Here is a 108544-nt window from a genome sequence, read left to right as displayed (position 1 = left end):
GCCGAACACGATGCCGAGCAGCGGGGCGCCGACGAGTCCGGTCGCGGGTGTCCAGCTCGGCTTGATGGTGCGCTGCATGAACGTGAACCGGCCGACGAACACCAGCCCCATCGCGATGACGACGACGCCCAGGATCTGCGTGATGAGGTCGCGCCACCGCACGAGCCAGAACCCGAGCGCCCCGAACACCGTCGTGTACGCGACGAAGACCGCCGTGAACCCGAGGATGAACAGGAGCACGCCGAGCACGACCCGCCCGCGGCGCTGCCCGCCCTCGGCGATCCCACCGACGTACCCGAGGTAGCCGGGCACGAGCGGGAGCACGCACGGCGACAGGAACGAGACGAGCCCCGCGAGCGCCGCCACGGGCAGCGCGACGGCCATCTGGCCGCTGAGGATCGCCTCGGCGAAGGGGTTGGAGGCCACGGGTCAGGAGGCCTTGCCAGCGTCGACTTCGTCGCTGATCAGGGTCTTCAGGATGCTCGTGCCGTCGACGGCGCCGAGCACCCGGGCAGCCACGCGGCCCTTGGTGTCGAGGACGATCGTGGCCGGCACGGCGTTCGGGGCGATCTGACCGGACAGGGCGAGCTGCATCGTGCCGGTCTTCTGGTCGAGGACGGTCGGGTAGTCGACGCCGAAGGTGCGCTCGAAGGCGGCTGCGGTCGCCGCCTCGTCGCGGACGTTGACGCCGATGAACGCGACGTCATCGGCATCGGCGTAGGACTCGTGCACCTCGTTGAGGTACTTCGCCTCGGCGCGGCACGGCGGGCAGCTCGCGTACCAGAAGTTCAGGACGACGACCTTTCCCTTGAGGTCCTTCGACGAGACGGTGTCGCCGTCGGAGTCCTTCGCCTCGAAGTCGACCGCGTCGGACCGCTTGTCGGCGGTGACCTCGGTCACCGCACCGTCGCCGGAGATGTAGTTCTGGGTGGTGCCGTTGCCGTACTGCTTGGCGAGGCCACCGTTGTCCGACGAGCACCCGGACAGGACGAGCGCCGCGGCGACCGCCGTCGCTGCGAGGACCGCGAACCGCTTGCTGATGACGCTCACACTGCTCCTTCGTCGATGGCGGTCGCGCGCAGCTCCTGCGCGGGATCCGTGTACCCGACCTCGGTGAACCGACCGGTCGACGTGGCGGGTACCCGTTCGACGGTCGTGATGCTCGACAGGTCGCAGCGGCGCTTGCGTGGGTCGTGCCAGAGCGACTCCCCCGCGAGCTTCCGGTGGACCGTCCAGATCGGCAGCTGGTGGCTGACCAGGACGACGTCGCCGCCGTCCACGCTCTCCCACGCCGTGGTCATCGCGGCGAGCATGCGGTTCGCGATCGACTCGTACGCCTCGCCCCAGCTCGGCCGGAACGGGTTCGCGATCCAGGGCCACTCCGCCGGACGGCCGAGCGAACGCTTCGTGAAGCCCGGGGGCTGCCCCTCGTACCGGTTCGTCGGCTCGATGAGGCGCTCGTCCAACGTGACGTCGAGCCCGTACGCGGCCGACCACGGCGCCGCGGACTCCTGCGTGCGCTGCAGCGGCGAGGCGACGATCCGGCGCACGTCGACACCGGCGTCCTTCCACGCGGTCGCCGAGGCGAGGGCCATCTGCTTGCCGAGGTCACTCAGTCCGAAGCCCGGGAGCCGCCCGTACAGGACGCGGTCGGGGTTGTGCACCTCACCGTGCCGGACGAGGTGGAGTCGGGTGGCGGGCATGGGTTCCAGTGTAGGTCGCCCACCGGTGCTCACCGGCCCCACAGCCGATTCACCGGATGCGGAAGCGCTCAGCCGAGCTCGCCCGACAACCGCCCGTGGATGGCCACCGACCCGGTGTTGAGGCCCACGACCTCGACCGTGGACCCGTGCTTGGCGAACCGCTGCTCGACGCCGTCCAGCGCCGCGACCGTCGAGGCGTCGAAGACGTGCGCGTCGGACAGGTCGATGACCACGTGCTCCGGGTCCTCGGCGTAGGAGAACCGCGTGACGAGGTCGTTCGACGACGCGAAGAACAGGGCGCCGCGCACCCGGTACCGCACGGTGTGCTCGTCGACCGGCTCGCGGACGACGGTGACGACGTGCGCCGCCCGGCGAGCGAAGACCAGTGCTGCGACGACGACCCCGACGAGCACGCCGGTCGCGAGGTTCTCGGTCACGACGACCACCACGACGGTGATGAGCATGACGGCGGTCTCCCCGAGGGGCATCCGCCGCAGGGTGCGCGGACGGATGCTGTGCCAGTCGAAGGTCGCCACGCACACCATGAGCATCACGGCGGTCAGCGCGGCCATCGGGATCTCGGCCACGAGGTCGTGCAGCACGATCGTCAGGACGAGTACGGAGGCGCCGGCGACGAAGGTCGAGATCCGGGTCCGTGCGCCCGCGGTCTTCACGTTGATGACCGTCTGGCCGATCATCGCGCAACCACCCGTACCGCCGAAGAACGCCGACGCGATGTTGGCGACGCCCTGCCCCCAGGACTCCCGCCACTTGCTCGAGCCGGTCTCGGTGATGGAGTCGACGAGCTGCGCGGTCAACAGGGTCTCGATGAGGCCGACGATCGCGACGCCGAACGCGTACGGCGCGATGATCTGCAGCGTCTCGAAGGAGAACGGGGTGACGATGCCGTTGAACCCGGGCAGTGCGGTGGGCAGTTCGCCCTCGTCGCCGACCGTGGGGACGACGACGCTGAAGAGCATGGTGATGCCGGTGATCACGACGACCGCGATGAGCGGCGCGGGGACCGCCTTGGTCAGGAACGGGAAGCCGACGATGATCGCGATGCCGAGGGCGGTGAGCGGCCAGACGACGAACGGGACGTCGGGACCGAGCAGGTTGGGCAGCTGCGCGGTGAAGATGAGGATCGCCAGCGCGTTGACGAACGCCACGTTGACGCTGCGCGGGATGAAGCGCATCAGGCGCGCGACCCCGAGGAACCCGAGCACGAGCTGGAACACGCCGCCGAGGACGATCGCGGGCACGAGGTACTCGATGCCGTGTTCGCGGACGAGCGGCGCGATGACCAGGGCCACCGAACCGGCCGCGGCGGACACCATCGCCGGACGGCCGCCGACGATCGAGATGACGACGGCGATGATGACGCTCGAGAACAGGCCGACCGCGGGGTCGACCCCGGCGACGACGGAGAACGAGATCGCCTCGGGGATGAGCGCGAGCGCGGTGACGACACCGGCGAGGACCTCGCGGGTCAGCATGCGGGGTGAGCGGAGGGCGGTGAGGACGCTCGGGGCCGCCGGCGCGTGTGTGATCACGGACATCGATCGGAACTCTACCCTCACGTGAGGGTAGAGTTGTGCACCGTGAGCACCACCGACACCCCGGACACGATGCACATCGGCGAGCTGGCGGACCGTGCCGGCATGTCCCTGCGGACGATCCGCCACTACGACGAGGTCGGGCTGCTCGTGCCGAGCGGCCGCACCACGGGCGGGTTCCGGGTCTACACCGCGCAGGACCTGGACCGGCTGCTCGTGATCCGCCGCATGAAGCCACTCGGGTTCACGCTCGACGAGATGGCGGACCTGCTGCGGGTCGTCGATGCGCTGGCGGCGAAGGACCCCGACGACGAGCCCGCGCTGGCTGCACGCCTCGACGAGTACCTCGACGATGCCCGGGCCCGGCACGCCAAGCTCGTCGAGCGCGCCGGCATGGCCGAGGAGTTCATCGGCACCCTGGGGTCACTCCGTGCTTCGCTCCCCTGACACCCCGCTGTCCTCGGCGAGCACCCGAGCCCGCATGCGCTGCCGCTCGAGCTCGAGCTTCAGCTCTCCTTCTTCGACGTGCAGTTGCCAGTCGATCGCTCCTCGTTGCGCCCAGTCCCACATGCTCTCGCCGGGCGCAGGACCGATGTGCGGCCGCTCGGCAGGATCCGCTTCCTTCCGTACCAGTTCTCGCCAAGCACGACGCAGACGAGTCGTCATCACGGTCTCCTCTTCTCGATGAACAGTTCCGCCAGCACCCTTGCAGCGGGTTCTTCTCCGGCGGGTACTTTCTGCATGTCGTACATCGCCTGTGCCAGATTGCGTCCGATCTCGCGACGTCCGATCTCGCGACGTCCGATCTCGCTCGCGGTGATCAGGTCGAAGACCACCGTCAGCCGCGTCCAGTAGCGGTCCCGCTGCTCGCGCGCGACGTCCCGCCGCCACCGGATGACCGCCCACAGCCCACCGACGAACGCCGCGAGCAGCGTGAACGCCGCCGTGCACAGCGCTGCTGCCACGACCGCGACCGCCGCAGGCGGCCAGGTCGCGAGCTCCCCCGTCCCCGTCCCCACCCGGTCCCCCTCTCGTCTCGCGACCCGGCCACGTCGAGAACGCTACGGACCCACTCGACGCCCCACGGGCCTCCCGGTCAGACCTGTGGACGACGCCGGAAGCGAGCCGCCCTGTGGAAGGGGACACCCTGCGGACCGACGCCGCCGGACGCAGACGGTTAGACTCGACCACCGTGATCGAACGCACCCGCATCGCCGACCTCGCTGCCCTCCCCGACGGCCCCGTCTCCGTGGCCGGATGGGTCGAGACCGTCCGAGACCAGAAGAAGGTGCAGTTCGTCGTCCTCCGCGACGAATCCGGCGCCGTCCAGCTCGTGAACCCCGCCACGCGCGAGGCCGAGGACGGTGACGACGCCGCCCAGGCCGCGCTCGCCACCACCACCGAGATCTCGGCCCTCGCCCACGGCACCTTCATCCACGCCACCGGCACCCTGAAGCACGACGAGCGCGTCAAGCTCGGCGGGCTCGAGGTCAAGGTCGGCACGCTCGAGGTGGTGAGCGCCGCGATCCCGGAGACCCCGATCGCCGACGACTCGTCGCTCGACAAGCGGCTCGACTGGCGCTTCCTCGATCTGCGCAACCGCAAGCAGAACCTCATCTTCCGCATCCAGACGACCCTGGAGCACGCGTTCCGCACCTACTGGGTGGACCGCGACTACATCGAGATCCACACCCCGAAGCTGATGGCGTCGGCGTCCGAGTCGCGCGCCGAGCTCTTCCAGCTCGAGTACTTCGAGACGACCGCCTACCTGGCGCAGTCGCCGCAGAACTTCAAGCAGATGGCCCAGCCGGCCGGCTTCGGCGCCGTGTTCGAGATCGCCGACGCGTTCCGCGCGGACCCCTCCTTCACGAGCCGCCACGCGACCGAGTTCACGAGCGTCGACGCCGAGTTCTCGTGGATCGAGTCCCACGAAGACGTCATGGCGATGCACGAAGAAGTCCTGGTCGCCGGCATCACCGCGGTCAAGGAGAAGTACGGCAAGGACATCGAGGAGGTCTTCGGCTTCGAGCTGCAGGTCCCCGCGACGCCGTTCCCCCGCGTGACCCTGGCCGAGGCCCGGAAGATCGTGGCCGACAGCGGACACGACGTCGTCCGCGCCGACGGCGACCTGGACCCCGAGGGCGAGCGGCGCGTCGCCGCCTGGGCGAAGGAGCACCACGGTTCGGAGTTCGTGTTCGTCACCGAGTACGACGCCTCGATCCGGCCGTACTACCACATGCGCAAGCCGGGCGACCCGTCGCTCACGAACAGCTACGACCTCATCTTCAACGGCGCGGAGATCTCCACGGGCGCACAGCGCGAGCACCGCGTCGACGTGCTCGAGGCGCAGGCCGTCGAGAAGGGGCTCGACCCCGAGGAGCTCGGCTGGTACCTCGACTTCTTCCGCTACGGCGTGCCGCCGCACGGTGGGTTCGGCATGGGCCTTGCGCGCGTGCTCATGCTCATGTTGGGTGAGCCGTCCATCCGCGAGGTCACGTACCTCTTCCGTGGACCGACGCGCCTGACCCCGTAGTCACATCGCGCGGCGCCCCGCGCGAGCGCACATGGTGAACAGGAATGGTCGCCTCCCGATGCGGGAGGCGACCATTTCTGCTCACGAAGCGCCGCAGCGCACGCAGCGCCGGGGGCGGGACGGGAGGCCCGGCTCAGCTCTGCCAGTCGATGGCAGCCCGCCCCGTGACCAGTCCACGGATCTCGGCTGCGGCAGCCTGGTGGTCCGGGTGCACCTGGTACTCGTCGAGTCCGGCGAGGTCGTCGAACGACGCGACGACGGCGACGTCGCTGTTCTTCTCCGGGTAGGCGACGTTCTCGACGACCTCGAGCGAACGGATCGACCCGATGGTGCCGGTCAGGCCGGTCAGGAGTTCGCGGATCCGGGCGATGGTCGCGGCGCGGTCGAGGTCTTCGCGCAGGGTCCAGGCGACGACGTGGGAGATCATGCGGGGGAACCGGCCTTCTCGAGGGCACGTGCGAGCCGGTCGGCGTCGACGTGCCAGTTGCTGTGGACGCGCCCGTCGACCAGCACGACGGGGATGTCCTCCGCGTACTCCTGGCGGAGGGCGTCGTCGTCGAGGATCGAGCGTTCCTGCAGGGTCACGCCGGGGTGTTCGGCGACGACGCGTTCGACCACGGGTCGTGCGTCGTCGCAGAGGTGGCATCCGGGCTTCGTCAGGAACGTCACTGCGGGCATGGCTCCAGCGTAGCCCGCGGTCCGCGTCCCCTGGGGAATGCGAAAGCCCCGGCGAACCGGGGCTTGACGCTGCAGGCTCGGGGCCTACTTCTTGTTGCGACGCTGGTGGCGCGTCTTGCGAAGCAGCTTGCGGTGCTTCTTCTTCGCCATGCGCTTGCGACGCTTCTTGATGACAGAACCCATGTGGACCTCGCTCGGACTGTGCTGATGTATCGGACACCGGGCCGTCGAGACCGCGGAAAATCAACCCGGCCGAGTCTACCGGAGGGCTGACGCGATGTCGAACGCGCCCGGAACGGACGGGTGTGCGCTCAGCCGACGTCTGCGATGCCGCCGCGCAGCACGTCGGCGACGGCTGACTCGGGGACACGGAAGGACCGGCCGAAACGGATGGCGGGGAGCTCACCGGCGTGGACCATGCGGTACACGGTCATCTTCGAGACACGCATCATCTCGGCGACCTCAGCGACGGTGAGGAAGCGCACGTCGTCGAAACTGCCGGTCATGATCCGCCTTCGGTGGCTCGCACGCGATCCGCGCACGGGTTTGGTGTGACCTGTGTGGTCACTGGCAACTGTAGAGGCGCGTGCGACCCAGTGTCCAGGCTCAGTCTTCGTCGCCGCGGCGGGTGAAGCGCTTGCGGCTGCGGTCGACGACACGCTCCCAGCCCTGCTGCGCACCGGAGATCGCCGCGGTGGCCCGGTAGGACGCCTCGGCCATGACACGCCCGAGCTCGGTCCCGACCTCGACGGTGGTCTTGCCGGCAGCACCGTTCCGGCGGACGGACACGGGCTGACCGTCGGGGGTCCAGGCCGTGGTCGCGGGCATGCCGTCGGCGTCGACCGCGCCGGTGAACGGCAGGACCCAGTCCTCCAGCGACACGAGCGGTTCCGGGTCGAGCCGGTAGAAGCGGTGCTGCCCTTCTTCGCGGCTGGTGACGAGTCCGATGTCGCGCAGGACCCGGAGGTGCTTCGACACCGTCGGCTGGCTGACGCCCAGTCGTTCGACCAGTTGCCCGACGCTGAGTTCCCCGCCGGTGACGTCCGATCCGTACGCGGCGAGGAGGGTCCCGAGCAGCTCGCGCCTCGTGGGGTCCGCCACGACGGAGAAGATGTCGGCCATGCGGGCAAGGCTAGCCGGGGCACCACGGATGTACCATGACGAACCGTCCCGGCCCATGTCCTCGGAGGCATACGATGCTCGACCGTACCGAGCCGCTCCCGCGGCACGTGACCGTCACCCGACGACGCGGCGGACGGATCGCGACGGTCCTGCGCTCGTCGCCGTCACGTCTGGCGATCCTGGTGTTCGTCGCCCTCATCTTCGTGTTCACGACGCTGTTCATGACCCCGTGGGCGGCGGCCGACGGGACCGGCACGCACTTCTCCGACGCGCTGTTCACGGCGGCCTCGGTGGTCTGCGTCACGGGCCTCGCGACCGTCGACATGGCCACGCACTGGTCGGTGTTCGGCAAGGTCCTCGTGGTGATCGGGACGCAGATCGGTGCGGTGGGCGTCCTGACCTTCGCGTCGATCCTCGGGCTCTTCGTGACCCGCAAGCTCGGGCTCCGCGCGAAGCTGATGGCCGCTGGCGACTCGAACCCGCTCCGCACCCACCACGGGGCGGTCCCCGAGGGGCAGGCCGTCCGCCTCGGCGAGGTCGGCACCCTGCTCGCCACGGTCGCGGTGAGCACCCTGTCGATCGAGATCGTCCTCGGCCTGTTGCTGCTGCCGTCCGTGCTGATCGCCGGCATCCCGTTCTGGACCGCGGTCGGCGACTCCTTCTACTACGCCGCCATGGCGTTCACGAACACGGGCTTCTCGCCGAACGCGGACGGCCTCGACCCGTTCGCCCACGACTACTGGTTCCTGACGCTCCTGATGATCGGTGTGGTCGCGGGGTCGATCGGCTTCCCGGTCATCCGCACCCTGACGAAGCAGCTCCGCACGCCGCGCCGGTGGCCCATCCACGTCAAGCTCACGCTGGCCACGAGCGCCGTCCTGCTCGTCGGCGGTGCGATCGTCTACACCGCACTCGAGGCGTCGAACCCGACGACCTTCGGCGAGGAAGGCGCGGGACGGACCGCGTTCCAGGCACTCTTCCTGTCGACGATGACCCGGTCCGGTGGCTTCTCGCTCGTCGACTTCGACCAGCTGAACGGCTCGAGCCTGCTCGTCACCGACATGCTCATGTTCATCGGCGGCGGCTCGGCGTCGACCGCCGGTGGCATCAAGGTCACGACGCTCGCCGTGCTGTTCCTCGCCGCGGTCGCCGAGGCCCGGGGCCGGCAGAGCATGGAGGCGTTCGGCCGCCGCATCCCGAGCGACGTGCTGCGGGTCGCGGTCGCCATCGTGCTCTGGGGGGCGACGATCGTGGCCGTCGCGACCGTGGTGCTCCTGCAGATCACGGACGATTCGCTCGACCGTGTCCTGTTCGAGGTGATCTCGGCGTTCTCCACCAGTGGTCTGTCCTCCGGCGTCTCCGCGGACCTGCCCGAGTCCGGCAAGTACGTCCTGGCCGGCACCATGTTCCTCGGCCGGGTCGGTACAGTGACCATCGCCGCAGCCCTGGCCGCGAGTCAGAGCCGGCAACTGTTCCGCCGTCCCGAGGAGAGGCCGATCGTTGGCTGACCGAACCCGTCCCCCGCACCCGATGGGTGCGATCAGTCACGATGCACCCGTGCTCGTCATCGGCCTCGGCCGGTTCGGCGCCGCCACCGCCGGTCAGCTCGAGCGGCAGGACCGCGAGGTGCTGGTCGTCGACACCGACCCGGGCCTGGTGCAGAAGTGGTCCGACCGGGTCACGCACGCCGTGCAGGCCGATGCGACCGACATCGACGCCCTGCGCCAGATCGGTGCGCAGGACTTCGCGATCGCGGTCGTCGGCACGGGCAGCGACCTGGAGTCGAGCGTGCTGATCACCGCGAACCTGGTCGACCTCGGCATCCCGCAGATCTGGGCGAAGGCCATCAGCCGGTCGCACGGCACGATCCTGTCCCGCATCGGCGCGAACCACGTCGTCTACCCGGAGCGCGAGGCCGGCGAGCGCACGGCGCACCTGGTGTCCGGACGCATGCTCGACTTCATCGAGTTCGACGACGACTTCGCGGTGGTGAAGATGTTCCCGCCGCGGGCGGTGCGCGGCAAGGACCTCGCGACCACGGTGATCCGCACGCGGTTCGGCCTGACGGTGCTCGGCATCAAGCCGCCGGGCAGCCCGTTCGTGCCGGCGACCCCGGAGAGCATCATCGGCGAGAACGACGTGATCATCGTCTCGGGTTCCGAGACGGACCTGGAGCGCTTCGCCGCCTACGAGTAGTCCCGGACGCGTCTACGACGCCGCGATCTCCTCCGCACGCGCGATCGCCGCGCGCGACGCGCGCAGGAACGTGTCGGCCAGGTCGGCGTCCTGCAGCACCGCGACGGCCCGCTCGGTGGTGCCCTTCGGGCTCGTGACGGCACGCCGCAGGTCTGCGGGTCCGCGCTCCGACCGGTCGAGCAGCTCGACGGCACCCCGGAGCGTGCCCTGCACCATCGCGGCCGCCTGCTCGGGGGCGAAGCCCAGCGCCTCGGCGGCACGCTGCCACTCCTCGACGAGCAGGAAGACGTAGGCCGGGCCCGAGCCGGACACCGCCGACAGGGCGTCGAGCTGCGCCTCGGGCACCTCGAGCACCCGTCCTGACGCCGTGAACACCGACGACGCGAGCGCAACGGCCTCGGCGTCCGCCGATGCCCCGGCGCTGATCCCGGTGACGCCGTGGCCGACGCCGATCGGCGTGTTCGGCAGCGCCCGGACGACGCGGACCCCGGCCGGCACCCGCTCCTCCATGCTCGCGGTGGTGGTGCCGACCGCCACGCTGACCAGCACCGCACCGGGCTCCAGGTCGGCGGCGACCTCGTCGAGCAGGTCCGCGATCACGTACGGCTTCACACCGACGACGACGAGTGCCGCGCCACGGACGGCCGAGCGGTTCGCGTCGGGGTCGGTGTCACTCGCGGTGGCGTCGAGCCCGCGCTCCCGGTGGGCGGCCGCCGACGCCTCGGACTTCGTCGTGAGGGTCACGGTCGCCGGGTCGAGTCCGGCGGCGAGCAGGCCGTCGAGGACCGAGCCGGACATGGAGCCGACGCCGAGCAGGGCGGTACGGGGCAGGTCGATCGTCATGCTCCCGACCCTACCGACCGGCCTCGCCTAGGATCGTCTTCCAGATCGGGAGAAGGGGACAGCTGTGAGCGCTTCAGGAGGCACGAAGGCGATCCTCGCCGCACTCGGTGCGAACGTCGGCATCGCGATCGTGAAGTTCGTCGCGGCGGCGATCAGCGGGTCCGCGTCGATGCTGGCCGAGGGCGTGCACTCCCTGGCCGACTCCGCGAACCAGCTCCTCCTGCTGCTCGGTGGTCGCCGGGCGCGCCGCGCCGCCGACGAGGAACACCCGTTCGGCTACGGCCGCGAGCGCTACGTCTACGCCTTCGTCGTCTCGATCATCCTGTTCTCCGTCGGCGGCGTCTTCTCGCTCTACGAGGGCATCGAGAAGCTCGCCCACCCGCACCCGCTCGAGAACTGGTGGCTGCCGCTCGTCGTGCTCGTCATCGCGATCGGGCTCGAGGGCTTCTCGCTCCGCACCGCACTGAAGGAGGCCCGGCCGCAGAAGGGCACGCTCAGCTGGGTCCAGTTCGTCCGCCGTGCCAAGGCCCCGGAGCTGCCCGTCGTCATGCTCGAGGACACCGCGGCACTGCTCGGCCTGGTGTTCGCACTCTTCGGCGTCGGGCTGACCGCGATCACCGGCAACGGGGTCTTCGACGCGATCGGCACGATCTTCATCGCCGCCCTGCTCATCGCCGTCGCGGTCGTCCTGGGCATCGAGACGAAGAGCCTCCTCGTCGGCGAGGGCGCGACCGCCGCCGACGTCGAGCGGATCAAGCACGCGGTGCTCGACGGCCCGGAGGTCGACTCGATCATCCACATCAAGACCCTGTACCTGGGTCCGGACGAGCTGATGGTCGGCGTGAAGGTCGCCGTCGACGGCGACCGCCGCCTGGGGGACGTCGCCGCGGGCATCGACACGGTCGAGCAGCGGGTGCGCTCCGCGGTGCCGATCGCCCGGGTCATCTACGTCGAGCCCGACGTGCTCCGCACCGGTCCGCGCCCGCCGACCGAGGCGATCGTCATCCTCGCCGCTGACTGAAGAACGCGTCGAGCAGCGCGGCGCACTCGCGTTCGAGCACGCCGCCGACGACCTCGGAACGATGCGGCAGCCGACGGTCCCTGGCGATGTCGTAGACGCTGCCGGTCGCGCCCGCCTTCGGGTCCCAGGCGCCGAACACGACGCGCGGCACACGCGCGGCCAGGATCGCCCCGGCGCACATCGGGCACGGCTCGAGGGTCACGACGAGCGTGTGCTCGTCGAGGTGCCAGTCCCCCGTGACCGCGGCGGCCGCGCGGAGCGCGAGCACCTCGGCGTGGGCGGTCGGGTCCTGCAGCGCCTCGCGCTCGTTCCGGCCGACGGCGACGACGACGCCGTCGCGGTCGAGCACCACCGCTCCCACGGGCACGTCGCCGGTCGCCAGGCAGGCCCGGGCCTCGTCGAGCGCGCGCTCCATCGCCGGGACGAACGGACGGGCAGCGGGCGCTTCCACGGGACCTCCAGGTGGTCGGCAGCACGGTAGGCTCGACCCTATGCGAGTCCACGTCGCCGACCACCCGCTCATCACCCACAAGCTCTCGGTGCTCCGCGACCGGACCACACCCTCCCCCACGTTCCGCGCCCTGACCGAAGAGCTCGTCACGCTCCTCGCGTACGAGGCCACGCGGAACGTCCGGGTCACCGCGACGCCGATCGACACCCCCGTGGCGCACACCATGGGCGTCTCGATCGCCAAGCCGCGTCCGCTCGTCGTCCCGATCCTGCGTGCCGGCCTCGGCATGCTCGAGGGGATGGTCAAGCTCGTGCCGACGGCCGAGGTCGGGTTCCTCGGCATGGCCCGCAACGAGGAGACGCTCGAGCCGCAGACCTACGCCGAGCGCCTGCCCGACGACCTGTCCGGCCGTCAGTGCTTCGTGCTCGACCCGATGCTGGCCACCGGCGGGACCCTCGCCGCTGCCATCGACTTCCTGTTCGCCCGCGGTGCCGAGGAGATCACCTGCGTGTGCATCCTCGGTGCGCCGGAGGGGCTCGCCATGGTCGAAGAGGCCGTCGGCGACCGCAACGTCTCGATCGTCCTCGGTGCCCTCGACGAGAAGCTCGACGAGAACGGGTACATCGTCCCCGGTCTCGGCGACGCCGGCGACCGCCTCTACGGTCTGGCCGAGTAGGCAGTCGACGTCACCGACGATCGACGGGAGGCCCGTGGCGACACCGCCACGGGCCTCCCGTCGTCCGTTAGCCCGGTCCACCGCCACCGGTGCGCGGAACGCACCGTCTGCTCGGACGGTTGACACCACCTTGGTATACCGCCGATACTCGTCCCATGACTGCAACCGTGTCCACCCGCGTCCTCTCCGAGGTCCAGGGGACTGCCGGCATGATGATGCCGGTCGCCGTCATGCGTTGTCGAATGTGTGCCTGATCGGCACCCGTTCCAGCCGGATCCCCCGCGACACCACCCCGGTCGCGAGCGTGTGATCCCCGGGTGACGGACACCGTCGGCGACGCGCACCACGTCACGAGGTCTGTCTCCCGTTCCCCCGGGTCCGCCCCGGTCCGCAGCAGGACCGCAGGGCACATCGGCATCCAGCCGTACCCGGGTCGACGCATTCGACACCGCCGCCAGCGCCACACGCGCACCGGCCACATCGCCCGGAGAACCACCATGTCGCTCACCATCGCCCAGCCCCGCACCGCGCTCCGCACCGCCGCTCCGGCGCCGACCGACCTCGGGACGGTCACCCCGATCCGTCCGCGTCCCGCGACACCGGCCACGACCGGGCAGACGAGCGTGCCGACCAGCCCGGTCGTCGCACCGCAGCGCAACCGCTCCCTGCCCGAGGGCACCGAGGCCCGTGGCTTCGCGCTCTACGTCGGGATCGACGAGGCGAAGGCGGCGGCGGCCGGCACGACGCTCGCAGCCGTCGTCGAGCAGCTGAAGGCACTGACCGCGCAGCTGGTGCCGAACTCGGAGACCTACGCGGCCGTCGCCGTCGCCGCGGAGCAGTCCGGTGGCCGTGACGTCGACGTCGTCCGCCTGGCCCTGCAGGACCGGTCCGCGGTCGCCGCCCGCAAGCAGGCCGAGAAGCCCGAGCCGGAGGAGACCGGGGTCGTCATCGACATCTCCCGCAAGCGCGTCACGCTCGACGGCGACGCAGCTCCCCTGACCTACAAGGAGTTCGAACTCCTGCAGTTCCTGGTGCTGCGCGAGGGCCAGACGGTGGACCGCTCGGCCATCATCGACGGCCTGTGGTCCGACGGCGAGGACGAGACCCCGAACGAGCGCACCATCGACGTGCACGTGCGCCGGCTCCGCTCCAAGCTCGGCGCGTTCGAGGAGATCGTCCGCACCGTCCGCGGCGTGGGCTACCGGTTCGACCGTCACGCCGACGTGGCCGTGCGCTACGCCTCGACGCCGTCGCCCGACCTCTTCTGATCCTGATCGGTCGCTCTTGGTGAACTCGCAGCGAACGACGCACGCGGAGGCTAGCGCGCCGTTACCGCTTCGTTATACAGTCGGTGGTGCAGACGGTGTTTGCTGTGGCACCGCCTGCGGAATGTGATTGCAGGAAACTCTTGGTGCAAGGGAGAGGGCCGGTCGCTCGGAAGAGCGGCCGGCCCTCGTGCATGTCCGAGCGCGTGCATGTCGAACCCGCGCCTGTCGGGGGCCGTCGGTAGTGTGGACGGACCGTCCGACCAGAGGGGAGCGCCATCGTGAGCGAGTCACGCCGCAGCGAGAAGGCGACCGCCGTCGCTGCCTGGGAATCACTGTTCCGCGCCCAGGTCACCGTGATGCGGAGCCTCAACGCGGACTTCCCCGGCGGCGAGATCTCCTTCAACGAGTACGACGTCTGCTTCAACCTGTCGACGCAGCCCGGTCGACGCTGCCGCATGCGTGACCTCACCGGCCACCTGCTCCTCACCCAGCCGAGCGTGAGCCGTCTGGTCGATCGCCTGCTCGCCCGCGGGATCGTCGAGAAGCAGCCGGATCCGTCCGATGCCCGCGGCGTCATCGTGGCACTCACCCCGCACGGGTTCGACGTCTACCGCCAGGTGGCCGTGCAGCACGCGGCGAGCATCGCGCAGCAGGTCGGCGCCGGACTGTCCGACGCCGAACTCCGCACGCTCACCGAGCTCTGCACGAAGCTGCGCCTCGCGGTCGGCACCGCCCCGGGCCGACGGGCCGTCGCGCGGTCGGTCTCCGAGTCGGACCCGGCAGCGGTGTGACCGGCGCACTGGTCTGGCTCCGCGACGACCTGCGGCTGGCCGACAACCCCGCTCTGCGTGCCGCGATCGACCACGGCGGCGACGTCACGGTGGTCTACGTCCTCGACGACGAATCCCCCGGCATCCGTCCCGCGGGCGCGGCGAGCCGTTGGTGGCTCCACCACTCGCTCACCGCGCTGGACGGCGAACTGCGTGACCGTGACTCGCGGCTGGTGCTGCGACGGGGTGCGGCCGCCGCGGTGATCGACACCCTCGTCGCCGACACCGGTGCCGACGCCGTGTTCTGGAACCGTCGGTACGGTCCAGCCGAGCGCGAGGTCGACGCCGGCATCAAGAGCGCCCTGCACGACCGCGGCATCGAGGCGCACAGCTTCGCGGCGAGCCTGCTCTGGGAACCGTGGACCGTCCGCACCGGACAGGGCGAGCCGTACAAGGTGTTCACCCCGTTCTGGCGCGCTGCCCAGGCGATGCCGGAACCACGGCACCCGCTCCCGAAGCCCCGCGACCTGCCCGCCCCGGCCCGCGTCGCGAGCGACGACCTGCGCCAGTGGGACCTGCTGCCGACCCGTCCCGACTGGGCCGGCGGACTCCGCGATGCCTGGGAGCCCGGCGAGCACGGCGCACACCAGCGGCTCGAGCACTTCGTCACCCATGCGCTCGAGGACTACGACCAGCGCGACGAACCCGCCATGGCCGCCACGAGCGACCTGTCCCCGCACCTGCGCTGGGGCGAGGTCAGCCCGTACCAGGTGTGGCACCGGCTGCACGGAGCGCTCGAGCCCGAGCAGCGCCAGAACGCCTCCGCCTTCCTGCGACAGCTGGCCTGGCGCGAGTTCAACTGGAACGAGTACTTCCACTGCGAGGACATCACGACGGTGAACGTGCGTCGTGAGTTCGACGCGTTCCCGTGGCGGGACGCCCCGACGGCCGAGGTCGACCGGTGGCGCACCGGGACGACCGGGTTCGACCTCGTCGACGCCGGCATGCGCGAGCTGTGGCACTCCGGCGCCATGCACAACCGTGTCCGGTTGGCGACCGCGAGCTTCCTCGTCAAGAACCTGCTCGTCGACTGGCGGGTGGGCGAGCAGTGGTTCTGGGACACCCTCGTCGACGCCGACTCCGCCAACAACGCCGCGAACTGGCAGTGGGTCGCCGGGTCGGGCTTCGACGCGGCGCCGTACTTCCGGGTGTTCAACCCCGACCGGCAGCTCGAGCGCTTCGACCCGCACCGCGAGTACGTGCACCGGTGGGTGCCGTCGGAGGAACTCCGGCCCGAGCCGATGGTCGACCTCAAGGCGACCCGGCAGCGCGCGCTCGACGCGTACGCCGAGATGCGTCGGTCATGAGCCCGTGGGACACCGCCGTCGCGCAGGTCGACGCGCTCTTCCGTGACCGTGTCGACCGTGGCGTCGCACCGAGCAGTGTGTGGGGCGTCTTCGACCGGACCGGCCTCGTCGCCTCCGGGGGCCACGGCGATCGCGGCGACGGGCAGCGGCCGGACGCCGACACCGTCTACCGGATCGCATCGTGCACGAAGAGCGTCACCGCGGCGACGCTGCTGACGCTGGTGTCCGACGGTCGGCTGGACCTCGACGCGCCGATCACCGTGTTCGTCCCGGCGTTCGGCGCGGTGCCCCTGCCCACACCGGACTCCCCCGTACCGACCGTGCGGATGCTGCTGACCATGTCGGCCGGCTTCCCCACCGACGACCCCTGGGCGGACCGGCAGGAGTCGATCAGCGACGCCGAGCTCGACGACGTCCTGCGCGGTGGGCTGTTGTTCGACTCGGTGCCCGGCACCCGGTTCGCGTACTCGAACCTGGGCTACGCCCTGCTCGGGCGGGTCGTCGCCGTCGTCACCGGCCGTCCGTTCACCCAGGCAGCACGTGACACCGTGCTCCGACCGCTCGGTCTCGACCACACGGTGTTCAGCGCGGCCGAGGCGCAGGGACCGGTCGTCACCGGGTTCCGCCCGCACGACGGCGACTGGGAGCCCCTGCCGATGACCGGCCCGGGTGCGTTCTCGTCGATCGGCGGACTGTTCTCCACCGTCCGCGACCTCGCACGGTGGGCGACGCACCTCGGGTCGGCATCCTCCGACGCCCCGGAACCCGGCCCGGTCTCCCCCGCCGACCGCCGGCTCATGCAGCAGGCGATGCGGGTCGTGCCGTCGTCCGTCGTCCCCGGCTCGTCACGCGCCACGGCGTACGGCTTCGGGCTGTTCGTCGAACAGGACGACCGGTTCGGCGAACTCGTCTCGCACTCCGGCGGCTACCCGGGGTTCTCGGCGCACATGCGCTGGTCCGCGCAGACCGGCCTCGGTGTCGTCGCGTTCGAGAACGCCACGCAGGCGAAGGTCTCCGCCGCTGCCCAGCAGGCACACGACCTCCTGCTCGAGGCAGCGCGTCCGGCGGCGTCCGGCGGGTACGCCGACACAACGACCGGACCGGTGCGCCGCCCCGGCGCCGAGCCGACCGTCCGGGCGACGCGAGCGGCGCAGGCTGCCGTGACGGGCCTCCTGGCCGACTGGCAGGACGCCGTGGCGGACGCGGTCTGCACGCCAAACGTGGCGATGGACGACCCCTACGACCGACGCCGGCGGGCGATCGCGGCGGCGGTGGCCGAGGTGGGTGCCGACCTGACCGCCGCTCCCGTCGCCGAGCAGTCGTCGGCGCCGTCGCACCTGCGGTGGTGGCTGCCCGGCACCTGCGGGCGCCTGCGCGTCGAGATCCGGCTCGCCCCTGGCGCGGCAGGACGCGTCCAGACCCTCACCGTCGTGGCGGAGCCCGCCGAGCACTGACACACCGGACCGCACGCGACGGGCCGGCCAGGTCCGTGTCGGTACCGGTCTGACGACTGCCCGTCACACCGGTGGGCGACCCCCCACGAACCCGAGTGCTCGGGCCGCGACGCGCGTGCCCTCACGTGCAGCCGCTCCGACGCGCACGGGATCGGTCGCCCAGGCACGCACGAAGCCCGCGGCGAACGCGTCACCGGCGCCGACCGTGTCGACGACCGTGGCCGGCGTCGCGGGGACGCGGTGCACGCTCCGTCCGCGTCGCCCCACCAGCACGCCGTCGGCGCCCACCGTGACCACCACGAGCGGGACGTGCTCGGTGAGTCGCCGCACCGCGTCGTCGAGGTCGGTCGTCCCGGTCAGTTCGAGGGCCTCCTGCCGGCCGGGGAAGAGGACGTCGACGCCGACGAGGGCCTCGAGGAAGGCAGGAGCTCCGACCGACCGGACGATGGCCGCCGAGGACGGGTCGAGCGACACCCGAGCCGACCCGGTCCGGGCGCGTGCGACCAGCGATGCGATGCGGTCGGCGCCGCCACCGAGCATCGCGTGCCCGGTCAGGTGCACGATGTCCGCGCGTCGGGCCACGGCCTCGGGGACGTCGGCAGCCGTGAGCTTCCCGCTCGCGGCCGGGTCGGACATCGCCGTGCGGCCGCTGTCGTTGCGCACGGACACCACGACCCCGGTGGAGGTCATCGCGTCGTAGCGCAGGTGCGGGCGGACACCGGCGTCCTCCAACGAGCGCTCGTGCCGGTAGACGTCGTCGACGCCGACCCGCGCGACGAGGTCCACCTCGGCACCGAGCCAGCCGAGCCAGGCGGCGGTGTTGCCGGCGGCACCCGTCGGTCGGTGGCGGATCACGGCGGCGGGGTCGTGCACCCCGATGGTGTGCGCGGTCGTCTGCACGAGCACGCCGTCCAGGACGTCGCCGATGACCAGGAACCGTTTTCCGGCGCCACGACGGCGGCCCGCGACCACCCGTCCGGCACGGGTCCCCTCGGGCTGCGACACGGGCACGGAGGCCTCTTGCGGCATGGACATCTGCCCCAGTGTACGGGGAACCGAGTAAAGCTCCGTTTTCGGGACCGCACGGACCCTCGTCGTGGTGGCCAATCGCACTGCCCGACCGGTAACATACGCAATGCCACCATGTGGCGGGTCCTGTGCCCGCCGCCGACGATCCGACGGAGATGCCATGCCCCGGAAGCCCGACCCGACGCTCAAGCCGGCGATCCTCGAGAAGGTCACCCTGCACTTGCTGGACACCAAGCTCGAGGACGTCTCGGTCCGCAGCCTCGGGCGCATCCTGGGCACCAGTGCGTACCCGATCGTCTACCACTTCGGCTCCCGCGACGCCCTCATCGACTCGGTCGTCGTGCACCTGGCCGACACGGTCTGCCACGCTGCGCTCGATCCCGCTGCAGACCGCTCCGCCCTCGCTGACTACTTGGTGACCAGCTTCGGTCGCCTCGACGACCCGCACCGAGCACTCGCGGCCCGGCTCACCTTCGAGCTCGGGTCCGTCGAGGCGATGGACAGCCGGGTCCGGCAACGCGGTCTGCACCGGGACCACGTGGCAGCGGTCGCCGCGTGGTGCCTCGCACACGGCTACGACGCCGAGGCCGCCGACCGCGTCGCACGCGACGCCGTGACGACTGCCCGCGGTGCCCAGTGGACCGCGATCGTCGACCGCGAGCGCGCCGACACCGACGCCGCGCTCCGGGCGATCGCCGACCGGCTCGCCGCCGGCGCGGCAGTCACCGCGGCGTGATGCACGAACGGGAGGCACGGTGCCAGCTGGCACCGTGCCTCCCGTTCGTCCGTCGGTCGCGTCACGCGACCCGCGGTCAGTCGATCAGAGCGTCACGAACGACTGCGACTTCGCGTTGGCGAAGCGCGCCGCGACGTTCTCCCAGTCGACGATGTTCCAGACGGCCTTCACGTAGTCCGCCTTGACGTTGAGGTAGTCGAGGTAGAAGGCGTGCTCCCACATGTCGAGCAGGAAGATCGGCACGAGGCCGAACGGCACGTTGGCCTGCTGGTCGAACAGCTGGAACGTGGTCAGCTTCTGGCCGACGGTGTCCCAGGCCAGGACGGCCCAGCCGGAGCCCTGGATGCCGTTTGCGACGGCGGCGAACTGCGCCTTGAAGGTGTCGAACGAGCCGAAGAACTCGTCGATCGCCGCGGCGAGCTCGCCCTCGGGGACCTTCGTGTCCGGGCCGAGGTTGGTCCAGAAGATCGAGTGGTTGACGTGGCCACCGAGGTGGAACGCCAGGTCCTTCTCGAGCTTGTTGATCGCACCGAAGTTGCCCGACTCGCGCGCTTCACCGAGCTGCTGCAGCGCGGTGTTCGCTCCGGTCACGTAGGCCTGGTGGTGCTTGTCGTGGTGCAGCTGCATGATCTTGCCGCTGATGTGCGGCTCGAGTGCGGCGTAGTCGTACGGCAGCTCCGGCAGGGTGTACTCAGCCATGTGAGGTCCTTTCGATCAGTGGGTTGCGGATGGGATTCCGCGGCTCACGAGAGCCGGGAACGATCGGTGAGGGAGTGGAATTCCCGGTTGTGGTAGACCAGCGGCTCGCCGTGCTCGAGGCCGACGACGATGTCGAGGACCTCGGCGACGACGACGGTCGAGCTGCCGATCGGGGTCGTGGAGAGCGGGCGGCACCGGAGCGCGCTCGCGGCACTGGGCAGGTAGCGGTCACCCGAGGGCAGGGTGCCCCAGATCGGGTCGTCCGCGGTCGGGCTGCCGGTCGAGGCGAACCGCCGGGCGAGCGCCACGCTGAGCGAGTCGACCAGGTGCACGACGAAGACCGGGGCGCCGAGCACGACCCCGGCGGACCCGGAGTTCGTCGACAGCGAGAAGACGAGCACCGGCGGGTCCACAGCCACGCTCGCGACGCTCGAGGCGGTGAGTCCGGTCGGACCGTCCGGTCCCTCGGCGGTGATGACGGCGACGCCGGCCGGGTGCCCGCGGAACGCGGACTTGTACGCTTCGGCGATGTTCGCCGGGGCTTCGTCGGGCATGGTGTTCGTCGTCGTTCCTTCGCGCGGGGGTGTGCCGTCACTGGGCGGGCATGTCCCAACGTATGACCTGAACCATGGTTGAGGTCAACGATTCACAGGTTCGACGGGTCCCGGGCGCGCCGTGGCGATGGCTTCGTGAGCAGAAATGGTCGGGTCGCGTGGCGCAACCCGACCATTTCCGCTCACGAAGCGGCGCGCGTCAGCGGCGCGCGAAGCGGCACGCGTCAGCGACTCACGAAGCGACGCGCGTCAGCGACGCTTGAGCATGACGACGGCGCCTGCGGCAGCGATCACCATGAGCACCGCGGCGACGCCGGCCGTGATCGTCACGCCGGAGTCGAACGCCGCCCGCGCCGACTCGAGGAGCGCCTGACCGGTCGGTCCGCCGAGGGACGACGCGGCGGACACCGCACCACCGAGCGTCTCCTGGGCAGCGGTGTGCGCCGTCGAACTCAGGCCGCCCGGCACCACGACGTGCGCCCGGTAGGTGCTCGCCAGGATCGTGCCGAGGACGGCCGTACCGAGCACCGCACCGATCTCGTACGCCGTCTCGGACATCGCCGACGCGGCACCGGCCTTGTCCGCCGGAGCGGTCGAGATGATGAGGTCGTTCGTGACGGTCTCGGACGCGCCGATCCCGATGCCGAGCAGCACGAACGCGAAGGCCAGCGCCGCGATCGACGCGTGGTGTCCGAGGACCGCCACGAGGGCGTACGCCGCGGCCGAGAAGAGCAGCGAGACCGACACGACCCAGCGCGGTGCGACCCGTGCGACGACCGGCACCACCGCGAGTCCGGCGACGATCGTGAGCACCGATCCGGGGATCAGCACGACGCCCGAGGCGAACGGGTCGAGCCCCGCCACGAGCTGCAGGTGCTGCGCGATGAAGAACAGGAAGCCGGTCAGCGAGAACATCGCCATCAGGTTCATGAGCACGCTGCCGGTGAACGCCGTGCTGCGGAACAGGCGCAGGTCGAGCATCGGCGTACGGGACCGCAGCTGCCGGCGGACGAACGCGATGCCGCACACGACGCCGACGGCGAGCATCGCGACCGCGAACCCGCGCTCCTCCGGGTGCACGAACGACTTGATCGCCCAGGCGATCGGCGCCAGCGCACCGAGGGACAGGAACATGCTCGGCACGTCGACCGGCCCCGGCATCGGGTCGCGCGACTCCGGCACGCAGAACGGGACGCCGACGAGCATGAGCACGAGGATCGGCACCGCGACCAGGAAGACGCTGCCCCAGTGGAAGTGCGCGAGCAGCGTGCCACCGACGAGCGGACCGAGGGCGTTGCCGGCCGCGAACATGGTCGACCACACGGCCAGCGCCATCCGCCGCTCCCCCGCGTCGACGAAGACGTTGCGGATGATCGAGAGTGTCGCGGGCATGAGCATCGCCCCGAACACCCCCATCGCGATCCGTGCGGCGACGAGCATCCAGGCGTCGGTCGCGAAGGCAGCGGCGACGGAGAACAGCGCGAAACCGGTGGCCCCGATCACCAGGATCCGACGGCGGCCGATGCGGTCACCGATGCTGCCCATCACGACGAGCAGCCCGGCCAGGACGAGCGGGTACGCGTCGACGATCCAGAGCTGCGTGGTGGCGTCCGGGTTGAGCGCACGACTGATCGACGGCAGCGCGAAGCTCAGCACGGTGTTGTCCACCGAGATGAGCAGCACCGGCAGCATCAGCACGGCGAGCGCGAGGAACCGTCGGGCGCGGCTGCCGGTGACGCGGGTGGCGATGGGGCTGGTGAGCAGTGCGGACACGGCGGACTCCTGGGACTTCGAGCCGGACCTGGTCGACGGCGGGCGGTGCGTGGGGCAGACGAGACGGGACGCGGGATGGACACGCGCCCCGTCAGGACTCCGTCAGTGTACCGTCTGGACGGTTATGGTTGCAAATGCAACCAACAGGCGGACGGGAGGCCCGTGGCGGGCTCGCCACGGGCCTCCCGTCCGACGTCTGGTCCCGCCCAGGGCGGGAGGCTGGAGCGACGGCACGACCTGCGTCCGGTGCCGGGGTTCCGGTGCCGGGGTTCCACAACACGCCGCGTGGTCTCCGCCCGGGTTCCGATGTCGGGCGGCCTGAGCGCCGACATGCCGAGATTTCGGAACCTCGGGGGCGGGACCGGCGCGGGGCGCGTCGTCAGGCGGAGTCGCGGACCAGCAGACTGTGGCGCACGGTGCGCTGCACTGCGGCGCCGTGCCGCGGCAGCTCACCGGCGAGCATGCCGAGCGCGAGCGTGAGGGCCTCGCGCGCGACGGCGTCGAGGTCGACCGCCAGGGTCGTCAGCATCGGCGACACCAGAGCGCCGAGCGGCAGGCCGTCGACGCCGACGACCCGGACCTCACCGGGGACGTCGACGCCCGCGCGGCGGCAGGCCTGCAGCACGCCGAGCGCCATCACGTCGTTGAAGGCCAGGATCGCGTCGAGTCGGCGCTTCCGAGCCAGGATCCGCGCCGTCTCGTCGGCACCGCACTCGGCGGTGCCGTGCGGCGCGTGCACGAGCTCCGGCAGGTAGCCGCGGCGGCGCAGCGCGTCCAGCATGAGCAGGCCGCGCGCGCTCGTGTGGTCCGGTGACGAGTTGTCGAGCACGACCGGGTGCCGCACCCCGGTCGCCACCAGGTGGTCGGCAAGGGCCTCGATCGCGTCGGCGGGGTCGATCCACACCGCAGCCGTGGGCGGGTCGGAGGACGGGTCGAGCTCGACCATCGGCACGTTGCCGAGGAGCTCGCTCCACCGGTGCCGGCGCGAGCCGAGGTACCCGATGACCACGTCGGTCTGCGCACCGAGCGCCTGGACCATCCGGTCGGCGTCACTCGCCAGGTCGACGTCGGCGAGCATGACGTTCCACCCCTGCTCGGCGGCGAGCCGGAACACGGCGGACGCGAGCTGGGGCGTGTACGGGTTCCGCAGGTCGTTCACGACGAGCCCGAGCTGGTGGTCGCCGCCGGTGACCAGCCCGCGGCCGAACCGCGACGGCCGGTAGTCGAGCGACGCCGCGACGGCGAGCACCCGTTCCTTCGTGGTCGCGCTGATGCCGGACATGCCGTTCATCGCGCGGGTGACGGTCTGCCGGGACACCCCGGCGGCCGCAGCGACGTCGATGATCGTCGCGCGGCCGCCGGAGTGCGGGCCGTCCGGTGGCGACTGGGTCAGTCGCGGAGGTCCAGCCATGCCACCTGTTCCGGGGTGAGGTCGACGGAGAGGCCCGTCATGGACGATCGGGCTTCCGCGATCGTACGCGGTCCGAAGAGCGGGAACGTCGGGAACGGCTGGTTCAGCACGTACGCCAGGGCGATCGCCGTGGCGGGGACGCCGAACCGGTCGCCGAGCTCCCGCGCGCGACGGAGCCGCTCGAAGTTCTCGTCGCTGTAGTAGCAGCGGACGAGTTCGGCGTCGCTGGTGTCCTCCGGCGTCGCACGGCCGGTGAAGAAGCCGCGGGCCTGCGACGACCACGGCAGCAGCGGGACCTGACGCTCCTCGAGCCACGCCTTCGACGCGGCGTCGGTCGCGTGCTCGCAGCCGTCCCACGGCACGTCGTAGGCCTCGGCCAGGCCGAAGTGGTTGCTGAGGACCTCGAACTCGTGCTTCCCGTTCGCCCGTGCGTAGGCGTTGGCCTCGTCGAAGCGTGCCAGCGTCCAGTTCGACCCGCCGTACACGCGGATGCGGCCCGCGCGGCGGTGCTCGTCGAGGACGTCGACGAACTCTCCCACCGGGATGTCCGGGTTGTCGCGGTGCATCATGTAGATGTCCGCGTAGTCGGTGCCCTGGCGCTCGAGGCTCTCGAGCAGCTGCTTCGTCAGGGACTCCGGGTCGCAGAACGGCGTGTGCGCACCCTTCGTGATGACGACCACGTCCTCGCGGATGCCGCGGTTCTGGATCCACTTGCCGAGCCGGCCCTCGAGCACACCGCCGCCGTAGATGTAGCCGGTGTCGAAGACGTTGCCGCCCTGCTCGACGAACAGGTCGAAGATCGCGCTGGCGTGGGCGAGGTCGGGCTGGTTGTCGACGCCCATGACCAGGCGCGACAGCCGCTTGCCGACACCCGGGATCTCGCCGTACTGCATGGGGTTGCCGTCCTGCACCCGGAGCGGCCGACCGCTCACGGTGGGGATGTCGGCGGACTCGGCCTCGAACGGGTAGCGCAGGCCGATCGCGGCGCGCCACTTGTCGAGGGTGCGAGCGGTCGCGAGCGACTCGTCGATCGTCATCTGTGCCGCCTCGACCGCACCCGCACGCAGGGCGTCGGTGGTGGCGTCGGCTTCACGGGCGTAGGGGTGCTCGCCGGCGAAGGACAGCGTGCGCGGGGCCTCGTCGACAGTGTGCACCTCGATCGTCGGGTCGGCGCCGAGGGTCCACGGGTCGGCCAGCAGGAGGCGACCGCGCGTGCCGTACACCGCGACCGCGTTGTCGTCCTGCACGAAGACACCGGTGCGGACGGACGCCGTGATGCCGCCGCGGTAGGTCAGCTGCGCGACGGTCCACTCGTCGACACCGGTCGGCCCGAGGGTGCCGGTGGCGGTGAGCTCCGTCGGCTCGGCGACGGCGACACCGGTCGCGGCCTGCACGATCGCGGCAGCCATCGTCACCGGGTACCCGCCGACGTCGAGGATCCCGCCGCCGGCCGTGTCGACGTCGAACAGTCGGCCGGTCCGCTCACCGGTCCGGAACGCGAACGAGGCGTCGATGTGCGTGACCTCGCCGATCACGCCGTCCCGCACGAGGTCGAGCAGTGCGGCGGTCTGCGGGTGGAAGCGGTACATGAACGCCTCGACCAGCGGCAGGCCAGCCTGGCGTGCGGCATCGGCGAGCGCCATGGCGGTGCCGTGGTTCGGGGCGAGGGGCTTCTCGCACAGGACGGCCTTGCCGGCCTCGAGCGCGGCGAGGACGAGCCGCGCGTGCCCGGTGTGCACGGTCGAGACGTACACGGCGTCGACGCGCGGGTCGGCGAGGACCTCGTCGTAGGTCGCAGCGGAGACGTCGGCGAACCCGAGCTGCGCGGCTTCGTCGGCGAAGGTCTGCGCCCGCTCGGTGGACGAGCTGCCGGCAGCCACCAGGGCACCACCGCTCGCGGGCAGCTGGGAGAGGAAGCGGCGGGCGATGCCCCCGGGGCCGAGGACGGCCCAGCCGGGGCGGTCGGCGACCGTCGGAGTCGGGGTGCTGGCGGTGTTCGCGGTCTGCGCTGACATGCGGATCCTTGTCGTCTCGTGAACCTTCACGGTCACGACGACGCTAGTGCCACACGCCCGGCGGATCAATGCGGAAGTGCTTGACACGGCGTGTCTCACAGAGGATGCTCTGGACCACTTCGTGAGCGTTCACGGTCGAACGCTCCGGGGACCCGGTATCGCTGTTTCCAACCCGATCTCAACGACGAGAGCAGGTAGTTTCGTGACGTCATCTCCATCGATCAGTCTCAGCAGGCGGGGGTTCCTCGCCGGCGCAGGTGCCCTCGGAGCCCTCGCCACCACCGCCTTGTTGGCCGGGTGCTCCACGAGCACCGCCATCTCCAAGGACCCTGACGAACTCGTCCTCTGGTACTGGAACCGGTCGCTCGACCCGAAGTTCCTGCGGCAGGCCGCCGGGGGGATCGCCGGGCAGGGGTCCAAGCGGCTCCGCCCCGACCTGATCGGCGGTGCCTCGTACGACACCAAGTTCCGGACGGCACTCGCCGGGAACGCGTTCATCCCCGACGTCCTCATGGTCAACTCGAACTGCTGGCTGTACTTCCCCGACGAAGACCTCTTCACCGACTTCGACGACCACGGCGGCGCGGCGAAGCGGGACGAGTACTACGACTGGAAGAGCGCACTCGGCCGGACGCCGAGCGGCCGGCAGTGCTTCTGGCCCGTCGACACCGGTCCGACCGGCTTCTTCTACCGGCAGGACGTCCTGGCGAAGGCCGGGCTGCCGACGGACCCGGACGAGGTCTCCGACGCGATCGCGACGTGGGACGGGTTCCGCTCCTTCGGCGCGAAGATCCGGAAGGGTGCGGACGCCGCGACGGTCATCACCGCAAACCAGCTCTTCAACCAGTACATCTACGCCAGCCCCACGCGGTACTTCGACCGCGACGACCAGCCGGTCTTCGAGCAGGACGACAGCTCGGTGCGGCAGGCGTGGGAGAACGCCGTCGCCTGCGTCCGTTCCGGCCTCACCGGCAACCTGCAGTCCGGCACCGACCAGAACGCCGGGTGGGTGTCCGGCCGGGTCGCGGGACAGATCGAGGGCGCGTGGTGGACGCAGGTCATCCACGACACGGCTCCCGACGCCGCCGGCACGTGGCGGGTCGCCCGGCAACCGGATCGGCCGGGGAACAGCGGCGGGTCGTTCCTCGCCGTCCCGAAGACCTCGAAGGACCCGGCCGCGGCCGCCGCGTTCGCGCAGTGGATCACCTCGCCCGAGGTGCAGTCGCACACGTACAACGACATCCAGCTGTTCCCCTCCACCCCGGCGTCGTTCGACAACGGGATCATGCGGAAGCCCGGCGACTACTTCGGCGACCAGGACCCGCTGGCGTTCTTCAACGCCTCGGCGATGGACGTCCCGGTGACGTACATCTCGAACTCCGAACGGTTCATCGGTGCGTTCGCGACCGAGATCACGAACGTCGAGGCCGGGGGCAAGGACCCGGACCGCGCCTGGCAGGACGCCGTCGACCAGACCAACCGGGTCCTCGACAAGCGGGGGGTCCGCGCATGAGCACCAAGCAGGCACCACCGACCACGAGCATCCCCGCGGTCGTCGGGACCCCGACGTCCTCCATCACCACCGCAGCGACCGGCAAACGGTACGGCCTCCGCCGGTTCTGGCCGCAGTACGTCGCGATCGCGCCGTTCTACGTGCTCTTCCTGGTGTTCGGGCTGTTCCCGATCGTGTTCTCGATCGTGCTGTCGTTCACCGACTGGGACGGGGTCGGCTCCCCCGCGTTCGTCGGTCTGGCCCAGTACCAGTACCTGCTCGGCGACCCGCGGTTCTGGAACGCCGTCGGCAACACGTTCCTCATCTGGGTGATGTCGACGATCCCGATGCTGTTCCTCGCGCTCGTGCTCGCGTTCCTGCTGCACGGCAACATCCGGGCGAAGGGCTTCTACCGCGTCGCGTTCTTCGTGCCGAACGTCACGAGCATGGTCGCGATGGCGATCGTGTTCGGCTCGGTGTTCTCCGACGGCTTCGGCCTGGTGAACGCGGCACTGCGCGCACTCGGCGCGGACCCGGTCGGGTGGCTGTCGTCGTACTGGGGCATCAAGGTCACCATCTCGGTGATGGTGATCTGGCGCTGGACGGGCTACAACGCGATCATCTACCTGGCCGGACTGCAGTCCATCTCGACCGAGTTGTACGACGCCGCCAAGGTGGACGGCGCGAACGCGTGGCAGATCTTCTCGCGCATCACCGTGCCGCTGCTGCACCCGGTGATCCTGTTCACCCTCATCACGTCGACGATCGGTGGGCTCGGGCTCTTCACGGAGCCGCAGATCCTGTTCAACGGACAAGCGGTGGGCGGCCCCGACGAGGCCGGCATGACGATCGTGCTCTACCAGTACGAGCAGGCGTTCAACCAGTTCGACTTCGGGTACGGCTCGGCGATCGCCTGGGTGCTGTTCCTGTTCTCCGTGGTGTTCGCGATCATCAACTGGCGTCTGCTCAGTGAACGCGACGGCCTGAAGACCCCACGACGACTCCGCGTGGCCCGCACGGTCCGCACCAGCACGAAGGGGGTCGACGCATGACCGCGACACCGACCACGACGACGACCAACACCGCCGCGGCACTCGGCCGACCGGGGGCCGCAGGGAACGACCGCGGCCGCGGGTTCCGCCGCGGCTGGCTCGGGACCGCCGTCACGCACCTCTGCCTGATCATCGGGGTGCTGCTGTCGATCTTCCCGTTCTGGTGGCTCCTCGTGATGTCGACGTCGACGAACGCCGAGATCTTCGGCTACCCGCCGTCGCTCTGGTTCGGGGACAACGCCCTCGCGAACGTGGCGTCCGTGTTCAGCAACGTCGACATGCTGCGGGCACTCCTGAACACCGTGCTCGTGGCCGGCAGCACCGCCGTCCTGGTCATGCTGTTCGACTCGCTCGCCGCGTTCGCGTTCGCGAAGTACGAGTTCCCGTTCAAGCGCACACTGTTCACCGTCATGCTCGCCACGTTCCTGGTGCCCGGCAGCCTGTCGCTGGTGCCGAGCTTCGTGCTCATGGCGAACCTCGGGTGGATCGGTGGTCTGCAGGCGCTCATCATCCCGGGGGCGGCGAACGCGTTCGGCATCTTCCTGCTCCGGCAGTTCGCCACCTCGTCGATCCCGAACGAGGTCATCGACTCGGCCCGGGTGGACGGAGCGGGGTTCTTCCGCACCTGGTGGTCGGTGGCGGTCCCGATGCTCCGCGGCGGGCTCGCGTTCCTCGGCATCTTCACGTTCATCACCGCCTGGAACGACTACGTCTGGCCGCTCATCGTCCTCATCGACCCGAAGGGACAGACCCTGCAGGTGGCCCTGGCCGGACTGAGCTCGGTGAACGCGACCGACCTCGGGGCGGTGATGGCCGGCGCCGTGATCAGTGTGTTCCCGCTCATCGGCGTGTTCATCATCGGCTCGCGCCACTTCATCGCCAACATCGCCGCCGGAGCACTGAAGGGCTGACGGGCCGAGCGCCCCGACCGGCAGGGTGCAAGCGTCGCGGGACGGCCCGCGACGCCTGCACCTGCTCGTGCACAACTCCTCCTAGACTCGTGCCCATGGCCAGTGCCCGCGACCGCGTCCTCGACAGCTTCGTCGCCATCGTGTGCGAAGACGGCGAACGTCCCGCGACGCTCGACGCCGTCGCCGCCCGCGCCGGTGTCTCCAAGGGCGGGCTGCTGTACCACTTCGGCTCCAAGGCGGCCCTGGTCGAGGGGCTGTGCGAGCGACTCTCCGACCTGTCCGCCATCGACGTCGAGCGCATGGCCGAGGCCGAGGACGGCGCCGCCCGCTACTTCGTGCGCAACTGCCTGTTCGTCGGCAGCGAGCTCGACCTCGCGCTCCTCGCCGCGAGCCGCCTGCAGCAGGCCGGCTACGAAGAAGCGGGCCGGACCCTCGACGACACCGAGAACGCGTGGCTCGTGACCCTCGTCGACGCCCTGCACGACGAGCCCACCGCCCAGGCGGTCAAGCTCCTCGGCGACGGCCTGTACCACCAGGCCTCCCTCGGTGCCGCGAGCGACGGTCGACCGAAGCGCAGCACCGTCGACATGGAGGCGCTCCTCGCCGTCGTGGACCGGCTGATCGCGACGAAGCCCGGCGCGTGAACGACCATCCCCGTTCCTGGGGATAGACTTGGCGACGTTCCACTCGTCGACACCCGGAGGTATCCCGTGGGCCGCGTCATCGCCGCTGTTTTCTCGATCCTGCTGCTGCTGGTGTCGATGTACCTGTTCGGGTTCGCGTTCCAGGTCGACTCGGGCCAGGCGTTCATCTTCATGGGTGGCCTCATCCTGATGACCCTCTCCTTCTTCCTGCCGATCCACGTGTTCGGCAAGCGGTAACCACTCCGCCGACGCAGAACGGCCCCGCACCTCTCGAGGTGCGGGGCCGTTCTGCATGCGGGCGCCGTGTCGGGAGCCCGCGCGAGCGCGGTGCACAATCAAAGTGCATCCGCGCCGCGGCATCACGCAGCGCGGATGCACTTTGGTTGTGCGGTCACGTGCCCGGAACGCACGACGCCACGGACGGGAGGCGCAGGGCGGGGCCGCCACGAGCCTCCCGTCCGTCGTCGCGCGCGTCCACAGCCCGCCGCACAACCACAGTGCGCTCGCGCCGGGCCGTCGCTCGGTTCGGGCGCCTTGTGGTTGTGCGCAGCGCATCCGCGCCATCCGCGCGCGGCCGCCGGCGCGGCCGCGGGCGTTCGCTACGCGAGCACGCGCAGCGAACGCAGCGTCACCGCGGTCGCGACCGCGGCGTGCACGGCCTCGGCGCCCTTGTCCTCCTTCGAGCCGGGCAGCCCGGCCCGGTCGATGCCCTGCTGCTCGTCGTCCAGGGTCAGCACGCCGAACCCGACGGGCTTGCCGGTGTCGATCGCCACGCGGGTGAGCCCACTCGTGGCGGCGTCGGACACGTACTCGAAGTGCGGGGTGCCGCCCCGGATGATCACACCGAGCGCGACCGCGGCGTCGAACCCGGCCTCGAGGGCGGTCTTCGCGACGACGGGCAGCTCGAAGCTCCCCGGCACCGGGAACACCGACGCGGTGGCGCCGAGCCGTTCGACCTCGCGCTGCGCCCCGGCGAGGAGGCCCGCCGCGATCGTGTCGTGCCACTGCCCGGCGACGATGGCCACCCGGATCCCGGTGCCGTCGACGTGGTCGCGGTCCGCCGCGCCTGCTCCGCTCATCGTGCTGTTCCTTCCGTGGACAGGGCAGCTGCTGCCGCCGTCCGGTCTGCCGCGTCCAGCCACTCGACGAGCGCGGCGATGGTGATGACGGGCACGCCTTCGCGCGCCCCGAGTGCGACGAGCGCCGGCAGCCGCATCATGCTGCCGTCCTCGTCGACGATCTCGCAGATCGCCGCGGCGGGCCGGAGCCCGGCTGCGGTGACGAGCTCGATCGCGGCTTCGGTGTGTCCCGCACGCTCGCGGACCCCGCCCGGTCGTGCCCGCAGGGGGACGACGTGGCCGGGGCGGTGCAGGTCGTCGCGCACGGAGGTCGGGTCGGCGAGGACCCGCAGCGTGCGTGCACGATCGTGGGCGCTGATGCCCGTGGTGACCCCGACGGCTGCGTCGACGGTGACGGTGTACGCGGTGCCGCGGACGTCCTCGTTGTGCTGGACCATCGGCGGCAGGTCGAGGGCGTCGGCGATCTCGGTGCTGACGGGCGCGCAGATGAACCCCGACGAGTGCGCCACGGTCCAGGCGATCCACTCCGGCGTCGCGAGTTCGGCGGACAGGATGACGTCGCCCTCGTTCTCGCGGTCCTCGTCGTCGACGACGATCACCGGGCGGCCGGCCGCGACCGACGCGATCGCGAGTTCGATGCTCGACGAGCCGAGCGTCTGCGGGACCGAGGCGACCATCACCGGGCCTCCGATCCGACGGCCTCGAACGAACCGACGGGCTCGAGCGAGCCCGCGGGCTCGAGCGAACCGACGGCGGCGTCGAGCCGCAGCATCCGCCGCACGTGCCGCGCGAGCACGTCGGTCTCGACGTTCACCCGGTCCCCCGGCACGCGCAGGCCGAGGGTCGTCGCCTCGAGCGTCTCCGGGATCAGGCTGACCTCGAACCAGGCGGCGTCCGGCGCGGTGTCCTCGGGCGAGACGGCGCTGACGGTGAGCGAGACGCCGTCGAGCGCGATCGACCCTTTGTCGACGACGAGCGGGCTGAGCGCCGGCGCGAGCGAGAACCGCACCCGGCGCCAGCCGTCACCGTCCGCGGTCTCGAGCACGGTGGCGGTGCCGTCGATGTGGCCCTGCACGATGTGGCCGCCGAGCCGGTCGCCGACCGACGCCGCGCGCTCGAGGTTCAGGCGGTCGCCCACCCGCAACGCTCCGTGCGCGCTCATGTCGAGCGTCTGCTTCATGACGAACGCGGTGAAGGAGTCGGGGGTCTGCTCGACCACGGTCAGGCAGACGCCGCTGGTGGCGATGGAGTCGCCGTGGCTGGCGTCCGCGACCACGATCGGCCCGCGGACGGTGAGCGCGACGGAGTCGCCGTGCTGCTCGACGGCGGTGACGGTGCCGAGTTCCTCGATGATGCCGGTGAACACTGGTGTCCTCTCAACGGGACTCCGGGGGTGTTCGACGATCGTCGGCATCGACGGACGGGTCGTCCCACGCAGGGTGGGTCGTCTCGTCCGCCAGCGCGCCTCCCATCCGGACTCTCACCGTCGGTCCCGGAGTTTCACCGAGTCAACCTCTGGCGGGTTCGCACCCGTCATCAGTTCGTGGACTGTCACCACCGGTTCGGAATTGCACCGACCCCGGAGCGCTTGCGTAGTCGGAACGATACCCCAGACCGGTGACCGACGCGTCGGGCCGGGACGCACCGTGTAACGCGCGGTCAGCCGCGTCCGCGCGCGAGCGCGACCGCCTGCCGCAGGGACAGGTCCGGCAGGTACGCCCGGACGACCGCGAGGCCGATCGACGGCAGCGCGACCGGGTCGGGGTAGGCGAGTACGAGCGGGTGCAGGTCGGGGCCGAACTTCTGCTTGAACCGGAGCAGCGACCGGAAGCCGTAGACCGGTTCGAGGACTCCCCCGACGAGCTCGAGCAGGCTCTGCACGCCGTCGCTCGGTGCCGCGTTCTCGCCCGCCTGCGCGAGCGGTGCCGCCGACAGGCTGAGTCGTTCGACGCCGTCGTCGCGCATCCGTTCGGCGGCGCTCGCGACGAGGAACTCCATCACGCCGTTCGGCGCGGCCTCGGTCCGGCGCATCACGTCGAGGGTCCAGCCGATGACCCGCCCCTCGCGGTGGCTCGGCAACCAGCTCGTCACGGCGAGCACCCGCCCGGTGGCGTCCTGCGCGACGAGCGTCCGGACGGCGGGGTCGCGCATCTCGTCCACCCCGCCGAGCGTGAATCCCATCTCGGGGAGCTCGCGCTCGGAGACCCACTCCTCCGAGATCGCCTCGATCTGCCGTGCCGTCGACGGCGGCAGGTCCTGCCAGGACGACCAGGTGGCGGTGATGCCCTCGCGGCGCGCCCGGTTCACGGCGGTGCGGACGTCCTGCTTGCGTTTGCCCGTCGTCGTCCACGTGCGGGGGTCGAGGTCGGCGTCCTCGGCGACCGGCAACGTCGACCACCCCTGCGTCGTGAGCAGCTCGGCCGTCCCGGCGTCGATGCCGTAGAAGACCGTCGTCCACCCGTTGTCGTCGCAGTACCGGGCGAAGTCCGTCATCGCGGCGGCGCGGGCGTCCGGGTAGCCGAACGGGCCGCCCACGGTGACGGCCACACCACCGTTGCGCCGGAACGCCACCCCGGCGCGCCCGTCGGCCGCGAACCAGTAGGCGTTGCCGCGCCAGGTCGTCATCCACCCGAAGGTGTCGCCGCCGCCGGCGAGCACCAGCGCCCGGGCCCGTTCGCGGTCGGACCGGGAGCCGTCCGCGTCGGTGTCGGGTTCCACTGCGCCGGTGGGCCGGACCGCGGCGAGCGCGACGACGAACCAGAGCACGGGGCCGGCGAGTCCGATCACGATGCGCAGCGCTGTGCCGAGTGAGGGCAGTTGCTCCCAGAAGGTCAGCGGCGAGAGGGGGCCGAGGGCGGCGACGGCGAGCCGGAGCGGGTCCTCGACGTGCTCCGGGGCCGACGCCGCGAACACCGCGACGGTGCCGACCACGACGGCGACCGCAGCGACGACGGTCACCGCGAAGGCGACCACACGCCGCCGTGAGGGCAGCACCGTGAACGACCGGCGCCGGAGCACGAGGACGGCCGCGGTCGCGAGCGGCACCACGATCGACGCACCGACCGACAGCGCCGTGACGAACTCGTCGGCGGTGCCCTGCAGCCCACCGGCCCGCGCCGGCAGCACCCCGTAGGTCACCGCGGCCGCGACCGCCGTCACCACGTCGACCGCCACCACGAGCCAGACGGCGAACCGGCTGCCCCGGAAGAGCCCGAGGCCGCCCACCACGAGGACGAGCAGCGGCGCGATGGCGAGCAGCAGCGTCCACGGGTCGGTCGCGCGGTACGCGAGCAGCGCGCGGAGGCACTGCCCAGCGGCCCCGTCGGTGCCGCAGCCGCTCACGGGAGTGACCGGCCCGGTGCCGAGCACCGCGGCGATCGGCGCGAGCAGTCCGATCCGTGCGCGGGAGACGAGCGCCACCACGGGGCCGATCGCCGACACCAGCACGACCGTCCCGAGCAGGACCCGGGTCTCGCGGTGCGAGCTGCGCACCCATCCGCCGCGCTCCGGGGTGCGGCGGAGCAGCTCACCGAGCACCCATCCCGCAGCGGCGGCGAGCACCGCGTACAGGTCGGAGGCGTGCCCGGCGTAGAGCAGGAGCGCGGCCACGACGGCGAGCGCGTTCACGCGGATGCGCCGTCGCCAGAGCGGTCCGGCGAACGCGCTCGCGGTGACGATCGTGCCGACGATCGCGGTCCAGGGGTCGAAGGCCGTCGCGCGCCCGAGCAGCAGGCCGGTGAGGTCGCGGCCGTCCGTGTCGACGAACGCGGTGAGCGCGCCGGCCGCGGTGCCGACGACCGTGGTGACGACGAACGCCAGGGCGGTCCGCCACGACCCCATCAGCCGCTCGGCGGCACCGACGAGGACGACGACGCCGGCGATCGTGGTGAGCAACGCGACCGCGCCGGTGGACGCCGCGAAGATCCGGAAGGGCCCGTACGAGGCCGGGTCGGCACCGTGCAGCACCCGGACGACGATGCCGAAGACCGCGGTCGCGACCACGAGGAACGTGATGGCGGCCGTCACCGGATGCCGGACGAGGGCGGAGCGCACCCCCTCATGGTGGTGCCGGCCGGCCGTTCGGACAACTCCGGGCACGGTGACGAGGGGCGCCGGCGGTGCGACGCCCCTCGGTCACCTGCTGTCAGCGCGGCCCGTCGGTGCCGACCGCCGAGTGCCGGCGACGGAGCAGGAGCGTGCCCGCCCCGGCGAGCAGCAGCAGGAGCGCGAACCCGACGGGGACGACCGGCGAGGTCGCTCCCGTGTAGGCGAGCGCGGTCGCGCCGTCACCGGCGGCGACCGTGTCGGCCACCGTGCGTGCGACGGCCGGGATCCCGCTGGTCGCGGCGGCCGTGGTGGTCACCACACCCGCTGTGGAGGCCCGGGTCGGCCCGTCCGCGCCGGTGGCACCGGCCGGGGTGGTCACGGTTCCGGGCACGGTGCCGTCGCCGGCGTCCGTCCCGTCACCGGGGGTCGTGCCCGGGTCCGTGCCGTCGCCCGGGGTCGTGCCCGGGTCGGTGCCGTCGCCCGGGGTCGTGCCCGGGTCGGTACCGGGGTCGGTACCGGGGTCGGTGCCCGGGTCCGTGCCGTCGCCGGGCGTCGTGCCGGTGCCCGGGGTGGTGGCGGTACCGTCACCGACGACGCCGATGCCGTTCCCACCGATGGTGATCGGCAGGCTGATCACCGGGACCACCTGGGTGCCGGAGAGCAGGCCACCGTCACCGGAGGTCGACCCTCCGGCGGACGGGGTCGTGCTGCTCGGGGTGGTGCCCGCCGGGGTCGCCCCGCCGGTGCTGGTGCCGTCGCCGACGACGCCGATGCCGTTCCCGCCGATGGTGATCGGGACCGCGACCACCGGGGCCACCTGGGTGCCCGAGGCGGTGCCGTCCGCCCCGTCCGTCGTGCCACCGACAGCCGGAGCCGGACCGGCGGTCGTGCCGGTGCCCGCAGCGGGCGTCCTGCCCGCCGAGGTGCCGTCACCGAGTAGCCCGATGCCGTTGCCGCCGATCGTGACCGGGACGTCGACCAGTCCGCCGACCTGCGTGCCGGAGAGCAGCCCGTCGTCGCCGGACGTGCTCGGCGTGGTCGTGGCCGGAGCGGCCGGTGCCGGAGCGGCCGGTGCCGGCGTCGCCGCGGGGCCGGACCCCGCAGCGGTGCCGTCCCCGAGCACCCCGATGCCGTTGCCGGACACGGTCACCGGGACCGACACGACCGGGGCGACCTGCGTCCCCGAGGCTGTGCCGTCCTCACCGGAGGTGACCGGTGCCGGAGCAGCGGGCTCGGCCGGTGCTGCCGGGGTGGATGCCGCCGGGGTGGGCGGCGTCGTGGTCGACACCGCGTCACCGCCGACGGCGACCGCGTTGCCACCGACCGTGACGGGCACGGTCACGTCGCCGGCGACCTGGGTCCCCGAGCCGGTGCCGTCCGAACCGGACGTGGTCGGAGCAGCGGCGGAAGCCGGAACCGGAGCAGCCGGAGCAGGCGCAGCCGGAGCAGCAGCCGGGGCCGACACCGCGTCGCCACCGACGGCGACGGCGTTGCCACCGACGGAGACCGGGGCGGTCACAGCCGGCGCCACCTGGGTGCCGGAGGCCGTGCCGTCGGCGCCCGAGGTCGTCGGCGCGGGAGCTGGGGCCGGTGCAGGCGCAGGAGCAGGAGCCGGTGCAGGAGCGGCGGCTGGGGCTGCAGGAGCCGCAGGAGCCGCAGGAGCCGCGGCGGCCGAGGTCACCGACGACACCGCGTCGCCGAGCACCCCGAGGGCGTTGCCGGTGAGGGACACCGGAGCGTCCACCGACGGAACCACCTGGGTTCCGGACACGGCGCCGTCCGCTCCGGAGGTCGTGGCAGCGTTCGCCGCTGCCGCCCCTCCGAGCGTGAGGCCGCCGACGAAGAGGGCGAACCAGAGCCCTCTCGAGACGTACTTGTTCATGGTCGTACTCCCTGATCGAGATCGTTGGCCGACCGCGGTCGCGGTCGGTGTGTGTGCGTGCCTGCCGTGCCGGACAGGCGCACCGATCTCAGTCAGGGGCGACGTCGTGCTCGCCGACGACCGATGCGGGGACCGCGTCGTCGGAGAGCGTGCCGCGAGACCCCGCGGCGAGGGAGACGATGTCGTCGGTCGAGCCGACGATGCCGACGGCTGCGACGCCGCCGGGAGTCGAGGTGGCACTGCCCCCGAGGACGCCCGCACCGCCCTGGCCGTCGGACGGCGCTCCGTGGCCGTCGCCCGGCTCGGGGACGAGCAGGGCAGCGCCGCCCAGCGTCGCGTCCTGCACGGCACCGGCGACGGGGCCGGCGAGCGGTCCGGTCACGAAGGTGGACGGGACGGCCACACCGGGACGGCGCTCGACGCTCGCTCCGGGAGCGGCATGATCGTCGGTCGACGCGACCGTGGGCACGGACGGAGTCGTCGCCGGGGCGGCCGCCAGCGGCGGTCGCGCGGACGGGACAGCCGAGCCGGGCACGCCGGACGGGGTGGTGCCGACGACGACCGGAGGTGCGGGGACGTCGATGACGGGATCCGAGCCTCCTGGCAGGACGCCACCGACCGACGGGACCACGCCCGCGACGACGTCGGGGACCTGTCCGACGATCGTGCCGACACCGCCGAGGGTGTCGTCGACCAGGCCGGTGACCGGAGCGGTGACCGTGCCGAGGGTGTCGTCACCGACGACGGGGCCGACCACCGGGACGCTGCCGACCACGTGGTCGAGCGTGTCGACGACCGTGGTCACGGGTCGCGCGTCGGTGACCGTCTGCACGGTCCCGGTGACGGGGCGCAGCGCCTTCGCGACGGTGTCGGTGACGGGCCGGGAGGCGGTGCCCACGTGCTCGACGACGCCCTGCACCGGGTGCGTGGCCGGCTCGGCCGCAGGGGCGGTCGTGGCCGGCACCGCGGGCGCGGTCGCCGGAGCGGCGGGGGTCGGAGCTGCGGGAGCCGGAGCTGCTGGGGCGGGGGCGACGGGAGCTGGCGCAGGCGCGGGCGCTGCCGGGGGTGCCGCGGGCGCCGGGGGTGCCGCTGCCGGTGCCGGAGCCGGAGCCGGTGCTGGTGCTGGTGCCTGCTTCGGAGCTGGCGCAACCACCGCGCGGACGGGGTCCACGACGCCGCCGACGACCTGTCCGACACCGCCGGACACGTCGTGCACGGTCTCGCCGAGCCCGTCGACCACACCGCTGACGTGCCCGCGCTGCTGCGTCTGGGCGGGCGGAGTGGACGCGGCCTCGGCAGCCGAGGCCGGACGGGCCCCGAACGCCAGGGACAGCAGCACGAGGGCAGCGAGAGTCCCGACGCCCAGCAGGGCGATCCGGAGCACCGCGAGCCAGGGTGCGCGCGACGTCGTGTCCATGCGCTCACCTCCTGAACTCGGCTGCGCACGTAGAGTGGTTGACCGGCAATGTACGCCGGTCCGTTCCGGAACGCGCCCCGTTCTGGAAGAAATTCTCAGGAAAGGCCGTCCGTGGTCTCGATCTTCTCCGCCCCGACCCGCAACCTGGACATCGTCACGCTGCACGAGATCCTCCGCCTGCGACAGGACGTCTTCGTCGTCGAGCAGGGGGCCGCGTACGGCGACATCGACGGGCGTGACCTCGAGCCCGGCACCGTGCAGTTCTGGGCGGGCCAGGGCTCGGTGGACGCCACGCTCCGGCTCCTGCGCGAACCCGACGGCACCGAGCGCATCGGCCGGGTCGTCACGGCGGCGCACGCCCGCGGTCAGGGCCTGTCCGGGCGGCTGATCGAGGCCGCGATCGCCGAGTCCCGCTCCGCGAGCATCGCCCTCGGTGCCCAGTCGCACCTCGAGCAGTGGTACGCCCGCTTCGGGTTCGTGCGCTCCGGGGACGAGTACCTCGAGGACCGGATCCCGCACGTCCCGATGACCCGGCAGCGCTGACCGGACCGGCTCGTCGGGCGCGTCTGACTGGGGGCGCGCGTCAGGCGCGTCTGCGAGGGAGCGCGCGTCAGGCGCGCCAGCGGCGGAGCTCGTCGAACGAGCGGCCCTGCGTGGACCGGTCGGCGACGAGCCGCTCGAACACGATGTTCGTCTGGGTCGTCGCCACCGACGGGTCGCCGCTGAGCTCGTCGGCGACGAAGTCCCGCAGCTGCTCGGTCGACTCGCACGCGATGTGCACGAGGAAGTCCTTGTCGCCGGCCAGGAACGAGACGTCCTGCACGACGGGCACCCGGAGCAGTCGCTTCGCGAAGTCCCGGAGTTCGTGGCGGGCCGCGGCGTGCACCCGGACGGAGACCATCGCCTCGATCGAGAAGCCGAGGCGCGCGATGTCGACCTCGGCCCGGTAGCCGCGGATCACCCCGGCGTCCTCGAGGGCCCGGACCCGGGTCAGGCACGTCGACGGCGCGATGCCCACCGCGGCGGCGAGCCGGTTGTTCGGGATCCGGGCGTCGCCGGCCAGGGTCCAGAGGATGCGCTCGTCGACCTCGTCGAGGCGCGGGGCGGGGTCGGGACGGCGGGCTGGTCGGTCGGACACGGCTCGACGCTACCGCGACGGTGCGAGCAGGGCGCGGAGCGCGTCGTCGAGTGCCCCGGCCACGACGTCGTCGTCGGCCGACGCGAGCGGCTCCACCGCGGTGGAGCGCCGGAGCATCGTCATCCCGAGCACCACCGACAGCGCGATCTCGGCCCGGACGAGCAGTTCCTCGGTGACCTCGCCGCCGACGGCCGTGGCGAGCCGTTCCGCGTACCGGCGGAGGGTCTCGCGGCGGATGGCGTCGGCACCGTCGTCGCCGGAGGACCGGAGCAGCAGCATGAGCTGGAGGGAGTCGTCGTCCGTCGGCGCGCGGACCACGTGCGACACCAGGCCGGCCAGCGCGCGCTCGAGGCCGCGCTCGAGGGGCTGCTCGACCCCGAGGTCCTGCACCACCCGGTCGAGGCAGGCGCGGAACAGCCCCTCCTTCGACCCGAAGTAGCGGTTGATGAGTGCGACGTTGACCCCGGCGTCGGCGGCGATGTCCCGCACCGTCGTCGCCTTGTACCCGTCGAACGCGAACCGGTGCCGCGCCGCCCGCACCAGCAGCAGTCGGGTGGCGGCGGCGTCCTTGCTCATGGTCGAAGCGTACCGGCCGGACCCGGTATGTAAGCAAGTGTTGACATCGCGTGAGAACTGCGTACCCTCGTCAAGTCAGCAATTGTTTACATCACCCGAGACACGGAGCACGATGACCGACACCATGCAGAGCCCCCGCACGGGCTCGCACCCCACCACCGCCGGACACCGGCCGAACAGCACGGCGATCATCGTCTACCTGTCCCTCGGCGGTCTGTCGTTCGCGGTCCTGCAGTCGCTCGTCGCCCCGGCGCTGTCGACCATCGGACAGGACCTCGGCGCCTCGACGAGCGCGACGAGCTGGGTGCTCACCGCCTACCTGCTCTCCGCGTCGGTGCTCACGCCGATCCTCGGTCGCCTCGGCGACATGATCGGCAAGCGCAAGGTCCTGATCGTCGTGCTGTCGATCCTGCTCGTCGGCGCCGTGCTGGCCGCGCTGGCACCGAACCTCGGCGTCCTCATCGTCGGCCGTGCGCTGCAGGGCGCCGCCGGCGCGGTGATGCCGCTGTCGATCGGCATCGTCCGCGACGAGCTGCCGAAGGAGAAGGTCAGCGTCACGATCGGTCTGCTCTCCGCGATCTTCGGCATCGGCGCCGGCGTCGGCATCGTCGCCGCCGGACCGATCGTCGAGCACCTGTCGTGGCACTGGCTGTTCTGGCTGCCCGCCGTGCTCGTCGTCATCGCCCTGCTCGGCGCGATCTTCGGCATGCCGGAGTCGCCGGTCCGCAAGCCCGGCCGCCTCGACATGGTCGGCACGTTCGTCCTCGCCGTCTCGCTCGTGTCGATCCTGCTGGCCGTCAGCGAGGGCGAGACCTGGGGCTGGGGTGACGGCAAGACCATCGGCCTGCTGGTCCTCGGCGCCGTGGCACTGGTCGCGTTCGTCCTGGTCGAGCTCCGCGTCGCCGAACCGCTCATCGACGTCCGCCTGTTCGCCGTCCGCGGCGTCTGGACGGCCCACGTCGTCGCGCTCGTCTTCGGCTTCGCGATGTTCGGCACCTTCGTGCTCGTGCCGACCCTGCTGCAGCTGCCGAGCGCACTCGGCTACGGCTTCGGCAAGGACGTCACCCAGGCCGGTCTCTTCCTGCTGCCGACCGTCCTGATGATGATCGTCGCCGGGCCGATCGCCGGCATCCTCGTCCGCAAGGTCGGTCCGAAGCCGCCCATGCTGCTCGGCGGGATCGCCATCGTCGCCGCGTTCCTGCTGCCCGCGATCGCGCACGGCGAGCTCTGGCAGGTCGTCGTCTCCGGCGTCCTGACCGGCATCGGCATCGGCCTGGCCCTCGCCGCGTGCTCGAACGCCATCATCGAGAGCGTCCCCGCGAACCAGACCGGCGAGGCCATCAGCGCCAACACCGTCGTCCGAACGATCGGCTCGAGCGTCGGCACCGCGGTCATCGCGGCGCTCATCACCTCGCACAGCACCCCGCAGGGTCTGCCGACGGACGACGCCTTCACCATCGGGTTCTGGGCGTGCACCGGCGTGGCGGTCCTCGCCGTGCTCGCCGCGCTCGCGGCCCCGTCGATGCGCGCGCGCCGCGCAGCGGCGGCGGCCCGTGGCATCGACGACCTCGAGGAGATCGCCGAGTAGGGCTCTCGGCCCGACCACCCCGGGAGGCCCGTCCTGCGTCGTCGACGCGGGGCGGGCCTCCCGGCGGTCGCGCCCACCGCCACCGGCGGCTCCGCAAGCTGGGAAGCGACCGAACAGGCCGCCGCCGACGTGACGATCATCGGACCGGACGCGTCACAGCAGGTGGACGCGATCATCGCGCCCCGGACAGGAGACCCATGAGCACTACGGACCACGACGACACCACGACCAGCAGCAAGCCGTCCTTCCGCGACACCGTCACCGCCGGCCTGGTGCAGAAGGCGCTGGAACCCGTGCTGCGCGCCGTCCGTGACGAGGTGGCCTCGGCTCGGCGGGAGATCAGCGAACGGGCGAACGGCGCGAAGACCGGGCTGGTGCTCACCGGCGCCGCGGTGGCCTTCGCACTGACCACACTCGTGCTGCTGGCCGGCCTCGTGGTGGCGCTCCTGGCCCTGGCACTGCCGATCTGGGCGGCGACGGGGATCACGTTCGTGGTGTTCGCCGTCGTCACCGCGGTCCTGTTCGTGGTCGGACTCCGAGGCATCCGACGGGGCGTGCCCCCGGTGCCGAAGGACACCCTCCGGGCAGCGAAGGACCGTGTCACGCACACGGGCGACTCGTCGGCCACGACGGACTGAGCCCCGACAGCGCTCGAGCGCTACATCGCGAGGGTCATGCCGACGACGGCGACCGTCATCGCGAAGACCTCGCCGCTGCGCACAGCCCGGCGGTCCTCCTGCGCCCACTCGTACCGCAGCAGCCACCCGCTGAACGCGCAGTAGCCGATCACGCCGGCACCGAGCACCGCGGACAACGCGATGCCGTGCCCGGCGTGCCCGTCGGCGACACCGGTCGCGTGGCCCATCAGGAGCATGCCGGCCATCACGACCGCCGACAGCGCGCGGTGCACGTCCATCGGCTCGGCGCGGCGGCCGTCGGCACGGCGTCGGCGCATCACCGGCAGCGGTGCGAGCAACAGCAGGAGCGTCGCCGCGAAGAGCGTCCACACCGCACCGGCGTGCACCACGGGCATGAGCATCGCGACGAGCATCACCGCAGCTGGCACGATCACGCCGGGGCGCGGACGGTAGCGGTCCCCGACGATGCAGCACACCGACGCGAACTGCGGCACGACGAGCATGGCGTCGGCGACGGTCTCGTGCACGGCGGGTCCTCAGCTGCGGCGGCGCGGTGCCGGGCGGGTCAGTCCTCGGCGCGGGCAGCGGCCTTGGCGGCGCGCTCCTGCTTCACACGGGCGTTCTCGACGTGCACGGCAGCCTGCGTCTCGCGCTCGCGGACGAGCCACTCGGGCTTCTGCTCGAGCAGCGTCTTGATCTCCGCCGTGGTGAGCGCGTCGTCGATCCCCGCACGGGTCAGCCCCGAGATCGAGATGCCGAGCTTCTGCGCCACGACGGGTCGCGGGTGCGGGCCGTCGCGTCGGAGGTCCTCGAGCCACGTCGGGGGTTCGGTCCGGAGCTCGTCGAAGGCGGTCCGTGTGACGGGAGCGCCCTGGAAGGACTCCGGAGCGGCCGCCAGCAAGATGCCGAGCTTCTTCGCAGCCGTTTCGGGCTTCATGGTCTGTTCCTGCGCCATGCCCCCTAGAGTACGGCCCCTATGCTCGTCTGCATGACCGCGGCACTCACCATCGCATTCGTGCCCGGGGTCTCCCCGGCCAAGTGGGCCCGTGTCTGGCGGGATCGACACCCCTCGATCGAGCTGCGACTGCGGCCGATCGGGCCCGACGACGTCGACGACACGCTCGCCGGCGAGGTCGACATGGTCTTCGCACGCATGCCCGTCTCCGACCAGCACAACGCCATCCCGCTCTGGACCGAGACGGCCGTGGTCGCGATGCCGAAGGACTCCCCCCTCGCCGACCTGGCCGAGGTGGACCTCGCCGACGCCGAGGTGCACGTCGTCGACGCCGGTCCGGTGCCGGCCGACATCGCCGCCGCGCTCGACCTGGTCGAGGCGAACGTCGGCGTGGTCGTGCTCCCCCAGTCGCTCTTCCGCGCGGCGAGCCGCAAGGACCTCGTCGCGCGCCCGCTCTTCGGCGCCCCCGGCACGCAGGTCGCGCTGGTCTGGCGTGACGAGGACGCCACCGAGACCACCGAGGAGTTCATCGGCGTGGTGCGCGGGCGCACCGCCAACAGTTCGCGGAACCAGCCGACCGGCACCGATCGCGACGTCGAAGAGGCCCTGCGTGCGGCAGGCGGCGGTTCCAAGGCCGGTGGCGGCTCCGACGGGTCGGGCAAGGGCGCAGCGGGCAAGGGCGGGTCGGCCAAGGGCGGAGCGGGTGCCGGAGGCGCCGGCGGCAAGGCGAAGGCGAAGTCGCCCGGCAGCGGCAAGTCCGGCAGCGGCAAGAAGTCCAACACCGGCAAGGGCCCCACCCCCGGCCGCGGGAAGATGCGCGGCAAGCCGAGCCGGGGTTCGAAGGGCAACCGATGACGGACACGCGCCTGCAGGAGATGCCGGCCACGCGCCTCCCGGCCTGGCTCGACCGGACCATGGCCGAGTACGTGGCGTCGCGGATGCAGGCGGGCGAGACCCGCGAACAGGCCGAGGCGAACAAGCAGAAGTCGCTCGACCAGTGGTTCCCGGACGGGTCCCCGGCCGACGGGCACCTGGTGTGGGACGTCCTCGACCAGGACGACACCACGGTCGGGTACCTGTGGATCGGGCCGTTCGCGCCGGGCGGGACCGACTGGTGGGTGTTCGACGTCGAGATCGACGAACCGCACCGTCGTCGCGGGCACGCCCGACGTGCGCTCGAGCTCGGCCACCAGGCCGCAGCGGAGCACGGCGCGACGAGCATCGGGCTCAACGTGTTCGGCTACAACACCGGCGCGCAGGACCTGTACGCCTCGCTCGGGTACGAGGTCACGGCGACGCAGATGCAGAAGCCGCTGGTCTGAGGGTTCTGCCGCTGGGTTCTGCCGCTTCGTCGCGGCAGGTGCGTCGTCACGGCAGGTGCTTCGTCACGGCAGCTGTGTCGTCACGGCAGGACGGCAGCCGCCGCGCGGGTGACGCGGTCCCCGCGAGCTGCCTCAGCCGCAGCCCGTGCGCGGGCGACCACGACGGCGTCGGCGCGCTCCGCGGAGCCCGCGTCGAACGGCGGCTGCGGGTCGTACTCGATCTGCAGCTGGATCGCCTCGGCCGCTGCCCGCCCCGCGAGCTCGGCCGCCAGCCACAGCGCCATGTCGATGCCCGCACTGACGCCGGCCGCCGTGACGACCGCGCCGTCGTCGACGATCCGCTCGTCGACCGGTTGCGCCCCGAACGCCTCGAGCATCGGCTTCGACGCCCAGTGGGTCGTCGCACGCTTGCCGGCGAGGAGTCCCGCGGCACCGAGGACGAACGCACCCGTGCAGACCGAGGTCACCCAGGTGGCGCGCTCGGCCTCGCGCCGGACGAACCCGATGAGCTCGGGGTCGAGCATCGCGTCGAAGGCGCCGTCACCGCCGGGGACCACGAGGACGTCCGCCGGACCCGCCTCGGCGATGGTCGTCGTCGGGACCAGCGCGAACCCGCAGTCGGTCGGCACCGGGTCGAGCGTCGCCGCCACGTACTCGACGCGTGCGCCGGGCACCCGGGAGAGCACCTGCGCCGGACCGGTGAAGTCGAGCTGCGTCAGGTCCGGGAAGAGCAGGAAGGCGATCCGGACCTCGGCGGGGTCGTGGCCAGGCTCCGGCTCCGTCGCCGCGTCCCCGGCCGTGTCCGGCGTGGGGGCCGGCACGTCGACGGGCACGTCGACGACGTCGGCGTCGACCGGGTGGACAGGACGCACGCGCGGGTTGGGCTGGTCGGTGCTCATGCCGCGACCCTAGCCCGGTGCCCTCGCCGGCGGTGGGGTCGGCGTCCTGGTCAGTTCCAGACGCCCGAGGTCCCGCGCCGGTGGCTGCCGAGCAGATGCGTGTCGACGATGCCGAGCGCCTCCATCAGGGCGTGCATCGTGGTCGGACCGACGAACGCGAAGCCGCGCTTCCGCAGTGCCTTCGACAGTGCGACGGACTCGTCGGAGGTCGTCGGGACCTGGGCGTACGACTCCGGTTCGGGCGTCGTCGCCGGACGGAACGACCAGACGAAGTCGGACAGCCCGCCGTCCTGCCGCAGTGCGACCGTCGCGTTCGCGTTCGTGATGGTCGCGAGGATCTTCGCCCGGTTCCGGACGATGCCGGCGTCGGCCATCAGCCGAGCGACGTCGTCCTCGCCGAAACCCGCGACGGTGTCGGGGTCGAAGTCCGCGAACGCCGCACGGAACGCCGGACGCTTCGCCAGGATCGTGCGCCAGGACAGGCCGGACTGGAATGCCTCGAGTGACAGCCGCTCGAACACCCCGCGCTCGTCCCGGACGGGCATGCCCCATTCGGTGTCGTAGTAGTCGCGGAGCAGCTCGTCCGTCGATGCCCACACCGGCCGGGCGAGTCCGTCGTCGCCGATCACCAGGTCGGAGTGGGGCGCGGGCTCGGTGGCTGCGGGCTCGGTGCTCATCGCACCATCCTGGCGTGCGCCGCCGACACCCTCGTTGCCGACCGTGTGGTCACTCGGCCGGCGGGCCGTCCTGGGCGGCCTGCGGGTCCATCCACACGTACTCCCACCGGTGGCCGTCCGGGTCGGTGAAGCTCCGCTGGAACATGAAGCCGAGGTCCATCGGCGCGCGGTCCTCGCTCCCGCCGGCCGCGACGGCGGCGTCGACGATGCGGTGCACCTCGTCCTTCGACCCGGCGGTGAGCGAGTTGATGACCTCGACGGTGCCGGCGTCGGCGATCGTCTTGTCGGTGAAGTCGGCGAACTTCGCGTGGGTGAGCGCCATGACGTAGATCGTGTCGCTGATGACGATGCACGCAGCGGTGTCGTCGCTGAACATCGGGTTGATCGAGTAGCCGAGGGCTTCGTAGAACGCCTTCGAACGGTCGAGGTCGGTGACGGGCAGGTTGATGAAGACCATCGTGTCCATGGAGAGGTTCCTTTCGTCACGCTCAACCTGGCCCGTGGCGCGGCGATGCGCAACCGTTCCGTCGCGGTACGGGAAACGCAAAACCCCGGTCCCGCGCTGGCTGCAGGATTCTCCGGGGCTCACTTTCGACCGAGCAGCACGCGGTCGACATATCAATTTTACGAGTCCAGCGCGGGCCACGTCAAGTGATCCAGGACACCGACTCGGAACGACGAAGCCGCTGTCGAGCGACAGCGGCTTCGTCGTTCCGAGTCGGCTCAGTGGCGCGCGCCCGAGGTCAGGCGGACGCGCGGCCCTCGCCTGCGGCCTTCTGGTCGGCCTCGGCCTCGGCCTGGCCGATGATGTCCTCGGCCGGCACCGGGTTCAGGCGGTCCCAGAGGAAGAACAGCAGGCCGCCGACGAGCATCGACAGTCCGACCCACAGGTTGATGTGGATGCCGCCGGTCTTCTCGGGGTCGGTGTCCCAGTGGACGATGCCGACGATCGTCACGATGACGCCGTAGAGCACGAACAGGCCGCCGAGGATGCGGCGCAGGTCGAGACGACGGGTCGAACGGACGAGGGCGGCCTTCTGCTCCTCGGTCAGCGCGCCGGGGGTGGTGGTGTCACTCATGGTCGGTGATCTCCTTCGCGGATCAGAGGAACGGCAGGTACAGGACGACGCACAGGATCAGTGCGACGGTGCCGAGCAGTGCGGGCGAGCGGTACCAGGCGGTGTCGGTCGCGACGGAGTCGCCGTGCAGGTCGATCTTGCCGATGCCGTAGACCAGACCGCCGAGCTCCTTCTCGTCCTTGGGCGTGGTGAACATCGAGACGATGAACCCGACGATCAGGACGGTCACGAACGAGATGATCGCGCCGTACAGGGTCTCGGCGGTCGCGGTGGCGAACAGGTCCGGGTTCACGAGGTACGCGATCCAGGTGATCGTCGGCGTGACGATGCCGAGCACGTAGCCCCAGAGCGCACCCTGCGTGGTCATCCGCTTCCAGAGCAGGCCGAGGATGAAGACGGCGAACAGCGGCGCGTTGAAGAACGAGAACAGCGTCTGCATGTACGTCATGATGTTCGACGCCTGGGCCGCGATGAACGCGGTCGCGATGCCCACCAGGACGCCGACGACGGTGACCCAGCGACCGGTCTTCAGGTAGTGGATGTCCGGCATGTTCGGCTTGATGTAGCGCTGCCAGATGTCGTACGTGAAGACGGTGTTGAACGACGAGACGTTGGCCGCCATGCCGGCCATGAACGACGCGAGCAGGCCGGTCACCGCGACGCCGAGGACACCGGTCGGCAGGTACATCTGGATGAGCTTCGGGATCGCGTCGTTGTAGGTGAGCGAGCCGTCGGCGAACTGGTTGCCGACGACCGCCGCGGCGATGAGACCGGGGATCACGACGATGGCCGGGATGAACAGCTTCGGGATCGCGGCGATGAGCGGGGTCCGGCGCGCTGCGGACATGTTCTTCGCCGAGAACGCGCGTTGCACCTCGGTGAAGTTGGTGGTCCAGTAGCCGAAGCCGAGGACGAAGCCCAGGCCGAGCACGATCGCGAGCCAGTTGGCGCCGATCGGGTTGGTCACGTCACCGAAGCCGGTGCCGGCCCACGCCTGCAGGTGCTGCACGCCCTGGGTCTTCACGATGGCAGACGACAGTCCGTCCCAGCCGCCGACGCGGTGCAGACCGACGATCGTCAGCGGGATGAGCCCGGCGATGATCACGAAGAACTGCATGACCTCGTTGTAGATCGCGCTGGAGAGCCCACCGAGGGTGATGTAGACGAGCACGAAGCCGGCGGACACGACGATGGCCAGCCACTCCGGCCAGCCGAGCATCGCCTCGATGACGATGGCCATGGCGTAGAGGTTGATGCCCGCGATGAGCACGTTCGACACCGCGAACGCGATCGAGTTCACCAGGTGCGGGGCCTTGCCGAACCGGCGGAGCATGAACTCCGGCACCGACCGGACCTTGGAGCCGTAGTAGAAGGGCATCATCACGAGCCCGAGGAACACCATGGCCGGCACCGCGCCGACCAGGTAGTAGTGCAGGGTCGCCATGCCGATCTGGGCACCGTTGGCGGCCATGCCGAGGATCTCGGTCGCACCGAGGTTCGCGGACACGAAGGCCAGGCCCGTGATCCACGCCGGCATCGAGCGCCCGGACAGGAAGAAGTCCATGCTCGTCCGGACCTGTTTGCGGGCGGTGAACCCGATCCCGATGACGACCGCGAAGTACACGATGACCATCAGGTAGTCGACCCAGCCCAAGTCGAGCCGGATCCCTTCGTTCGCTGCAGCGAGAACCATTCAACATCTCCACGTCAGTGTGTTGCAGTCGACAACTCCGCCGACCCGGACGGAGACGTTACACCGAATTGTGACCGTTCACATAGCCGAGGCATGTGTCTGCCCGGCGGTACCCCGTGGCCCGCGATCGCTAGGCTCGCCCCATGACCGACCAGGCGCGCATCCTCGTCCTCAACGGACCGAACCTCGACATCCTCGGGCGGCGCGACGCGGAGCAGTACGGCACCGTGACGCTCGCCGAGCTCGAGGCGATCGTGCACACCGAGTCAGCCGTGCACGGGCTGGACGCGGACTTCCGCCAGACGAACCGCGAGGGCGAACTGGTCGAGTGGCTGCACGAGGCCCTCGACGACTTCGCCGCCGTGGTGATCAACCCCGCGGCCTACGCACACACCTCGGTCGCGTTGCACGACGCGGTCGAGGCGCTGTCCGTCCCGGTCGTCGAGGTGCACCTGTCGAACACGTGGAAGCGCGAGCCCTTCCGGCACGTCGACCACGTCGCCACCGCTGCGACGGCGGTCATCGCCGGCGCGGGCGCAGACGGCTACCGCCTGGCCGTCGCACACGTCGCGTCCCTCATCGCCTGACCCCCGTCACGCCGCACGGGCGTCTCTCGCCCCGCCGAGGTTCCGAGATCTCGGAACCTCGGCGCCGCTGCCGCCCCGGAGTTGAACCTCGGCGTCACGCGGACGGCAAGTCGTGGAACCTGGCGGTCGCGCACGTCACGCAGGTCACGCGCGCACGTCGCGCCCGACACGCGCGCAAAAGGCGGACGGGAGGCCCGTGGCGGGGCCGCCGCGGGCCTCCCGTCCGCCTCGTTGGAACGTTCCCAACGCGGGCTGGACGCGCTAGGTTCATATGTATGGACAAAGTGCGCATCGGACTCGTCGGCTACGGCATCGGAGGGCGGGCATTCCACCGCCCGTTCCTGCTGGACGCGGCAGGCATCGACCTCGTCGGCGTCGTCGCCCGCTCGGCCGCGAAGCGCGAGCAGCTCGCGACCGACCTGCCCGGCGTCACCGTGCACGACTCCCTCGGTGACCTGATCGCCGCGGGCGTCGACGCCGTCGTCGTCACCACTCCCCCGTCCACCCGGCGCGAACTCGTCCTGCAGGCGATCGCCGCCGGGGTCGCCGTCGTCGCGGACAAGCCGTTCGCCCCGGACCCGGCCACCGCGCACGAGATCCGGCAGGCCGCGGCCGACGCCGGCGTCGTGATCACGCCCTTCCACAACCGCCGCTGGGACACCGACCTCACCACCCTCCGGAACGTGCTGGACGCCGGACGGGTCGGCACGCCGCTGCGCTTCTGGTCCCGCTTCGACCTGGTCGAGCGGCACGGCATCGCTACCGGCGTCGGCGGCGGCGTGCTCTCCGACATCGGCTCGCACCTGGTCGACCAGGCCGTGTCGTTGTTCGGACCGATCGCCCGGGTGTCCTGCACGCTCGACGTCCGCGATGCCCGCTCGCTCGGCCGCGACCAGGACGGCCAGATCGACGCCGGCTTCACGCTCGCAGCGACGCACGTGTCCGGCGTCGAGTCCGTCCTGACGTCGAACAAGGCCGGTTGGCTGGGTGCACGGCAGCTCCGCCTCGACGGTGTCGACGGGACGTACGAGGCCACGAGCACCGACGTGCAGGCACAGGCAGCCGTGGCGGGGGCGTCACCTGCCGACGACCGGTCGACCTGGGGAGTCGAGCCCTCGTCCGGGACCCTCACGACGGAGTCCGGCACGGTCGACGTCCCGTCGGCGCAGAGCTCCTACACGGACTACTACGAGCGGTTCGCGCAGGCCGTCCGCGGGCTCGGTCCGGTGCCGGTGCCCGTCGACGACGCGGTGCACGTGGTCGAGGTGCTCGACGCGGCGCGCCGGTCGGCGGCGTCGGGCGAGACGGTCACCGTCCCCGCTCCGTAGCGCGTTCTTTCCCACGACGTCTGCGATGCGAGGTCGATTCGGGCGTACCTGGTGAGAACTTCAGACCAGGTACGCCCGAATCGGCCAGGAACGCGCGGGAGAGCGGCGGCCCCGCGTCAGAAGTCCGCGGGGCGCCGCACGTCGGCCAGGCCGGCGGTGGCGAAGCCCCCGCGGATGATCGGGATCGCCCGGCGCACGGCCTGGTCGATGCGGAGTTCCAGGTCGACGTTGCCGATGTCGTAGCCACCTTCGCGCTTGGTGAAGTCGCGCTCGTTGCCGAACACCCCGATCGGCAGCGTCGTCGACTGGAAGAAGCCGAACAGCGGGCGCATCTGGTGCTCGACGAGCAGGGCGTGACGGTCGCTGCCGCCCGTCGCGGTCAGCAGGACCGGGGTGTCGACGAGGTCGTACTGCCCGATCCAGTCGAAGAACAGCTTGAACGCGCCGGAGTAGGCGGCGCGGAACGCCGGGCTGCCGACGACGAGCACGTCGGCGGCCTCGACGGTCTCGAGTGCCGCCCGGGTGCGCTCGGACATCGCCTCGCGCGACGACGCGGCACCGAGGTCGGCCAGGAGCGGGCCGATCTCGATGGTCTCGGTGCGGGCTCCCTCGATCTCCTGCCCGAGGCGCGCCACCGTGGCCGCGACCAGGGTGGACGTCCTCGAGGGGTCCGAAGGGCTACCGCTGACGCCGACGACCAGTTCTCCACTCATGCGGTCGATGCTCACACGCCTGCCACCGGGGCGGTCCGCGTGTGACGACATGTGTCGGGTGCCAGGCCCCCCGGGTACCGTCCCGCGGCATGCAGACGTTCTTGCCGTACGCCGACTTCCGGGCCTCTGCCGAGGTCCTCGACGACCGACGTCTCGGCAAGCAGCGCGTGGAGACCCTGCAGGTGATGCGGGCGCTGACACTGCCGGGGTACGGCTGGCAGCACCACCCGGTCACCGCGATGTGGCGCGGCTACCGTCCGGCGCTGATGGCGTACCAGGAGGCGACGTGCCGCGTCTGGCTCGACCGCGGGCACGTGGACACCTGCCTGGAGAAGACGCTGCTGGACCTCGGGCGGGTCCCGGAGGACCTGGCGGCGTACGAGCGCGGCGACGTCCCGATCCCGCCGTGGAACGACGACGAGGCCCTGCACGCGTCACACCGCTCGAAGCTGGTGCAGAAGGCGCCGGAGCACTACCGCGCACTGTTCCCGGACGCGCCCGACGACCTCGACTACGTCTGGCCGGGCGCGCCGCACACCCCGGGCAGGACGGCCGCAGCCGTCACGCCACCGGGAGCCACCGCGCACCGTCGCGGCGTGTGACGACGTCGGAGCGGATCTCGACCACGTCGCGGAGGCCGTGCACGGCCCGGTCGCGCACGACCGCTGCCGTGGCGTCGTCGTCGGACTCGAACCGGACGACCGCGCACGGCACGCCGCGCAGCAGACGGACGTCCTGCGCCTCGACCACGGCGTGCTCGGCGACCAGCCGGGCCGCAGCGGGCAGGACGGCGTCGGGCGCGGTGCCGGCAGCGAGCGCGCCGATCGCCAGGGTCACACGGTACGAGGGCATGCCCCGACGGTAGCGGGAGCGGGAGACACCGGGAGCCCGCCGTGGGCTGCAGGGGAACTGACGTCGTTCAGGGGGTCGACGTCGGCCCACGGCGGGTCGCGGTGTGTGGCGGGACGCGACGACAGGGGGAACGTCGCGCCCCGCTCCGGATGTCGATCAGGGGTATCGGCATCCGGTCTGGGGCACCGGCCGGGTCACGGGAGGAGCCGGGCGGTGTCGGACCTCAAGGGTGTTCGGTGTCCTCTCGGTACCGGTCCGTCTCGATCGGTGCGGGCATCGATCGTCGAGCGGCGGCGGGTCGGATCATGGGGAGCAGGGCGCTCCCGACGGTCGCGAGCGCTCCGACGGCGGCGATCAGCCCGAGGGGGGCGGTGCCGAGGTCGTGCTGCGCAGCCAGGGCGAGCGCGACGAGGGTCGCCGGTGCGGGCAGGAGCTGCACCGCTCGGAAGCGGTCGTCCCGTCGTGTCCGGGTCATCACCACGTTTGCCATGTGGACACTCTGGCGCAGATTCCGTGTCCGCATAAGGGGGGACACGACCCCACTCATGGAGTAGAACGTCTAGTACACCTAGGTTCGATGTCTCAGCCGAGTGCGCGGACGGCGGCCACGGCGTCCGCGACCGCTCCGACGACGACCGGTACGTCCTCCGCGGCGAGTGAACCGTCGAAGGTGAGTCGGAGCGCGGTGCGAGCGACCTCGTCCGGGATCCCGAGCGCGGTGAGCACGTGCGACGCCTCGGTGCTGCCGGCGGCGCAGGCGCTGCCGGACGAGGACACGACGTCGCGCTGTTCCAGCTCGAGCAGCACGGTCTCGCCGTTGACCCCGGGGAAGCAGAACGACGCGTGCCCGGGCAGCCGGTGCTCGCGCGACCCGGTCACGAACGCGCCGGGGACGGTGGCGAGCACCCCGTCGAGCACGGCGTCACGGACGGTCGTCGCGGCGGCGGAGCCAGCAGCACCGCCGGCAGCCACCAGCCCGAGCGCCGTCGCGACCGCCACCGCGCCGGCGACGTCCTCGGTGCCGGAGCGTCGGCCCCGCTCCTGTCCCCCGCCGTGCAGCAACGGTTCGACGGGCACCCCCGACCGGACCGCGAGCACGCCGGTCCCCTTCGGCGCCCCGATCTTGTGCCCGGACAGCGACAGTGCGTCGACGCCCAGGACGTCGAGCCCGACCGGCAGCCACGGCGCGGACTGCACGGCGTCGGTGTGGAAGCGCGCGCCGACCGCGTGGGCCTCGGCGGCGAGCGCCGGGACGTCCTGCACGGTGCCGATCTCGTTGTCGGCGTGCGCGATCGACACGAGGGTCGTGTCCGGCCGGAGCGCCGCACGCAGCACCGACGGGTCGACCAGGCCGTCCGACGCGACCGGCAGCACCGTGACGTCGAAGCCGTGGAAGCGTGCCAGGTACGCGCAGCTCTCCAGCACGGCCTCGTGCTCGATCGCACTGGTGACGACGTGGCGTCCGCGTGGGGCGGCGAGCGCGATCCCCTTGACCGCGGTGTTCGCACCCTCGGTCCCACCCGTGGTGAAGACGACCTCGGCCGGTCGACAGCCGAGCACGCCGGCGACCGTGGCCCGTGCAGCGGCGAGCCCGCGCGCGGCCTCGTCACCGACACCGTGCGTCGACGACGGGTTGCCGAACACCCCGGTCAGGTACGGCCACATCGCCTCGAGGACCTCGCGGCGGACGGGGGTCGTGGCCGCCCGGTCCAGGTAGAACACGGTCAGTCCCCGGCCGCCACCGCGATGTCGAGCCCGAGGTCGAGCGCCCGGGCCGAGTGGGTGAGCGCCCCGACCGAGATGACGTCGACCCCGGTCGCGGCGATGGCCGCGACGGTGTCGAGTGACACCCCGCCCGACGCCTCGACGAGCGCGCGACCCGCGACGATGCCGACACCCGTCTCGAGCTCGGCCGGCGTGAAGTTGTCGAGCATGATCGTGTCGACGCCCGCCGCGACGACGGGCTCGATCTGGTCGATGCGGTCCACCTCGACCTCGACGTGCACGGTGTGCCCGAGCCGCTGCCGCGCTGCGGTGATCGCGTCACCGATGCCGATGCCGCCGGCGAGCAGCACGGCCAGGTGGTTGTCCTTGGCCAGCACGGCGTCGGACAGCGACGTGCGGTGGTTGTGCCCGCCGCCGCAGCGCACGGCGTACCGCTCGAGCGCACGGAGCCCTGGCGTGGTCTTCCGGGTGTCGACGATGCGCGCCGAGGTGCCCGCTGCGGCCGCGACGTGGGCCGCGGTGGCGGTGGCGATTCCCGACATGCGCTGCACCAGGTTCAGCGCGACCCGCTCGGCGCGGAGCACCGAACGCGCCGACCCCGTCACGGTGGCGAGAGTGTCGCCGGCGGTGAACGCGGACCCCTCGTCGGCGTGCAGGCTCGCCCGGATCGACGGGTCGACCGCGTGCATGACCGCCACGAAGACGGTCCCGCCGCTCAGTACTCCGGGCTCACGGGCTGCGAGCGTCGCCGTCGCGGTCGCGTCGGCCGGGATGAGCGTCTCGCTGGTGACGTCGCCCCAGGGCGCGTCCTCTTCCAGCGCGGTCTCGATGACGCGGCGCAGGGCGTGCGGCGGGATGGTGCCGGGGTCGATGGTCATGCGGGAACCTCCTGCGGAACGGCGATGTGTCGAGTGACCGTCTCGGCGACCCAGGCGTACGAGGCCGGGGCTGCTGGATCGGTGTCGGGGTGGTCGGTGCGGGCGTGGGCACCGCGGGACTCGGTGCGGGTCTCGGCGGCGAGCGCCACCAGCCGTGCCAGGTCGAGCAGTGCGCGGTCCTCGTGCTCGCGCACGCCGCCGGTGGCGGGCGCGGTGAGCGCGTCGAGGTCCCGCCGGGCGCTCGCCAGTCCGGTCGCGTCACGCAGCAGCCCGACGCGGTCGGTCATGACGGCCTGGACCGCCTGCCGGACGGCACCGACGTCGTCGAGGTGGGTCGCGCCTCCAGGCAGGGTCTGACGGGAGGCGCGGATCACGTCCGCCGCTCGGGGAACGCTGGTCACGCGCAGGTCTGCGTTCCCCCGCAGGCGGAGCAGGCCGGGCCGGGGTCCGGCGACCGCGTCCGCTGCGCGGACCGCGAAGACGAGCCCCTCGAGCAGGGAGTTCGAGGCCAGTCGGTTCGCGCCGTGGACCCCGGTGCACGCGGCCTCGCCGATCGCGAGCAACCCCGGGAGGCTGGTGCGCCCCTCGGCGTCGGTGGCGATGCCGCCCATCGAGTAGTGGGCCGCCGGGGACACCGGCACACCCTGTCGGGTCCAGTCGAAACCGGCCGCACGGGTGGCCCGGGTGATACCGGGGAAGCGTCCGGTCAGGAAGTCCGCGCCGAGTCCGGTGGCGTCGAGGAGCACGGGTGCGCCGCCCTGGTCGCGGACGGCGGCGGCGATGCCGCGGGCGACGACGTCGCGCGGAGCGAGCTCGGCGTCCGGGTGCACCGCCGTCATGAAGCGGCGTCCGCGCGCGTCGCGGAGGACGGCTCCCTCGCCGCGGACGGCCTCGGAGACGAGCCCGCCGTCCGGCACCGCGAGGCGGGTCGGGTGGAACTGGACGAACTCCAGGTCGGCGACCACCGCTCCGGCACGCCACGCGGCGGCCACGCCGTCCCCCGTCGCCACGAGCGGGTTGGTGGTCTCGCGGTACAGGTGTCCCGCTCCCCCGGAGGCGATCACGACGGCGTCGGCGTCGATCCGTCGGGGATCGCCGAGCAGGTCGAGGACGTCGATGCCGACGACGGTGCCGTCCCGGACGACGAGGTCGGTGAGGCAGGTGCGCTCGAGGATCGTGACGTGCTGGCGGTGCAGCGCGTCGATGAGCGTGCGCTCGATCGCCGCGCCGGTCGCGTCGCCGTCGGCGTGCACCACGCGCCAGCGTCCGTGCGCGGCTTCGCGCCCGCGGGCCAGGTCGTCGCCGTACCGGTCGAGCGCCGACGGGTCGGTCGAGCGGTCGAACGGCACACCGAGGGCGAGCAGGTCGCGGACCCGGGCCGGCCCGTCGGTGCAGAGGACCTCGACGGCGCGCGCGTCCGCGCTGCCGGCCGCCGCGACGTGGGTGTCGGCCTGGTGCAGTGCCGGCGAGTCGTCGGCCCCGAGTGCCACCGCGACCCCGCCCTGGGCGTACGCGGTGGCACTGTCGGCGAGCGCGCCCTTCGTCACCAGCGTGACGTCGTGGACGGCGCTGGCACGGATCGCTGCGGTCAGTCCGGCGATGCCGGAGCCGACGATGACGACGTGCACGGTGGTCTCCCTCGGTCGTTCGGGTTCGGGCTCGGGCTCGGGCTCGGGGCTCAGCCGCGGGGCTTGGCCGCGAGCATGCGCTCGAGCGCGACCTTGGCGTCGGCCTGGACCTCGGCGGGGACGACGATCTCGTTGAGGACCTCGCCGCGCACCAGTGCCTCGAGCACCCAGGCGAGGTAGCCCGGGTGGATCCGGTACATCGTCGAGCACGGGCAGACGACCGGGTCGAGGCAGAAGATCGTGTGCTGCGGGTACTCCGCGGCGAGCCGGTTCACCATGTTGATCTCGGTGCCGATCGCGAACGTGGTCGGTTCGGTGGCCGCGGCGACGGTCTTCCGGATCAGGTCGGTGCTGCCGGCGTGGTCGGCGGCGTCGACGACGGCCATCGGGCACTCCGGGTGGACGATGACCTGGACGCCGGGGTGCTCGCGGCGGGCCTGGTCGATCTGGTCGACCGTGAAACGGCGGTGCACCGAGCAGAAGCCGTGCCAGAGGATGACCTTCGCCGCTTCGAGGTCGCTCGTCTCGTTGCCGCCCAGGGGCTTCCGGGGGTTCCACATCGGCATCAGGTCGGTGCTGATCCCCATGGCCTTGGCGGTGTTGCGACCGAGGTGCTGGTCGGGGAAGAACAGCACGCGCTGCCCGCGCTCGAACGCCCACTCGAGCACCGTCGCGGCGTTCGAGCTGGTGCAGACGATGCCGCCGTTGCGCCCGCAGAACGCCTTGAGGTCGGCAGCGGAGTTCATGTAGGTGACGGGGATGACGGGTACCCGGCCGTCGGCGTCGGGCTCGGTGCCGTAGACGGCGGTCAGCTCGGCCCAGGCGGCCTCGACGCTGTCGATGTCGGCCATGTCCGCCATCGAGCAGCCGGCCGCGAGGTTCGGCAGGATGACGCGCTGGTCGTCGCGGGCCAGGATGTCGGCGGTCTCGGCCATGAAGTGGACGCCGCAGAACACGATGGCCTCGGCGTCGGGCTTCGTCAGCGCCGCGTTGGCGAGCTGGAACGAGTCGCCGAGGAAGTCCGCGTGCCGGACGACCTCGTCGCGCTGGTAGAAGTGCCCGAGGACGACGACCCGGTCGCCGAGCGTCGCCTTCGCCCGCTCGATGCGCTCGTGCAGCTCGTCGGTCGGCGCGGTCTTGTACTCGTCCGGCAGCACGCCCTGCCGCGGTGCGCTCGTCGGGATGACGTCGGTCATCGACGAGCCCGGGCCGTACCCGGGCCGGGAGTCGAAGTCCCACGTGGGCATGGCGAGGTCGGGCGTGCAGGTGCTGCCGCCGGCCTTGCCGTTCGAGATGAGGTCGATGGTCGTCGCGATGGACACGGTGGTTCCTATCGGTTCTGCGGTCGTGTGCCCTGCTGCAGCGGGCCGTTGTCCGCGTAGGCCAGGTCGGGGTTCGAGCGGTACAGCCGGGCCGGACGGTGCCGACCCCCGCTCGTGGTCTCGTCGGTCGGCAGGATCGCGTCGGTCTTCTCGACCTGCCGACGGAAGTTCGCGGGGTCGAGCGCGCGCCCGAGCACCGCCTCGTACACCCCGCGCAGCTCGGCGAGGGTGAACCGGTCCCCCAGGAAGGCCTGGGCGATGCGGGAGTACGACATCTTGGTGCGGAGCCGCCAGAGCGCGTACTCCACGATCCGGTCGTGGTCGAAGGCGAGCGGCGGGTGCTCGTCGGCGAGGAACCAGCGGACGTTCCAGTCGTCCGGCACGACGTTCGCCTCGTCCGGGTGCACGAGCGCCCAGTACACGATCGACACCACCCGGCTCGGTGAGCGGCCGACGTCGCCGAACGCGTAGAGCTGTTCGAGGTAGCGGGGCTGCACGTTCGTCGTCTCGCGCAGTCGGGCCGCGGCGGAGTCCTCGAGTCCCTCGTCGACGCCGACCCAGCCGCCGGGCAGCGCCCACGACCCCTCGAACGGTTCGGCGACCCGGCGCACCAGCGGCATCCACAGCGCCGGCGCCCCGGTGTCGGGGTGCGGGCGCAGCGCGACGATCACGGTCGAGACCGCGACGCGGGTGCCTGCTTCGTCCATGGTGGACCTTAATGTCATTCTGACTCGAAGTGTTCGGGTTGCGATGACACTATCACCGCTTCGCGGTGTGTTGCGCCCGTGAGGGCCTCCGGGTCGTCACGAACCGGAAACAGATCGTCACGAGGCCGAAAACTCCGGGAGGCCCCGCGTGGATACGGTGAGGATCATGACGACGGTGACGAGGATGCATGCCGTGGTGTCGGGGACCGTCCAGGGGGTCGGGTTCCGGTACTGGACGGCGCGGAAGGCCGACGGGCTCGACCTCGTCGGGTACGCCAGGAACCTCTGGGACGGCACCGTCGAGGTCGAGGCCGAGGGGCCGTCGGTCGCGGTCGAGACGTTGATGGAGTGCCTGCGGAGCGGGCCGCCGTCGGCCACCGTGACGGACGTCGAGTTCCGGCCGGTCGTGCCGCACGGCGACGCCGACGGGTTCGCGATCCTGCACTGACCCGGTCGCACCGACCGTTCACGTGCGGATGTCGGTGCGGAGCGGAATAATCGAATCCACTCAGGCGGTTGCCCTGTCTGCGCGTTCTGCGCCACCTCGTTCCACCAGTCGTGATCCACCAGGAGCTCCCGCATGACCCAGGCCGTCGATTCCGCCCCCCGCACGGGAAGCGTCTCGCAACCGACCGCTGCCGAGACCCGACTCGTGATCGGGCTGTTGCTCGTGTCCGCGTTCGTCGTCATCCTCAACGAGACGATCATGGGCGTGGCGCTGCCGCGGCTGATGGACGACCTCGACATCAGTGCGGCGACCGGGCAGTGGCTGACCACGGGCTTCCTGCTCACCATGGCGGTCGTCATCCCGATCACCGGGTTCCTGCTGCAGCGGTTCAACACCCGCCCCGTCTTCGTCTGGGCGATGGGCCTGTTCTCGGCCGGCACCCTGATCGCCCTGCTCGCACCCGGGTTCACGCTGCTGCTCGTCGGCCGCATCGTCCAGGCCAGCGGCACCGCGATCATGATGCCGCTCCTGATGACGACGGTGCTCACCCTCGTCGACCCGGCCCACCGTGGCCGCATCATGGGCAACATCTCGATCGTCATCTCGGTCGCGCCGGCCATCGGCCCGACGATCTCCGGGCTCATCCTCAACGCGTTCGACTGGCGCTGGCTGTTCGGCTTCGTCCTGCCGATCGCGATCGCTGCGCTCATCCTCGGCATGGTCAAGGTCCGCAACGTCTCGACGCCCCGCCGGGCACCGCTCGACGTCGTCTCGGTGATCCTGTCCGCGTTCGCGTTCGGTGGGATCGTCTACGGCCTGTCCAGCATCGGCGAGGCCGGCACCACCGGCCTGTTCGTCCCGGTCACCGCGCTCGTCGTCGGTGCCGTCGCCCTGACGGTCTTCATCCTCCGTCAGACCCGACTGCAGCGCACCGACAGCGCCCTGCTCGACCTGCGCACCTTCCAGACCCGCGGCTTCACCGTCCCGATCGTCGCGATGGCGCTGAGCTTCATGGCGATGTTCGGCACGCTCATCCTGCTGCCGATCTACCTGGAGCGCGTCCTCGGGCTCGAGGTCCTGAACGTCGGACTGCTGCTGCTCCCCGGCGGGCTGCTCATGGGGCTCCTCTCCCCCATCGTCGGACGCATCTACGACCGTCGCGGACCGCGCGTGCTGCTCATCCCCGGCTCGATCATCGTCAGCGCGGTGCTCTGGGCGCTCTCCACGGTCGGCGTGGACACCAGCGTGTGGTTCGTCCTCGGGGCGCACGTCGTGCTGAGCATCGGCCTGGCGCTCACCTTCACCCCGCTGTTCACGGCGGCGCTCGGTGGCCTGCCCCCGAAGCTCTACTCGCACGGCAGCGCGGTCCTCGGCACGGCGCAGCAGCTCGCCGGAGCCGCCGGCACCGCCCTGTTCGTCACCCTGCTCACGATCGGCGCCGCCACGGCAGCGACCGGCGCGGGTGCGGACGCTGTGGCCGCTGCGACCGCCTCCGGTGTGAAGACCGCGTTCATGGTCGGCGCGGTGATCTCGCTGTTCGGCATCCTGGCATCGGTCTTCGTCACCCGTCCGGCGGTGCCCGAGGGCGCGCCGACGCCCCCGCCCGCGCACTGACCGCGGTGCCGCCCACGGGTCCACGTGGCATCGTGGGCGGCATGCGGTCGACGGCGAGCGAACTGAACTGGTCCGGCACGGTCACGTACACGGCCGAGCAGGTGCTCCGACCGGGCTCGATCGACGAAGCAGCCGAGGTCGTCGCACGCTCCCCGCGGGTGCACGGGCTCGGCACCCGGCACTCGTTCAACGACTCCGCCGACGCCCCGGGTGTCCTGCTCGACCTGACCGCGATCCCCACCGACCTGGTCGTCGACCCCGACCAGCGGACGGCGACCCTCGGAGCCGGCACCCGCTACGGAGTCGTCGCTCCCGACCTCGACCGCGCCGGGTTCGCCCTGCACAACATGGGCTCGCTCCCGCACATCTCCGTCGGCGGCGCGGTCGCCACCGGCACCCACGGCTCCGGCACCACCCTCGGCTCGCTGACCACCGCGGTCCGGTCCCTCGAACTGCTCGGCCCCGACGGTTCGCTCCGGACCGTCGACCGCACCGACCCGGCGTTCCCCGGCACCGCCCTGCACCTCGGGCTGTTCGGCATCGTGACCCGGGTCACACTCGACCTCGAACCCACGTACCGGATGCGGCAGGACTCGTACGGGCCGTTCCCGTGGAGCACGTTCACCGACCACGTCGCCGCAGTCCACGCCGCCGGGTACTCGGTGTGCGCCTACACGGTGTTCGGCGACGAGATCAGCGAGGCGCTCGTGAAGTCCCGGGTCCCCGACGGCGCCGACGACACCGCCGTGCCGGACGACCTGTTCGGCGCTCCCCGGCTGCCCGGCTCCCCGGGCGACGGCCACCACACGGCGCGCGACGGCTCGGTGGGCCCCTGGTGGGACCGGCTGCCGCACTTCCCCATCGAGTCCGTGCCGAGCCACGGGTCCGAGGTGCAGAGCGAGCACTTCGTCCCGCTCCGGCACGCGGCGGCGGCGCTCGACGCCCTGCGCGGGCTGGCCGACCGCATCCAGCCGCACCTGCACGTGTGCGAGCTCAGGACGATGGCGGCCGACGACCTCTGGTTGAGCCCGACCCAGGGCGAGGACGTGCTCTGCATCGCGTTCACCTGGCAGAAGCACCCGGAGGCGGTCGCCGCGCTGCTGCCCGACCTCGAGGCGCGGCTCGCACCGTTCGACGGGCGACCGCACTGGGGCAAGATGAGCTCGCTCGACGGCGACGCGATCGCGGAGCTGTACCCGCGGGTGGCGGACGTCCGTGAGCTGATCGCACGAGCCGACCCGGACCGGACGTTCGCATCCGCGTTCGGAGAGCGGGTGCTGCGGGCCTGACCCGCGCCTCCAGTCCGACGCCCCTGCGCACCGACGCACCTGCGCTCCGGTGCCGGTCCGCAGGGCGCGTCAGCGCAGGCTGGTGACCACCTTCGCGTCCCCGTCCCAGTGCCGGAGACCGCCCACGGTGAGCACCTCGGGCAGGGGCGCGTCCGCAGCGAGGACCCGGAGCGCCGCCGGCAGGTCGACGTCGCGGATCCGTCGAGCGAGGGTGACGTGCGGCGCCCACCGACCGGGCAGCGACGAATCGACCGAGCCCGGAGCGGCGGCGTCGACCGCGCGGTGGAAGCGGGCGAGTGGCTCGTCGACGACCACACCGAGGCCGAGCACGTGCCGACCAGGCCCGGCCGGGAAGAGCAGGACACCGGCGACGCGCAGGGCCTCGGGCACCGCGACGCCGAGGTCCGTCGGGACGGGAACGGCGTCGCCGGCCACGAGGGTGACGTGCGGGTCGTTCGTGCCCGAGTGGCCGAGGCTCGGCAGCTCCGCGGCGACGAGGGTCTGCCAGAGCGCCCGGACCGCTCGGTCCGAGGGGCCGTCGAGGACGAGTTCGATGCTGCGCACGTACCGAGTGAACCAATGCACCCCGTGACGGCGATGTAACACGGCGGAACGGAACTCGCACCGGGGACGCACGCCCGTCACACTCGACTCCACGCCGCGGACCACCGCGGCTCCCCCGCACAGCACGGCCCACGAGGAGCACCAGCATGTCCGCAGCCCCCGCACTGCCCGAGAAGCCGAAGGGCAAGCGCCCGATCGGCTGGATCATCGCCGCCGTACTCGTCGTCGTGGCGATCGTCGTCGCCGTCATCGTCGGGGTCGTGCGCTCCGGTGGCGACAGCGGTGGCGCTGCCGCCGGTGACGCTGCGCCGAAGACCGTCACGATCGGTGTCTCGGACAAGTCGCTGCCCTACTGGAACACGTACGTGAAGGCCGCCAAGGAGCAGCTCAACGTCACCGTGAAGCTCCAGAACTTCTCGGACTACTCGCTGCCGAACCCTGCGCTCAAGGACGAGCAGATCGACATCAACCAGTTCCAGCACATCCAGTACCTGGCGAACTACAACGTCACCTCGGACGACGACCTGCAACCGATCGGCGCGACGGCCGTCTACCCGCTGCCGCTGTACTCGACGAAGGTCTCCGACGTCGCGGACTTCGAGGACGGCGCGAAGGTCGCGATCCCGAACGACGCCATCAACGAGGCCCGTGCGCTCCTGGTCCTGCAGGCCGCTGACCTGCTCGAGCTCAAGGACGGCGGCAACGCCTTCTCGACCACGGCCGACATCACCTCGCACAAGGTCGACGTGCAGACGCTCGACGCCTCGCAGACCGCGAACGCCCTGCAGCAGGGCTCCGTCGAGGGCGCGATCGTCAACGTGAACTACGCCACCTCGGCCGGGCTCGACACCAAGGACGCGATCTTCCAAGACGACCCGAAGAGCGCCTCCGCCGCCCCGTACGTGAACGTCTTCGCCGTCCGCGACGCCGACAAGACCAACAAGACGTACCTCGACCTGGCGAAGCTGTTCCAGGACGACGCCGTGCAGAAGGTCTTCGCGAAGGACTACCCGGACGCCGTCCCGAGCGACGAGAGCGCCGCGTCGCTGCAGAAGGAGCTCACCACGGTCGAGTCCGACGCGAAGGCGGCAGCGGAGTAGTGCCGGTCCTCGTCGAACTCCGCGGGGTCTCGAAGCACTACCGCCGCGCCGACACCGGCGAGACCGTGGTGGCCGTCGAGGACGTCTCCCTGGACGTGCACCAGGGAGAGGTCCTCGGCGTCATCGGGTACTCCGGTGCCGGCAAGTCCACCCTGGTCCGTCTGGTGAACGCCCTCGAGCTGCCCAGCTCCGGGACCGTCACCGTGGCGGGCAAGGAACTGACGGCGATCCCCGAGCGAGACCGGCGTCTGGCGCGTCGCAACATCGGGATGATCTTCCAGCAGTTCAACCTGTTCCGGTCCCGCACCATCGCCGGCAACGTCGCGTACCCGCTCAAGGTCGCCGGTGTGCCGAAGGAGGAGCGGGACCGTCGCGTGGCCGAGCTGCTCGACTTCGTCGGGCTCCTCGAGCGCGCCCACGCCTACCCGGAGCAGCTGTCCGGCGGTCAGAAGCAGCGCGTCGGCATCGCGCGGGCCCTCGCGGCGTCGCCCGACCTGCTGCTCGCCGACGAGGCCACCAGCGCCCTCGACCCGGAGACCACGTCCGAGGTGCTCGGGCTGCTCCGCCGGGTGAACAAGGAACTCGGCGTCACGATCATCGTCATCACGCACGAGATGGACGCCGTCCGGCAGATCGCCGACCGCGTCGCCGTGATGGAGCAGGGTCGCGTCGTCGAGGTCGGGGACGTCTACGACGTGTTCTCCGCGCCGAAGACGGGCGCTGCGCAGCGGTTCGTCCGCACCGCGCTGCACGACCGCCCCTCGGTCGACACGCTCGCTCGCCTGCGCGAACGTCACCCCGGTCGTCTGGTGACCGTGCAGATCACCGACGAGGCCGGGCTGCAGAACCGGATCGACGCGGTGTTCCGCTCCGCTGGGGTCACCGCCGAGCTCGTGTACGGCGGGGTCGGCGAGATCCGCGAGCGCCGGATCGGTTCGCTCACGTACGAGCTGACGGCCGGCGGGGTCGCCGACGCCGGTGCTGGTGCTGGTGCACCGGACGCCATCGACCGCGCCGTCGCCGCCCTGCGCGCCGACGGGGTCACGACCGACGAGGAGGCAGCAGCGTGAACAACTCGTTCCAGAGCGTGATCGACACGTTCGACGTCTTCCTCGCCGCCATGCGCGACACCATCGTCATGTCGCTCGTGTCGCTCGTCATCGCCGGCGTCATCGGGCTCGCCCTCGGGCTGCTGCTCTACGCGACCCGGCCGGGCAACCTGCTCGGCAACCGCACCGCGTACACGATCATCAACGTCGTCGTGAACCTGGTCCGGCCGATCCCGTTCGTGATCTTCCTCGCCGCGATCGCCCCGCTGTCGCGCGTCGTGGTGCAGACCACGATCGGCGTGCCCGCGGTGACCTTCGCGATCTCGTTGGCAGCGGCCTTCGCGGTGTCGCGCATCGTCGAGCAGAACCTGCTCGCGGTCGACCCCGGCGTCGTCGAGGCGGCTCGCGCATCGGGTGCGCACCCGATCTCGATCCTGCTGACCGTCCTGATCCCCGAGGGCCTCGGGCCGCTCATCCTCGGCTACACGTTCATCTACATCGGCATCGTCGACATGACGGCACAGGGTGCGTTGATCGGTGGCGGTGGACTCGGTGAGTACGCGATCACCTACGGATCGCAGCGGTACGACTGGTGGATCGTGTACGTGTCGGTGGCGGCGATCGTCGTCATCGTGCAGCTCGGCCAGTTCGTCGGCAACCGGCTGGCGCGCGCGACCCTGCGTCGCTGACGGATCGCGACTCCCCGCTCACGTCCGCCGAGTGGTCACGACGTGTCGCTCGGCGGAACGCTGGCCGACAGTTCGTGACCACGCGACGGCGGGCGCGGCGCGTTTCGCCGCCTCGCCACGTGCTGTGGCCGCAACCGACTGGAGGCCCGGCGCCGGTACACGAGACCGGCACCGGGCCTCCAGTGCGTTGCCGGCTCCACCGGCGCGCCCAGCGTCGCCCGCCGAGCAGTCACGACTTCTCGCCGTCGCCCGCGGAGTGGTCACGACGTGTCGTCTGCCGGACCGCCGGCCGACACTTGCTGACCAGTCGACGACATGCCCGCGGGTCAGGCGGCCGGGGACTCCACGGTCTCGATCGTGCCGGTCGCGCCGGGGTGCTCGTAGTGCGCGCGCACCAGGATCGGACGGTGGTCGGAGATGCCCGCCGGCAGGGTCTCGACGCCGGCGATGTGCAGCCCGACGCTCGTCGCGAAGTCGAAGTGGCCCGTGAACTTGCGGTAGCGCAGGTACGTCGGCTGGTCGGACAGCGACAGTGCGAACCCGCCCTGCTCGATCTTCCGACGCAGGTTCGTCTGGAACCAGGGGTAGTTGAAGTCGCCGACCATGACCGCGGGGACGTCCTTCGCGAGCTCGCGAAGGAACTGGTGCGCCGCCTCGATCTGCTTGCGGCGCAGGGAGTTCGTCGCGGTCAGCGGTGAGGCGTGGAACGAGGCGACGACGACCTCGGCGTCGGCCTCGGTGTCGCGCAGGTGCATCGCGATGAGCCGTTCGTGCGCGGGTGCGAGGACCCGGTCGTGCAGGGACTTCTGCAGCGAGTGGATGCTGAAGTCCTGCACCTCGAAGCGGTCGTCGCGCTTGTAGATGGCGAGCCCGAGGCGGTTCGTGCGGGTCGACGCGGCGAGCGAGAGCCCACCGATCGACGGGGCCAGGTCGTTGCTGTCGCACTCCTGCACGCAGAGGACGTCGGCGTCGGAGGCCTCAGCCAGGGCGGCGAGTTCACCGTTCGCAGTGTGCTCCCGGAGGTTGTAGCTGACGACCCGGAGGGCAGTGGGCGGCACGCCTGCGTCGGTGGCGATCGTGCTCTGCTGTTCTGGCGCGGCCATGCTGCCTTCCTGTCCGGGTGGTCCGGGTCACCCTGCCGCGGCAACCGTACTCGGCGTTCGCAAACGGATGCTGAGACTGTAACGCCTGTCGGGTTTCGCGCGTGTGACCGTGACGGAAACGGACAGTCGCGGGCCGCGCGCAGGGCTGCGTGGAACCGCCCGGGTCAGGCGCGGACCCGGCGGGCGGGTCGGACGGTGTCCCCCGCTGTGCGGCTCATCAGGATGCCCTCGACGCACGCGACGGCGAGCAACGCCGCGATGACCCAGAACGCGACGGAGTACGGGCCGTCGCCACCGAGCCCGCCGGCCGCGCGGATCACGACCGCGGCGACGGCGACGCCGAACCCGGCGGCGGTCTGCTGCAGCGTCGACGAGAGCGTGTTGGCCGGGGTCATGTCGGCCTGCTCGACGTCGGCGAAGGCGATGGTGTTGTACGCCGTGAAGCCGACGGAGCGGGCGGCGCCGCTGACGACGAGCAGGACCGCGAGCAGCCAGAACGGGGTGTCCTCGGTCATGAACGCCATCGCGACGACGGTCAGCGCCGCGATCGCACTCGACACGATGATCACCGGGCGGTAGCCGAACCAGCGCAGGAACGGCGTCGTCATCGGCTTGATGCCGAGGTTGCCGACGAAGACCCACAGCACGGCGGACCCGGCGAGCACGGCGCTCCAGCCCCAGGCGTCCTGGAACAGCAGTGGGAGCACGAACGGCACCGCGGAGACCGCGAGGCGGAACAGGCTGCCGCCGGCGTGCGACACCCGGAACGTCTCGAGCCGGAACGCCTCGAGCCCCATGATCGGGTGCGGTGCCCGGCGGAAGTGCCGGATCGCGAACCAGCAGCAGACGGCGCCGACGACACCGGACACCACGACGGCCAGGACCGGGATGACGTCGAGCGCGAGCAGCGACGCCATCACGACGAGCGACCCGAGGCCGAAGCACGCGAGCAGCGACCCGAACCAGTCGAACGGCACACGCTGCGCGGCGCGCTCCTGCGGGACGAGCACGAGCGCGGCGACGAACGCGATGACGCCGAGCGGGATGTTGATCAGGAAGATCCAGTGCCACGTCAGGGTGTCGACGAGCACGCCGCCGATGAACGGGGCGATGATCGGCGCGGCGAGGGCGGGCCAGGTGAGGATCGCGATGGCCGTGACGAGCTGCTCGCGACCGGCGCTCCGGAGCACCACGAGCCGGCCGACGGGCACCATGAGCGCACCGCCGAGCCCTTGCAGGATGCGCCAGAGCGTCAGGTCGACGAGGCCGGTCGACATCGCGCAGAGTGCCGATGCGATCGTGAAGAGCGCGATCGCGCCCGCGAAGACGGTGCGGGACCCGATCCGGTCGGTGAGCCAGCCGGACACGGGGATGAAGACCGCCAGGGTGACCAGGTACGCGGTGATCGCGACGCCCACCGCGGCCGAGTCGACGCCGAGGTCGCGTCCCATCGCGGGCGCTGCGGTCGCCAGGATCGTGCCGTCGAGGAGCTCCATGAAGAAGGTCCCCGCCACGAGCACGGCGACCGCCGTGCTGCCCGTCCGCCGTCTGGGTGTCGTCATCGTCGTCGCCATGTCGCGTCAAAGGCTATGCCCGGTGCCGGGTCGCGGGGGGATCGTGTCAGGAGGTTCCGCGATCGTGTTGTGCATTGCAGAATGATGCGCACCAGCGCGTTGCCCTGCGGGTCCGCCGAGCGGGAGCGTGGAGGCTGCGCGACGACAGGAGGCTCACCGATGACCGACGCCGACACGACGACCGGGACCGTGACCACGAAGGGCGCCTGGGACCCGGCAGCGGGCACTCCGCACCACGTCCTCGACCGCGCCCACCTGCCCGTGATGACCCTGCGCGAGTCCGCCCTGGCGAACAACACCGCCGTCATGCAGGCCTACGTCGACCGCCACGGGCTGCTCTTCGCACCGCACATGAAGACGCACATGGCACCCGACCTCGCCGCGCGGCAGATCGACGCCGGAGCGTGGGGTGTGACGGTCGCGTCCGTCCAGCAGGCGATGGTCGCGTGGGAGCACGGCGTGCACCGGATCTTGGTCGCGAACGAGGTCCTCGACCCCGCCGGCCTCGCCTGGCTCGCGTCGCGACGCACGGTCGACCCGGACGCCGACGTCCTCTGCTACGTCGACTCCGCCGCGGGCGTCACCGCCGCCGTCGCCGCGCAGGGCACCGTCGCCGGCGAGCTGCACGTCCTGGTCGAGCTCGGGTTCCCGGGCGGGCGCACCGGGGTCCGCTCCCCCGACGACGCGCGTGCCCTCGCGCTGCTCGCCCACGACGCCGGGCTCGTGCTCCGCGGTGTCTCCGGGTACGAGGGCGGGCTGCCCGGCGTCGACGCTGCCCGCGAGTACGTCGCCGGCGTGCTCGACGTCGCCGAGGACGTCCGCGGGCTCGTCGACGGTCGCGGGCTCCTCAGCATGGGCGGCAGCGCCTGGTTCGACGCCGTCGTGGACGCCGTGGCGCACCGCACCGACGACCTCGACGTGCTGCTGCGGTCGGGTGCGTACCTGACCCACGACGACGGCTTCTACGCCGAGCGCACGCCCTTCGGCCGGCACCCGGCCGAGGGGTCGCTCATCGCCGCGATCGAGGTCTGGGGACGCGTGACGTCCTGCCCGGAGCCCGGACTCGCGTTCGTCGCCGTGGGCAAGCGCGACATCTCCTTCGACGAAGGGCTGCCGGTGGTGCGGTCGGTACGGCCGACCCTGCCAGGAGGCCCGGCGGGCGCCCCACAGGTCGTCCCGCCGCCCGGGGCGGTCACCGTCACCCGCCTCGACGACCAGCACTGCTACCTCGCGCTGGCGGACGGCGCCCCCGAGCTGACGCCCGGCGACGTCGTCGTGTTCGGCATCTCGCACCCCTGCACGGTGTTCGACAAGTGGCGGCAGGTGCACGTCCTCGCCGACGACGACACCGTGCTCCGGACGATCGCGACGTGGTTCTGATGCGCGCGACCACCGCGGCCCCGGTGCCGACGGACGGCGACGGGCCCGCCCGGAACGCCGCACTGTCCCTGCGTCGCGGGCTCCGCCTGCTCGACTGCATCGCCGACCGGACCCGCAGCGGCGCGGTGTCCGTCAGCCTGTCCGTGCTGGCCGCCGAGCTCGGCGCCTCGAAGTCGACGGTGCTGCGCCTGACGGCCCCGATGCTCGAGAACGACCTGCTGCGCCGCACCCCGGACGCCGGGTTCACGCTCGGCCTCGGCGCCCTGCTGCTCGGGCAGAGCTACCTCGAGGGGATCGACCTGCGCTCCGCCGCCGCACCGTTCCTGCGTCGGACGGCGGAGCAGACCGGGCTGACGTGCCACCTCGTCGTGCCGGACGGCACCGACATCGTCTACGTCGACAAGGTCGAGACCCGCGGCACCGTCCGCATGGGCTCCCGGATCGGGAACCGCCTGCCGATGCGGAACACGGCGTCCGGCAAGGCGATCGTCGCGTTCGGTGAACCGGAGCTGCTCGACCGGGTGCTCGCCGAGCCGGCCCAGGTCATGACGGAGCACACCATCACCGACGACGACCGGTGGCGGCACGAGGTCGACCGCACGCACGGACGGGGGTACGGCATCGACGACCGCGAGAACGAGCCGGACATCCGGTGCGTCGCCGCCCCGGTGTTCGACCACGCGAACCAGGTGGTCGGCGCGATGAGCATCTCCGGGCTGGCCTCGCGGTTCCCCGCAGCGGCGGTCCGCGAACTCGGCGACGGCGTCGTTCGGACCGCCCACGAGATCTCCGTCGCGCTCGGGTCCTCGTCGGCGCAGCTCGCCCTCGCGCGGGGTGCCCGGTGACCGGCTCGGTGCTGACGTTCGGCGAGACGATGCTGCTCCTGACCGGGCGCGACGTCGGCGCGGTGCCGGACCTGGAGCACATGCGGGTGGACACCGGCGGCGCGGAGAGCAACGTCGCGATCGGCCTGGTCCGCGCCGGGGTGCCGGCCACGTGGATCGGTCGGGTCGGCACGGACCCCGCCGGCGACCGGGTCGCCGCCGACATCGGTGGGGAGGGCGTCGACGTCCTCGCGGTCCCCGACGCCGAGCGATCCACCGGCATCATGATGAAGGAGCGGCTGCTCGACGGCCGCACCCGGGTGACCTACCACCGCCGTGGTTCGGCCGGCTCGGCGTTGGCCGCGACGGACCTGCCCGGCAGCGTCGTCGAGACCGCTGCGCTCGTGCACGTCACCGGGATCACCCTCGCGCTCTCCGAGTCCGCACACGACACCGTGACCGCAGCGCTCGACCGGGCCGCCGCCGCCGGTGTGCCGGTGTCGTTCGACGTCAACCACCGGCCGAAGCTCATCGGCGCCGACGCTGCACGAGACCGGTACCGAGCCGTCGCAGCACGGTCCGCCGTGGTGTTCGCCGGCGACGACGAGGCCCGACTCGTGCTCAACCGCGACGAACAGGACGACGACGAGGAGTCACTCGCGCACGACCTCGCCGCACTGGCACGGGGCCGCGCGGTCGTGAAGCTCGGCTCTCGCGGCGCCGTGGCGTCGATCGACGGCGTGTTCGTCCGTCGGCCCGCGACCCCGGTGCGCGTCGTCGACCCGGTCGGTGCCGGTGACGCGTTCGTCGCGGGCTGGCTCGCGGCGAGCATGGGCGGAGCGGACGCCGCCGAGGCGCTCGACCGGGCCGCCGACGCCGGCGCCCTCGCCTGCACCGTCGAGAGCGACTGGCGCCGACCGGACCCGGCCGCGTTGCACCACGCCCCGGACCCGTCGGACACCGACCACACCGTGCACGACCACGTCGACCGCTGACACCGCGTCCGCCGACACCGTGTCTGCCGAACACCACCACTCGAGGAAGCGCACCATGACGAACGACACCACGAGCACCGAGCAGCACGCCGGCGCACGGCACCGCCACCAGGCCGGACCGGCGATCGCGATCCTCCGCGGCGGCACCGGCGACCACGTCGAGGACGTCATCGCCACCCTGGTCGAGTCCGGCGTGACGGCGATCGAGATCACCACGAACACCCCACGCTGGCGCGAGGGCATCGCGTGGGCGGTCGAGCGGTACGGTTCCGCGGCCTCCATCGGCGTCGGCACGGTGCTCGACGTCCGCCAGCTCGACGAGGCCGCTGCGGCCGGTGCCTCGTTCGCCGTCAGTCCCCACCTCGACGCCGAACTCGGCGAGCGCGCGCACGAGCGTGGCCTCGGCTGGTACCCCGGTGCCGCGACCCCGACCGAGATCGTCCACGCGTGGCGGCTCGGAGCCCGCGCGGTGAAGGTCTTCCCGGCGGCGCAGCTCGGCGGCCCCGCGTTCCTGAAGCAGGTCCTGGCACCGCTCGACTTCGTCGACGTCATCCCGACCGGGGGCATCGGGGTCGACGACGCCCCGGTCTACCTGGCCGCCGGTGCGGTCGCCGTCGGACTCGGGTCCCCGCTCGTCGGCGACGCGCTGACCTCGGGCGACCTCGACGCCCTGCGGGAGCGGGCCGGCCGGCTCGTCGCGGCGCTCGACCGATGACCACCGGCGATCCCGAGCACCTGACGGGCTCCGAGCAGCCCACCGGCGAGCAGTCCGCCGGCGGCGTCGTCCTGCTGCGCGGCGGGTCGGTCCTCGGTGCGGACGGGGCCCCGGTGCGCGCCGACGTCCTCGTCACCGACGCCGTCATCCGCGCCGTCGGTGCCGACCTGGACGCCCCTGCCGACGCGCACGTGATCGACTGCGACGGACGACTGGTGCTGCCGAGCTTCGTGGACGCGCACTCGCACGCCGGGTCGCTCGTGTTCGACGAGGGCGTGCAGCTCGCGCTCCTGCGCCAGGGTGTGACCACGATCGTGACCGGACAGGACGGCGTCGGACCGGCGCCGGGTGACGGTTCGTACGCCGACACGTACTTCGCCGCCATCGACGGCCCGCACCCGACGTACCGCGGTGGCGGGGTCGACGGCCTGCTGACGACCTACGACGGAACGACCCCGATCAACGTCGCGACGCTCGTGCCCGCCGGCACGGTCCGGCACGAGGTCATGGGCTACGACCCCGGGCCGGCGGACAGCGCGCAGCTGGCCGCGATGCGGGAGCTCGTGCGCGACGGCCTCGCGGACGGTGCGGTCGGCCTGGCGACGGGGCTCGACTACGTCCCCGGCCTGTTCGCCGGCACTGCAGAACTCGCTGCGCTCTGCACCGAGGTCGCTGCCGTCGACGGCCTCTACGTGTCACACATGCGCGGTGGTTACGAGGGGAACGCCCGCGCCGGCCTCGACGAGATCGCCGACATCGTCCGCGCGTCGGGCGTCCGCGCACACGTCTCCCACCTGCACGCGCCCGTCGACCTCGCGGTGACGGCACTGGCCGAACTCGAGGCCGAGGGCGCCCCGATGTCGTTCGACGCCTACCCGTACTCGCGCGGCTGCACGATCCTGTCGATGCTGCTGCTGCCCGCGGCCCTCGCCCGCCCCGGCACCGAGGACCTCGCCCACGCGATCGCCGACGACGAGGGTCGTGCCGCGGTCCGGGCGGCCGTGCTCGACCGCGTGCTGTCCCGCGCCGACCTCGGCACTGGCTGGGCGGAGCAGATCACGCTGTCGCACGTGCCCGCCGCCGAGTTCCACGCGCTGCAGGGCCGCACCCTCGCCGACGCCGCCGAGGCGACCGGGACGGATCCGGTGGACCTGGCCATCGACGTCCTGGTCGACTCGGCACTGCAGGTCACCGCCGTGATGCGCGTGCCCCGTCCCCGGACTGCCGACGACCTGGCGCCGCTCTTCCGACTGCCCGGGCACACGGCCGGTTCCGACGGCATCTTCGTGGGCACCCACCCGCACCCACGCGCGTACGGCACGTTCGCACGCTACCTGCAGGACTTCGCCCGCACGGGGCTCCTGACGTGGCTCGAGGCCTCGCGGCACCTGTCCGCCACTGCGGTCGAGCGACTCGGTCTCGGTCGACGGGGCGCAGTCACCGTCGGGGCGGTCGCCGACCTGGTGGTCGTGGATCCCGATCGGGTCGCGGCGCGGTCGTCCTACGACGAACCGATGCGCCTGGCCGAGGGCATCGACGACGTCCTCGTCGCCGGCGTCCCCGTGCTGGCCGAAGGCGCCCTGACGCACGCGACCCCCGGTGCCGGGCTGCGTCGCCACCCGGGTCGGATCGACCACGGGCAGGGAGCAGCGGGCACCGGGGGTCGGTGACCCAGCACGGCCGGTGACGCAGCACCGCCGGTGACGCAGCACGGTCAGCGACGCAGCACGGTGCCGCGGCTCGGTGAGGCTTCACACAGCCTGCGCCGACGTCACGAAGCGCTCGGCAGCACCGCCACGACGTCGATCTCGACCAGGATGTTCGCCAGGTGCGACTGCACGGTGGTGCGGACCGGGTACGGCTGCGAGAAGTGCTTCGCGTACTCCTCGTTGAAGGCCGGGAAGTCGCGGTCGGAGTGCTCGAGGTGCACCGTGGACTTCACGACGTCGTCGAGGGTGGCACCGTGCTCGGCCAGGACCGCTGCGACGTTGGCCAGCACCTGCGCGGTCTGACCGGCCACGTCGTCGGCGATCGCACCCGTGGCGGGGTCCTGCGGGCCGAACCCGGCGGTGTAGATGAAGCCGTTGGCGACGATGCCCTGGCTGTAGGGCCCGGCGGGCTTCGGGGCGTTGTCGGTCACGATGGCGGTCTTCGGCGCGGTGGGGTTCGGCACGGTTGCTCCTGTGGTTCGTCGGTCGTGGGCGGACTCCAGGCTAGGCGGAAGGCCGCCTCGAGAGCCGACCACGCACCCGACCGATTCCGCATTGCAGAACGCAGGGCGGGCCTCCCGTCCGGGGTGCCGCACCGACCACCCAGGTGGAGGGCGACTACCCTGGCTGGGTGCCGTCCTCCCTGCCCGAACGCCGCCGAGCGCGCACGGGCTCGCGCCGAGCACGCGCATGAGCCGGCTCGACGGCGCGGTCACCGGGACCGCCGCGACCGGACGGCGCCGCGCACTCGACACCGTGACCTCCCTGCCGGCGTGGGCAGCCGTGCTGCTCGTCTGGACCGGCGGCCGGATCGTGTCGACGCTGTGGCTGGCACTCGCGTACCCGCTCATCGGACGGGCGATGCCGGACAACGCCATCTGGGGCAACGGGCACGGCTTCACGGCGTTCCTCACCGCCTGGGACGGCCAGTACTACGAGCAGATCTCGCTGCACGGGTACCCCGACGTGCTGCCGCTGGACGCCGTCGGCAACGTGGCGCAGAACGCCTGGGCCTTCCTGCCGGCGTTCCCGTTCACGATCCGGATGCTCACCGCCTCGACCGGGCTTCCGTTCACCGTCGGTGCCCCGCTCATCTCCGTGCTGGCCGGTCTGCTGGCGACCTACCTGCTGCACCGCCTGGTCCGTGACCGTGCGGGCAACGCCGCCGCGATGTGGGCGGTCTTCTTCTTCACGTGCGGGCCGCTGTCGTTCCTGCTGCAGGTCGGGTACGCGGAGAGCATGTTCCTCGCGCTCACGTTCGGCGCGCTGCTCGCCCTGGAGCGTCGCCGGTACGGGCTGCTCACCGTGCTCGGGGTCGCCGCTGCCTTCACCCGTCCGGGTGCGTTGGCCGTCCCGCTCGTGCTCGGGGTCATCGCCCTGGTGCGGTGGGTCCGGGCTCGCCGTGAGACCGGGCGGGTGCTCGACACCTTCCCGCTCCGCGAGCAGCTGCAGGTCGTGGCCGCCGGTGCCGTGATGGTGGTGGCGGGTCTCGCGTGGCCGGTCATCGCGTCGCACGTGACCGGCACGCCGAACGCCTACCTCGAGACCGAGATGTCGTGGTGGGTGAACTTCATCGGCCGCGTGGACTTCGTGCCCTTGTCGCCGTGGTTCCTCATCGCCGGGCGCTGGCTCGGCGTCGGCGGGGTCCTGATCGTGGTGTTCCTGCTCGTCGGGTTCCCGATTTGGCTGCTCCGCCGGTCGACGAAGCGGCTCGGGTCGACCACCGTGTTGTACTCGGCCGCCTACGCGCTCTACATCTTCGCGGTGTCGCTGCCGATGGCCTCGACCCCGCGGCTGCTCATGCCCCTGGCGCCGTTGTTCGGCTCGCCGGAGCTCGTCGCGAAGCCGTGGATGCGGTGGACGTTCGTCACCGCGGCGCTGGCCGGGCAGCCGGTGCTCGTCGCGGTGCTCTGGCTGCTCGGGCCTCCGTAGCGAGGACGGGGACGCCGGCAGCGGCCCGACGACAGCTCCGACTCCGAACGACGACACCGACGTCGTACGACATCGGTCCCGTCGTTCGGAGTCGGTTCGAGCCGAGCCGCGTCGGATCGCCCCTTCCCGCCCCTACAGCTCGACGGTCCCGTGGTCCCCGGTGTCCGGCTGGCTCTGCTTGCCGAGTGCGGCCTTGAGCGTCTGCACGAGGCTGCCGACCGGGCCGGTGTCCTGCGTCCAGTACTCGACCGAGTCGCCCGACACGGTGAGGAGTCGGATCGAGGGGTCGCCGCGGCCGTCCGGGAACCAGGCCTCGGCGAACGGCGACCACAGCTCGTCGATCACGGCACTGTCCTGCGTCACCGTGGCGGTGCCGGCGATGGACAGGTAGCCACCCTGCGACTCGATGGAGACGTTGACGTGCGGGTTCCTGGCGATGTCGTCGACCTTCTCGCTGCCGTCCTGCACCAGGAAGCGGAGGGTCCCGTTGAACGCCTTGTCCTGCACGGCGAGGGGCCGGGCGTGCAGCTGGCCGTCCTCGCTCACCGTCGTCAACAGGGCCGTGTGGGCGCCGTGGACGATGTCCGAGATGGCGGCGCGCTGGTCGGTCTGCGTGTCGGTCATGATGCTCCTTTGCGTCGTGCGCCCCACCCGTCCCGACGTTCGACCGCGGGTCCGGCGGGGCCGTACCGTTCCCGCCAGTGTGCCCCTCGACGCTGGGCGCGTCCGGCACACGGCAGCACCACCCCGACCGGGAGGCCCGCGCCGACTCCCCCGGACACGTCCGGCCACGCAGGTGGCCGGTCCGCAGTGCCCGCACCCGGTCCGGCGCGCTCCATGCGTCCGCACACAGCGACACTCCACCAGTCGATCACCGCGTGCATCGTCGGAACATGCACACGCACCGGATGCATGCGCAACGAGCGACACTCCACGAGTCGATCCGGTGGTGGATCGACGGAAGATGCACCCGTACGGAACGCGTCAGGCGGGTTCGCGGATGGTGGTCTCGACGTCGACGACCTGCGGCACCCGCGGCATCGACGCGAAGCCGAAAGCCACGGGCGGGTCGAGCGGGGCCAGGGTGCCGAGGGGCTCCCCCGCCCAGGTCCCGCGCACGCCGGTGACGTCGTGCGCCCCGGTCACGCCGTAGTACTCGCGGCGGCCGTTCCCCGCCGAGCCGGCGGTGCCGGATCCGGGCGCGACGAGCCGGGCGATCGGGTCGATCGCGGCGAGCCACCGCGGGTCGCGGGCGATCGGCTTCGGCACGACGCGCAGCACCCGGCCGAGCGGAGAGATCGTACCGACGTCGACCGAGACCTGCAGGGCGCCGGCGTCGAGCTCCAGGCCACGGGCCGTCCGTCGCGCCCGGACGTCGACCACGGACACCGTGTCGAACCGGTAGGTGCCGGAGACGTAGGCGGCGACGATCTCGTCCGGCGCGAGTAGCACGCTGGTGCCGTCGGGTAGCTCGAGGAACACGTCGGTGAACGCCCCGAACGGCGAGCGGTCCCACATCCCGACGACGATCCGGACGCCCGAGGTGGTGCCGACGCCCATGATCCGGCCGCGGAACCGGCGCTCGACGGGAGGTGTGCTGGGGCGTGACGGCATGCCGTGGACCGTACCCGGCGCGCCCGTGAGCCGGACCGACGGAGCCGACCCGCGCCTCCCGGCCGACGGGTGCGCCAAAGCGACAGATCACCGCGAACGTTCCGCGGCGATCTGTCGCTTTCGTGGGGTAGGCCCGCCGGGGTGATCGCCTACGGGACGGGGACGGGCTCGGCGAGCAGCTCGCGCACACGGGGCGCGACCTGGGTGCCGTACAGCTCGATGGACCGCAGCATGTCCTCGTGCGGCAGGCGACCGGTCGCGTACCGCATGTCGAACCGCGAGGCGCCGAGGATCCGCATGTTCCGGGCGATCTTCCGCGCCACGGTCTCCGGCGACCCGACGTACAGCGAGCCACCGGCGGACAGGCCCGCGTGGTAGCCGGCGACGTCGAGGGGCGGCCAGCCGCGCTCCCGGCCGAGCTGGTCGGTGACGGCCTTGTGGTACGGCCAGTACCGCTCGGCGGCTTCCTCGTCGGTCGCCGCGACGAAGCCCGGCGAGTGCATCGCGATGGGCTGCTGCGGCAGGTCGAGCTGAGCGAGCGCCTGACGGTACAGCCGCGAGAACGGGGCGAACTGCGCCGGCTGCCCGCCGATGATGGCGAGGAACAGCGGCAGGCCGTACGACGCCGCACGGATCACCGACTGCGGGGAACCGCCGACGCCGATCCAGGTGGGGATGGCGCCGTGCTCGAGCTTCGGGAAGACGTCCTGGTCGACCAGGCTCGCGCGCTTCGTGCCGGACCAGGTGACGGCGTCGCCGCCGCGCAGGGCCGCCCAGAGCTGCAGCTTCTCCTCGAACAGGACCTCGTAGTCGGAGAGCTCGTGGCCGAACAGCGGGAACGACTCGGTGAAGGAACCGCGCCCGAGGATGACCTCGGCACGGCCGTCCGAGATCGCGTCGACGGTGGCGAAGCGCTCGTAGACGCGCACGGGGTCGTCGGACGACAGCACCGTGACGGCGGAGCCCATCCGGATGCGGGAGGTCGAGGCGGCGATCGCGGCGAGGACGACCTCGGGGGCGCTCACCACGAAGTCGGCGCGGTGGTGCTCGCCGACGCCGATGAAGTCGATGCCGACCTGGTCGGCGAGGACGGCCTGGGCGACGACGTCGCGGATGCTCTGCGCGTCGGACTTGAGGCTGCCGTCGGCGAGTTCGGTGACGTCGCCGAAGGTGTCGATGCCGAGCTCCACGCGTCCGATCCGCTCGGGTGCGGGCGGCGGGACGTCCGAGGGGCGGTCGGTGCCGAATGCGTTGCTCATGGTTCCTCCTGGTCGCACTTCCATGCGTTTGCATCAAAATAGCACGATCGGGCCGCCAGGGCCAGGCCGGCGGGCCGGCACGGCCAGCGCCCGCGTGTACGGTCGCCCGCATGCCGAAGCTCCCTGACCAGACCGGACGCAGGATCGTCGTCACCGGCTCCAACAGTGGCACCGGGAAGGAAGCCGCGACGCGTCTCGCGGCCGCCGGCGCGAGCGTCGTGCTCGCCGTGCGCACGACCGCGAAGGGCGATGCCGCCGCGGCCGAGATCCGTGCAGCCCACCCGAACGCCGACGTCGAGGTGCGCGAACTCGACCTCGCGGACTTGGCGAGCGTGCGCCGCTTCGCCGACGGCATCGTCGGCGAGGACCGCCCGATCGACGTCCTGGTGAACAACGCTGGCGTCATGGCGCCGCCGCAGCGCTTCGAGACGGTCGACGGGTTCGAGCTGCAGTTCGGCACGAACTTCCTCGGTCCGTTCGCGCTGACGAACCTGCTGCTGCCCTCGCTGCTGCGTGCCGAGGCACCGCGGGTCGCGACCATGTCGAGCCTCGCCGCGATCCCCGGCCGGATCCGATTCGGGGACCTGCAGTGGGAACGCGGGTACAACGGCTGGCGCGCCTACGGCCAGTCCAAGCTCGCCGACCTGCTCCTCGCACTGCACCTGCACCGACTGACCGTCGAGGCGGACGTCCCCCTCGTCAGCACCGCGGCGCACCCCGGCTACACCCGCACGAACCTCCAGTCGGCCGGGCGCTCACTCGGACGCACGAAGCCGGTGCGGTCCAGCAACCGCGCGCTCCCCTTCACGCAGGCGGTCGAGCAGGGCACCGAGCCGCTGCTCTACGCCGCGGTCGGCCCGAACGCGGTCGGCGGCGCCTACTACGGCCCGGCCGGCCCCTTCGGCCTGACCGGACCGACGACCGCCGTCTCGATCCCCGGGTCGGCACGGAGCGCCGACCTCGCCCGCTCGCTCTGGGCCGTCGCCGAGGACCTCACCGGGACACGTCCGCCCCTCTGAGCGCGGGGCGCGGGGCGCGGCCGGGAGGCCCGTGGCGCGTCCGGCGCGCCGCCCGCGTCAGGCGCGGTGCAGCTCCACCGACCCGTCCAGCCGTCCGGGTTCGGTCAGGCGGGCGTGCTGCAGGACCGTGCGGTCCGGACCGATCGCCGCGGCGACGATCGACAGTGTCGTCATGTGCCCCTCGGCCTCGTGCGCGTCGCGGAGGATCGCGTCGGGGTGGTCGCTCGGCAGCGCTGCGGACTCGGCCAGGACACCGAACCAGCCGCTCCACCCGTCTCCGGCGTCGTCGCCCGCGTCCACCGTCCGGAGTTCGTCGAAGGGTCCGAGCACCGGTGGCCCGACCGGGGCGTCCGCGGCACGGAAGGCCTCGAGCCACCGCCCGATGCGCGGCGCCGCCGGGTCGTCCGGTTCGCCGTGCGTCACCATGTGCACGCCCGGGCCGAGCTCGGTCGTTCGGACCCGTGTGCCGTCCCAGGTCAGGACCGCGGCGCCGTCGGCGGTCGCCCGCACCAGGTTGAACGCGCGGGTGGTCGGCAGCGTGCCGTCGTGTCCCGGCAGCAGGTCGTCGGCGACGGCGTCGACCGGCACCACGCCGCGGGTCGTCCACGTGCCGTCGACACTCGGCACCGGTTCGCCGCGGTTGAGCACGACCGCCAGTCCGGCGCGGTCCGAGGCGGCGAGCCACGCACCGCCGGCAGCACGGTCACGCACGCCGCGGACCCCGGGGTCGCGATCGGGCCACCACGCAGCGGGCGGATCCCACGGACGCTCGGGTGACTCGTCCCGCAGGGCGAGCACGGTGACGGGCCACGCGGACCCGGGGTCGACGCGGACGACGACGGTGCACATGCCGTCGATCCTCGCACGTGCCCCCGGTAGCGTGAGCGGCGTGAACGCAGCAGCAGAGCGCACCCTGACCGTCATCGTGGGGATCACCGGGGGCATCGCCGCCTACAAGGCCGTCGGCGTGGTCCGCGACCTCGTCAAGCGCGGGCACGAGGTGCACGTCGTCCCCACCGAGGGGGCGCTGCGCTTCGTCGGACTGCCGACGCTCGAGGCACTCAGCCGCAACCCCGTCACCACGAGCGTCTGGGACGACGTCTCCGAGGTCCGCCACGTCGCCCTCGGCCGTCGCGCGGACCTGGTCGTGGTGGCCCCGGCGACCGCGGACTCCCTGGCACGGATGGCGAACGGCCTGGCGAGCGACCTGCTCGGCACGACGCTGCTCGCCACCGACGCCCCGGTCGTCGTCGCTCCGGCGATGCACCCGCAGATGTGGGAGCACCCCGCGACCCGGGCCAACGTCGCCGTCCTGCGCGAGCGGGGCGTGCACCTGGTCGGACCGGTGGTCGGCGCGCTGACGGGCGACGACGCCGGCATCGGCCGGATGGCGGAACCCGAGGACATCGTCGCCGCGGCGCTCGCCGTGCTGGACGGCCCGGCCGGTGCAGGCGCAGGGCGTCGCGCCGGCACCGACGAGGGGACGCAGTCCGGCGCCGGAGCCCGTGGCGAGCAGGGCGACCTGTCCGGCGTCCGCGTGGTCGTCAGCGCGGGGGGCACCCGCGAGCCGTTCGACCCGGTGCGGTTCGTCGGCAACCGGTCGAGTGGTCGGCAGGGCCTGGCGATCGCCGCCGACGCAGCGGCGCGCGGCGCCGTCGTCACCGTCGTCGCCGCGAACGTCGAGGCCGGCCTGACCGCGGGCATCGACGCGACCGTCGTGCCGGTGGGGTCAGCGCTCGAGCTCGCCGAGGCCGTGCACGCCGCGGCGGTCGATGCCGACGTCGTCGTGATGACCGCTGCCGTCGCCGACTACCGTCCGGCCGAGGTCCTCGCCGAGAAGCTCAAGAAGGACGCCCAGGGCGAGCGGATGACGCTCGAGCTGGTGCGGAACCCCGACGTGCTCGCCGACCTGGTGGCGGCGCGGCGCACCGGGCAGGTCATCGTCGGGTTCGCCGCCGAGACCGAACCCGACCGCGACGCCCGCATTGCACTCGGGCGCGCGAAGATCGCCCGCAAGCCCGCCGACCTGCTCGTCGTGAACCACGTCGGCTGGTCGGCCGGGTTCGAGCGCGAGGAGAACGCGATCGAGGTCCTGGTGCCGGGCGGCGAGGTGGTCCGCGAGACCTCGGGCACGAAGGCCGAGGTGGCGGCGGCGGTCCTCGACCTCGTCGCGACCGCACTGACCTGATTCCGAGGACGGGCGAGCACGATGGGGGCATGCGACGACGTGAGCGGATCAAACGAGCCACCCGGACTGCCACACTGCTCGCGGTGCTGCTCGGCGGGGCCGGCGTCACCCACTTCCTGCAGCCGCGCCACTACGACCGGATCGTGCCGGACACACTGCCACCGCGCCTGACGACCGTCGCGTCCGGCGTCGCCGAACTCGGCATCGCCGCCGGGCTCGCGTTCCCGGCCACTCGCCGGGCCTCGGGGTGGGCCGCAGCTGCCCTGTTCGCCGCGGTCTTCCCCGCGAACGTGAAGATGGCGAACGACCTGCTCGACAGCCCACGGTCGACCCGGGCGATGCGCCTCGTCTCCGTGCTGCGGCTCCCGCTGCAGGCCCCGCTCGTCCTGTGGGCCGTGCGCGTCGGTCGGCACGCACCGAAGCGGTGACCCAGCCGTCCTGGACCCGTGCGGCCGCACCGCTGCTGCACCGGCCGGTGACCCAGCACGCGTGGGACGAGATCGTCTTCGCGCACTGGCGACACGACCCGGGCTCGCTGGCGCGACTCGTCCCGCGGGGAACGCGTCCCGACGTGGTCGATGGCAGCGCCTGGGTGGGACTCACGGCCTACGTCTTCCACGAGACGCGGGTGCCGCCGTTCCCCTCCGCCGGCCGCCTCGGCCGCATGACCGAGGTCACCATCGAGGTCCTGACCGTGGACGACCAGGGCCGGCGCGGGGTCGCGTACCGCACCGTGGACACCGCGAACGTGCCGGCGATCGTGGCCGCGCACGCGCTGCTCGGCGTGCCGTACACCTTCGCGCACGCCCGGTCGCGCCGCCGCGGCGAGGTCGTCGCGCACCGGTCGGTCCGGCACCCCGCACGTGCCCTGCACCCGGTGCGCTGGGCGCGGTCGCTGCGGCAGGAACGCCCCTCGGGCACGGCCAGACCCCGGCACGCGGCCTCGATCCGGGTCACCGCCGGTGACGTCGTCGACACGCCACTCGCCGCCGAGCTGACCACCCGCGCCGGCATCCACGCCCGGTACCTGGCCCAGACGCTGTTCTGGCAGCGACAGCACCCGCCGCTGACCGTGCGGACCGCGCGCCTCGACCGGCTCGAGGGGGACCTGCCGGACGCCGTCGGCATGCCGGGGCTGTTCGACCGGGCACCCGACTCGCTGCTCGTCGTCGACGGCACCACGGTGCGGTACGCCTGGGGCGGGGTCGTGCGGTGAGCGACCACGCCACGGACGATGCCGCCCAGGACGACCTCGACCGCCCCGTGACACGCGCTGAGCCGAGCGGAACGCCGGTCTCATATCAGGTACGTTGATCGGTGCGCGTGCACTGACCGCGCCCCGATCGAAGGAGAACGCATGCCGGTCCCCCGCAGCGCCCCGACCGAGCACCAGCTGCTCCGCGACACCGTCCGGCACAAGATCCACGACGCGATCATGGACGGCACGCTCGTCCCCGGCGAGCGGCTCAACGACGACGAGCTCATCGCCTGGCTCGGCGTCTCCCGCACCCCGATCCGCGAGGCGCTGAGCCAGCTCTCCCGCGCCGGCCTCATCGAGATGGCGCCGAACCGGTACACGCGCGTCACGACGCCGAACCCCGCCGAGGTGATCGAGGCGATGCAGACCCTCGGGGTGCTGTTCGGCGGAGTCGTCCGACTGGCGGTCCCCCGCCTCGGCGCCGGCGCTCGGAAGAAGATCCTCGGGCAGATCGACAAGACGATCGCCGAGCTCGAGTCGCACGACGTCCCCGCGGTCAACCACGACGCGCTCGACGTGTTCGCGCTCTACGTCGCCGAGTGCGGCAACGAGAACCTGCAGCGCGTGTGCCGCGACACCATGGACGGTCTGGCCTTCCGCCTGCGCCTGCCGAACCTCGACGAGCTGGTCGACTGGGACCGCATGACCGCGGACTTCCGTCGGCTGCGCACCGCGACCGAGTCCGGCGACAACGTCGCCGCCGAGCTCGCGACCGAGGCGATCCACCAGCTGCCGGGCGAGAAGCACTGAGTCCGGCTGTACCCCCGTACAGGAACCCGCCCGTCTCGCGCACGCGAGGCGGGCGGTCCGCGTTCCACGGGCCTCCCGGACACCCCGTCCGGACCCGCGACCGACGCGCACGACGCTCCCAGACTGCGGATCCGGCGAGCCGATAGCATCGCTGGCGACCACCCGATCGCCCACCCGGAGCAGCACATGAGTCCTCGATCGACGGACCGTACCGAGGTCGCCGCACGCCTGGCCGCGGCGGTCGGACGGATCAACCGGCGAGCACGGACGGACTCGGCCTCGCTCGGGTACGGGATCGTGTCCGCACTCGCCACCATCCAGCGCGAAGGACCCCTGCGCCCGGGCGACCTGTCGCGGATCGAGGTGGTCACGAAGCCCACGATGACCCGCATCCTGACCGAGCTCGAACAACGCGGGTTCATCGCGCGCGAGGCAGACCCCCGAGACGGTCGGGCCTTCATGGTCTCGGCCACCGACGAGGGCATCGCAGCGGTCGAACGAGCACGCTCGGACCGCACCGGGATCGTCGCCGAGCTCATCGCCGAGCTCGGTGAGTCCGACGTCACCGCGATCGCCGGAGCGCTCGACGCCCTCGAACGCGTCGCCCAGGGCGACCGCACCCAGGAACCTCACACGTTCTAGGTCCGAACCGGCCGTTACCGAACCGTTACCAACGGGTGGACGGACGGTTCTGCCAGCGATCCTGGACGCGTCATCCAGTCTGACGAGTCATCGTGTCGGCTTCGCCCGACGGCGGCCTCCCCAGGGCCGGTCGCGGCGGACGGACGGGCCCCACACCACCGTCCGGTCCTCCCCGGTTCGCCGGACTCCCCCTGCTGCGCGCACCTCGACGCGCGCAGCATCGCTCACCGTCCCCGACGCGTCGCGCAGCCCGGAGTCCCGCACCACGAACCGCCCGACCACCGGAACCGATGCCAGGACACACCCCCGACCTCCCCACCTCCACCGCCTCGACCCGACGTGAGGCCCTGAACTCCCCCAGCCGGCGCATGCGCCGCGCCCTCCGCCACCGTGCGCTCCGACACCGTGCGACGTTGATCGTCGGCGGCGCCGCGGTCCTCGCCGTCGCCGGCGGTGCCCTCACGATCGGCACCCAGCCCGCCATCGGCGAAGCGCTCGGCATGCCGACCGGCACCGCGAGCGCGACCGCGACGGCCCAGCCCGCCCTGCGCGGCACCGCCCTCGACCGTGCCCAGGCAGCGGCGACCATCTCGACCGCGAAGACCGTGATGACGACGGCGAACGCCAAGACCGACACGGCCTCGCTCGAGCAGCACATCGACGCGCTCAGTGACTACCCGGAGCTGTCCGGCGCCGCGCTCACGACGCGCATCTCGTCGACCGTCGAGTCGACCGCGCACGTCGCGCAGGCCAGCGCCACGCAGGACAAGCGCGACGTCGACGCGAAGGCAGCAGCCGTCGCGAAGGCCGCCGCCGAGAAGCGGGCCGCCGCAGCAGCAGCGGAGGCCGCGCAGAAGCTGGCGGCGGGCAACACCGTCGCAGGCGCCAAGGCGACGGCGACCTCACTGGCGTCGTCCGAGTACGGCTGGGGCTCCGACCAGTTCCAGTGCCTCGACAACCTGTGGACCAAGGAGTCGGGCTGGAACTACCAGGCCGTCAACGCGAACGGCGGGGCGACCGGCATCCCGCAGGCGCTGCCCGGTTCGAAGATGGCGACCATCGGCTCCGACTGGCAGACCAATGCCACGACCCAGATCAAGTGGGGCCTGCAGTACATCAGCGCCGCGTACGGCACCCCGTGCTCGGCGTGGGCGCACTCGCAAGCGAGCAACTTCTACTGAGCGGCGCGGGCTGGCCGCCTGCTGGCCCACGCACCTGCACGTCGAACGGCCCCGGGTACCGCCCGGGGCCGTTCGTCCTGTAGGCATGCCGGGTGACGACGATCGGACTGCGCCGGATGGCGCCCCGCGACCCCGCCGAGGGACACCGTGCCGCGAGCCCCTTGGAACTGCTGTTCGACCTGGTGTTCGTCGTCGCGGTGGGCTTCGCCGCCACCAACCTGCACGAGATCGAGACCGAGGGGCACGTCAGCTCCGCGGTGGTGGCGTACGCCATGGTGTTCTTCGCCATCTGGTGGGCGTGGCTGAACTTCAGCTGGTTCGCGACCTCGTTCGACACCGACGACTGGCTGTACCGCGTCACGACGTTCGTGCAGATGGCCGGCGTGCTCGTGCTCGCCGCCGGGGTGCACGCCGCCATGACCGAGGGCGACTTCACGGTGCCGGTGATCGGCTACGTGGTGATGCGCCTGGCGATGGTGGCGCAGTGGCTCCGCGTCGCCGTGTCGTCCTCGCGGTACCGCCGCACCGCACTCCGGTACGCCGTGGGCATCGTCGTCGTCCAGGCGCTCTGGGTCGGCATGCTCGCGCTGCCGCAGGGATCGACGGCGTGGGCGTTCCCCGTCCTCGTCCTGCTCGAGGTCCTCGTCCCGCCGATCGCCGAGGGCACGGGCGAGACGACGCCGTGGCACACGCACCACATCGCCGAGCGGTACGCGCTGTTCACCCTCATCGTGCTGGGCGAAGGACTCGTCGCCTCGGCGAACGCGGTCATCGACGGCATCGCCCAGGCCGACCACCTCGCGTCGCTGCTCGTGCTGGCCGCCGCCGGGCTCGTCATCGTCGCCGGACTGTGGTGGATCTACTTCTCGCGTGAGCAGCACGACCACATCCGGAACCTGCCGAGCGCGCTCGTGTTCGGCTACGGCCACTACTTCGTCTTCGCCGCCGCGGGTGCGCTGCCGGCCGGGATCGAGGTCGCGGTCAGCGCGGACGCCGGCGAGGCCGACCTGTCGCACGCCACGGTGGCTGCGACCGTGGCCGTCCCGGTCGCGCTGTTCGTGCTCGCGATCTGGGCGCTCGCACTCCGGCCGTCACTGTCCGCCGGGTGGAACGCGATCGTCGTCGTGCTCGCCGTCGCGATCCTCGCGACGATCGCGGTGCCCGACGTCTCCCTCGTCGCGACCGCGCTGCTCGTCGCCGCGATCGTCGTGGTGCTCGAGGTCGCCGAGCGGCGGCCGGGGACGCACCGCGTGCGCTGAGGACGCGATCGGGGGTCGGACGGGAGGCCCGTGGCGGTGCCGCCACGGGCCTCCCGTCCGTCAGTGGGCCGGGTTCAACCCACCCGCGCGACCCGCACGTCGACCCGCGTGAGCGCCAGGCCGTGCGCCGACGCCGTCGTCAGGGCGACGTCGTGCACGGCGCGGGCGACCTCGGGCGCGGGGCGGTGTCCGTCGGTGCCGATGACGACCCGCAGGACGCCGTCGTCGACCACGATGCGTACGGGGGTCGCGCTGGACGCCATGCCGCGGACGGCACTGACCGTGCTGGCCACGGTCGGGCGGGCACGGTAGAGGTCGGCGACGCCGGGGACGTCGACCACGGCCTGTTCGACCACGGCGAGGGTGTCGTCGGTGGTGCTCATCGGGTCCCCTCGGTGTCGATCTCGGTGCCGGTGTCGGTGTGCGGGTCGTCGGCGTCGGGCTGCGGTTCGAGCAGGTCGCGGACCACCACGTCGATCGACTCGACGACCAGGTCGGTCTGCTCGGCGAGCGCCTGGGCGACCCCGGTCCGGACCAGGTCCGCCGTCGCGACGATCGACGGACCCGACATGATCGCGACCTCGACGACCACGCGGATCGGTGCGGCGAGTTCGGTGACGTCGCCCTCGAGCCGGCACCGGGCGACGAGGACGCCGGGAACACCGTCGCCGGTCCGGCGGATGAGCGATCGGATGGCTCCCTCGGTCATCACCGGGCGCTCCGACTCGGACTGCGCGCGGAGTGGGACGTCCCGTCCGGAGCGGGACTCCAACGAGATGTTGGCGAGCACGCCGCCGATCCACGACTCGTCGGCCGGGGCCTCGTCGCGGGCGGCGGCCTCGAGGGAGCCGAGCGACGCGTGCCGCACCCGCAGGATCGCCGCGAGGGCGTTCTGGCACGCGGGTGAGCCGTCGATGCTGGGGTCCGGCGGCTGCATGCCGGCGTCCAGGTAGTCGGCGAGCTCGTCGATGGAGTGGCCGTCGAGGTCGTCGAGTTCGAGTGCGTCGAGGTCGCTCATCGCCATCCCTCCATGAGTCGGATCATGTTCTTCCTCGCTCGGGACAGGAGTCCGCGGACCGTCGAGGGCGGCAGGTCGAGTTCTGCGGCGATGTCGTCGTAGCTGTACTCGAGCACCTCCTTCATGATCCAGCAGCGTCGTTGGGCTTCGGGCAGTTCAGCGAGCGCCGTCTCCGCCGCTTCCTCACGCGAGCGGGCCTCGGCGACCCGGTCGGGGGCGTCGTCGGCGGGTGCGGCGACCTCGAGTTCGGTGACGTCGTCGTGGAACCGTCGGGCCCGGATGCGGTCCAGGCACTTCCGGCTGAGGATCCGCATCAGCCAGGACTTCACCTTGGCGTGGTCCTCGAGCCGGTCCAGGCGGTCCCACGCGGTGATGAAGGTCTCCTGCACGACGTCGTCGAGTTCGTCGGTCGATCCCAGGGTCCGACGGGCGTAGGCGCGCAGGAGCGGTGTGTAGCGGCGGATCAGGACCTCGAAGGCCCGGACGTCGCCATCGGACGACCGGCCGGCGAGGACCGCGTCGTCGAGCTCGGCGAGGGACTGGTGGTGCACGCTTTCCTTCTACTGGTGGTGGATGGTGTTCCGCTGGACGCGCTTGCGGACGGGGACGACCCGCAGCGGGCCGACCGGTCGGGAGCTGAGCGAACGGATCCGGGCCTGCACCAACCCGTGCGTCGGTGCGTGCCTGCCATGTGAGGTCAGGCGGACGGCAACGATGTCGTCGTCGAGCATGGGAACTCCTCGGTCGGACCACCGGGCATGGTCCCTCACCGGTGTGACGCACCGAACCGGCGGATCGTCACACTTCTCGTCACACTTGCGCCAGAGTTGTGGCATGTCGCTCGTCACCGCCGTCTGCCGCGTCGACCGCCTGCTGCCTGACTCCGGCACGATCGGCGTCACCGCCATCGACAAGCGTCCGGTCGACGGGCGGGTCCGGGTCCGACCGCTCGGGCTGTACGCCGACGTCCAAGCCGACCGGAAGCACCACGGCGGCGAGGACCAGGCCGTGTACGCCTACGCCGACGAGGACGCCGCGTACTTCGCCGCGTCGTTGGAGCGCGAGATCCCGCCGGGCCTGTTCGGCGAGAACCTGCGGACCACGGGTGTCGACGTCACCGGGGCCGTGACGGGCGAGCGGTGGCGCATCGGCGAGACGTTGGAGCTCGAGGTGACGATCCCGCGGATCCCGTGCGGCACGTTCGCGCGCCGGATGGGCGTCGACAAGTGGGTCCGGCGGTTCACCGAGGAAGGCCGTCCGGGCGCGTACCTGCGGGTCGTGAAGTCCGGCCCGGTGGCAGCAGGCGACCCGGTCGTCGTGACGTACCGGCCGGAGCACGGCGTGACGATCGGCGAGGTCTTCGCGGGGCTGACCCCCGAGCGTGCCCGTGCCGTGCTCGAGTCCGGGGAGCGACTCGCGCCGAAGGTCGTCCGCGACGTGTCGAAGGTGCTCGCCCGGTCCTCGGCAGCCGCCAGCTCCTCGGCAGCCGCCAGCTCCTGATCAGTCGCCGCGTGTCGGGTCGAGGGGCCGCTTCGCTCGGGGCAACCCGGCGACGACCAGGTCGTAGGCGTTCGCGACGAGGTCCTCGACCAGGGTCTCGTCGATGCCGTCACCGGGAGCGAGCGTGATCCAGTGCCGCTTGTTCATGTGCCACCCCGGTGTGATCTCGGCGTGGTCGCGGACGAGTGCTGCCCCGTGCGGCGGCGCGCACTTCAGGTTGACGATCGGCACACCACGGAGCTCGCTCGTCATCACGAACATCTTGTCGACGACCTTGTAGACCAGGGCGCCCTCGCCGAAGGGCTCGGTCTCGAACACCGCGGGCAGGCCCATCGCGGTGCGACTCGCGATCTCGTGCAACTGCGCGCCGTCCATGCACCCAGCATGCCCCAGACGCCCGACACCGCGGCTCGCGGACCGGACCTGTTCGGGGGCATGTCATGAGCGTCGTTCACATCGTAGGATCAGGTCGCCGCGTACCCGACGCGGCGGTCGCTCCGGCGATCACCCACTCGTTCCAGGGGGAACCCGTGCGCATCATCCGTACCCTCGGCATCGCCGCCGCCACCGCAGTCCTCGCCACCACCGTCGTCGTCGGTGGGGCCTCCACCGCGCAGGCCGCCCCGAAGACCTACGCCAACTGCACCGCGGTGCACAAGGTGTACTCGGGCGGCATCGCGAAGAAGTCCGTCACGAAGAACAAGGTGGTCTCCGGCGGCAAGACCACGACCCGTGCGCTCAAGGGCACGGTGAAGAAGGACGACGCCCTGTACAAGGCGAACGCGAAGCTCGACCGCGACAAGGACGGCATCGCCTGCGAGAAGAGCTGAGGCGCTGACGCGCTGACGCACCGAAGCGCTGGCCCTCGAACGCCCCGTCGACCCGGCGGGGCGTTCAGAGCGTCGGGACGCCCTCGTGCCCGGACCGCGGGCGGGCGGTCCCGGCGACCCCGGTGACGACCGACCCCGCAGGGACGTCCTTCGTCACCACGGTGTTCGCACCGACGACGGAGTCCTGCCCGATGCTGATCGCCCCGATCAGGGACGATCCCGCGCCGAGCACGACGCGGTCGCCGACCACGGGGTGCCGTCGGGCTCCTGGGCCGTGGTCGCCACCGCGCCCGCCCAGGGTCACCCCGTGGAACAGCACGACGTCGTCCCCGATCACCGCGGTCTCCCCGATCACGACGCCCATGCCGTGATCGATGAAGAACCGTCGGCCGATGCGGGCGCCGGGGTGGATCTCGATGCCCGTCACCGACCGTGCTGCCTGGCCGATGACCCGTGCGACGAACCGGGACCCGGGCAGGCCTCTGGCGAGCCAGAGCCGGTGCGTCACGCGGTAGGTCCAGATGGCGTGCAGCCCGGAGTAGACGATCGCGTTCTCGAGGTCACCACGGGCGGCGGGGTCGCCGCGGCGTGCTGCGGCCAGGTCCTCCCGGACCGTCCGCAGCACGCCTCGTCGGACGGGACGACTCACGCAGTGAGTCCCTCGAAGAGCACCGTCGACAGGTAGCGCTCCCCGGTGTCGCAGACGATCGCGACGACGCGCTTGCCGGCGTTCTCGGGTCGCGCTGCGATGTCGAGCGCGGCGTGGATGATCGCGCCGGACGAGATGCCGGCGAGGATGCCCTCGTCGGTCGCGAGCGCCCGCGCCACACGCAGGGCGTCGTCGAGCTCGACGTCGAACACCTCGTCGATGACGGACTGGTCGAGGACCTCGGGGATGAAGTTCGCACCGATGCCCGCGATCTTGTGCGGTCCGGCCTTGCCCTCGGTCAGCAGCGGGGAGTCCTTCGGCTCGACCGCGACGATCTGCACGCCGGGCACGCGCTCCTTGAGCACCTGGCCGACACCCGTGATCGTGCCACCGGTCCCGACGCCGGCGACGAACACGTCGACGTGCTCCTCGGTGTCGCGCAGGATCTCCTCAGCGGTGGTCTTCCGGTGGATCGCGGCGTTCGCGGCGGTCTCGAACTGGTGGGCGAGGATCGCGCCGGGCGTCTCGTCGACGATCGCGGCGGCGCGTTCGACCGCGCCCTTCATGCCCTCGGGACCGGGGGTGAGCACGATCTCGGCACCGTAGGCGCGCATCACTGCACGACGCTCGACGCTCATCGTCTCCGGCATCGTGATGATCACCTTGTACCCGCGGGCCGCACCGACGAGCGCGAGGGCGATGCCGGTGTTGCCCGACGACCCCTCGACGATGGTGCCGCCCGGCTGCAGGTCGCCGGACTGCTCGGCCGCGTCGATGATCGCGACGCCGAGGCGGTCCTTCACGCTGGCGCCGGGGTTGTAGAACTCGAGCTTGGCCAGCACCTCGGCGCCGCCCGCCTTCGGCAGCCGGTTCAGCTTGACGAGCGGGGTGTTGCCGAACGCCTGGGAGATGTTGTCGTAGATCGTGCCGCTCATCCGGTCCGTCCTCATCGGGTCAGGTCGCGCATCGCTCTTCCTGGAGGCGCGGTGTGCGCCCGATCCTAGCGACCGGACCCCAGGTGGTCCTGTCCACGGCATCGGCTCCCGTTGCCGTGTGGCCCACCTGGGCGTACGGTGCCGGGCAACGACGAGGAGGTCGCCATGTCCAAGCTGCAGCAACCCGAGGTCGCACCGCCCGTGGTCGACCGTGCCGCGTTCGACGAGGCACTCGCCACCCAGGTCCGCGACGAGAAGGAACTCACCCGGCACGGCGACCGTGTGTCTGCCGCCCGCCGCCGACTCCCGATGGTCCAGGTGGAGGACTACGAGTTCCAGGGCGCCGACGGCCCGGTCCGGCTCTCCGAGCTGTTCGACGGCCGCTACCTGCTCCTCGTGCAGAACGTGATGTTCGCGCCCGACTGGGACGACGGCTGCCCGAGCTGCACCTGGGCCGTGGACAACCTGCCGGCGAACACGGGCCGGCTCGACGACGAGGGCATCGCGTTCGCCATGGTCTCGCAGGCTCCGATCGAGAAGCTCGAGCGCTGGCGGGAGCTGCGCGGCTGGCCGCACCGGTGGGTGTCGTCGGGTGCCACGAGCTACCACGACGACTGGGGGTGGACCCTGCACCACGACGACTACGACGGTCCGGTGCCGGGCTACTCGTACTACCTGCTGCGCGACGGCGTGCCCTACCTGACGTACGCCACCGGATCGCGTGGGACCGAGGCGATCCTGCCCGTCGCGCACATCATGGACCGCACCGCGTACGGCCGCCAGCAGGACTGGGAGGACAGCCCCCAGGGCTGGCCGCAGTACCCCACCTACGGCTGACTCCGGCGCTCCATCTCGATTGGTCCGCAGCTTGTGGACCTATTGACGATGTCTCAGCGCAGGAACGCCGTCCGCGCGAACCGCTCGTCGGTCGCTTCGAGCACCCGCAGCACGTTGCCCCCGGCGAGCGCCCGCAGGTCGTCCGCTCCCCACCCGCGCCGCTGCAGCTCGGCGGCGAGCACCGGGTACCGGGACACGTCGCGCAGGTCCGGCGGCAGCACCGGGGTGCCGTCGTAGTCGCCGCCGAGGCCGATGTGTGCTGCGCCGGCGAGGTCGCGGGCGTGCTCGACGTGGTCCGCGACGGCCGACACCGTCACGAGCGGCGGCTCCCCCACCGAGCCGGCGTCCTCCCAGTCCGCCCAGTCGCGGGAGACGAACTTCGGCACGAACGTGATCATCACGATGCCGCCGTTGTCCGACAACCGGGCGAGCACGTCGTCCGGCACGTTGCGCGGGTGGTCGTCGACGGCGACGGTGGACGAGTGGCTGAAGACGACGGGCTGCGTGGCGATGTCGAGGGTGTCCCGCATGGTCGCCGGTGCGGTGTGGGACAGGTCGACGAGCATGCCGATCCGCTCCATCTCGGCCACCACCTGGCGGCCGCGGTCGGTCAGCCCGCCGTGCGGACGCGAGCCCGTCGCCGAGTCGGCCCAGGGGGTGTCGTCGTTGTGCGTGAGCGTCATGTAGCGCACGCCGAGTCGGGCGAAGTCGCGGAGCACCGCCAGGTCGCCGCCGATGGAGTGCCCGCCCTCGGCGCCGAGCAGCGACGCGATCCGGCCGGACTCGACCGCCGCCCGGACCTCGGTCGCCGTCCGGGCAAGTGCGAGCGACTCCGGGTACCGCGCGATGATCCGGTGCGTCAGGTCGATCTGCTGCAGCGTCGTCCGCACGGGGTCCGGTTCGTCGACGGGCACGAAGACCGACCAGAACTGGCCGACGACCCCACCGGCGCGGAGCTTCGGCAGGTCGGTGTGCAGCGAGTCGGCCTCGGTGTCGATGCCCTCGACCCCGGAGTCGTGGGTCTCGCGGCGCTCCCACGGCAGGTCGTTGTGGCCGTCGATGACCGGGAACGGGATCGCGTCGAACGTCATGCCCCCGACGCTACCGCGCACGTCCCCGTGGCTAGGCTCGGTGCGTGGACCCCGTCACCCTCCGGACCGATCGCCTGGTGCTCTCCGTGCCGGTGCCCGCCGATGCGGAGGACGTCATCGCCTACGCGAACGATCCCGACGTCGTCGCCTACACACCGGTACCGGTGCCGTACGGCCACGCCGAGGCGCACCACTGGATCACCGACGTCGTGCGCGCTGGCTGGTCCACGGACTCCCGCTACGAGTTCGGCATCCGGCGGGCCGACGACCTCCGACTCCTCGGGACGATCGGGCTGTTCGGGTTCATCGACGGCGCGGCCGAGGTCGGCTACGCCGTGCACCCGGACGGTCGCGGCCACGGCTTCGTGACCGAGGCCGCAGCCGCCGTCCTGGCGTGGGCGTTCGCGCCGTCGCCCGACGGACTCGGGCTCGTCCGCGTGCAGTGGCGGGCGATCGCGACGAACGCCCCGTCTGCGGCGATCGCGCAGCGGCTCGGGCTCCGCTACGAGGGACGGCTCCGGTCCGGCGTGTTCCACCGCGGACGACGCCACGACCAGCTCATCGCGGCTGCTCTGCGCGATGACGACCGCTCGACGCCGACGGTCTGGCCAGCCTCGTGACGGTGACGTTCCGCGTGGTGACCGAGCTCGCGGCACCGCCCGAGCGCGCGTTCGCGCTGTCGCTCGACATCGGCGCGCACGAGCGGTCGATGGCTGCGACCGACGAACGCGCCGTCGCCGGCACGACGTCCGGCACGATCGGCCTGGGCGAGTCCGTCACCTGGCGCGCGCGGCATTTCGGGATCGTCTGGCGGATGACGAGTGAGATCACCAGCCTGGAGGCTCCGCACCGGTTCGTCGACGAACAGGTGCGTGGGCCGTTCGCCCGCTTCCACCACGAGCACCGGTTCGAGCCGTCGGCCGGCGGCACGCGCATGGTCGACACCATCACGTTCCGCGCTCCGTTCGGCCCGCTCGGTCATCTGGCCGAGGTCGTCGCCCTCGAGCGCTACCTGCCGCGGCTCATCCGTGAGCGCAACGCGTCGCTCGCCAGCGAGCTGCACAGCGACGGCCGCGGCGGCCCCGACAGCCCCGACGGTCAGGGCGCCGCGAGCTCCCCCAGCGCGTCGTAGGCACTCGCCACCGCGTCGACCCGCGCGCGGCCGGCCGGTCCCGAGGCTTCGTAGACGTCGTTCGCGATGGCCGCGACGACCGCGAACAGGGCCGCCATCGAGTCGAACGCCGCCGGCGAGTCGACCGGGCACAGGATCGCGGTGTTCGCCGGTGCCGCGATGACGGCTGCGGTCGGGTCGCCCAGCACGACGACGTCGGCGCCGGTCGACACACAGTGCCGCACGATCCGGTCGACCCCGGCCGTGTGCCGACGCACGGTCACCAGGACGACGAGGTCACGGCGGTCGAGGTCGGCGACCTCTTCGCCGAGCCGCTGCCCCGGTGCCGGACCGACCCGGACGTCGGAGCGGACCTGGGCGAGCTGCGCGCGGAGCTGCAGCGCCACCGGGTAGGCGCCGCGCTCCCCGAACACGAGCACGCGATGAGCGCGGACGATGCGACGAGCGAGTCGCGGACGATCGGCACGGGCCAGCGAGGCGAAGGCCGCGTCGAGGTTGCGGGCCTCGACGGCGCGCTGGTCGACGTGGGCGGCGTCTTCCGCGACCCACGGCAGGCCGGAGCCGCGTGCGGACATCAGGTTCTGCCGGACCTCGGCCGCGTCCTGGAACCCGAGCGACCGGACGAGCCGGGACACCGTGGCCTTCGACGTGCCCGACTCGGCGGCGAGCTCGGCCGAGGTGCCGACGAGCAGGAGTTCCGGGTCGTGCCGGACCATCGCGGCGACGCGTCGTTCGGCGGGTGAGAGCTGCTCCCAGACGGAGTCGATGCGGGCGCGGACGTCCGGTCCGGCGGTGCTCATGCCCGGGCCACCCGCTCCACCGCGACGGCGAGCGCGTCGAGCCCGAGCGCGATGTCGGGCGTCGAGACGAACTCGTCCGGGTGGTGGCTGATGCCGTCCGGGTTGCGCAGGAACAGCATCGCGACGTCGGTGACGAGCCCGAGCGACATGGCGTCGTGTCCGGCCCGCGAGAACAGCTCCATCGGCGCGGCCTCGCCCGTCGACTCGATGCCTGCGCGGACGGCGTCCATCAGCCGCGGCGCGCAGAACACCGCCGGCGCGCGGTGCACCTCGGTCGGCGTGACGCTGACCCCGCGTCGTTCCCCGATCAGCGAGAACGCCTTCGTGAGCTCGTCCCACACCGCGTCGCGGCCGTCGTCGAACTCGCCGCGCAGGTCCACCGAGAACCGTGCGAGCCCGGGGACCACGTTCACCGCGCCCGGTTCGACGGTCATCGTGCCGACGGTGCCGACGTGGTGCGACGCCCGGCAGATCCGCTCGACGGCCAAGGCGGCCTCGGCCGCGGCGAGCAGCGCGTCGTGGCGGCGCTCGTAGGGGGTGCCGCCCGCGTGCCGGGCCTCGCCCACGGCCTCGACCGAGAACCGTCGGGCGCTCGCGATGCTCGTGACGACGCCGAGCGCCTGACCGGCCTGCTCGAGGTACGGGCCCTGTTCGATGTGCGCCTCGAGGTACCCGGCGAGCGTCGTCGGGTCGGCCGCCGCGTCACCCACCCGGGCCGGGTCGAGCCCGAACCGGGTGAAGGCCTCGCGCAGGGTCACGCCGTCGCCGTCCGCCAGGTCCCACCAGGACTCGTCCCACACCCCGGCGACGGCGGACGACCCGAGCAGGGCCTTGCCGAAGCGGGTCCCCTCTTCGTCGGAGAACGCGATGACCTCGAGCGCGACGGGCAGCGGCCCCGCGTTCGTCAGTCGCGCAGCGGTGCGGATGGCCATCAGGACCCCGACGATCCCGTCGTAGCGGCCGGCGTCCACCACGGTGTCGAGGTGCGAGCCGAGCAGCAGCACGGGGGCGTCCGGCGTCGCGCCGTCGACCCGTCCGTGCAGGTTGCCGGCGGCGTCCTGCCAGGTGGTGAGTCCGGCGTCCTGCATCCACCCGGCGACGATCCCGTTGACACGGGCGTGCTCGCGCGACAGGTACACGCGCGTGATCCGGCCGGTCTCCTCGGTGACCAGGGCGAGCTCGTCGCACCAGCGAGCCACGAGCTCGGCGTCGGCGGTGCCCAGGGCGGTGGCGGTCACGACCGGGGCCGCGCTCACGCCAGCACCCCGACCGGCGCACCGGCGAAGACGTCGAGGGCGGCGTCGACCCCACCGCCGTGCGGGACGGCGTGCCCCGCCCGGCGGAGCGCGTGCTCGAGGGCGGCGAGGGTCGTCACGACGGTGTCCTTGCGGGCGTTGTAGCCCATGGTGCCGATGCGCCAGACCTTGCCGTGCAGCGGTCCGAACGAGGTGCCGATCTCGATGCCGTGGTCGTCGAGCATCGAACCACGGACCTGGTCGCCGACGACGTCGGACGGGATCTCCACCGCGACGACGTTGTGCATCTTGTGTGCGACGTCACCGAACACCCCGAGCCCGAGCGCCTGGACGCCCTGCAGCATCGCGCGGCCCGCGACTTCGTGCCGAGCGATCGCCTGCTCGCGCCCTTCGTCGAGCAGGATGCGGGCGCACTCGTTGGCGGCGTAGAGCATCGACGCGGCCTCGGTGTGGTGGTTCAGCCGCCGCGGACCCCAGTAGTCCAGGATCATCGCGAGGTCGAGGTAGTTCGAGCGGATCGGCTCGTCGGCGACGTCGTCACCGGGTTCGCGGATGCCCGCCTCGACGCTGCGGCGCTCGTCGAGCACGGCGGTCGCACGCGGCGAGACGGTGACCGGCGCGCTGCCGGACGGCCCGCCGAGGCACTTCTGCAGGCCGGCGCTGACGGCGTCGATGCCCCAGGCGTCGACCTCGAGCGGGTTGCCGCCGACGGTCGCCGTGGCGTCGGTGTAGAACAGCACGCCGTGCCGCTCGCAGATCGCGCCCAGTTCGTCGAGCGGCTGGTTCATCGTGGTGGAGGTGTCGCCCTGCACGATCGCCAGCACCTTCGGCCGGACGCGGACGATGGCGTCCTCGATCGCGGACGGCGTGAACACCTGCCCCCACGCGGTCTCGATGGTGTGGACCTCGGCACCGGCACGGCCGGCGATCTCGGCGAGCAGGTGCCCGAACCGGCCGAACACCGGCACGAGCACGCGGTCTCCGGGTGCGAGGAGCGAGACGAGCACCGCTTCGATCCCGGCGCGCGAGGTGCCGTCGACGAGCACGGTGGCGTCGTTCGTGGTGCCGAACACACCGCGGTAGAGCTCCTGGGTGTCGTTCATGGCGGAGGTCATCCACGGGTCGTACTGCCCGACGAGCGGGGTCGACAGGGCGCGGAGCACACGCGGGTCGGCGGTGATCGGGCCGGGGCCCATGAGGAGGCGGGCTGGCGGGTTCACGGGGTGCATGGTTGGTCCTTCCGTTCCGGTCACGAGCGTACCGGAACGATCGTTACAGACGTGTTTCGGTGACCCGGGCATCCGCGGTCACGGGAGCCACGACGAGCTGCCCCTCGACGGCGGTGACGCCGGACGCGGTGGACGCCACCACGCGCCCGCGCAGCCAGGTCTCGGTGACTCGGCCACGGGCCTCCAGGCCGGCGAACGCGGAGACCGGGTTCCGGTGTGCGAGGCCGGCCACGTCGATGACCGCAGTGGCGGACGGGTCGAACACGGCGAAGTGGGCCAGCGCGCCGGGGGCGATGACCCCGCGGTCGGGGAAGCCGACGAGTGCTGCCGGACCGGTCGTGAACAGTGGCAACAGCACCTCGAGCGGGATGCCGCGGCGGAGGGCCTCGGTCCAGACGGCTCGGAAGCCGACCTGCAGGCCGGCGATCCCGCCCCAGGCGAGTCCCCAGTCGTCGACCTTGAGGTCGGCGGTCGACGGCGAGTGGTCCGACACGATCATGTCGATCGTGCCGTCGAGCACGCCGACCCACAGGGCGTCACGGTTCGCGTCGTCACGGATCGGCGGGCAGCACTTGTACTCGGTCGCGCCGTCGGGGATGGACCCCGCTTCGAACGACAGGTAGTGCGGGCAGGTCTCGACCGTGATCCGGACGCCGTCGTCCTTCGCGGCGCGGATCATCGGGATCGCACCGGCGTCGGACAGGTGCAGGATGTGGACCCGCGCGCCGGTGGCCCGTGCGCCGTCGATGACCCGCGCGATGGCGGACCGCTCGGCGTCGACCGGGCGGGTGGCGAGGAAGTCCTCGTAGTGGCCGCCGAGCGCGGCGTGGTCGACCAGGAACTCGGGGTCCTCGGCGTGCACGATGAGCAGGGCGTCGATCCGGGCGACCTCCTCGATCGCGGCGCCCAGTTGGTCGGCGTCCAGGTGCGGGAACTCGTCGACCCCGGACGGCGCGGTGAAGCACTTGAACCCGAAGACGCCCGCGTCGTGCAGTGCGCCGAGCGAGCCGGCGTTGTCGGGGACCGCCCCGCCCCAGAACCCGACGTCGACGGCGACCCGCCCCTCGGCACTCGCGCGCTTCACGGCGAGCGCCTCGACCGTCGTCGTCGCGGGGATCGAGTTGAGCGGCATGTCGATGATGGTCGTGACCCCGCCGAGTGCGGCGGCCCGGGTCGCGGACGCGAACCCCTCCCACTCGGTGCGTCCGGGTTCGTTGACGTGCACGTGGGTGTCGACGAGGCCGGGCAGCAGGACCTGGTCGGCCGGCACGGTGCGGTCGTCGACGGCGGCCACGGCTGCGTCGACCGGCAGGACGCCGTCGACGCGGCCGTCGCGCACGACGACCGAAGCGGGACGGAAGGCTCCGTCGATCCAGGCGCGGTCCGCGCGCAGGACGAGGTCCGCGACGGTGTCGGTGTCGACGTCGGTGCGGGACTCGGTGCTGCCGTCGGCCGGGAGGCCCGTCATGCGCCCGCCCCGACCGTCGCGCCCGCCGCCGGCTGGCGTTCGAAGCCCGCCAGCAGACCCGAAATCGCCTTCGTCGGCGGGGCGGCGTACTCGCCGTGCTTGCCCGTCGAGAGCCCGAGCCGCACGAGCGACTCGGCGAGCACGGTCGCCGCGGCGACGCCGTCGACGACCGGTGCCCCGATCGCCCGCGAGACCTCGGCGCAGAAGTCCGCCATCCCCGCGCAGCCGAGTACGACCGCGTCGGCTCCGCCGGCGATGACGGCCCGGCACTCCTCGATCACCAGGGCGCGTGCGCCCGAAGCGGGGTCGTCGAGCTCGAGCACCGCAACCTCGCACGCCCGGATCTCGGTGACGAGCGACGCGAAGCCGTAGCGATCGGCGAGCTCGTGGGCCCGGCCGGTCGTCCGCGCCAGGGTCGTCACGACGCCGAACCGGCGCCCGAGCATCGCCGCCGCGTGGAAGCCCGCCTCGGCGATCCCGATGACCGGCCCGGAGGCGAATTCCCGCGCGGCGTCGAGGCCCGGGTCACCGAAGCAGGCGACGACGTAGGCGTCCACGCCGTCCTGCTCCCCGAGCGCGATCTGCTCGAGGAGCCCCGGCACCGCGAGCGCCTCTTCGTAGTGGCTCTCGATCGACGCCGGGCCCATCGTGGGGTTCACCGCCTCGACGATGGTGCCCGGGCCGGCGACCGCGGTGGCGGCGACGCCGATCGAGCGGGTCATCGAGGCGGTGGTGTTCGGGTTGACGACGCGGATGCGCATCGGGGTCCTTCCGGTGGTGCGGGCGGTGCGGGTGTCGCTGTTGGTGCGGGTGTCGCTGCGGCGTCTCAGGCTCGTCCGACGGCGGCGCCGTCGTCGACCGTCGGGTCGTCCGAGGCGAGCTCCGGCATGCTCGGCCGGACCCGCTCGAGTCCCCAGAAGACCACGAGTCCCAGGCCGCAGCCGATGAACCAGCTGTAGTTGTTCAGCCCCGGCAGGATCCCGAGCGCGGGCGGCAGGACCGCACTGGCGACCGAGACCACCCCGGTGACGACGAGGGTACCGATGGCGTTCGGGTTGAAGCCGCCGCGGTACCAGTACCGGGCCGAGGTGTCCTTCGTGTACATGTCGTCGACGGCGATGCGCTGCTTCCCGACGATGTAGTACCCGGCGATCAGGATGCCGAACAGCGGGCCGATGAGGGCGCCGAGCACCCCGAGCGTGTACAGGATGGCCTGGTCGTTGCCGTACCAGTTCCACGGGGTCAGCAGCACGGAGCCGACCGCGGCGATCATGCCGCCGGCTCGCCACGAGATCTTGCGCGGAGCGACGTTCGAGAAGTCGAACGCGGGGCTGATGAAGTTCGCGACGATGTTGATGCCGACCGTCGCCGTGACGAAGGTCAGGCCGCCGAGCAGGATCGCGAACGGGGCGCCGATCGCCTGCACGGTCTCGATCGGGTCGGTGATGAGCTTGCCGAAGACCGGCACGGTCGCACTCGCACACAGCACGGTGAGCACCGAGAAGAACAGGAAGTTGATCGGCAGGCCCCAGAAGTTGCCCCGCTTGACGGACGCGAAGGACTTGCCGTAGCGCGAGAAGTCACCGAAGTTGAGCATCGGGCCGGAGAAGTAGCTGACCACCAGGGCGACCGCGGAGAGCATGACCGGGATCGACGCGCCGAACGAGAGCGGCTCCCCCACCGACAGCGTGAACGAGATGTTGCCGATGCCGGCCTGGCTGACGAGGTAGATCGCCAGCGCGATCATCACGACGTACACCGCCGGGCCCGCCCAGTCGATGAACTTCTTGATGGCCTCCATGCCCATCCAGAACAGGGCCCCCTGCGCGACCCACAGGATCGCGTACGAGATCCACCCGAGCGCCGACAGCCCCAGGAACGAGTGGTCGAGCAGCCCGGCCGAGGCGGGGATGAACTTCAGGAAGATGATGTTGAGCGACTGCGCGGCGAGGAACGTCTGCACGCCGTACCAGGCCATCGCGATCAGCCCGCGGATGATCGCGGGCACGTTCGCCCCGAGCACCCCGAACACCGCACGGTTGATGACCGGGTAGGGCACGCCAGTGCGCTGCGACGGCTTGGCGACGAGGTTGGCGAAGACCTGCACGATCAGGATGCCGACCACCAGGGCGATGAGCACCTGCCAGCTCGCGATGCCGAGTGCGAAGAGCGACCCGGCGGTGACGTAGCCGCCGACCGAGTGCACGTCGGACATCCAGAAGGCGAAGAAGTTGTAGCTCGTCCAGCTCTGCTTGCGCAGCGGGGCGAGGTCCTCGTTCGTGAGCGCCGGGTCGTACCCGGGCTTGACGACGCCGGCACCAGCGGGTGCGGCGGTCGTGGTGGGGGCGTGGGGCGCTGCGACGGGTGTCACGAGATCGGTAGCCATGGCGTCCTCCGAGGGAGTGGGGTGGGGAGGCGGTGATCGCCTCCACCACAGAAGTTAGGGAGCCTCTTCGCGCCCGCCGTTTCCCTCGTGTAACGGTCGTGTGTCGTGGTCGCTGTCCTGAAACGCTCGTTCCACACCAGAACGTGCACAGACATGTGCACGATGATGGCCGCATGCCCGACACCATCCGTTACGTCGCGATCGGCGACAGCTTCTCGGAGGGCATCGGCGACGCCGGCGCCGTACCGTTCCCCGGCTGGACCGGCCGACTCGCGAGCGGCATGGCCCGTGCGCACGACGCAGACGTCCGGTACGCCAACCTCGCGGTCCGCGGGCGCCTGCTCGCCGGGGTCCTCGGAGAGCAGCTCGACGCCGCTCTCGCACTCGACCCCGCACCGACGCTGATCACGTTCTGCGCGGGCGGCAACGACCTGCTGCGGCCACGGTTCGACGCCCACGCCCTCATCGCACCACTCGAAGCGGCGGTCGACACGGTCCTGGGCCGCGGGGTCCGGCTGGCGCTGCTGAGCCCCGCCGACCCGAGCGCACGACTCCCCCTCGGACGCCTCATCAACGCGCGCGGCGACGCCTGGGCGGACGCCCTCGCCGACCTCGCCGACCGGTACGACCTGCCCTTCGTCGACGTGTCCCGTGATCCGCACCTGCGCCGTGCCGAGTTCTGGTCCGAGGACCGGCTGCACATGAACGACACCGGCCACCAACGCGTCGCCGACCTCGCCCTGCACGCGATCCAGGACGGACCGGCACCGATCGAGCCGGCGTCCGAACGGACCGGTCGCACCCGACTCTCCGAGGAACTCCGCTACTACCGCGAGCACGTCCTGCCCTGGGTGCAGCGCCGCGTCACCCGGCGGTCCTCGGGCGACGGACGCTCGGCAACCTACCCGGCGTGGACCCCCGTCGACTGATCACGCACGATCGCGGCGGTTCTCCGCACGCGTCCCGCGCTCCGCTTGTCCTCCCCCGCGAACAGCCGTTCTACTCGGGTGATCCACGTCCGAGCCGAACTCAGGGGAGACGGCACCATGCACACTGCGCCACGCCCATCCGGCACCACCGCGACACGTCCTGCAACCGTCACCACCCCGACGGGCACCCCCAGCACCGCACACGGCATCGACCACATCGGCCTCACCGTGCCCGACATCGACCAGGCCACCGACTTCTTCGTCCTGGGACTCGACGCCGTCCCCCTGTACGACCGGTTCCTCCGGAGCGAACCGCTCCGCGGTGAACCCGACGTCCAGCGGCGCCTCGGCATCCCGAAGACCATGGCCCAGGGGGCACTGCGTATGCTCGCGCTGCCGAACGGGCCGGGACTCGAGCTCTTCGAGTACCACGGCCCCGACCAGCGCCCGGCCGTCCGCGCGAGCGACCTCGGCTGGCAGCACGTGGCGTTCTACGTCGACGACATCGACCACGCGCTGTCGCACATCGAGACGGCGGGCGGCCAGCGGTACGCCGACCCGCGTGACCTCGGCGGCAACGAGGGTGGGTTCGGCAACCGGTTCGTGTACGTCGGAACGCCGTGGGGATCGACGATCGAGCTGATCACCTACCCGAGTCGGCAGTCGTACGAGGACCACGCCCCGCGACCGAAGTGGCGCGTCTGACGGTTCAGCGCGCCGGGGCCGTCGCGATGTACGTCCGCGTCGGCCCGCCCGTCAGGGCGTGCGGGAACTCGACCCCGTCCGCCCGGAACCCGCCGGCTTCGTAGAGCCGCAGCGCTCGCTCGTTGCCGGCGAGTGCGTGCAGGACCACCGCGGGGTGTCCCGCCGCCGACGCCGCGTCGACCGACGCGGCCAGGAGCGCACGCCCGACACCCCGCGCCTGCACGTCCGGGCGGACGGCGAGCAGCGACAGGTAGGCGGCGTCGGACGGGTCGGTCGACCGCCCGGACCCCGGCGCCGTCACGAGCGCGAAGCCGTCGATCGCACCGGCCGCTCCGACAGCGACGAGCAGGGCGACCCGAGGCACGGCGAACTTCGACGCCGCGCGGGCTCGCACCGCCTCGGATTCCGGCACGCCGTCCCGTGCCGCGACCGCTGCGACCCACAGGTCGACACACGCCGACACTTCGTCCGGGGCCGCTGGACGCACGGACACGGACGGTTCGATCACCCGGTCAGCCTACGACCGCGCTGCTGCCGATCCTGAACGACGCCCCACGGTGCTCGTCGGGCAGCCGGTCACCGCGGCCGTGCAGCTTGTGCCGCAGCGAACCGGGCTCGTAGCCGGTCGGGTACGCCCCGCGCGCCCGGAGTTCGGGGATGACGAACTCGATGACGTCCTCCCACGTGCCCGGGGTCACCGCGTACGCCAGGTTGAACCCGTCGACGTCGGTGCGTTCCTGGATCTCCTGCAGCCGGTCGGCGATGGTCGCGCCCCCGCCGACGGCGACCGGCCCGAGCCCGCCGATCGCGGTGTGCCGGGCGAGGTCGCGGATCGTCCACGAGCTGCCGTCCTCGCCGGTGGCCGCCGCGATGTTGGCCGCAGCCGACTGGATCGCGTTCGACTCGACATCGCCGAGGGGCTCGTCGAGGTCCCACTGCGACAGGTCGACGCCCATCCAGCCGGAGTTGAGCACCAGCGCACCGAGCTCCGACGCGTACGACAGGTAGTCCTCGTACTTCGCCTGGGCCAGCTCGTCGGTGGCGTCCGTGATCACGGTGAGCAGTGTGTAGACGCGAGCGGCGTACCGGTCGCGACCAGCTGCCTCCAGGGCGTCACGGACCTTCGCGACGGTCGACGCGAGCTGCTCGACGGTCGGTGCGCCCACGAAGACGGCTTCGGCGTTCTCCGCTGCGAAGCGGATGCCGCGCGGCGACGCGCCCGCCTGGTAGATGACGGGCGAACGCTGCACCGACGGCTCGGACAGGTGGATGCCCGGCACGTCGAAGTGCTTGCCGTGGTGCTCGATCGGGTGCACCTTCGCCGGGTCGGTGAAGACGCCGGACGCGCGGTCGGCGACGACCGCGTCGTCCTCCCACGAGCCCTCCCACAGCTTGTAGAGGACCTCGAGGTACTCGTCGGCCACGTCGTACCGGTCGTCGTGCGACAGCTGGTCGGTCTGGCCCATGTTGCGCGCGGCGCTCGGCAGGTAGCCGGTGACGACGTTCCAGCCGACGCGCCCCTTGGTCAGGTGGTCGAGCGTGGAGATCCGCCGGGCGAACGGGTACGGGTGCTCGTACGCCGTGCCCGCCGTGATCCCGAAGCCGAGGTGCTCGGTCACCGACGCCATCGCCGACACCAGCAGGATCGGGTCGTTGACCGGCACCTGCGAGCCCGTGCGGAGCGCGGCCTCGTTCGAGTCGCCGTACACGTCGTACGTGCCCAGCACGTCGGCGATGAAGATGCCGTCGAACGCCCCGCCTTCGAGCGTCTTCGCCAGGTCCGTCCAGTACGTCAGGTCGCGGTAGTCCCGCGATCGGTCGCGCGGGTGCCGCCACAGCCCGGAGGACTGGTGGGCGACGCAGTTCATGTCGAACGCGTTGAAGCGGATCTGCCGGGGTTCGCTGCTGCTGGTCACGCTTGGCGACGCTACGTGCGGGGTCTGCGTCCGTCATCCATCGTGACGAAGCGTGACGGCCGCAGCTCAGGCGCGGTCGTGGAGCGTGACCTGGTAGCCGTCCGGGTCGGCGAACGTGAACGTCCGGCCGAACGGGCCGTCGATCGGTGCCGACACGATCGTGTGGCCGTCGGCCACCAGGGCGTCGTGGATGGCCTGCACGTCGGTCGCGTGCAGCCAGATCGCCGCGCCGATGCCCGGCTGCGAGACCGCGTCGAGGTCGGTGCCGGGGACGACGTCCCGCAGCGCGAAGGCGATGGGCGTCGTCTCGAAGACGACGGCGTGTGGCGGGCCGGCCTGGGAGCGGACGAGACCGAGGTACTGCTCGTAGAACGCCTGCGACGCCGCCAGGTCGCGGGTCTGCAGGGAGATGAAGTCGGGGCCGGTGACGGGCATGTGGTGCTCCTTCGGTTGTGTCAGTTTTCTGACACGGCACAACCTATGTCAGACTCCTGACATGAGTCAAGACGGCACCGACAGCAGCGACGTCATCGACCTCGAGACGTCCCTCGGATACCTGCTCAAGGAAGCCGCGAGCGCGCTCCGCGCTGCGATGGAGGCCGTGCTGCGCCCGCTCGGCATGACGATGACGCACTACTCGTGCCTCGAACTCCTGGCACAGCGGCCCGGGCTGTCGAACTCCGAGCTCGCACGCGGCGCCTTCGTCACGCGGCAGTCGATGAACGTGCTGCTGCAGGCCCTGGAACGGGACGGCTTCGTGACGCGGGCCACCGAGGCGCCGGTGGGCAAGGCGCTCCCGACGCGGTTGACGGCGAGCGGGCGGGCGAGCCTCGAGCTCGCGAGCGCGGCTGTCCGCGGCGTCGAGGTCCGGATGCTCGACGGGTTGTCGGGTGAGCAGCAGGTGGCGACGCGGGGGGCGCTGCGCAGCATGGTGCGCTCACTCCGCCGCACCACCAACGACGAGGCCAGCACGGTCTGAGGACGCGCTACCCTTCGACCGGTATTGATGTATCTCTCGAAGGGAACTGTTCGTGCACGAGGACTTCACCAACCTGTACCTGTCGAGCCTCTGGCTCAGCGTCGCGATGCTCGCCGGTGGTTTCGCGCGGACCCGGAACCGATCGGCGTGGACCTGGTTCCTCCTGACGCTGCTGTTCGGCCCGCTCGCGGTGCTGCTGCTCGTCACGTGGCCGGCGCGCCCGCCCGGCCGGACCGACCCCGCGCGGACCGATGCGTCCGCATCGGCACCGGACACGGGCGGTTCCGAGGAGTAGCCCTGACGCAGAAGCGCGCAGGACCAGATCCTCTCAGGGAAGGGCGGACACCATGGCGCTGCAGGACGACGTCGTCACCGACGTCGGCGGGGATCGACGACTACGGACCGCGCTGCTGATCGTCGGCATCGTGGCGGTCCTCGTCGGTGTCGCCTCACTCGTGCTCCCGCACGCGACGCTGTTCGCGGTCGCGTGGGTGTTCGGCATCTACCTGCTGGTGTCCGGCCTGTCGATGATCGTCCGTGCGTTCGCCCACGGGATCGGCACCGGCCGCCGCATCGGCTTGGTCGTCCTCGGTGCGCTGATCCTCGCCGGGGGCATCGTGGCGCTCGTCGCCCCGCCGGTCGGGGTGCGGTGGATCGCGTTCGTGATCGGCTTCGCCTGGCTGGTCGAGGGCATCACCCTGCTCTACGCCCCGACACCGACGAACCGTGCCCTGACGATCGGCGCCGCGGTGCTCAGCATCGTCATCGGCGTGCTCGTCATCAACCTGCCGTCCATCGGGGCAGCGCTGGCCGTCGTCGCCATCGCGGGCTTCCTGATCCTGTTCGGCATCGTGCAGATCGCCCTCGGGGTCACCGTCGGACGCGCTCACCGGTCCGCCACGACCGCCGGTCGAGCGGCCTGACCACGGCCTCTGTGCGGGGGTTCGTCACCCGTCGAAGACGACGTCGGCAGCGTCCCTCGGGGCGAACTGCGCTTCAAAGTCGCGTTCGTTGGGGATCCACACGTCCTGCCACAGGTCGTCGTGGTCACGTCCGAGCCGGCGGTCGCGGGCCATGCCGCGACGAGCGGCGGTGTGGAGGTCCACGTCGCACCAGACCGCCACGTCGATGTACGGCATCGCGTCGGGGTGGAAGAGGCCGATGAGGTCGACGACCACGACGTCCGTCGTCGGCAGTGGCTCCGCGGGACCGAGTGCCCGGACCGACCAGTCGAACCGCTGGAACGTGCTCGCTCGCCCCGTCCGGTGCGGTTCGAGGACGGACGACGTCAGACGCTCCCGATCGACACCGTCCCAGTCACCCGACCGCCGGTGGGACCGCTCCGGATCGAGGAAGTCGTCTCCACGGATCCGCACCGCGCCCGGCACCGTCCCGGCCAGACTGCGCGCCAGCGTGGACTTCCCGGAGCCGCAGTACCCCGAGATGCCGACGACGATGGGGTGCCCGGCCGAGGCGCGGCGTGCCGCCACGAGGTCGATGACACCGTCCTGATCCATCGGACCAGGGTACGAGCCGATCACCAGCACGGGATCCACGCCGACGACTCCTAGGCTCGACGGGTGGACGTCACACTGCGGAACAGCATCCCCGAGGACATCGAGTGGCTCGTCGAGCTGCGTGCGCAGGTCCTCCGTGCCGACCTGGAGCGTCTCGGCCGCTTCGACGCGGTCCGGGTCCGCGGGCGGATGCGTGATGCCTTCGCGCCCGAGCACACCCGGGTCGTCGTGGTCGACGGCCGCGATGTCGGCTCGATCGCCACACGGATCGACGACGACACCCGCTGGGTCGAGCACTTCTACCTCGCACCGGACATCCAGGGGCGCGGCATCGGGTCCACAGTGCTCCGGACCGTCCTGTCCGACTCCCACACGGGCGCAACCCGACTCAACGTGTTGCAGGGAAGCCCCGCACGCCGGCTCTACGAACGGCACGGTTTCGTCGTGGACACCGAGGACGACGTCGACGTCTTCATGACGCATCGTCACGTCTGAACGGTAGGTTCGACGCATGAGCCACGTCCTGCG

At 71.8% G+C, this 108544-nt stretch carries 124 protein-coding genes and 1 riboswitch (2 of these 125 only partly in view); of the genes, 56 read left to right on the top strand and 68 right to left on the bottom strand.

Features of this window, described 5'->3' with window-relative positions; genetic code table 11:
- From HQQ88_RS09685 to HQQ88_RS09670, 4 genes are all read right to left on the bottom strand, one after another.
- A protein-coding gene (locus HQQ88_RS09685) for a cytochrome c biogenesis protein CcdA (RefSeq protein WP_173169455.1) crosses the window boundary here: on the bottom strand, positions 1 to 384 show its 5' portion. It extends 315 nt beyond the left edge of the window; the window shows 384 of its 699 coding nt (coding positions 1–384); the start codon lies at positions 382 to 384; its stop codon lies beyond the left edge, outside the window.
- A gap of 45 nt (positions 385 to 429) precedes the next feature.
- Complete coding sequence (locus tag HQQ88_RS09680) at positions 430 to 1050, bottom strand: TlpA disulfide reductase family protein (protein ID WP_173169313.1); 621 nt, start codon at positions 1048 to 1050, stop codon at positions 430 to 432.
- Positions 1047 to 1703 (bottom strand): histidine phosphatase family protein, encoded by a 657-nt coding sequence (locus tag HQQ88_RS09675; protein ID WP_123292091.1) that lies wholly within the window; start codon positions 1701 to 1703, stop codon positions 1047 to 1049. The genes HQQ88_RS09680 and HQQ88_RS09675 overlap by 4 nt, the downstream gene beginning before the upstream one ends.
- Before the next feature lie 68 nt (positions 1704 to 1771).
- Entirely contained in the window at positions 1772 to 3262 is a 1491-nt protein-coding gene (locus tag HQQ88_RS09670) for a SulP family inorganic anion transporter (RefSeq protein ID WP_131879310.1), read from the bottom strand.
- Positions 3263 to 3331: 69 nt separating this feature from the next.
- Here HQQ88_RS09670 and HQQ88_RS09665 point away from each other — a divergent pair, with 69 nt between their 5' ends.
- Positions 3332 to 3706: a MerR family transcriptional regulator gene (locus HQQ88_RS09665; RefSeq protein ID WP_111084475.1), complete on the top strand. Its 375-nt coding sequence runs from the start codon at positions 3332 to 3334 to the stop codon at positions 3704 to 3706.
- Here the strand turns inward: HQQ88_RS09665 and HQQ88_RS09660 are convergent.
- Both HQQ88_RS09660 and HQQ88_RS09655 read right to left on the bottom strand, forming a co-directional pair.
- Complete coding sequence (locus HQQ88_RS09660) at positions 3683 to 3925, bottom strand: hypothetical protein (protein ID WP_173169312.1); 243 nt, start codon at positions 3923 to 3925, stop codon at positions 3683 to 3685. The two genes, HQQ88_RS09665 and HQQ88_RS09660, sit on opposite strands and share 24 nt — an antisense overlap.
- A complete protein-coding gene (locus HQQ88_RS09655) occupies positions 3925 to 4278 on the bottom strand; it encodes a hypothetical protein (protein WP_173169311.1) in 354 nt (117 codons plus the stop codon). Before HQQ88_RS09655 ends, HQQ88_RS09660 begins: the two co-directional genes overlap by 1 nt.
- 173 nt (positions 4279 to 4451) lie before the next feature.
- Between HQQ88_RS09655 and aspS the strand changes: the two genes are divergently transcribed.
- A complete protein-coding gene (gene aspS / locus HQQ88_RS09650; protein ID WP_123292088.1) occupies positions 4452 to 5792 on the top strand; it encodes an aspartate--tRNA(Asn) ligase in 1341 nt (446 codons plus the stop codon).
- Positions 5793 to 5925: 133 nt separating this feature from the next.
- Here the strand turns inward: aspS and HQQ88_RS09645 are convergent, their stop codons facing one another.
- The 5 genes from HQQ88_RS09645 to HQQ88_RS09625 form a co-directional block, all read right to left on the bottom strand.
- Positions 5926 to 6219 carry a Dabb family protein gene (locus tag HQQ88_RS09645; RefSeq protein ID WP_123292087.1) on the bottom strand — a complete coding sequence of 98 codons (294 nt, stop codon included), beginning with the start codon at positions 6217 to 6219 and terminating at the stop codon, positions 5926 to 5928.
- The gene (locus HQQ88_RS09640) at positions 6216 to 6470 is read right to left on the bottom strand and encodes a glutaredoxin family protein (RefSeq protein WP_123338836.1); all 255 of its coding nucleotides are present in this window, start codon (positions 6468 to 6470) and stop codon (positions 6216 to 6218) included. The genes HQQ88_RS09645 and HQQ88_RS09640 overlap by 4 nt, the downstream gene beginning before the upstream one ends.
- An 84-nt stretch (positions 6471 to 6554) precedes the next feature.
- Entirely contained in the window at positions 6555 to 6653 is a 99-nt protein-coding gene (locus HQQ88_RS09635; protein WP_003792170.1) for an AURKAIP1/COX24 domain-containing protein, read from the bottom strand.
- A 128-nt stretch (positions 6654 to 6781) separates the two neighbouring features.
- Positions 6782 to 6976, bottom strand: coding sequence for a helix-turn-helix domain-containing protein (locus HQQ88_RS09630; protein WP_022902482.1), 195 nt, complete (start codon positions 6974 to 6976; stop codon positions 6782 to 6784).
- 100 nt (positions 6977 to 7076) lie between these two features.
- Entirely contained in the window at positions 7077 to 7592 is a 516-nt protein-coding gene (locus HQQ88_RS09625; RefSeq protein ID WP_123292085.1) for a helix-turn-helix transcriptional regulator, read from the bottom strand.
- A gap of 74 nt (positions 7593 to 7666) precedes the next feature.
- Here HQQ88_RS09625 and HQQ88_RS09620 point away from each other — a divergent pair, with 74 nt between their 5' ends.
- Together HQQ88_RS09620 and HQQ88_RS09615 are read left to right on the top strand one after the other, a co-directional pair.
- Entirely contained in the window at positions 7667 to 9100 is a 1434-nt protein-coding gene (locus tag HQQ88_RS09620; RefSeq protein ID WP_173169310.1) for a potassium transporter TrkG, read from the top strand.
- 22 nt (positions 9101 to 9122) lie between these two features.
- Positions 9123 to 9788: a TrkA family potassium uptake protein gene (locus HQQ88_RS09615; protein WP_111084290.1), complete on the top strand. Its 666-nt coding sequence runs from the start codon at positions 9123 to 9125 to the stop codon at positions 9786 to 9788.
- A 12-nt stretch (positions 9789 to 9800) separates the two neighbouring features.
- Here the strand turns inward: HQQ88_RS09615 and proC are convergent, their stop codons facing one another.
- On the bottom strand, positions 9801 to 10631 hold the full coding sequence (gene proC / locus HQQ88_RS09610) for a pyrroline-5-carboxylate reductase (RefSeq protein ID WP_173169309.1): 831 nt from the start codon (positions 10629 to 10631) through the stop codon (positions 9801 to 9803).
- A 64-nt stretch (positions 10632 to 10695) separates the two neighbouring features.
- On the opposite strand from proC, the gene HQQ88_RS09605 reads away from it, so the two are divergent.
- Positions 10696 to 11652, top strand: a complete 957-nt coding sequence (locus HQQ88_RS09605) for a cation diffusion facilitator family transporter (RefSeq protein WP_123292082.1) — start codon at positions 10696 to 10698, stop codon at positions 11650 to 11652.
- Here the strand turns inward: HQQ88_RS09605 and HQQ88_RS09600 are convergent.
- Positions 11633 to 12067, bottom strand: coding sequence for a nucleoside deaminase (locus tag HQQ88_RS09600; protein ID WP_123938773.1), 435 nt, complete (start codon positions 12065 to 12067; stop codon positions 11633 to 11635). The genes HQQ88_RS09605 and HQQ88_RS09600 overlap by 20 nt on opposite strands.
- Before the next feature lie 76 nt (positions 12068 to 12143).
- Here HQQ88_RS09600 and upp point away from each other — a divergent pair, with 76 nt between their 5' ends.
- The 5 genes from upp to HQQ88_RS09575 all read left to right on the top strand — a co-directional run bounded on the left by upp (position 12144) and on the right by HQQ88_RS09575 (position 17638).
- Positions 12144 to 12779 carry a uracil phosphoribosyltransferase gene (gene upp / locus HQQ88_RS09595; RefSeq protein ID WP_111084293.1) on the top strand — a complete coding sequence of 212 codons (636 nt, stop codon included), beginning with the start codon at positions 12144 to 12146 and terminating at the stop codon, positions 12777 to 12779.
- A gap of 497 nt (positions 12780 to 13276) precedes the next feature.
- The gene (locus HQQ88_RS09590; protein ID WP_123292081.1) at positions 13277 to 14047 is read left to right on the top strand and encodes a winged helix-turn-helix domain-containing protein; all 771 of its coding nucleotides are present in this window, start codon (positions 13277 to 13279) and stop codon (positions 14045 to 14047) included.
- A 278-nt stretch (positions 14048 to 14325) separates the two neighbouring features.
- A complete protein-coding gene (locus HQQ88_RS09585; protein ID WP_123338832.1) occupies positions 14326 to 14838 on the top strand; it encodes a MarR family winged helix-turn-helix transcriptional regulator in 513 nt (170 codons plus the stop codon).
- Positions 14835 to 16184, top strand: a complete 1350-nt coding sequence (locus HQQ88_RS09580) for a deoxyribodipyrimidine photo-lyase (RefSeq protein WP_173169308.1) — start codon at positions 14835 to 14837, stop codon at positions 16182 to 16184. Before HQQ88_RS09585 ends, HQQ88_RS09580 begins: the two co-directional genes overlap by 4 nt.
- On the top strand, positions 16181 to 17638 hold the full coding sequence (locus HQQ88_RS09575) for a serine hydrolase domain-containing protein (RefSeq protein ID WP_173169307.1): 1458 nt from the start codon (positions 16181 to 16183) through the stop codon (positions 17636 to 17638). Before HQQ88_RS09580 ends, HQQ88_RS09575 begins: the two co-directional genes overlap by 4 nt.
- Before the next feature lie 63 nt (positions 17639 to 17701).
- Here the strand turns inward: HQQ88_RS09575 and HQQ88_RS09570 are convergent, their stop codons facing one another.
- Complete coding sequence (locus HQQ88_RS09570; protein ID WP_165901360.1) at positions 17702 to 18673, bottom strand: carbohydrate kinase family protein; 972 nt, start codon at positions 18671 to 18673, stop codon at positions 17702 to 17704.
- Positions 18674 to 18827: 154 nt separating this feature from the next.
- On the opposite strand from HQQ88_RS09570, the gene HQQ88_RS09565 reads away from it, so the two are divergent.
- A complete protein-coding gene (locus HQQ88_RS09565; protein ID WP_173169306.1) occupies positions 18828 to 19403 on the top strand; it encodes a hypothetical protein in 576 nt (191 codons plus the stop codon).
- A gap of 84 nt (positions 19404 to 19487) precedes the next feature.
- Here the strand turns inward: HQQ88_RS09565 and HQQ88_RS09560 are convergent, their stop codons facing one another.
- The 5 genes from HQQ88_RS09560 to HQQ88_RS09540 all read right to left on the bottom strand — a co-directional run bounded on the left by HQQ88_RS09560 (position 19488) and on the right by HQQ88_RS09540 (position 25855).
- A complete protein-coding gene (locus tag HQQ88_RS09560) occupies positions 19488 to 20102 on the bottom strand; it encodes a superoxide dismutase (protein ID WP_111084300.1) in 615 nt (204 codons plus the stop codon).
- Positions 20103 to 20146: 44 nt separating this feature from the next.
- The gene (locus HQQ88_RS09555) at positions 20147 to 20656 is read right to left on the bottom strand and encodes a flavin reductase family protein (protein WP_111084301.1); all 510 of its coding nucleotides are present in this window, start codon (positions 20654 to 20656) and stop codon (positions 20147 to 20149) included.
- A gap of 249 nt (positions 20657 to 20905) precedes the next feature.
- Positions 20906 to 22429, bottom strand: a complete 1524-nt coding sequence (locus HQQ88_RS09550; RefSeq protein ID WP_173169305.1) for an MFS transporter — start codon at positions 22427 to 22429, stop codon at positions 20906 to 20908.
- Positions 22430 to 22808: 379 nt separating this feature from the next.
- Positions 22809 to 23840 (bottom strand): LacI family DNA-binding transcriptional regulator, encoded by a 1032-nt coding sequence (locus HQQ88_RS09545; protein WP_131845717.1) that lies wholly within the window; start codon positions 23838 to 23840, stop codon positions 22809 to 22811.
- A complete protein-coding gene (locus HQQ88_RS09540; protein ID WP_173169304.1) occupies positions 23819 to 25855 on the bottom strand; it encodes an aldo/keto reductase in 2037 nt (678 codons plus the stop codon). Before HQQ88_RS09540 ends, HQQ88_RS09545 begins: the two co-directional genes overlap by 22 nt.
- A gap of 202 nt (positions 25856 to 26057) precedes the next feature.
- Between HQQ88_RS09540 and HQQ88_RS09535 the strand changes: the two genes are divergently transcribed.
- From HQQ88_RS09535 to HQQ88_RS09515, 5 genes are all read left to right on the top strand, one after another.
- Positions 26058 to 27368 carry an ABC transporter substrate-binding protein gene (locus tag HQQ88_RS09535; RefSeq protein WP_235036058.1) on the top strand — a complete coding sequence of 437 codons (1311 nt, stop codon included), beginning with the start codon at positions 26058 to 26060 and terminating at the stop codon, positions 27366 to 27368.
- Positions 27365 to 28399, top strand: a complete 1035-nt coding sequence (locus HQQ88_RS09530) for a carbohydrate ABC transporter permease (RefSeq protein ID WP_173169303.1) — start codon at positions 27365 to 27367, stop codon at positions 28397 to 28399. Before HQQ88_RS09535 ends, HQQ88_RS09530 begins: the two co-directional genes overlap by 4 nt.
- Complete coding sequence (locus HQQ88_RS09525) at positions 28396 to 29310, top strand: carbohydrate ABC transporter permease (protein WP_123292072.1); 915 nt, start codon at positions 28396 to 28398, stop codon at positions 29308 to 29310. The genes HQQ88_RS09530 and HQQ88_RS09525 overlap by 4 nt, the downstream gene beginning before the upstream one ends.
- 95 nt (positions 29311 to 29405) lie before the next feature.
- The gene (locus tag HQQ88_RS09520) at positions 29406 to 29954 is read left to right on the top strand and encodes a TetR/AcrR family transcriptional regulator (protein WP_123292071.1); all 549 of its coding nucleotides are present in this window, start codon (positions 29406 to 29408) and stop codon (positions 29952 to 29954) included.
- A 66-nt stretch (positions 29955 to 30020) separates the two neighbouring features.
- Positions 30021 to 30191 (top strand): hypothetical protein, encoded by a 171-nt coding sequence (locus HQQ88_RS09515; protein ID WP_159574085.1) that lies wholly within the window; start codon positions 30021 to 30023, stop codon positions 30189 to 30191.
- Between the two features lie 362 nt (positions 30192 to 30553).
- Here the strand turns inward: HQQ88_RS09515 and ribH are convergent, their stop codons facing one another.
- The 6 genes from ribH to HQQ88_RS19200 all read right to left on the bottom strand — a co-directional run bounded on the left by ribH (position 30554) and on the right by HQQ88_RS19200 (position 38379).
- Positions 30554 to 31033 carry a 6,7-dimethyl-8-ribityllumazine synthase gene (gene ribH, locus HQQ88_RS09510; protein WP_123292070.1) on the bottom strand — a complete coding sequence of 160 codons (480 nt, stop codon included), beginning with the start codon at positions 31031 to 31033 and terminating at the stop codon, positions 30554 to 30556.
- Entirely contained in the window at positions 31030 to 31710 is a 681-nt protein-coding gene (gene ribB / locus HQQ88_RS09505; protein ID WP_173169302.1) for a 3,4-dihydroxy-2-butanone-4-phosphate synthase, read from the bottom strand. Before ribB ends, ribH begins: the two co-directional genes overlap by 4 nt.
- A complete protein-coding gene (locus tag HQQ88_RS09500) occupies positions 31710 to 32399 on the bottom strand; it encodes a riboflavin synthase (RefSeq protein ID WP_173169301.1) in 690 nt (229 codons plus the stop codon). Before HQQ88_RS09500 ends, ribB begins: the two co-directional genes overlap by 1 nt.
- 90 nt (positions 32400 to 32489) lie before the next feature.
- Positions 32490 to 32624: riboswitch (FMN riboswitch) on the bottom strand.
- 68 nt (positions 32625 to 32692) lie between these two features.
- Entirely contained in the window at positions 32693 to 35086 is a 2394-nt protein-coding gene (locus tag HQQ88_RS19895) for a DUF2156 domain-containing protein (RefSeq protein ID WP_173169300.1), read from the bottom strand.
- Positions 35087 to 35177: 91 nt separating this feature from the next.
- The gene (locus HQQ88_RS09490) at positions 35178 to 36962 is read right to left on the bottom strand and encodes a hypothetical protein (protein WP_173169299.1); all 1785 of its coding nucleotides are present in this window, start codon (positions 36960 to 36962) and stop codon (positions 35178 to 35180) included.
- 88 nt (positions 36963 to 37050) lie between these two features.
- On the bottom strand, positions 37051 to 38379 hold the full coding sequence (locus tag HQQ88_RS19200; protein ID WP_216834447.1) for a hypothetical protein: 1329 nt from the start codon (positions 38377 to 38379) through the stop codon (positions 37051 to 37053).
- Positions 38380 to 38490: 111 nt separating this feature from the next.
- On the opposite strand from HQQ88_RS19200, the gene HQQ88_RS09480 reads away from it, so the two are divergent.
- Positions 38491 to 38922 (top strand): GNAT family N-acetyltransferase, encoded by a 432-nt coding sequence (locus tag HQQ88_RS09480; RefSeq protein ID WP_123292065.1) that lies wholly within the window; start codon positions 38491 to 38493, stop codon positions 38920 to 38922.
- Positions 38923 to 38989: 67 nt separating this feature from the next.
- Here the strand turns inward: HQQ88_RS09480 and HQQ88_RS20140 are convergent, their stop codons facing one another.
- Positions 38990 to 39517, bottom strand: a complete 528-nt coding sequence (locus HQQ88_RS20140; RefSeq protein WP_123292064.1) for an Lrp/AsnC family transcriptional regulator — start codon at positions 39515 to 39517, stop codon at positions 38990 to 38992.
- Between the two features lie 9 nt (positions 39518 to 39526).
- On the bottom strand, positions 39527 to 40093 hold the full coding sequence (locus HQQ88_RS19880) for a TetR/AcrR family transcriptional regulator (RefSeq protein WP_173169298.1): 567 nt from the start codon (positions 40091 to 40093) through the stop codon (positions 39527 to 39529).
- A gap of 112 nt (positions 40094 to 40205) precedes the next feature.
- Here HQQ88_RS19880 and HQQ88_RS09465 point away from each other — a divergent pair, with 112 nt between their 5' ends.
- Positions 40206 to 41681, top strand: a complete 1476-nt coding sequence (locus HQQ88_RS09465; RefSeq protein ID WP_123292062.1) for an MFS transporter — start codon at positions 40206 to 40208, stop codon at positions 41679 to 41681.
- Positions 41682 to 41878: 197 nt separating this feature from the next.
- Entirely contained in the window at positions 41879 to 42319 is a 441-nt protein-coding gene (locus tag HQQ88_RS09460; RefSeq protein WP_173169297.1) for a phage holin family protein, read from the top strand.
- Positions 42320 to 42339: 20 nt separating this feature from the next.
- Here HQQ88_RS09460 and HQQ88_RS09455 read toward each other — a convergent pair whose 3' ends face one another.
- Positions 42340 to 42846 carry a hypothetical protein gene (locus HQQ88_RS09455; RefSeq protein ID WP_123292060.1) on the bottom strand — a complete coding sequence of 169 codons (507 nt, stop codon included), beginning with the start codon at positions 42844 to 42846 and terminating at the stop codon, positions 42340 to 42342.
- A 38-nt stretch (positions 42847 to 42884) separates the two neighbouring features.
- Positions 42885 to 43274, bottom strand: coding sequence for a DUF5997 family protein (locus HQQ88_RS09450; protein WP_123292059.1), 390 nt, complete (start codon positions 43272 to 43274; stop codon positions 42885 to 42887).
- Between the two features lie 33 nt (positions 43275 to 43307).
- Between HQQ88_RS09450 and HQQ88_RS09445 the strand changes: the two genes are divergently transcribed.
- Positions 43308 to 44129 (top strand): LysR family transcriptional regulator substrate-binding protein, encoded by an 822-nt coding sequence (locus tag HQQ88_RS09445; protein ID WP_173169296.1) that lies wholly within the window; start codon positions 43308 to 43310, stop codon positions 44127 to 44129.
- Positions 44126 to 44596 carry a GNAT family N-acetyltransferase gene (locus HQQ88_RS09440; RefSeq protein WP_173169295.1) on the top strand — a complete coding sequence of 157 codons (471 nt, stop codon included), beginning with the start codon at positions 44126 to 44128 and terminating at the stop codon, positions 44594 to 44596. The genes HQQ88_RS09445 and HQQ88_RS09440 overlap by 4 nt, the downstream gene beginning before the upstream one ends.
- A gap of 80 nt (positions 44597 to 44676) precedes the next feature.
- On the opposite strand, the gene HQQ88_RS09435 is transcribed toward HQQ88_RS09440, so the two are convergent.
- From HQQ88_RS09435 to HQQ88_RS09415, 5 genes are all read right to left on the bottom strand, one after another.
- A complete protein-coding gene (locus tag HQQ88_RS09435) occupies positions 44677 to 45495 on the bottom strand; it encodes a DJ-1/PfpI family protein (RefSeq protein ID WP_123292056.1) in 819 nt (272 codons plus the stop codon).
- 50 nt (positions 45496 to 45545) lie between these two features.
- Complete coding sequence (locus tag HQQ88_RS09430) at positions 45546 to 46172, bottom strand: DNA-3-methyladenine glycosylase I (protein ID WP_123938585.1); 627 nt, start codon at positions 46170 to 46172, stop codon at positions 45546 to 45548.
- Between the two features lie 49 nt (positions 46173 to 46221).
- Complete coding sequence (locus HQQ88_RS09425) at positions 46222 to 46638, bottom strand: VOC family protein (RefSeq protein WP_123338810.1); 417 nt, start codon at positions 46636 to 46638, stop codon at positions 46222 to 46224.
- 277 nt (positions 46639 to 46915) lie between these two features.
- Positions 46916 to 47251: a hypothetical protein gene (locus HQQ88_RS09420; RefSeq protein ID WP_111084327.1), complete on the bottom strand. Its 336-nt coding sequence runs from the start codon at positions 47249 to 47251 to the stop codon at positions 46916 to 46918.
- 22 nt (positions 47252 to 47273) lie between these two features.
- Positions 47274 to 48944: a sodium:solute symporter family protein gene (locus HQQ88_RS09415; protein ID WP_123292052.1), complete on the bottom strand. Its 1671-nt coding sequence runs from the start codon at positions 48942 to 48944 to the stop codon at positions 47274 to 47276.
- A 143-nt stretch (positions 48945 to 49087) separates the two neighbouring features.
- Between HQQ88_RS09415 and aroQ the strand changes: the two genes are divergently transcribed.
- The gene (aroQ, locus tag HQQ88_RS09410) at positions 49088 to 49531 is read left to right on the top strand and encodes a type II 3-dehydroquinate dehydratase (RefSeq protein WP_173169294.1); all 444 of its coding nucleotides are present in this window, start codon (positions 49088 to 49090) and stop codon (positions 49529 to 49531) included.
- A gap of 275 nt (positions 49532 to 49806) precedes the next feature.
- Positions 49807 to 50859 carry a Gfo/Idh/MocA family protein gene (locus HQQ88_RS09405; RefSeq protein ID WP_216834445.1) on the top strand — a complete coding sequence of 351 codons (1053 nt, stop codon included), beginning with the start codon at positions 49807 to 49809 and terminating at the stop codon, positions 50857 to 50859.
- Positions 50860 to 50975: 116 nt separating this feature from the next.
- On the opposite strand, the gene HQQ88_RS09400 is transcribed toward HQQ88_RS09405, so the two are convergent.
- Complete coding sequence (locus HQQ88_RS09400) at positions 50976 to 51572, bottom strand: NAD(P)H-dependent oxidoreductase (RefSeq protein WP_165901113.1); 597 nt, start codon at positions 51570 to 51572, stop codon at positions 50976 to 50978.
- Positions 51573 to 51661: 89 nt separating this feature from the next.
- Between HQQ88_RS09400 and HQQ88_RS09395 the strand changes: the two genes are divergently transcribed.
- Positions 51662 to 52174, top strand: coding sequence for an MSMEG_6728 family protein (locus tag HQQ88_RS09395; RefSeq protein ID WP_254066999.1), 513 nt, complete (start codon positions 51662 to 51664; stop codon positions 52172 to 52174).
- Here HQQ88_RS09395 and HQQ88_RS09390 read toward each other — a convergent pair.
- The 7 genes from HQQ88_RS09390 to HQQ88_RS09360 form a co-directional block, all read right to left on the bottom strand.
- Entirely contained in the window at positions 52134 to 52424 is a 291-nt protein-coding gene (locus HQQ88_RS09390) for a hypothetical protein (RefSeq protein ID WP_173169293.1), read from the bottom strand. The genes HQQ88_RS09395 and HQQ88_RS09390 overlap by 41 nt on opposite strands.
- A gap of 223 nt (positions 52425 to 52647) precedes the next feature.
- The gene (locus HQQ88_RS09385; protein WP_131845734.1) at positions 52648 to 52914 is read right to left on the bottom strand and encodes a hypothetical protein; all 267 of its coding nucleotides are present in this window, start codon (positions 52912 to 52914) and stop codon (positions 52648 to 52650) included.
- A 92-nt stretch (positions 52915 to 53006) separates the two neighbouring features.
- The gene (locus HQQ88_RS09380; RefSeq protein WP_173169292.1) at positions 53007 to 54146 is read right to left on the bottom strand and encodes a cysteine desulfurase family protein; all 1140 of its coding nucleotides are present in this window, start codon (positions 54144 to 54146) and stop codon (positions 53007 to 53009) included.
- 2 nt (positions 54147 to 54148) lie between these two features.
- Positions 54149 to 55027 carry a carboxylating nicotinate-nucleotide diphosphorylase gene (gene nadC / locus HQQ88_RS09375; protein WP_173169291.1) on the bottom strand — a complete coding sequence of 293 codons (879 nt, stop codon included), beginning with the start codon at positions 55025 to 55027 and terminating at the stop codon, positions 54149 to 54151.
- Entirely contained in the window at positions 55024 to 56655 is a 1632-nt protein-coding gene (nadB, locus tag HQQ88_RS09370) for an L-aspartate oxidase (RefSeq protein WP_173169290.1), read from the bottom strand. Before nadB ends, nadC begins: the two co-directional genes overlap by 4 nt.
- Before the next feature lie 50 nt (positions 56656 to 56705).
- Positions 56706 to 57977, bottom strand: coding sequence for a quinolinate synthase NadA (gene nadA / locus HQQ88_RS09365; RefSeq protein ID WP_123292042.1), 1272 nt, complete (start codon positions 57975 to 57977; stop codon positions 56706 to 56708).
- A gap of 8 nt (positions 57978 to 57985) precedes the next feature.
- Positions 57986 to 58684, bottom strand: a complete 699-nt coding sequence (locus tag HQQ88_RS09360) for an NUDIX domain-containing protein (protein WP_123292041.1) — start codon at positions 58682 to 58684, stop codon at positions 57986 to 57988.
- 166 nt (positions 58685 to 58850) lie between these two features.
- Here HQQ88_RS09360 and HQQ88_RS09355 point away from each other — a divergent pair, with 166 nt between their 5' ends.
- The 3 genes from HQQ88_RS09355 to HQQ88_RS09345 all read left to right on the top strand — a co-directional run bounded on the left by HQQ88_RS09355 (position 58851) and on the right by HQQ88_RS09345 (position 62035).
- A complete protein-coding gene (locus HQQ88_RS09355; protein ID WP_228504877.1) occupies positions 58851 to 59132 on the top strand; it encodes an acylphosphatase in 282 nt (93 codons plus the stop codon).
- Between the two features lie 132 nt (positions 59133 to 59264).
- The gene (locus HQQ88_RS09350; RefSeq protein ID WP_123292040.1) at positions 59265 to 60746 is read left to right on the top strand and encodes an MDR family MFS transporter; all 1482 of its coding nucleotides are present in this window, start codon (positions 59265 to 59267) and stop codon (positions 60744 to 60746) included.
- Positions 60747 to 60787: 41 nt separating this feature from the next.
- On the top strand, positions 60788 to 62035 hold the full coding sequence (locus HQQ88_RS09345; RefSeq protein WP_173169289.1) for an FAD-binding protein: 1248 nt from the start codon (positions 60788 to 60790) through the stop codon (positions 62033 to 62035).
- A 69-nt stretch (positions 62036 to 62104) separates the two neighbouring features.
- Here the strand turns inward: HQQ88_RS09345 and HQQ88_RS09340 are convergent, their stop codons facing one another.
- On the bottom strand, positions 62105 to 62599 hold the full coding sequence (locus tag HQQ88_RS09340; protein ID WP_173169288.1) for a 2'-5' RNA ligase family protein: 495 nt from the start codon (positions 62597 to 62599) through the stop codon (positions 62105 to 62107).
- Positions 62600 to 62745: 146 nt separating this feature from the next.
- Between HQQ88_RS09340 and HQQ88_RS09335 the strand changes: the two genes are divergently transcribed.
- The 3 genes from HQQ88_RS09335 to HQQ88_RS09325 are packed head-to-tail and all read left to right on the top strand — an operon-like array spanning position 62746 to position 65437.
- Positions 62746 to 63699 carry a MetQ/NlpA family ABC transporter substrate-binding protein gene (locus HQQ88_RS09335; protein WP_173169287.1) on the top strand — a complete coding sequence of 318 codons (954 nt, stop codon included), beginning with the start codon at positions 62746 to 62748 and terminating at the stop codon, positions 63697 to 63699.
- On the top strand, positions 63699 to 64769 hold the full coding sequence (locus HQQ88_RS09330) for a methionine ABC transporter ATP-binding protein (RefSeq protein ID WP_173169286.1): 1071 nt from the start codon (positions 63699 to 63701) through the stop codon (positions 64767 to 64769). The genes HQQ88_RS09335 and HQQ88_RS09330 overlap by 1 nt, the downstream gene beginning before the upstream one ends.
- 50 nt (positions 64770 to 64819) lie before the next feature.
- Positions 64820 to 65437: a methionine ABC transporter permease gene (locus HQQ88_RS09325; RefSeq protein ID WP_111084480.1), complete on the top strand. Its 618-nt coding sequence runs from the start codon at positions 64820 to 64822 to the stop codon at positions 65435 to 65437.
- A gap of 326 nt (positions 65438 to 65763) precedes the next feature.
- Here the strand turns inward: HQQ88_RS09325 and HQQ88_RS09320 are convergent, their stop codons facing one another.
- Positions 65764 to 66540: an endonuclease/exonuclease/phosphatase family protein gene (locus tag HQQ88_RS09320; RefSeq protein ID WP_111084345.1), complete on the bottom strand. Its 777-nt coding sequence runs from the start codon at positions 66538 to 66540 to the stop codon at positions 65764 to 65766.
- Between the two features lie 164 nt (positions 66541 to 66704).
- Entirely contained in the window at positions 66705 to 68114 is a 1410-nt protein-coding gene (locus tag HQQ88_RS09315; protein ID WP_200849218.1) for an MFS transporter, read from the bottom strand.
- Positions 68115 to 68273: 159 nt separating this feature from the next.
- On the opposite strand from HQQ88_RS09315, the gene HQQ88_RS09310 reads away from it, so the two are divergent.
- The 5 genes from HQQ88_RS09310 to HQQ88_RS09290 are packed head-to-tail and all read left to right on the top strand — an operon-like array spanning position 68274 to position 73698.
- A complete protein-coding gene (locus HQQ88_RS09310) occupies positions 68274 to 69494 on the top strand; it encodes an alanine racemase (RefSeq protein WP_173169285.1) in 1221 nt (406 codons plus the stop codon).
- Entirely contained in the window at positions 69494 to 70339 is an 846-nt protein-coding gene (locus tag HQQ88_RS09305) for an IclR family transcriptional regulator (protein WP_123292034.1), read from the top strand. The genes HQQ88_RS09310 and HQQ88_RS09305 overlap by 1 nt, the downstream gene beginning before the upstream one ends.
- Positions 70336 to 71313 (top strand): sugar kinase, encoded by a 978-nt coding sequence (locus HQQ88_RS09300; protein WP_173169284.1) that lies wholly within the window; start codon positions 70336 to 70338, stop codon positions 71311 to 71313. The genes HQQ88_RS09305 and HQQ88_RS09300 overlap by 4 nt, the downstream gene beginning before the upstream one ends.
- A 55-nt stretch (positions 71314 to 71368) precedes the next feature.
- Positions 71369 to 72028, top strand: coding sequence for a bifunctional 4-hydroxy-2-oxoglutarate aldolase/2-dehydro-3-deoxy-phosphogluconate aldolase (locus tag HQQ88_RS09295; protein WP_173169283.1), 660 nt, complete (start codon positions 71369 to 71371; stop codon positions 72026 to 72028).
- A complete protein-coding gene (locus HQQ88_RS09290; protein ID WP_173169282.1) occupies positions 72025 to 73698 on the top strand; it encodes an amidohydrolase family protein in 1674 nt (557 codons plus the stop codon). Before HQQ88_RS09295 ends, HQQ88_RS09290 begins: the two co-directional genes overlap by 4 nt.
- A gap of 101 nt (positions 73699 to 73799) precedes the next feature.
- On the opposite strand, the gene HQQ88_RS20135 is transcribed toward HQQ88_RS09290, so the two are convergent.
- A complete protein-coding gene (locus tag HQQ88_RS20135) occupies positions 73800 to 74201 on the bottom strand; it encodes a RidA family protein (protein ID WP_235035960.1) in 402 nt (133 codons plus the stop codon).
- A gap of 226 nt (positions 74202 to 74427) precedes the next feature.
- On the opposite strand from HQQ88_RS20135, the gene HQQ88_RS09280 reads away from it, so the two are divergent.
- A complete protein-coding gene (locus tag HQQ88_RS09280) occupies positions 74428 to 75669 on the top strand; it encodes a hypothetical protein (protein WP_173169281.1) in 1242 nt (413 codons plus the stop codon).
- A 132-nt stretch (positions 75670 to 75801) separates the two neighbouring features.
- On the opposite strand, the gene HQQ88_RS09275 is transcribed toward HQQ88_RS09280, so the two are convergent.
- The 3 genes from HQQ88_RS09275 to HQQ88_RS09265 form a co-directional block, all read right to left on the bottom strand.
- On the bottom strand, positions 75802 to 76293 hold the full coding sequence (locus HQQ88_RS09275; RefSeq protein ID WP_173169280.1) for a pyridoxamine 5'-phosphate oxidase family protein: 492 nt from the start codon (positions 76291 to 76293) through the stop codon (positions 75802 to 75804).
- A 360-nt stretch (positions 76294 to 76653) separates the two neighbouring features.
- Positions 76654 to 77283 carry a hypothetical protein gene (locus HQQ88_RS09270; protein WP_123292027.1) on the bottom strand — a complete coding sequence of 210 codons (630 nt, stop codon included), beginning with the start codon at positions 77281 to 77283 and terminating at the stop codon, positions 76654 to 76656.
- A 149-nt stretch (positions 77284 to 77432) separates the two neighbouring features.
- A complete protein-coding gene (locus HQQ88_RS09265; protein ID WP_216834442.1) occupies positions 77433 to 78542 on the bottom strand; it encodes an LLM class flavin-dependent oxidoreductase in 1110 nt (369 codons plus the stop codon).
- 110 nt (positions 78543 to 78652) lie between these two features.
- Between HQQ88_RS09265 and HQQ88_RS09260 the strand changes: the two genes are divergently transcribed.
- Positions 78653 to 79561 (top strand): SDR family oxidoreductase, encoded by a 909-nt coding sequence (locus HQQ88_RS09260; RefSeq protein WP_173169279.1) that lies wholly within the window; start codon positions 78653 to 78655, stop codon positions 79559 to 79561.
- 57 nt (positions 79562 to 79618) lie between these two features.
- Here the strand turns inward: HQQ88_RS09260 and HQQ88_RS09255 are convergent, their stop codons facing one another.
- Positions 79619 to 80410, bottom strand: coding sequence for an NRDE family protein (locus HQQ88_RS09255; RefSeq protein WP_173169278.1), 792 nt, complete (start codon positions 80408 to 80410; stop codon positions 79619 to 79621).
- A gap of 64 nt (positions 80411 to 80474) precedes the next feature.
- On the opposite strand from HQQ88_RS09255, the gene HQQ88_RS09250 reads away from it, so the two are divergent.
- The 7 genes from HQQ88_RS09250 to HQQ88_RS09220 all read left to right on the top strand — a co-directional run bounded on the left by HQQ88_RS09250 (position 80475) and on the right by HQQ88_RS09220 (position 86839).
- Positions 80475 to 81749, top strand: a complete 1275-nt coding sequence (locus HQQ88_RS09250) for a bifunctional phosphopantothenoylcysteine decarboxylase/phosphopantothenate synthase (protein ID WP_173169452.1) — start codon at positions 80475 to 80477, stop codon at positions 81747 to 81749.
- Between the two features lie 29 nt (positions 81750 to 81778).
- The gene (locus HQQ88_RS09245) at positions 81779 to 82177 is read left to right on the top strand and encodes a hypothetical protein (RefSeq protein WP_123338786.1); all 399 of its coding nucleotides are present in this window, start codon (positions 81779 to 81781) and stop codon (positions 82175 to 82177) included.
- Positions 82174 to 82965, top strand: coding sequence for a DUF2071 domain-containing protein (locus HQQ88_RS09240; protein ID WP_173169277.1), 792 nt, complete (start codon positions 82174 to 82176; stop codon positions 82963 to 82965). The genes HQQ88_RS09245 and HQQ88_RS09240 overlap by 4 nt, the downstream gene beginning before the upstream one ends.
- Positions 82966 to 83106: 141 nt before the next feature.
- Positions 83107 to 83757: a GntR family transcriptional regulator gene (locus HQQ88_RS09235; RefSeq protein ID WP_173169276.1), complete on the top strand. Its 651-nt coding sequence runs from the start codon at positions 83107 to 83109 to the stop codon at positions 83755 to 83757.
- Positions 83758 to 83943: 186 nt separating this feature from the next.
- The gene (locus HQQ88_RS09230) at positions 83944 to 84399 is read left to right on the top strand and encodes a MarR family winged helix-turn-helix transcriptional regulator (protein ID WP_131921792.1); all 456 of its coding nucleotides are present in this window, start codon (positions 83944 to 83946) and stop codon (positions 84397 to 84399) included.
- A 413-nt stretch (positions 84400 to 84812) separates the two neighbouring features.
- Positions 84813 to 85580, top strand: coding sequence for a hypothetical protein (locus HQQ88_RS09225; RefSeq protein ID WP_131879398.1), 768 nt, complete (start codon positions 84813 to 84815; stop codon positions 85578 to 85580).
- 92 nt (positions 85581 to 85672) lie between these two features.
- Positions 85673 to 86839: a low temperature requirement protein A gene (locus tag HQQ88_RS09220; RefSeq protein ID WP_367917004.1), complete on the top strand. Its 1167-nt coding sequence runs from the start codon at positions 85673 to 85675 to the stop codon at positions 86837 to 86839.
- 74 nt (positions 86840 to 86913) lie between these two features.
- On the opposite strand, the gene HQQ88_RS09215 is transcribed toward HQQ88_RS09220, so the two are convergent.
- Genes HQQ88_RS09215 through HQQ88_RS09200 form a run of 4 tightly spaced genes read right to left on the bottom strand, consistent with a single transcriptional unit; the run spans position 86914 to position 88588 of the window.
- Positions 86914 to 87222 carry a hypothetical protein gene (locus HQQ88_RS09215; RefSeq protein WP_173169275.1) on the bottom strand — a complete coding sequence of 103 codons (309 nt, stop codon included), beginning with the start codon at positions 87220 to 87222 and terminating at the stop codon, positions 86914 to 86916.
- Entirely contained in the window at positions 87219 to 87857 is a 639-nt protein-coding gene (locus HQQ88_RS09210; protein WP_148058249.1) for a hypothetical protein, read from the bottom strand. The genes HQQ88_RS09215 and HQQ88_RS09210 overlap by 4 nt, the downstream gene beginning before the upstream one ends.
- Positions 87854 to 88408, bottom strand: a complete 555-nt coding sequence (locus HQQ88_RS09205) for an RNA polymerase sigma factor (RefSeq protein WP_111084365.1) — start codon at positions 88406 to 88408, stop codon at positions 87854 to 87856. Before HQQ88_RS09205 ends, HQQ88_RS09210 begins: the two co-directional genes overlap by 4 nt.
- Before the next feature lie 9 nt (positions 88409 to 88417).
- Positions 88418 to 88588 carry a hypothetical protein gene (locus HQQ88_RS09200; protein ID WP_165901117.1) on the bottom strand — a complete coding sequence of 57 codons (171 nt, stop codon included), beginning with the start codon at positions 88586 to 88588 and terminating at the stop codon, positions 88418 to 88420.
- Positions 88589 to 88691: 103 nt separating this feature from the next.
- Between HQQ88_RS09200 and HQQ88_RS09195 the strand changes: the two genes are divergently transcribed.
- Positions 88692 to 89357, top strand: coding sequence for an MOSC domain-containing protein (locus tag HQQ88_RS09195; protein ID WP_123292016.1), 666 nt, complete (start codon positions 88692 to 88694; stop codon positions 89355 to 89357).
- On the opposite strand, the gene HQQ88_RS09190 is transcribed toward HQQ88_RS09195, so the two are convergent.
- Complete coding sequence (locus HQQ88_RS09190; RefSeq protein ID WP_123292015.1) at positions 89358 to 89732, bottom strand: MmcQ/YjbR family DNA-binding protein; 375 nt, start codon at positions 89730 to 89732, stop codon at positions 89358 to 89360.
- Between the two features lie 155 nt (positions 89733 to 89887).
- Between HQQ88_RS09190 and HQQ88_RS09185 the strand changes: the two genes are divergently transcribed.
- Positions 89888 to 90187: an excalibur calcium-binding domain-containing protein gene (locus HQQ88_RS09185; RefSeq protein ID WP_235035941.1), complete on the top strand. Its 300-nt coding sequence runs from the start codon at positions 89888 to 89890 to the stop codon at positions 90185 to 90187.
- Positions 90188 to 90251: 64 nt separating this feature from the next.
- Here the strand turns inward: HQQ88_RS09185 and epsC are convergent, their stop codons facing one another.
- Both epsC and cysK read right to left on the bottom strand, forming a co-directional pair.
- A complete protein-coding gene (epsC, locus tag HQQ88_RS09180) occupies positions 90252 to 90836 on the bottom strand; it encodes a serine O-acetyltransferase EpsC (RefSeq protein WP_235035942.1) in 585 nt (194 codons plus the stop codon).
- Positions 90833 to 91771 carry a cysteine synthase A gene (gene cysK / locus HQQ88_RS09175; RefSeq protein WP_173169274.1) on the bottom strand — a complete coding sequence of 313 codons (939 nt, stop codon included), beginning with the start codon at positions 91769 to 91771 and terminating at the stop codon, positions 90833 to 90835. The genes epsC and cysK overlap by 4 nt, the downstream gene beginning before the upstream one ends.
- Before the next feature lie 165 nt (positions 91772 to 91936).
- Here cysK and HQQ88_RS09170 point away from each other — a divergent pair, with 165 nt between their 5' ends.
- Positions 91937 to 92608 (top strand): DUF899 family protein, encoded by a 672-nt coding sequence (locus HQQ88_RS09170; protein ID WP_173169273.1) that lies wholly within the window; start codon positions 91937 to 91939, stop codon positions 92606 to 92608.
- 53 nt (positions 92609 to 92661) lie between these two features.
- On the opposite strand, the gene HQQ88_RS09165 is transcribed toward HQQ88_RS09170, so the two are convergent.
- The gene (locus HQQ88_RS09165; protein WP_173169272.1) at positions 92662 to 93699 is read right to left on the bottom strand and encodes a dipeptidase; all 1038 of its coding nucleotides are present in this window, start codon (positions 93697 to 93699) and stop codon (positions 92662 to 92664) included.
- Positions 93700 to 93743: 44 nt separating this feature from the next.
- Between HQQ88_RS09165 and HQQ88_RS09160 the strand changes: the two genes are divergently transcribed.
- Both HQQ88_RS09160 and HQQ88_RS09155 read left to right on the top strand, forming a co-directional pair.
- The gene (locus tag HQQ88_RS09160) at positions 93744 to 94319 is read left to right on the top strand and encodes a GNAT family N-acetyltransferase (protein WP_173169271.1); all 576 of its coding nucleotides are present in this window, start codon (positions 93744 to 93746) and stop codon (positions 94317 to 94319) included.
- The gene (locus HQQ88_RS09155) at positions 94316 to 94831 is read left to right on the top strand and encodes an SRPBCC family protein (RefSeq protein WP_173169270.1); all 516 of its coding nucleotides are present in this window, start codon (positions 94316 to 94318) and stop codon (positions 94829 to 94831) included. Before HQQ88_RS09160 ends, HQQ88_RS09155 begins: the two co-directional genes overlap by 4 nt.
- Here HQQ88_RS09155 and HQQ88_RS09150 read toward each other — a convergent pair.
- The 6 genes from HQQ88_RS09150 to HQQ88_RS09125 form a co-directional block, all read right to left on the bottom strand.
- Entirely contained in the window at positions 94798 to 95631 is an 834-nt protein-coding gene (locus HQQ88_RS09150) for a MurR/RpiR family transcriptional regulator (RefSeq protein WP_123292009.1), read from the bottom strand. The two genes, HQQ88_RS09155 and HQQ88_RS09150, sit on opposite strands and share 34 nt — an antisense overlap.
- Positions 95628 to 96887, bottom strand: a complete 1260-nt coding sequence (locus tag HQQ88_RS09145; RefSeq protein ID WP_173169269.1) for an allantoate amidohydrolase — start codon at positions 96885 to 96887, stop codon at positions 95628 to 95630. The genes HQQ88_RS09150 and HQQ88_RS09145 overlap by 4 nt, the downstream gene beginning before the upstream one ends.
- Complete coding sequence (locus HQQ88_RS09140) at positions 96884 to 98116, bottom strand: alanine--glyoxylate aminotransferase family protein (protein ID WP_123292007.1); 1233 nt, start codon at positions 98114 to 98116, stop codon at positions 96884 to 96886. The genes HQQ88_RS09145 and HQQ88_RS09140 overlap by 4 nt, the downstream gene beginning before the upstream one ends.
- Before the next feature lie 43 nt (positions 98117 to 98159).
- Positions 98160 to 99584 (bottom strand): allantoinase AllB, encoded by a 1425-nt coding sequence (gene allB, locus HQQ88_RS09135; protein WP_173169268.1) that lies wholly within the window; start codon positions 99582 to 99584, stop codon positions 98160 to 98162.
- Positions 99581 to 100345: an aspartate/glutamate racemase family protein gene (locus tag HQQ88_RS09130; protein WP_173169267.1), complete on the bottom strand. Its 765-nt coding sequence runs from the start codon at positions 100343 to 100345 to the stop codon at positions 99581 to 99583. The genes allB and HQQ88_RS09130 overlap by 4 nt, the downstream gene beginning before the upstream one ends.
- Positions 100346 to 100410: 65 nt before the next feature.
- Positions 100411 to 101970, bottom strand: coding sequence for an NCS1 family nucleobase:cation symporter-1 (locus HQQ88_RS09125; RefSeq protein WP_123338768.1), 1560 nt, complete (start codon positions 101968 to 101970; stop codon positions 100411 to 100413).
- Positions 101971 to 102143: 173 nt separating this feature from the next.
- On the opposite strand from HQQ88_RS09125, the gene HQQ88_RS09120 reads away from it, so the two are divergent.
- On the top strand, positions 102144 to 102899 hold the full coding sequence (locus HQQ88_RS09120) for an SGNH/GDSL hydrolase family protein (protein ID WP_216834438.1): 756 nt from the start codon (positions 102144 to 102146) through the stop codon (positions 102897 to 102899).
- 117 nt (positions 102900 to 103016) lie between these two features.
- Positions 103017 to 103604 carry a VOC family protein gene (locus HQQ88_RS09115; RefSeq protein ID WP_123292003.1) on the top strand — a complete coding sequence of 196 codons (588 nt, stop codon included), beginning with the start codon at positions 103017 to 103019 and terminating at the stop codon, positions 103602 to 103604.
- 4 nt (positions 103605 to 103608) lie between these two features.
- Here HQQ88_RS09115 and HQQ88_RS09110 read toward each other — a convergent pair whose 3' ends face one another.
- The 3 genes from HQQ88_RS09110 to HQQ88_RS09100 form a co-directional block, all read right to left on the bottom strand.
- Positions 103609 to 104112: a GNAT family N-acetyltransferase gene (locus HQQ88_RS09110; protein ID WP_123938546.1), complete on the bottom strand. Its 504-nt coding sequence runs from the start codon at positions 104110 to 104112 to the stop codon at positions 103609 to 103611.
- A 4-nt stretch (positions 104113 to 104116) separates the two neighbouring features.
- Complete coding sequence (locus HQQ88_RS09105; protein WP_263091274.1) at positions 104117 to 105520, bottom strand: LLM class flavin-dependent oxidoreductase; 1404 nt, start codon at positions 105518 to 105520, stop codon at positions 104117 to 104119.
- A gap of 66 nt (positions 105521 to 105586) precedes the next feature.
- The gene (locus HQQ88_RS09100) at positions 105587 to 105955 is read right to left on the bottom strand and encodes a VOC family protein (RefSeq protein ID WP_123292001.1); all 369 of its coding nucleotides are present in this window, start codon (positions 105953 to 105955) and stop codon (positions 105587 to 105589) included.
- 61 nt (positions 105956 to 106016) lie between these two features.
- Here HQQ88_RS09100 and HQQ88_RS09095 point away from each other — a divergent pair, with 61 nt between their 5' ends.
- Genes HQQ88_RS09095 through HQQ88_RS09085 form a run of 3 tightly spaced genes read left to right on the top strand, consistent with a single transcriptional unit; the run spans position 106017 to position 107422 of the window.
- Positions 106017 to 106499 carry a MarR family transcriptional regulator gene (locus tag HQQ88_RS09095; RefSeq protein WP_173169266.1) on the top strand — a complete coding sequence of 161 codons (483 nt, stop codon included), beginning with the start codon at positions 106017 to 106019 and terminating at the stop codon, positions 106497 to 106499.
- Between the two features lie 52 nt (positions 106500 to 106551).
- A complete protein-coding gene (locus HQQ88_RS09090; protein ID WP_367917003.1) occupies positions 106552 to 106794 on the top strand; it encodes a hypothetical protein in 243 nt (80 codons plus the stop codon).
- Positions 106795 to 106846: 52 nt separating this feature from the next.
- Positions 106847 to 107422: an HdeD family acid-resistance protein gene (locus tag HQQ88_RS09085; protein ID WP_173169265.1), complete on the top strand. Its 576-nt coding sequence runs from the start codon at positions 106847 to 106849 to the stop codon at positions 107420 to 107422.
- A 24-nt stretch (positions 107423 to 107446) separates the two neighbouring features.
- Here HQQ88_RS09085 and HQQ88_RS09080 read toward each other — a convergent pair whose 3' ends face one another.
- Positions 107447 to 108016: a phosphoglycerate transporter gene (locus HQQ88_RS09080; protein WP_173169264.1), complete on the bottom strand. Its 570-nt coding sequence runs from the start codon at positions 108014 to 108016 to the stop codon at positions 107447 to 107449.
- A gap of 63 nt (positions 108017 to 108079) precedes the next feature.
- Between HQQ88_RS09080 and HQQ88_RS09075 the strand changes: the two genes are divergently transcribed.
- The gene (locus HQQ88_RS09075; RefSeq protein ID WP_173169263.1) at positions 108080 to 108511 is read left to right on the top strand and encodes a GNAT family N-acetyltransferase; all 432 of its coding nucleotides are present in this window, start codon (positions 108080 to 108082) and stop codon (positions 108509 to 108511) included.
- Between the two features lie 16 nt (positions 108512 to 108527).
- Positions 108528 to 108544, top strand: the 5' portion of a protein-coding gene (locus tag HQQ88_RS09070; protein WP_173169262.1) for a hypothetical protein. The gene runs 136 nt beyond the window's last position; the window shows 17 of its 153 coding nt (coding positions 1–17); it begins with the start codon at positions 108528 to 108530; the stop codon falls past the right edge of the window.

The sequence above is a fragment of the Curtobacterium sp. VKM Ac-2861 genome, from assembly GCF_013204965.1.
Classification (GTDB): Bacteria; Actinomycetota; Actinomycetes; order Actinomycetales; family Microbacteriaceae; genus Curtobacterium.
Note: the sequence above shows the minus strand (reverse complement) of the source record. Positions and strands in the feature narration are given on the sequence as shown.

Coding starts and splice junctions, on each gene's coding strand:
- HQQ88_RS09675 (WP_123292091.1), bottom strand. CDS start 1,703: ATGCCCGCCACCCGACTCCACCTCGTCCGGCACGGTGAGGTGCACAAC.
- HQQ88_RS09670 (WP_131879310.1), bottom strand. CDS start 3,262: ATGTCCGTGATCACACACGCGCCGGCGGCCCCGAGCGTCCTCACCGCC.
- HQQ88_RS09665 (WP_111084475.1), top strand. CDS start 3,332: ATGCACATCGGCGAGCTGGCGGACCGTGCCGGCATGTCCCTGCGGACG.
- HQQ88_RS09660 (WP_173169312.1), bottom strand. CDS start 3,925: ATGACGACTCGTCTGCGTCGTGCTTGGCGAGAACTGGTACGGAAGGAA.
- HQQ88_RS09645 (WP_123292087.1), bottom strand. CDS start 6,219: ATGATCTCCCACGTCGTCGCCTGGACCCTGCGCGAAGACCTCGACCGC.
- HQQ88_RS09640 (WP_123338836.1), bottom strand. CDS start 6,470: ATGCCCGCAGTGACGTTCCTGACGAAGCCCGGATGCCACCTCTGCGAC.
- HQQ88_RS09635 (WP_003792170.1), bottom strand. CDS start 6,653: ATGGGTTCTGTCATCAAGAAGCGTCGCAAGCGCATGGCGAAGAAGAAG.
- HQQ88_RS09630 (WP_022902482.1), bottom strand. CDS start 6,976: ATGACCGGCAGTTTCGACGACGTGCGCTTCCTCACCGTCGCTGAGGTC.
- HQQ88_RS09625 (WP_123292085.1), bottom strand. CDS start 7,592: ATGGCCGACATCTTCTCCGTCGTGGCGGACCCCACGAGGCGCGAGCTG.
- HQQ88_RS09620 (WP_173169310.1), top strand. CDS start 7,667: ATGCTCGACCGTACCGAGCCGCTCCCGCGGCACGTGACCGTCACCCGA.
- HQQ88_RS09615 (WP_111084290.1), top strand. CDS start 9,123: ATGGGTGCGATCAGTCACGATGCACCCGTGCTCGTCATCGGCCTCGGC.
- proC (WP_173169309.1), bottom strand. CDS start 10,631: ATGACGATCGACCTGCCCCGTACCGCCCTGCTCGGCGTCGGCTCCATG.
- HQQ88_RS09600 (WP_123938773.1), bottom strand. CDS start 12,067: ATGGAGCGCGCGCTCGACGAGGCCCGGGCCTGCCTGGCGACCGGCGAC.
- upp (WP_111084293.1), top strand. CDS start 12,144: ATGCGAGTCCACGTCGCCGACCACCCGCTCATCACCCACAAGCTCTCG.
- HQQ88_RS09590 (WP_123292081.1), top strand. CDS start 13,277: ATGTCGCTCACCATCGCCCAGCCCCGCACCGCGCTCCGCACCGCCGCT.
- HQQ88_RS09575 (WP_173169307.1), top strand. CDS start 16,181: ATGAGCCCGTGGGACACCGCCGTCGCGCAGGTCGACGCGCTCTTCCGT.
- HQQ88_RS09570 (WP_165901360.1), bottom strand. CDS start 18,673: ATGTCCATGCCGCAAGAGGCCTCCGTGCCCGTGTCGCAGCCCGAGGGG.
- HQQ88_RS09565 (WP_173169306.1), top strand. CDS start 18,828: ATGCCCCGGAAGCCCGACCCGACGCTCAAGCCGGCGATCCTCGAGAAG.
- HQQ88_RS09560 (WP_111084300.1), bottom strand. CDS start 20,102: ATGGCTGAGTACACCCTGCCGGAGCTGCCGTACGACTACGCCGCACTC.
- HQQ88_RS09555 (WP_111084301.1), bottom strand. CDS start 20,656: ATGCCCGACGAAGCCCCGGCGAACATCGCCGAAGCGTACAAGTCCGCG.
- HQQ88_RS09545 (WP_131845717.1), bottom strand. CDS start 23,840: ATGGCTGGACCTCCGCGACTGACCCAGTCGCCACCGGACGGCCCGCAC.
- HQQ88_RS09540 (WP_173169304.1), bottom strand. CDS start 25,855: ATGTCAGCGCAGACCGCGAACACCGCCAGCACCCCGACTCCGACGGTC.
- HQQ88_RS09530 (WP_173169303.1), top strand. CDS start 27,365: ATGAGCACCAAGCAGGCACCACCGACCACGAGCATCCCCGCGGTCGTC.
- HQQ88_RS09525 (WP_123292072.1), top strand. CDS start 28,396: ATGACCGCGACACCGACCACGACGACGACCAACACCGCCGCGGCACTC.
- HQQ88_RS09520 (WP_123292071.1), top strand. CDS start 29,406: ATGGCCAGTGCCCGCGACCGCGTCCTCGACAGCTTCGTCGCCATCGTG.
- ribH (WP_123292070.1), bottom strand. CDS start 31,033: ATGAGCGGAGCAGGCGCGGCGGACCGCGACCACGTCGACGGCACCGGG.
- ribB (WP_173169302.1), bottom strand. CDS start 31,710: ATGGTCGCCTCGGTCCCGCAGACGCTCGGCTCGTCGAGCATCGAACTC.
- HQQ88_RS09490 (WP_173169299.1), bottom strand. CDS start 36,962: ATGAACAAGTACGTCTCGAGAGGGCTCTGGTTCGCCCTCTTCGTCGGC.
- HQQ88_RS19200 (WP_216834447.1), bottom strand. CDS start 38,379: ATGGACACGACGTCGCGCGCACCCTGGCTCGCGGTGCTCCGGATCGCC.
- HQQ88_RS19880 (WP_173169298.1), bottom strand. CDS start 40,093: ATGAGCAAGGACGCCGCCGCCACCCGACTGCTGCTGGTGCGGGCGGCG.
- HQQ88_RS09465 (WP_123292062.1), top strand. CDS start 40,206: ATGACCGACACCATGCAGAGCCCCCGCACGGGCTCGCACCCCACCACC.
- HQQ88_RS09460 (WP_173169297.1), top strand. CDS start 41,879: ATGAGCACTACGGACCACGACGACACCACGACCAGCAGCAAGCCGTCC.
- HQQ88_RS09450 (WP_123292059.1), bottom strand. CDS start 43,274: ATGGCGCAGGAACAGACCATGAAGCCCGAAACGGCTGCGAAGAAGCTC.
- HQQ88_RS09445 (WP_173169296.1), top strand. CDS start 43,308: ATGACCGCGGCACTCACCATCGCATTCGTGCCCGGGGTCTCCCCGGCC.
- HQQ88_RS09440 (WP_173169295.1), top strand. CDS start 44,126: ATGACGGACACGCGCCTGCAGGAGATGCCGGCCACGCGCCTCCCGGCC.
- HQQ88_RS09435 (WP_123292056.1), bottom strand. CDS start 45,495: ATGAGCACCGACCAGCCCAACCCGCGCGTGCGTCCTGTCCACCCGGTC.
- HQQ88_RS09430 (WP_123938585.1), bottom strand. CDS start 46,172: ATGAGCACCGAGCCCGCAGCCACCGAGCCCGCGCCCCACTCCGACCTG.
- HQQ88_RS09425 (WP_123338810.1), bottom strand. CDS start 46,638: ATGGACACGATGGTCTTCATCAACCTGCCCGTCACCGACCTCGACCGT.
- HQQ88_RS09420 (WP_111084327.1), bottom strand. CDS start 47,251: ATGAGTGACACCACCACCCCCGGCGCGCTGACCGAGGAGCAGAAGGCC.
- HQQ88_RS09415 (WP_123292052.1), bottom strand. CDS start 48,944: ATGGTTCTCGCTGCAGCGAACGAAGGGATCCGGCTCGACTTGGGCTGG.
- aroQ (WP_173169294.1), top strand. CDS start 49,088: ATGACCGACCAGGCGCGCATCCTCGTCCTCAACGGACCGAACCTCGAC.
- HQQ88_RS09405 (WP_216834445.1), top strand. CDS start 49,807: ATGGACAAAGTGCGCATCGGACTCGTCGGCTACGGCATCGGAGGGCGG.
- HQQ88_RS09400 (WP_165901113.1), bottom strand. CDS start 51,572: ATGAGTGGAGAACTGGTCGTCGGCGTCAGCGGTAGCCCTTCGGACCCC.
- HQQ88_RS09395 (WP_254066999.1), top strand. CDS start 51,662: ATGCAGACGTTCTTGCCGTACGCCGACTTCCGGGCCTCTGCCGAGGTC.
- HQQ88_RS09390 (WP_173169293.1), bottom strand. CDS start 52,424: ATGCCCTCGTACCGTGTGACCCTGGCGATCGGCGCGCTCGCTGCCGGC.
- HQQ88_RS09385 (WP_131845734.1), bottom strand. CDS start 52,914: ATGGCAAACGTGGTGATGACCCGGACACGACGGGACGACCGCTTCCGA.
- nadC (WP_173169291.1), bottom strand. CDS start 55,027: ATGACCATCGACCCCGGCACCATCCCGCCGCACGCCCTGCGCCGCGTC.
- HQQ88_RS09360 (WP_123292041.1), bottom strand. CDS start 58,684: ATGGACGAAGCAGGCACCCGCGTCGCGGTCTCGACCGTGATCGTCGCG.
- HQQ88_RS09355 (WP_228504877.1), top strand. CDS start 58,851: ATGACGACGGTGACGAGGATGCATGCCGTGGTGTCGGGGACCGTCCAG.
- HQQ88_RS09350 (WP_123292040.1), top strand. CDS start 59,265: ATGACCCAGGCCGTCGATTCCGCCCCCCGCACGGGAAGCGTCTCGCAA.
- HQQ88_RS09345 (WP_173169289.1), top strand. CDS start 60,788: ATGCGGTCGACGGCGAGCGAACTGAACTGGTCCGGCACGGTCACGTAC.
- HQQ88_RS09335 (WP_173169287.1), top strand. CDS start 62,746: ATGTCCGCAGCCCCCGCACTGCCCGAGAAGCCGAAGGGCAAGCGCCCG.
- HQQ88_RS09325 (WP_111084480.1), top strand. CDS start 64,820: ATGCGCGACACCATCGTCATGTCGCTCGTGTCGCTCGTCATCGCCGGC.
- HQQ88_RS09320 (WP_111084345.1), bottom strand. CDS start 66,540: ATGGCCGCGCCAGAACAGCAGAGCACGATCGCCACCGACGCAGGCGTG.
- HQQ88_RS09315 (WP_200849218.1), bottom strand. CDS start 68,114: ATGGCGACGACGATGACGACACCCAGACGGCGGACGGGCAGCACGGCG.
- HQQ88_RS09310 (WP_173169285.1), top strand. CDS start 68,274: ATGACCGACGCCGACACGACGACCGGGACCGTGACCACGAAGGGCGCC.
- HQQ88_RS09305 (WP_123292034.1), top strand. CDS start 69,494: ATGCGCGCGACCACCGCGGCCCCGGTGCCGACGGACGGCGACGGGCCC.
- HQQ88_RS09295 (WP_173169283.1), top strand. CDS start 71,369: ATGACGAACGACACCACGAGCACCGAGCAGCACGCCGGCGCACGGCAC.
- HQQ88_RS09290 (WP_173169282.1), top strand. CDS start 72,025: ATGACCACCGGCGATCCCGAGCACCTGACGGGCTCCGAGCAGCCCACC.
- HQQ88_RS09280 (WP_173169281.1), top strand. CDS start 74,428: ATGAGCCGGCTCGACGGCGCGGTCACCGGGACCGCCGCGACCGGACGG.
- HQQ88_RS09275 (WP_173169280.1), bottom strand. CDS start 76,293: ATGACCGACACGCAGACCGACCAGCGCGCCGCCATCTCGGACATCGTC.
- HQQ88_RS09270 (WP_123292027.1), bottom strand. CDS start 77,283: ATGCCGTCACGCCCCAGCACACCTCCCGTCGAGCGCCGGTTCCGCGGC.
- HQQ88_RS09265 (WP_216834442.1), bottom strand. CDS start 78,542: ATGAGCAACGCATTCGGCACCGACCGCCCCTCGGACGTCCCGCCGCCC.
- HQQ88_RS09260 (WP_173169279.1), top strand. CDS start 78,653: ATGCCGAAGCTCCCTGACCAGACCGGACGCAGGATCGTCGTCACCGGC.
- HQQ88_RS09255 (WP_173169278.1), bottom strand. CDS start 80,410: ATGTGCACCGTCGTCGTCCGCGTCGACCCCGGGTCCGCGTGGCCCGTC.
- HQQ88_RS09245 (WP_123338786.1), top strand. CDS start 81,779: ATGCGACGACGTGAGCGGATCAAACGAGCCACCCGGACTGCCACACTG.
- HQQ88_RS09235 (WP_173169276.1), top strand. CDS start 83,107: ATGCCGGTCCCCCGCAGCGCCCCGACCGAGCACCAGCTGCTCCGCGAC.
- HQQ88_RS09230 (WP_131921792.1), top strand. CDS start 83,944: ATGAGTCCTCGATCGACGGACCGTACCGAGGTCGCCGCACGCCTGGCC.
- HQQ88_RS09215 (WP_173169275.1), bottom strand. CDS start 87,222: ATGAGCACCACCGACGACACCCTCGCCGTGGTCGAACAGGCCGTGGTC.
- HQQ88_RS09210 (WP_148058249.1), bottom strand. CDS start 87,857: ATGAGCGACCTCGACGCACTCGAACTCGACGACCTCGACGGCCACTCC.
- HQQ88_RS09200 (WP_165901117.1), bottom strand. CDS start 88,588: ATGCTCGACGACGACATCGTTGCCGTCCGCCTGACCTCACATGGCAGG.
- HQQ88_RS09195 (WP_123292016.1), top strand. CDS start 88,692: ATGTCGCTCGTCACCGCCGTCTGCCGCGTCGACCGCCTGCTGCCTGAC.
- HQQ88_RS09190 (WP_123292015.1), bottom strand. CDS start 89,732: ATGGACGGCGCGCAGTTGCACGAGATCGCGAGTCGCACCGCGATGGGC.
- cysK (WP_173169274.1), bottom strand. CDS start 91,771: ATGAGCGGCACGATCTACGACAACATCTCCCAGGCGTTCGGCAACACC.
- HQQ88_RS09170 (WP_173169273.1), top strand. CDS start 91,937: ATGTCCAAGCTGCAGCAACCCGAGGTCGCACCGCCCGTGGTCGACCGT.
- HQQ88_RS09165 (WP_173169272.1), bottom strand. CDS start 93,699: ATGACGTTCGACGCGATCCCGTTCCCGGTCATCGACGGCCACAACGAC.
- HQQ88_RS09150 (WP_123292009.1), bottom strand. CDS start 95,631: ATGAGCACCGCCGGACCGGACGTCCGCGCCCGCATCGACTCCGTCTGG.
- HQQ88_RS09140 (WP_123292007.1), bottom strand. CDS start 98,116: ATGCACCCCGTGAACCCGCCAGCCCGCCTCCTCATGGGCCCCGGCCCG.
- allB (WP_173169268.1), bottom strand. CDS start 99,584: ATGACGGGCCTCCCGGCCGACGGCAGCACCGAGTCCCGCACCGACGTC.
- HQQ88_RS09130 (WP_173169267.1), bottom strand. CDS start 100,345: ATGCGCATCCGCGTCGTCAACCCGAACACCACCGCCTCGATGACCCGC.
- HQQ88_RS09125 (WP_123338768.1), bottom strand. CDS start 101,970: ATGGCTACCGATCTCGTGACACCCGTCGCAGCGCCCCACGCCCCCACC.
- HQQ88_RS09120 (WP_216834438.1), top strand. CDS start 102,144: ATGCCCGACACCATCCGTTACGTCGCGATCGGCGACAGCTTCTCGGAG.
- HQQ88_RS09115 (WP_123292003.1), top strand. CDS start 103,017: ATGCACACTGCGCCACGCCCATCCGGCACCACCGCGACACGTCCTGCA.
- HQQ88_RS09100 (WP_123292001.1), bottom strand. CDS start 105,955: ATGCCCGTCACCGGCCCCGACTTCATCTCCCTGCAGACCCGCGACCTG.
- HQQ88_RS09095 (WP_173169266.1), top strand. CDS start 106,017: ATGAGTCAAGACGGCACCGACAGCAGCGACGTCATCGACCTCGAGACG.
- HQQ88_RS09085 (WP_173169265.1), top strand. CDS start 106,847: ATGGCGCTGCAGGACGACGTCGTCACCGACGTCGGCGGGGATCGACGA.
- HQQ88_RS09080 (WP_173169264.1), bottom strand. CDS start 108,016: ATGGATCAGGACGGTGTCATCGACCTCGTGGCGGCACGCCGCGCCTCG.